Origin of the sequence: Tenacibaculum aiptasiae, from assembly GCF_008806755.1 — a bacterium.
Lineage (GTDB): Bacteria > Bacteroidota > Bacteroidia > Flavobacteriales > Flavobacteriaceae > Polaribacter > Polaribacter aiptasiae.
This window is the reverse complement of the sequence record NZ_WAAU01000011.1, coordinates 103467-192708: the sequence shown is the minus strand read 5'-3', so window position 1 is coordinate 192708 and position 89242 is coordinate 103467. Positions and strand designations below refer to the sequence as shown.

Below are 89242 nucleotides of genomic sequence, written 5' to 3'. Positions count from 1 at the left end.
GGAGAGTAGGTCGTTGCCTTTCTTTTTAACCTCAATCTTATTTTATAAGATTGAGGTTTTTTTTTACACTAAATCTAAATATAAAGATCCCTAAAATGATGATAAATGGTTTATATGAGTTTTAAGCTTGAAAATTTAAAATTAAAGTAATGTGCTTGTTTGATTTTTAAAAGTGACTTAAAACCGTATTATATTGTTTATTTATACATTTTAGGATAACTTAAAACCAGCGTTTATTGAAGGTTAGCATTTAGTCTAAATAATTTATTTTTTTTTAGTTTTATAATATAGATGGGGTATTATATGAGCTACAAATGCGGTAATGATAAGTCTTAATTATTGTGTAACCTGTAAACTATTCTAGTGCAGTTTATATTCTCGATTTTTAGAATATAATTTCAAAATATAAATATGTTAGTTTAGAAGCTAGAATTAGTCATTAGGAAATAAAAAACAACCTAGCCAATTAGCTTTAACTTTCTTTGATCTCTAGTAAAATTCATTCAAATTAAACATAAGAAAGAAAAGTAGCTATGAGTAAAAATTATAAATTTTAACCCTTAAGAAAACAAATTTTAAAAGCCTAATATTAATGTTTTTACTTTCCTTAACAAAAAGTTTCGTTAAAATTCTGCATCTTTGTGATTATGAGAATTTATCCGATAGAAACAGGTAATTTTAAATTAGATGGCGGAGCCATGTTTGGAGTAGTACCAAAATCACTTTGGGAAAGAACAAATCCAGCAGACGAAAAGAATATGATATCTATGAGTATGCGATGCATGCTCATAGAAGATGGTGATAGACTTACACTGATAGACACTGGAATTGGAAATAAACAATCAGATAAATTTTTTGGGTATTATTATTTATTTGGAGATTTTTCTTTAGATGCTTCATTAGCAAAATATGGTTTTCATAGAGATGATATTACCGATGTATTTTTAACACACTTGCATTTTGACCATTGTGGAGGAGCAATTCAATGGAATAAATTTCGAACAGGATACGAACCAGCCTTTAAAAATGCACGATTTTGGAGTAACCAACGTCATTGGGATTGGGCAATTCATCCAAATGCACGAGAAAAAGCATCATTTTTACAAGAAAATATATTACCAATACAAGAAAGTGGTCAACTAAATTTTTTACACTTAAATGCAAAAGATTATGTTGGCTTTGATGTATTATTTAAAGATGGACATACTGAAAAACAAATGCTTCCAAAAATAGAATACCAAGACAAAACCTTGGTGTTTATGGCTGATTTATTACCTACTGCAGGTCACATACCATTACCATATGTTATGGGTTATGATACACGACCACTATTAACGCTAAAAGAAAAAGAAGCCTTCTTAAATGAGGCTGCAGATAAAGAATATTACTTGTTTTTAGAGCATGATGCCTATAATGAAGTAATAACTGTAAAGCATACTGAAAAAGGAGTACGCTTAAAAGATAGTTATAAGTTTACTGATGTATTTAGATAAATAAAATAACCCCTTAGAGTTATATAAAACTACTAAGGGGTTATGAAAAGTTGAAATTCTTTTTTAGTTGTAGAAACTAATCATTACATCTAGAACCTACAGGGTGCCTACGAGAAAATCTTCTACAAGGGCCAAGTGTTCTACCACCACCATCGCCAAAACCTCCACCACTATAATCTCCTGTCAGTAATTCATAGTTGCTAGGAACAGATCCTCCATTAATGTTTTTTCTTTTTTCTTTAGAAATTTCAAATGCTTTTAAATTTTCAATGCTCTTCATTTTGTTTAAAATTTTGTTAATAAAGGCTAAATATATAAATATTAATAATAAATTTACATTTGATTAATAAAATAATTTAAAGATATCATGAGAGTTTTAAAGCCAGTATTTTATTCTGCTGTAGCAGTATCAATTCTAGCTAGTTGTAAAACAGTTAGTAAAGTGCCTGTGCCAACAGGGTCTAATACCGTAGTAAACCTTCCAGCAAAAAAAGCAAAGTTAACGGATAGCGAAAAAGATAATTGGCAACACCTAGATTTAGCAACAGATACCATTCCAGGAATGAGTGTGAACAAAGCATATGAGTTCTTGAAAGGAAAGAAAAGTGTACCAGTAATAGTGGGAGTTGTTGATTCAGGTACCGATTTAAAACATGAAGACTTAGTTGATGTTGCTTGGGTAAATACTAAAGAGATAGCAGGAAACGGAATAGATGATGATAAGAATGGTTATGTTGATGATATCAACGGATGGAACTTCTTAGGAAAATCATACAAAGAGCACCTAGAATATGAGCGTATTTTAATGAATCCTTCAATTGCTGATGAAGAAACATTAAAAGAAGTAAAAGCATTTCAAACTAAAAAAATTGAAGGAGCTAAAAAGGATAAAGTGCGTTATGGAGAAATGTTAGCACGTGTAAAATTTGCAGATGAATTATTAACAAAATATTTCAAAAAATCAGATTATACTGATAAAGAAATAGAGGCAATTAATACTACTGATGAAAAATTAAAAGCTGCTATAGGCACTGCAGATTTTGCAAAAAGAAATGGTTATACTTTAGCTAGTATTGGAAAAGTTTTAAGTGGTTTGGTGAAAACTGCAGAAGCTACAATTGCTGGAGATAACTTAAAAACGGATTATCGTACAGTTGTAGGAGACAATGCTTATGATATTAAAGATAAACCAGGATATGGAAATGGTAATACAGGTCATTCAGAAAAAGGTGAGTCTCACGGTTCTCATGTATCTGGTATTATTGGTGCAAAAAGGAATAATGGAATAGGAATGAATGGAGTTGCTAATAATGTAAAAATGATGGCAGTACGTTCAGTATCAGATGGAGATGAGTATGATAAGGATGTTGCTTTAGGTATTCGTTATGCAGTAGATAATGGAGCAAAAGTAATTAATACAAGTTTTGGTAAAGGATTTTCACCAAATAAAGAATGGGTTTATGATGCAATTAAATATGCAGCATCTAAAGATGTATTAATTGTAAATGCAGCAGGAAATGATGGTAAAAATATAGATGTAGAAAAAACATTTCCAAACGATGCACCAGACTTAGTAAACGAAGTAGCAGATAACTTTTTAACAATAGGAGCAATGAGTGCTAACTATGATAAAAAATTACCAGCAACTTTTTCAAACTACGGAAAAATAAATGTTGATGTGTTTGCTCCAGGAGTACAAATTCACTCAACATATCCAGATAGTACTTATAAGAAAATTAGTGGAACGTCTATGGCTTCTCCAGCAGCAGCAGGTGTAGCAGCATTAGTACGTTCTTATTATCCAAAATTATCTGCAAGTCAGGTAAAACACATCTTGATGAACTCAGGAACTAAAATAGATTTAGAGGTTATTAAGCCAGGTACTGGTGCTAGATATGGTAATAAAGAAGAAATAGTTCCTTTCGCGGATTTATCAGTTTCAGGTCGTGTTGTTAATGCATACAATGCAGTAAGAATGGCAGACAGAATGGTAAACGGAAGAAAATAATAGTAGCATAAAAAAACGAAAAGAGCATTATATTTTGATGCTCTTTTTTTGTTATAAATAACTTATGAAGTTAGAGTTTAATAAATTAAATAAAGAAATTAGTATTAAAGACGAAGTAGCCAACCATACATGGTTAATTATCATTTTAATGGCAGTAAATGTTTTTAATATGGCTTTTCAACTATCATATATAAGTTTTGAAAAAAACGAATTACTTTTTATTGGATTAGCAATTCTTGCATTAGTTTCAATATTTGTAATATTCTTCTTTTTTACAAAAAGATCTTGGAAATCAATATATAAATTGGAAGAGATAGAAGGACTAGAGGTAAAAAAGATATACGGAAAAGAACGTATCTTTTTAAAATTATTAAACGGAAAAAGACGAAGTTTTCCTATTTTGAGAAATTTAGAAGAAATAGAAAACTTAAAAAAGACATTAACCAACATGGGAATTAAATTAGTTTAAAATGAAAAAAATAATACTAGGACTTTCAATATTGTCAATGATTTCTTGTGCGGCATCTAAAAAAGTAGATAAAGCACCTGTAAATAAGCAAACTTCGGCAAGCAGTACTTATTGGCAACAACATGTAGATTATACTATGGATATTGATATGGATGTAAAAACATATCAGTACAAAGGAGTTCAAAAGTTAGTATATACTAACAATTCACCAGATGTATTAAACAAAGTATTTTATCACTTGTATTTTAATGCATTTCAGCCAGGATCTCAAATGGATGTGCGTTCAAGAAATATCAAAGATCCAGATAAAAGAGTTGGCGATAGAATAAGTAAGTTATTACCATCGGAAATAGGGTATATTAAAGTAAATACATTAAAACAAGATGGTAAACAAGTAAAACACGAAACTGTTGGGACTATTTTAGAGGTAACTTTAAACAAAGCAATTCAACCAGGAGAGAGTGTAACGTTTGATATGGTTTTTGATGCGCAAGTACCAAAACAAATTAGACGTTCAGGTCGCGATAGCAAAGAAGGAGTTGCGTTATCAATGACACAATGGTACCCTAAAATGGCCGAGTACGATTTCGAAGGATGGCATACACCACCTTATTTAGGACGTGAATTCCACGGAGTTTGGGGTAATTTTGATGTAACCTTACATATTGATAAAAACTATGTAGTTGGAGGTACAGGATATGTACAAAATGCACAAGAAGTAGGACACGGATACGAAGATAAAAACGAAGCATTAAATTTACCATCAGGAGATAAATTAACATGGAAGTTTAAAGCACCAAATGTACACGATTTTACTTGGGCAGCAGATCCAGACTATATTCATGATACATATAAAATGGAAAATGGAATAGATTTACACTTTTTATACAAAAAGAGTTTATCGCCATTTTTTCAAGAAAACTGGAAGAAGTTACAGCCAAAGACTGCAGAGTTAATGGATTATTTTAGTAAGCATATAGGTCAGTACCCATACAAACAATATTCAGTAATCCAAGGAGGAGATGGAGGTATGGAGTATGCAATGTGTACTTTAATAACAGGAAAACGTAAATGGGGAAGTTTATTTGGTGTAACAGCACACGAGTTAGCACACACATGGTTCCAGTTTTTACTAGCAACAAATGAAAGCAAACACCCTTGGATGGATGAAGGTTTTACAACCTATATTTCAAACAAGGCAGAGAATGAAATTTTAAATAAAGGAAAAGAAAATCCACATACAGGATCATATAGATACTATAATTATGTTGTGAGTAATAATGCAGAAGAGCCATTATCAACTCATGCAGATAGATATCATACAAATATGGCTTACGGAATGGGAAGCTATTCAAAAGGAAATATCTTTTTAACACAGCTAGAGTATATTATAGGTCAAGAAGATGTAGCAAAAACATTAAAAAAGTATTTTAACGATTTTGCATTCAAACATCCAACACCAAACGATATTAAAAGAACAGCAGAAAAAGTTTCAGGAATGCAGTTAGATTGGTTCTTAAACGAATGGACACAAACTACACATACAATAGATTATGGAGTGAAATCTGTAGAAGGAAAAGATATTACTTTAGAAAGAATAGGTAAAATGCCAATGCCAATAGACGTAGAGGTAATTTATACAGATGGTACAAAAGAAGCATTTAACATACCATTACGTATGATGCGAGGAGAAAAACCAACAAATGCAACAGTTATAAAAGATTGGACATTTGCACATCCAACCTATACATTTGAAGCATCAAAAGATGTAAAATCGGTAGAAATTGACCCATCAAAATTAATGGCAGATATTAATTTATCGAACAATACATTTACAAAAGAGTAAATAAAGTAAACATATAAATAGAAAAGGTTGAGAATTATCTCAGCCTTTTTTTATGAGTTCTTTTTGAAGCTCGGAAGGATTAAAACCTGTTTGTTTTTTTACAAAAAGACTAAAGTTAGAAGGGCTGTCAAAATTGTAATTATAGGCAATTTCTTTATGACTAAGTTCTTTAAAAGCTAAATCGCGTTTAATATTCAATATTAAAACATCATGAATATATTTTAAAGGAGTTGTGTTTAATTCGTTTTTTACCAATAAGGAAAGCTTCTTGTTAGAAATGTTTAGAGCTTGAGCGTATTCATTAATAGTTTTAGAATTAAGATGAATATCAACCAAATCGATAAATTGAATAATAGTTTTAGAAGTTTGTTTGAAATTGGTATTCGAACTATTTTCTTCTAAAGAATATAAAAGAGTAGAAAGAAGGTGAATTGATTTCTCCTTATAAAATTCAGATTTGCTCTTTTGAACATTCAGAATAGTGTTTAATAAATCAAAAAAAACAGTAGTTAATTTTGGGTTTTTATGATAAACAATAGAAGAGTCAGAATAATTTTTAAGTAAGAAAAAAGCTTCAGAAAAGAGCATTTCTTTGGTAAACTGTATCATTAAACCATCAGCTTCAGAATGTCTTTTTACTAAGTGTAATTGTTTAGGTTTTATAATATAGCAGCTATTCTCTTCAATAGGAACTTTGGTAAAGTCGATAAGTTGATAACCTCCACCTTTTTCAAAAAACATAATTTCAAAATAATCATGCTTATGAATAGTATTAAAATCATAACTATTATTATGAGAAATGGGAGCTACATTTATGTTATAAGCAGTGGTTAAGCTATGAATGGGAATATCATTAGGCATAAATTCATAAGTAGTTTTCTGTTTTTAATAACTTTTAAAGGAAAACGAACTATACTTTCGTCACAGATTTAAAAAACTTAAAAATAATGAAAAAAATAATCTTTTCGCTTATAGCATTTGTATCGTTAACCATAAATGCACAAACCACTTGGAAAGTAGATAATGCACATTCGTCAATTACTTTTTCAGTATCACACTTTATGATTTCAGAAGTAACAGGAAACTTTGGAAAGTTTGATATTACAGCAGTTAGTAATGATAAGTTTGAAGACCCAAAGTTTGAAGTATCCATAGATGCAGCAACAATAAATACAAATCAGTCAGGAAGAGATAATCATTTAAAAGCGGCAGATTTTTTCGATGTAGCAAAACATGCAAATATTGTATTTAAAAGTACATCTTTTAAAAAGTTAGAAGGAAAAGAGTTTGAAACAAAAGGAGATATTACCATTAAAGGAATTACAAAAGAAGTAGTTTTTAAAGGAAAGTTAAATGGTATTATCGAAGGAAGAAACAACAAAAAGAAAGCAGGGTTAAAATTAACTACTACTATAAAAAGAGAAGATTTTAATGTAGGAAAAGGAATGAACCCAGTAGGAAAAGACGTAGCTGTAACTATAAATATTGAAATGAATCAGCAATAAAAATTAATTGTCTTTACGACAAATTATTTTTCCCTTTAAGGCAAAAAGCTATCTTAGTTTTTTGCCTTTTTTATTTGTTGTACTTTTAAAAAATGGAACAGGTAACGTTTGAATTAAATTTAGTGTCGATAATAGACATATTATCAATAGCTACGGCACTAATGCTTGGCTTTTTGTTAATAACATTAAAGTCTAAAAATAAATATGCAAATATCTTTTTAGGTGCGTTTTTATGGTCTTTGGGAATAGAAGTATTGGAATCTTTTTTAGAGTCACTAACTTTTGAAACAATACATATTCAGGTAATTCAAACAACATTAGCTACAATTCCTTTATTATTACTTTATGTGTATTCTACTTTAAATGTTAAGTTTAAAACGGTTTATTTACTATTATTTATACCATTTGTAATATCAAATTTAATAGATTTTCCAGAAGAAGAAATAAAGTGGTTTGAATATGTATTTAATCTAATACTCTTATATATAATTCTTAAAAATATAAAAGAACATCAAAATAAAGTAACAGATTACTATTCGGATATAGAGAATAAAACACTTTTATGGATTCGAACAATTGTGTACATATTCTTATTCTTTCATGTTTTTTGGATTCTAGAAGATATTATTGGGTTTCAAAACGAAATTATAACGCAGTATTTTGCTTTTTCATCAGCAATTCTAACCTTCTTTATGATTTATTGGATTGCTTATAATGGTTTTTCACAACAAGAAATATTTACCACTTCATTATTTCAAATAGATGAGAAAAAAGAAACACAAATAGATGTTATAGATACAGAAAATCAATTTAAATTGATGTTAGAAATTATGGAAAGAGAGAAGTTGTATTTAGATGGAAATTTAAACTTACGATTACTATCAGAAAAAGTAAATATTAAAGAAAGACAACTTTCTAAATTGATAAAAACACATACAAAAAAGAACTTCTATCATTTTGTAAATCAATTTAGAGTACAAGAGTTTAAAAAATTGGTAGCCTCACCTAAAGCAGCACAATTATCCTTGTTAGGTTTAGCTCAAGAAGCAGGATTTTCTTCAAAATCAACATTTTATACAGCGTTTAAAAATCTAGAAGGTGTTACTCCGAAACAATATCAGGAAAGTTTAAAGAAGTCTGAGTAACCGAAACTCGGACTTATAGAGTGTGTTTAGTTATACTTATGGTTATAATTTTGAAGTTAAATGTTCAAGAAGTAGTTGAACTAAAACTTAGAGATTATGATAAAAAAAATGTTTTCAGTAAGTATAATAACTTTTACAATTTTAATAACTAGTAGTATTTCTTGTTCAAAAAATGACACCATAGTTGAGGAAGGAGGAGCAACAAATACAAATGCATTAGAAACCTATTTAAAAGCAAATGCCGATTATGTGCATCATATTAATGGCTTTTATATTGTAGGAAGTGCGGCAAAACCAACTTCAAGTGAAACTACACCGGGAACAACAGGTAAAGATATATTTGAGCATAGTGTGCGTTTGTTCAGTTCTTTTTTAGATCAGGATAACGATGGTGTTATTGATGATGATAAAAAAGAGTTAAATAAATGGTTAGCACAAAAGTTAGTTTTTATTTCTGGACCTTTATCAATGGTCGATAAAATATCAGCAGCAAACTTAGTAGAAGGAAAAGGATTGTATGGAATGAGCATGCAAACAGATAATTGGCCTTATGTAAAAGATTATAATGGGAAAGGCTGGACAATTTCTGAGTTAAATTCTTCAACATGGAGGCCACAAGTATTTAACGCGCTTTGGGAAGAAACATTTCATACAGTAACAGAAGCTTTTAGTAGAGTAGATCCAGAATTTAAGTTTACAACAGGAGGAGTTTTACGTAAATATATGGATGATGATATTGCGGCAAAAACATATGACATTTCAGTACAAAATGCAGAAGAAAACGGTAATTATGATAAAGTAACAGCGGTAAACGAGTATATACATCAAATTTGGGCAATCAATTTTGCAGGGCAGAGTAATAAGTTAAACTCACATCAGAAGAAAGCATTAGAATTTATGAAAAAGAAAAAAGTACCAATGCAAGTAAATGCAGGATATACAAAAATGATAGGAACAAAAGTTAAATAAGATTATGATGAAGTTTATAAGTTTAAAAGTACTAGCAACATTAATTATTACTTTCAGTAGCGCTTCCTGTTCAGATAATACCAATGTAGCAACACCATCGGGAGAGATTAATCCGGGAAATGACCCTAATTTTAAAATAGAAGCAAATAAAGATACTGGGTTCAGTAGTTTTCCTAAAAAAGTAATGGTTTTTGGAATTCCAATTTATGCTTTAGCTGGAGTAGAAGATGTAAAGTTATTACATGCAGCAAATATAATGGCGCAATATCTAGATAATAATGAAGACGGAGTTGTAGACAATCAATTAGTATTAGATGCAATGAAACAAAACAAAGCATTTTTGTTTATGTGGAAGAACCAAAACAACAATATAAGTTTTCCAAGTGGATACGAAGGACAAGATTTAGGAGCAGATGAAACTGTTCCAGGGTGGCATACAAATGGTCATACAGGACGTTTTGATGCTTCATTAGAAGAAATATGGCACATAATTAATCTTGCTGGTCATGCAAAAGCATATCCAAATGTTTTTGGCTTAAAAAAAGGAACTCAGTTAGCTAATGCAATGGATAAAGCTAGAGGAGGATATTTTCAAACAATTCCAAATCCATATCCAGCAGAAGCTTGGTATACATATGATGATAGTACTTGTGATTATGCAAGTTGTCAAACAGTAGAATATTTTTACTGGTCAATGACTTCTATACTAGGAGCACAAGCAAATAGATTAGGAGAAATACAGCAAGAATGGAAATTAAATACGAAAGCAAAAGTGAAGGCTACAGATAAAGATATTTATAGTTTGCTTACAAATGCAACCTATAAGCTACCAACAGTTTTACCAGATGGAACTTATAGAAGATAAATGTGTTTTAAGTTGAATTGATTGATGTAAATTAAATATTCCTTTTCATTAAGAGAAGGAGTATTTTTAATAAAGAAATATGAAGAAAATAATACCCATAGCAGTTGTTGTATGCTTGTTACAAGCATGTGTAATAACAACCAAATCGAAAGAAAGCAAAGTCGAAAAAATAGAAGCTTTAAATAAAATAGGAGGCTGTGTATTTAAAGAAGTTCAAAATACCAAAAAAGTAAATCCATTAAATTCAACTATTGAAATAGAATCAGCAAAAGGTGTTTTTTCAAAGAAAATGAATGTCTTGGGATTAGATTTTATAATAATGGAGAAGGTTTCAGATGATTTTTTGAAAGATGTTGGGCAAACAATGAAAGAAATGTTTCCACAAGATAGTGTTCTCAATTTGTCAAGGCAACATAAAGTATTAAACAATCTATTACAGTATAATGCAACCATACCAGTAATTGTTGGTCACCACGATTCAATGTCGGAAGAAGTAATGATAGAGATGGAAAATACTTACGAAAAAGAATGTAGTATTTGCGATGTAATCATGTATAAGCAACCAGGGCAAACTATGGAAGTAGTAGAGCACTTACTACATTTTATAACCGACATAGGTTTGCATTACGAGTATTCAAAAGAATGGGCTTTCAATAATAAGGAATCAGAAGTATATCTAATAATGCAAGAAGCAATAAAGAAAGGTTTTTATGATGTAAGTAGTTATAAGGATATGGAAGGTGAAAAAGAAATATACCAAAGAGTAATAGTGCAAGAATTTGCTTATTGGTTAATTAGTGCATATTGGGATTTACAAGAAAAGTATGGGCCAAACGAAGAAGAATGGACTATAAGAAATAAAGAAGAGTTAAAAGAGAAGTTTCCAAGAGGTTACCAACTGGTAGAAAATACTGTTAGTAAAATAATGAAAGCGCCCTCAGAAGCTATTTTAGAGAGATTAGCAATGTATGGTGAATAAATAGTTTCTTCAAGTTTGTTAATGTATCACTTTGGTTTCTAGTAGGGTAAGATGTGTTTGAAATGTTTTATATAAAAATTAATTTAGTTTTATAAAATTATATTTCAGCACTAGAGAAGAAATTGGAAATATAATTTATCAACCCTGTGTTAAGAGCACATACTTTAGTAATTGTCGTAAAGATAATTTTTAGAGTATGTGCTTTTTTGTTTAATATAAAAACCAAGAAAAATGAAAGCAAGAAAAATAGTAATGGTTACAATAGCATTTTTAATGTTATTAGTAAGCTGTTCCGAAAATGATGAAGTTGTAGTTAACGGTTCTCAAAGTGTTTTTGGAATATTTAAAGTTTTAGAAGACGGAAAGACTGTTGAAATGAATGGAACTATTAATAGTAACTCGTTAGTCAATTTTAATAAGTTATATCAAAAAAATCCTAAGGTAACCAAAATAAATATCAAGCAGTGTGATGGTTCTTCAGATGATGAGGTTAATTTATTAGTAGCAAAAAGAGTTTATGATTTAAATATTGAAATTCATTTGTTAAATAACGCAGAAATAGCATCAGGAGGAGTAGATTTTTTCTTGGCAGGAAAAAAGAGAACAAGAGAGAATGGAACAAAAATAGGGGTGCATTCTTGGTCCAATGGACAAAATGAAGCTACTGATTTTCCAGTAGGACATGCTAATCATTTACCATATATAAACTATTATAGATCTATTGGTTTTACAAACGAAGAAGCAAAAGCATTTTATTATTTTACTATAAATGCAGCCGCAGCTAAAGATATACATTGGATGACAGAAGAAGAAATCATAAAATATAAGATGCTAAAATCATAACAAATGTTGTAACAAAACTATAAGGCTTGCGTCGAATAGAGCAAATAAATACAAGCTTGCTTTCCAACATAAGGAAGAAATAGGGAAAGCAAGAAATTTAACCTATGGAAACTCATATACCTTATCTGTAAAAAGATATTGTATATGAGTTTTTTTATTAAACAAAAATTTAAAAACATGAAAAAATTAGTGAAAACAACAATGGTATTAATGCTTTTAGTAACAGCTTTAAATGTAAAGGGACAGGAGTTATCGGTAGTAAAATCATCAAGTATTGGAATTAATGAACTACCAGAATATGTTATTATAACATCGCAAAACACAAAGTTGTTGGGAGGGATTAATATTATAATAGATAAAAAAAGATCAACTTATAAAGATCAGTTAGAAGAGCTAGAATCATTATTGCAAGATGGAGATAAGCTAAGAGTAAGAAATCAAACCGATTTATTAAACGCAATGTCTAAGTTAGGTTTCGATTATGTAAATGCTTATAACGCTAATGCAATAATGCCAAGTAATAGAAACAGTGATGGAGAAGATATTTTAAATATAGTAGATGGAGGAGAAGGAACCTATAAAGTAAATATGGTTTTTAGAAAAAAAGAAAAATATAGAAGTTAGAAAACTATAAAAACAGGTGGAAAACGAAGACATTTTAATTTGATTAATTTTCTAAAAAGAGAAGTATATTATGTAATTTTGCACTTCAAATTCAACAGAAAATGTCAGAAGAAAAGAAATCATTGAATTTTTTAGAACAAATTATTGAAGAAGATTTGGCAAATGGAATGCCAAAAGAAAACTTACGTTTTCGTTTTCCACCAGAACCAAACGGATATTTACACATTGGACATACAAAAGCTATTGGAATTAGCTTTGGTTTAGGAGAAAAGTATAATGCTCCAGTAAATTTACGTTTCGACGACACAAATCCAGCAAAAGAGGAACAAGAGTATGTAGATGCTATAAAAAGAGATGTTTCTTGGTTAGGGTATCAATGGGAAAACGAATTATATTCATCTGATTATTTTCAACAATTATACGACTGGGCAGTACAATTGATAAAAGATGGGAAAGCATATGTTGATAGCCAGACTTCAGAAGAAATGCGAGTACAAAAAGGAACGCCTACAAAAGCTGGAGAAAACAGTCCTTATAGAACTAGAAGTGTAGAAGAAAATCTAGATTTATTCACTAGAATGAAAGACGGAGAGTTCGAAGAAGGAACACATGTTTTACGTGCTAAAATAGACATGGCGTCGCCAAATATGTTAATGAGAGATCCATTAATGTATCGTATTTTAAAGAAAGCTCACCATAGGACAGGAAACGATTGGGTAATATACCCAATGTATGATTGGACACATGGAGAGAGTGACTATATAGAACAAATATCACATTCGTTATGTTCGTTAGAGTTTAAACCACATAGAGAATTATACAATTGGTTTAGAGATAACGTATATGAGTATAGTAAATCAGAGTATCCAAACCCACCAAAACAACGAGAGTTTTCACGTTTAAACTTAAGTTACACTATAATGAGTAAGCGTAAGTTATTGAAACTGGTTGAAGAAGGTGTTGTAAATGGATGGGATGATCCAAGAATGCCAACAATTTCAGGTTTACGTAGAAGAGGATATACCCCAGCATCAATTAGAAACTTTATTGAAACAGTTGGAGTTTCAAAGAGAGAGAATGTAATAGATGTGGCATTGTTAGAGTTTAAAATCAGAGAAGATTTGAACAAAACAGCCAATAGAGTAATGGGAGTTCTAGATCCAGTAAAAGTAATTATTGATAATTACCCAGAAGGAGAAGAAGAAATCTTAATTGCTGAGAACAATCCAGAAGATGAAAACTCAGGAACAAGAGAAGTGCCATTTTCAAGAGAAATTTATATTGAACGAGAAGATTTTAGAGAAGAAGCAAATAAAAAATTCTTTAGATTAAAATTAGGAAAAGAAGTTCGATTAAAGAATGCATATTTTATCACAGCAACAAGTTGTGAGAAAGATGAGAATGGAAATATCACAGTAATTCACTGTACTTATGATCCATTAACAAAATCAGGTAGTGGAACAGAAGAAAGTAAGCGTAAAGTAAAAGGAACTTTACACTGGGTTTCTGTAAAACATGCAGTAAAAGCTGAGGTAAGAGCTTATGATAGATTGTTTTTAGACGAGGCTCCAGACGCTCACAAAGACAAAGATTTTATGGAGTTTATCAACCCAGATTCTTTAGAGAAAATAGAAGCATTTGTAGAACCAAGTTTACAAACAGCAAAAATAGGAGACAGGTTCCAGTTCCAACGATTAGGATATTTCAATGTTGATGATGATTCAACACCAGAAAATCTAGTGTTTAATAAAACAGTTGGATTACGAGATAATTGGGCAAAAAAGAAGTAGTTTAAAGAACTGTAATAGCAATAAAAACTCCCTATAGATTTTTAAAATTTATAGGGAGTTTTTTAATGCAAAGATTCCATTTTAAGATTTCAATAGAATATGTATCTTTACTGATTAAGGGAAGTTGTGATAAAATAAACTTTATCTAACTGAAAATCAATAATAAAAAAATGTTTTTTGATACTGTATAAATATCAGGTTTAAAAAATATTTATAAAAATATACTATTTTATGAGTTGTAGCAGTTGCTCAACTAACAAAAGCGGGGTTCCTAATGGGTGTAAAAGCAATGGAAATTGTGCAACAGGCACTTGTGGGAGTGGAAATAAATTAGCCGTTTTTGATTGGTTATCAAATATGACTTTACCAACAGGTGAAGCTCCATTTAATATATACGAAGTTCGGTTTAAAAACGGACGAAAACACTTTTTTAAAAATTCAGATAAAGTAACTGTTTCAATGGGAGATATTGTAGCAGTTGAAGGATCGTCAGGACATGATGTAGGAATTGTTTCGTTAGCTGGTGAGCTAGTGAAAGTTCAAATGAAAAAACGAAAAATTGCTGCAGATAGTGAAGATGTTAAGAGAATTTACAGAAAAGCATCGCAAAAAGATATTGATATCTGGCAAGCAGCTAGAGAAAAAGAACTTGAAACACAAAGAAAAGGAAGGGAAATAATTAGTCGTTTAGGATTAAAAATGAAGCTTTCAGATGTGGAATATCAAGGAGATGGTACCAAAGCTACTTTTTATTATACTGCCGATGAGCGTGTAGATTTTAGACAATTAATTAGAGATTTAGCAGGAACTTTTTCTATTCGAGTAGAGATGCGTCAGGTAGGAATGCGTCAAGAAGCAGCTCGATTAGGAGGAGTAGGTTCTTGTGGTAGAGAATTGTGTTGTTCAACTTGGTTAACAGATTTTAGAAAGGTAAATACAGCAGCAGCACGCTATCAACAATTATCGTTAAATCCATTAAAATTAGCAGGACAATGTGGTAAATTAAAATGCTGTTTAAATTTTGAATTAGACACCTATTTAGATGCATTAAAAAGTTTTCCAAAGCAAGATAAAATACTTAAAACAGAAAAAGGAGATGCCGTTTTTGTAAAAATGGATATTTTCAAAAAAATGCTTTGGTATACTTATAAAGAGGAAAGTTTTAAGTGGTTTAAGTTATCCTTAGATCAAGTTCATGAAATTATTGAATTAAATAAAAATAATGAACTGGCTTTACCGTTAGATGAGTATGAGTTAGAAATTACAGAAGAAGAAGCTGTTAATTTTGAAAATGTAGTTGGACAAGATAGTTTAACACGTTTTGATACTCCAAAAAAGCCAAGAAGAGGAAATAGAAGAAGGTCGAGAAAGCCAATAGGAAAAAAGCCAGCAGCGAAAACGAAGAAAGAATCAAATAATGCTACGGAGGCAAAACCGAAAAAACGACCACAAAAAAATCAAGCTAAAGCAGAACCAAATAATAAAAAAACTGACAAGAAAAGGGTTGATAATAGGAAGCAAAAGCCTAAGAATAATCCTAAGTCAAATAAACCAAAACCTCAAAAAGGTTCAGAAGAAAATAAAACACAAACACAAAAGAAAAAACCAAATAATCAAAGAAGAAGAAATAATAATCAGAGAAAAAGAAAGCCTAACGGAAATAAGAATAATGAAAACAAGAATAATAAAGAGTAAAATAGCAGTATTCTTTTTAGCAATTTTTATGCTAGCATCATGCGATTCAAAAGGCGTGTACGATGAATATATTTCGTTGTCAGGTAACTCATGGAATAAAGAAAATACACTGGCATTTACTTTTACTATAAACGATTCTATAAACAAGAAAAACTTATTTATAAATTTAAGAAACAATAAAGATTACGGTTATAGTAACTTGTTTTTAATAACTCAAATGGATTTTCCAGGTGGAGAAGCAATTATAGATACTTTAGAGTATGATATGGCTGATCTTACAGGGAAATTTTTAGGAACTGGATTTACAGATATAAAAGAAAATAAACTTTATTATAAAGAAAACATAACATTCCCAAAAGCCGGAGAATATACTTTTAAAGTTCGACAAGCAATGAGAAAAAACGGAGAAATTGAAGGTATAGAAGAATTAGAAGGAATTACTCAGGTAGGGTTTAGAATAGAAAAAATTAAATAATGGCAGAGAAAAAAGCAGTCAGTTTTGTTAAATATATTAAGTGGTTTTGGTCTATCGTTTTAGGTGGATTCCTATTTTTATGTTTAATGTTTTTATTAGCTTCTTGGGGAGTATTTGGAGCATTACCATCTTTCGAAGAATTAGAAAACCCTAAAAGTGATTTAGCAACAGAAGTTATTTCAGCAGATGGAAAAACTTTAGGAAAATACTATGTAAAAGCAAATAGAACACCAATCCAATACAAAGATTTACCAGAAAACTTAATAAAAGCCCTAGTAGCTACAGAAGATGAACGTTTTTACGAACATTCAGGGATAGATTTTAGAGGTTTAGCAAGAGCAGTAGCCAAAATGGGTGCTGGAGGAGGTGCAAGTACAATTACACAACAATTAGCAAAGAACCTTTTTACAGGAAGAGCTTCGAGAAACATAATTGTACGTATTACTCAAAAAATGAAAGAATGGGTGGTAGCTGTAAAGCTAGAGCGTCAGTATACGAAAGAAGAAATTGCAACAATGTATTTAAATACCCAAGGATTTCTTTTTAATGCAACAGGAATACGTTCAGCAGCACGTATTTATTTTGGAAAAGAACCAAAAGATTTAGATTTACAAGAGTCGGCAATTTTAGTAGCAATGCTAAAAAATCCAAGGCAATACAATCCACATAGAAAAGTTTCTAAAAAGAAATCATTACAAAGAAGAAATGTAGTGTTTTCACAAATGGCAAAAAATGGAATTTTAACAGAGAAAGAAAAAGATTCATTACAAAAATTACCATTAAAAATTAATTTCACTCCAGAAAGTCATAGTGATGGATTGGCAACTTACTTTAGAGAAAATTTAAAACAGCGATTAAAAAAGTGGGCAAAGAATAATTTAAAACCAAATGGACAGCCATACAATATATATAAAGATGGATTAAAAGTATATGTTACTATTGATTCACGTATGCAAAAATATGCAGAAGAAGCATTAGAAGAGCATATGGCAAATTTACAGTCGTTTTTCTTTGCTGAACAGAAAAAGAATAGAACAGCACCGTTTTACGATTTAGATAAAAAAGAAATCTTGAATAGTATGAAACGTGCAAAAAGAAGTTCTACACGTTATAAGAGAATGAAAGCAGCAGGAAAATCGGAAAAAGAGATAGAAAAATCGTTCAATACCGATACAGATATGCGAGTGTTTTCATGGAAAGGAGAAAAAGACACCGTAATGACTCCTTACGATTCAATTCGTTATTATAAACATTTCTTACGTTCAGGATTGGTGTCTATAGAGCCGCAAACAGGACACATAAAAGCATGGGTTGGAGGAATTAATAATAAGTATTTTAAATATGATGCAGTAGAGCAACAAAAACGTCAAGTAGGATCAACATTTAAACCATTTGTGTATGCAACAGCAATAAACCAATTGAAAATGTCTCCTTGCGATAAGTTGCCAAACATTTTATACACAATTCCAAAAGAGAAATATGGAATGCCAGAAGACTGGACACCTAAAAACTCAAATAATAAATATGGGGGAGAGTTAACACTTAAAGAAGCATTAGCACACTCTACAAACGTAGTAACAGCACAATTAATAGATAAAGTATCACCAATAAATGTTGCACGTTTAGCAGAATCATCAGGAATAAAATCAAAAATAGAAGCAAATCCATCAATAGCCTTAGGAGCTATAGATTTATCATTAATAGAAATGGTAAGTGCTTATGCAACTTTTGCTAATAGAGGTTTACGAGTAAGTCCAATGATGATTACGCGTATTGAAGATAAAAATGGAACTGTATTAGAAGAATTTGTGCCAGAAACAAAAGAGGTATTAAGTGAAGAATCTTCGTATGTAATACTTGATTTAATGAAAGGTGTAACTTTAAGCGGATCAGGAGGAAGATTAAGATCAAATTGGACTAAGTATAAAAAAATATCAACAGGGTTCCCTTATAAATTAGAAAATCCAATTGCAGGAAAAACAGGAACAACGCAAAATCAATCAGATGGTTGGTTTATGGGAATAGTTCCAAATTTAGCAACAGGAGTTTGGACAGGAGGAGAAGATAGAGCTACTCACTTTAAAGGAATAGCATATGGGCAAGGAGCTACAATGTCTTTACCAACTTGGGGATTATTTATGAAAAAATGTTATGAAGATAAAACGCTTAACATTAGTAAAGAAGATTTTGAAAAACCAGAGGAAGACTTATCAATCAATATCAACTGTGATGAGGTGAAAAAAGTAGAAGGAGATGTTGAAGAGAAAGAGAAGGAAGTAGAAGATGAAGAAACTGATTTTTAATTGTATTTAGAAAAACAAACAACTAAACATGATAAATAAAAAAATAAATAACGTACAAGAAGCAGTTGCTGGCGTAAAAGACGGAATGACTTTTATGTTAGGAGGTTTTGGTTTGTGCGGAATACCAGAAAATGCAATTGCAGAATTGGTAAGATTAGGAGTAAAAGACGTTACTTGTATATCAAATAACGCAGGAGTTGACGATTTTGGATTAGGGTTACTATTACAAAATAAACAAATCAAAAAAATGATTTCTTCATACGTAGGAGAAAATGATGAGTTTGAGCGTCAAATGTTATCTGGTGAGTTAGAAGTAGAATTAACGCCACAAGGAACATTAGCAGAAAAATGTAGAGCTGCGCAAGCAGGTTTTCCAGCATTTTATACACCAGCAGGTTACGGAACAGAAGTAGCAGAAGGAAAAGAGACAAGAGAGTTTGATGGGAAAATGTATGTGTTAGAACCAGCTTTTAAAGCCGATTTTGCTTTTGTAAAAGCATGGAAAGGTGATACAGCAGGAAACTTAATATTTAAAGGGACAGCACGTAATTTTAATCCAAATATGTGTGGAGCAGCAACCATTACAGTTGCAGAAGTAGAAGAATTAGTGCCAGCTGGAGAATTAGACCCAAATCAAATTCATATTCCAGGGATTTTTGTGCAACGTATTTTTCAAGGAGAAAAATATGAGAAGAGAATAGAACAACGTACAGTAACACCAAAATTGTAACAAGATGGCATTGACAAAACAACAAATAGCACAAAGAATAGCTCAAGAATTACAAGATAAATGGTATGTTAACTTAGGAATTGGAATCCCAACTTTGGTTGCAAATTATATTCCAGAAGGAATAGAAGTGGAGTTTCAATCAGAAAACGGATTACTTGGAATGGGACCTTTTCCAGTAGAAGGTACAGAAGATGCCGATTTAATTAATGCAGGAAAACAAACCGTAACGGTTTTAGATGGAGGTTCTATTTTTGATTCAGCTACAAGTTTTTCTATGATTCGAGGGCAACATGTTCAGTTAACAGTATTAGGAGCTATGGAAGTAGCTCAAAATGGAGATATTGCAAACTGGAAAATCCCAGGGAAAATGGTAAAAGGAATGGGAGGAGCTATGGATTTAGTAGCATCAGCAGATAATATTATCGTAGCAATGATGCACACCAATAAAAGAGGAGAATCTAAATTGTTAAAAAAATGTTCACTACCATTAACAGGAGTTGGATGTGTAACTAAAATAGTAACCAATTTAGCTGTACTTGAAATAAAAGATAATGCTTTTCATTTATTAGAAAGAGCACCAGGGGTTTCAGTAGAAGAAATTCAAGAAGCAACAGAAGGTACTTTAATTGTAAATGGAGAAATACCAGAAATGGCTATTTAAAACCAGTAAATCAATCATTTTAATTAAATGAAAATAATCTCATATAACGTAAACGGAATACGTGCCGCCTTAAAAAAAGGATTTATAGATTGGTTAAAAGCAGCTAGTCCAGATGTAATTTGCATACAAGAAACCAAAGCACATAAAGAACAACTAGATGTAACTGAGTTTGAAAATGCTGGATACCCATATCACTATTGGTTTTCAGCAGAAAAAAAAGGATATTCATCAGTAGCTGTGTTTTGTAAAGAAGAGCCAAAGCATATAGAATATGGAACAGGGATAGAATCTATGGATTTTGAAGGAAGAAACCTTCGTGTAGATTTCGATGAGGTTTCAATAATGAGTATGTATTTACCGTCAGGAACAAATTCAGCAAGGTTAGATTATAAATTTAACTATATGGATGAAATATTAGCTTATGCTACTGAGTTACGTAAAACAATTCCAAACTTAGTAATTTGTGGAGATTATAATATTTGTCATGAAGAGATTGATATTCATAACCCAAAAATGAAAGGAGTTTCTGGGTTTTTACCAGAAGAAAGAGAATGGTTAGGTAAATTTATAGATAGTGGATTTATTGATAGTTTCCGTCATTTAAATCCAGAACGACAAGAGTATTCATGGTGGAGTTATAGAGCGAATGCTAGAGCTAATAATAAAGGATGGCGATTAGATTATGCAATGGTAACTGAGCCTTTAAAAGACAAAATTTCTAGAGCTTATATTTTACCAGAAGCAAAGCATTCAGACCACTGCCCAATAGCTGTAGAATTAGATATTTAAACCAAAGATGAAAAACTTACTATTACTACTTTTTTTTACAGTTTCAATTTTTGCACAACAACCAATTGATAGTACTTCAGTAGAAAAACCAAATCTAGAAATTGCCGTTGACTCAACGATTGTAGCAAAAGATTCTATTAAAATAAAGCAAGCAGAAGATTTGTTTTCAGATGCCGATTTGAAAATGATTGATAGTTTGCTAATAGAAGAAAAGTTTAATTCATCGTTGTTTGATAGTATTCAGTATGTAATAAACGATAAAGACATTCTAGGGAATACAACTACAATACTTTCAACAGATTTATTAAAAAAACGATTGAATGATATAGATGTAAAAACACCATTTCATTTAGCATACAATCCAGCTTTAGAAAAAGTAATAAATGGTTATTTAAAATATCGTAAAAAGTATTATCCTGCTTTAATGGCAAAAGCCAAATATTACTTTCCAATGTTCGAACAATATTTAGATCAGTTCGATGTACCATTAGAGATGAAATATTTAGCGATTGTTGAATCAGCTTTACGTCCAGATGCTCGTTCAAGAGTAGGAGCAACGGGTTTATGGCAATTTATGTATGGAACAGGAGTTCAGTTTGATTTGAAAGTTAATTCTTATGTAGATGATAGACAGGATCCAGTAAAAGCAACTATAGCAGCTTGTAAATACTTAAGTCAGTTATATAAAATATTTGGCGATTGGGATTTAGCTTTAGCAGCATATAATTCAGGACCAGGAAATGTCTCAAAAGCAATTAAACGATCTGGAGGTTATAAAAATTACTGGAATATTAGACCTTTTTTACCTAGGGAAACAGCAGGGTATGTACCAGCTTTTTACGCAACGATGTATATTTTTGAATATGCAGAAGAACATGGGATTTATCCAGAAGCACCAAAAATATTTCACTTTGAAACAGATACAGTAAGGGTAAAAAGAACGATAAGTTTTGATCAGATTTCAGAAAAAACAAAAATCGATACAGATTTGTTATCGTTTTTAAATCCATCGTATAAACTAGACATAATTCCATACGTAAAAGGAAAAAATTATGCAGTTAGATTACCTCGTAAAAGTGTAATAGAATTCTTAGATAAAGAGAAGGATATCTATACCTTGGCAAATGAAGATGATGCTAAGAGAGAAAAACCATTGCCTAAGTACTTCGAAATGGATAAGCGTATTCGTTATAGAGTACGTAGTGGAGATTATTTAGGGAAAATAGCAAATAAGTTTGGAGTAAGGGTAAGAGATATAAAACGTTGGAATGGTTTACGTAATAATAGGCTTAAAATAGGCCAACGCTTAAGTATTTATCCTAAAAAATTAGCAATACCAAAACAAGCTTCTAAAAAGAAGCATGAAACACCAAAAGGTGAGCATGAAATATATATTGTTAAGAATGGAGATTCATTATGGACCATCTCTAAAAAATATCCATCAATTTCTATTGAACAAATTAAAAAATGGAATAATATTTGGAGTGTAAAAAGTCTAAAACCTGGAATGAAGCTTAAAATTTTTAAAAGCTAAATTCTACAACTAAACAATTAAAGTATAAACTATGAAGAAAATAGTAACCATATTAGTATTGGCTTGCTTAGTAATTTCGTGCAAAACAAGTGACGGAAAGAGCGGCTATACTTTACCAACTTCTAATGGTAAAACCAATAAAATAATGGTTGTAACCAAAGCTGCCGATTGGGAAGGTAAAATTGGAGATGAAATTCGCACTGTATTTGGAGAACATCAAGTTGGGTTGCCACAACCAGAAACGTTATTATCTGTTGGGCAGATAGATCCAGTAGGCTTTAGTAGTTTCATGAGACATGCTAAAGCGGTTTTGATACTTCAAGAAGGTGCTGATGAAAGCATAAAAGTAGAGAAAAATAGATATGCTGCACCTCAAATTATTGTTTATGCAACAGCAAAAGGTAAAGAAGGGCTTATAAACTTAATAAAGAACAGAGGTAAAGAGATAATTAAGTTATTTAAAGATGAAGATATAAGATTTACTCAAAACATCTTTAAAAAAGAACGTATCGATGAAACAAAGTTTAAAACAATTCAAAACCTTGGATTAACAGTTGATATCCCTAAAAGATATAATTTAGTAGAAGATACGGGTGATTTTTTATGGATGAGACAGCATTTAAAGAGTGGTATAGCAAGAGGAGATGGAACTAATAATATTTTAATATATAGTGTTCCTTTAGAAGATGAAGCTAAAGTTGCAGATAATATTACAGCGGTACGTGATACTATAGGGAGAAAATATATTCCAGGTAGTAAAGAAGGAATGTATATGATTACAGAACAAGCATACACACCTTTTACATTTGATGCCGAAATAGATGGTAAAAAAGCATATGAAACCAGAGGTAAATGGGAAGTAAAAAATGATTTTATGGCAGGACCATTTATAAACTATACAGTAATTGACAAGAAAAATAACCGATTGGTAATTTTTGAAGGATTTACATATGCACCTTCAGTAAATAAACGTGATTTTCTTTTTGAATTAGAAGCAATAGCAAAATCAATGAAAATTAAATAAAGTTTAAAGAAAATAAGTAGAAAAGCATCAAATAATTATTTGATGCTTTTTTTGTTATATTTGGTTGTAAACCAAAACTTTATATTTATGAAATTTAATTTTTTAATTACCGCTATAGCAGCATTAGTTCCTATGGTGATGGGATTTATTTGGTATGGTCCAATGCTTTTTAAAAACGCTTGGATGAAAGAGGTCAACTTTACAGAAGAATCAATGCAGGGAGCAAACATGGGGAAGATTTTTGGACTCTCTTATGTGTTTAGTTTTTTACTAGCATTTATATTACAAACATTAGTAATACATCAATGGGGAGTTCAGTCAGTGTTAATGGGAGAGCCAGGTTTTATGGAGCAAACAGGAGGAGCATTTGCTTACTTTAAAGAATTCATGTCTAATTTTGGAGATAGATTCAGAACATTTGGTCATGGAGCACTGCATGGAACTATGATTGGATTATTTATAAGTCTACCAATTTTAGGAACACAAGCATTATTTGAAAGAAAGAGTTTTAAATATGTATTTATAAATGCAGGATATTGGATTATAACATTAGCATTAATGGGAGGAGTAATTTGTCAGTGGGCATAAGTATATTGAACAAAAAAAGAATATTAAAAAGCATCGGTTTTATAAAATTGATGCTTTTTTTATGTAACAAAAATTAGAAAACGAATACATATAAGCAATCAATTAATAACAAACCAAATGATTTCACATTTTTTAAAATTAGAATGGAAACAATATTTTCGTTCTTCTTATTGGCAAAAAAATATTGGAATAAAAATATTTATTGGGTTTTTTGCACTTTTTTTTTACATTAATGTTTTTAATGTTAGGTATAGGAATATATCCAGCTTTAAAAGAAATGTTTCCAAATGAAGATCCTTTTTTAATGGTTAATGGGTTTCTCTTCTTTTGGATTTTATTTGACTTAGTAGCTCGATTCTTTCTACAAAAACTTCCAGTAATGACCGTAAAGCCATTACTTACATTACCTATAAAAAGAAGTAAAATAATTAATTATGTATTAGGTAAATCGGCGCTTTCATTTTTTAACTTCTTACCATTATTTGCCTTTATGCCTTTTAGTTTTGTTTTACTTTCTAAAGGATACAATCCAGGTCAAATAATACCTTGGGTTTTAACTTTAATACTAATTGTTTTAGTAATTAACTTTTTAAATTTCATTATTGAAAATTTAAGTGCTAAAAGCGATTTATCCTTTTTACCATTAATAGCAATATCCTCAGGATTGTTTGCACTAGATTATTTTAAGATAGTTTCTTTTTCAGATTTAATTTCAAATGCAATTTTAGGAATTTCTAATAATCCAATATTTATTCTAATTCCTATACTGTTGTTAGTAGGGCTTTATATTGCAAATTATCGTATTTTAAAGAGTAATTTGTTTTTAGATTCAGCGGTACAAAACAAAGTAGAAGAAGCCAAAACATCAGATTATACTTGGACAAAAAACTTTGGAGAAATAGCTCCTTTTATGCAATTAGATTTAAAACTGATTTTAAGAAATAAAAGAAGTAAATCTACTTTATGGATTACAATTATAGGTTTATTATATGGTCTGTTTTTTTATCCACAACCACAATATGCCGATAAGGAATTTTTCTTTGCTTTCATTGGGGTGTTTTCAACGGGGATCTTCTTAATTAACTTTGGTCAATTTATACCTGCTTGGGATAGTAGTTATTATAAAATGTTAATGAGTCAGAATTTTAAATACGAGCGTTATTTAAAATCGAAGTTTATGCTTATGAGTATGAGTGTAATAATCTTTTTCGTATTAGGAATCCCATATGTATACTTCGGATGGAAAATATTATTAGCACATTTTGCAGCAGCTATATACAATATTGGAGTGAACACTCATGTAATTATGTATGGAGGAACTTTCAATAGAAAAAAAATAAATCTAGATCAAAAGGCAGCGTTTAATTACCAAGGAACAGGAGCAGTACAATGGTTAATAGGTTTACCATTAATGTTAATACCAATGGGGATTTTTGGAATTGTTAATTGGCTTGTAAATTTTGAAACAGCTGTAATAACTTTGATTACTTTAGGGCTTTTAGGAGTTGCGTTTCATCAAAAGTTAATGGTAGCAATTACTAGAAAATATATAGCAAATAAATATGCCATGGTGCATGCATTTAATCAAGAAAACTAATCAAACAATATTATGATACAAGTAACAAATCTTACTAAAAAATACGGAAACACTCAAGTTTTACATATTGAACAATTAGAGATTCCAGCAGGTCAATCATTTGGTTTGGTTGGTAATAATGGAGCAGGGAAAACAACATATTTTAATATTTTGTTGGATTTGATAAGACCTACTACTGGAGAAATAGTAAATAATGAAGTAGTAGTAAATAAAAGCGAAGGCTGGAAAACTTTTACAGGTTCTTTTATAGATGAAAGTTTTTTAATAGGCTATTTAACACCACAAGAATATTTTGAGTTTGTTGGTGAGCTAAGAGGAATGAATAAAGCAGATATTGCCGATTATTTAACTCAGTTTGAAGAGTTTTTTAACGGAGAAATCTTAGGAAAGAAAAAATATTTACGAGACCTAAGTAAAGGAAATCAGAAAAAAGCAGGAATTGTTGCTGCAATGATGGGTAACCCACAAGTAGTAATTTTAGATGAACCTTTTGCAAATTTAGATCCAACGACTCAAATCAGACTGAAAAATATAATAAAAACCTTAACAGAGAATAAGGAAGTTACGGTGTTAGTATCAAGTCACGATTTAAGTCATGTAACCGATGTTTGTGAGCGAATAGTGGTTTTAGACAAAGGAAACGTGGTAAAAGATATCAATACATCACAAGAAACATTGCAAGAATTAGAAAGCTATTTTTCGGCTTAATATATGTTTGGAGGTTATGGTAGCATAAAACCTATACTTCGTAATAATAAAAATTTATTGCGAAAGAAAAGCATATTTAAAAAAGAAGGTTCACCATCTGAGAAGAAAAAAGAATTAAAGGGTCTTTTTAAAGGTAAACTTTCTTTTTTTAAAAAGTCTAACTACGAGTTAAATCGAGTTAAAAGAAGAATTAGATTAAAAATAAAAGAAGAAGAGAAGAAACTCAGAGTTTATTTCAGTCTAACTTTGATAGTGTTAACTTTAATTAGCATTCCATTATTGATACAGTTTAGAGATGCTCAAAAAGAAATAAATAGTAGAAGCATTGCAATAAAAAAAGAAGCATATAACAAGAAATATTTACCAAAATTCAACTTTGTTATACAAGACGGAGACCAGTGGTTAGCAAAAAAGAAATACAAAAATGCTATTTATCAATATAATAAAGCACTAGAGTATTTTCCGAAAAGTTCTTTAGCAAAAGAAAAACTAATTTTAGCTTACCAAGAACGATGTAAAAATGTAAATATCGATTGTGATAAACTAAATTGATAAAAATTATCTTTTTATTATTATTTTTACGCTTTTACGTACAATAACTTAACTATAATATTGTTGTACAGTAAAGGTGTAATTCTTATGAAAAAACTATACAAAATCTTAGTTTTCAATATTCTTTTAGCTATTGTGTATTCATGTAGCGTAAAAAAAGATGCTTTTTTAAATAGAAACTTTCATGCAGTAACAACAAAATACAATGTGTTGTTTAATGGAGAGCAAGCTTATTTAAAGGGATTAAAAGAAATTGAAGACAAACATCAAGACAATTTTTGGAGACGACTACAAATAGAACCAATAACTTTTGATGAAAACAAAATAGTAGCTCCAGTATTACAACCAGGTACAGGTTTTGGAGAAGATGAAGAAGAAGAGAATAAAAAACTAACACCATTTGATAAAGCAGAAGAAAAAGCAGTAAAAGCAATTCAGAAGCATTCAATGAATATAAATGGGTATGAGAGAAATCGCCAAATAGACGATGCTTATTTATTACTTGGAAAATCAAGATACTATACACAAAGGTTTATACCAGCAATAGAGGCATTTAACTACATTATAGCGAATTATCCAAATGCAAGCTTAATAAATGAAACTAAAATTTGGAGAGCAAAAACAAATATTCGATTAGATAATGAAAAATTAGCTATAGAGTCATTAAAATTTTTGTTAGAAGTAGAAGAAAATGAAGAAGAGTTACCAGACGAAATTAGAGAAGAAGCACATACTGCAATGGCAATGGCGTATCAAAAAACAGATACGATTCAAAAAGTAATAGAGCATTTAACGGCAGCTTCTAAAATATTTAAAAATAAAGAGCAAGCAGCTCGAAATATGTTTGTTTTAGGTCAAATTTATAGTGAATTAGATAGAAGAGATTCAGCAAGAATGGTGTTTAAAAAATTAGCAGATTACAGAAAGGCACCTTATAAATACCGTATTAGAGCAAATATAGAGTTAGCTAAAAATACAGAGAACGATTCAGCTTCAATAGTTGTTTTAGCTCGATTAAAAAAGTTAATTCGAAACTCGGACAATAGAAAATATTTAAATGCATTATACTATCAGGCAGGAGTTTTAGAAGAGGGAAGAAACAATCCGGAAAAAGCAATAGCCTATTATGAAAAATCATTGAGGGCAAAAAACAACAATGATTATCAAAAAACATATGCTTACGAGCATTTAGGGAATATAGCATTTAACAAAGAGAACTATTTGCTAGCAGGGACTTATTATGACAGTGTTTTACAAGTAACCTCAAAAGAGTTTGATCAAGAGAAAAGAATACGTAGAATTCGTAGAAAGAATAAAGGGTTAACAACTTTAAGAAAGTATGAAGACCTAGTTAAAACAAATGATAGTATTCTTAATTTGGTAGCAATGACAAAAGAAGAACAGGAATCTTTTTTTGAAAAGTATATTGAAAAAATTAAAAAAGAAGACGAGGAAAAACAACAGTTAATATTAAATGCTCAAAATTTTGGAAACTCATTTGGAGGAGGAGCATCTATAAATCTTTCAAATAAAGGAAAATGGTATTTTTATAACACACAAGCCTTAGGTTATGGAAAAGCAGAGTTCCAAAAAGTATGGGGAACAAGACCTTTGGAAGATAACTGGCGTTTGTCAGATAAATCAACTACTAATATTGCCGATGAAGAAGAAGAATCTTCAGAACCAAAGGTGAATAAACGTTATGAATTATCTACATATATAAGTCAAATACCAACAGAAAAGAAAGTTATAGATAAACTTGTGTTTGATCGTAATGATGCATTATATCAATTAGGGTTGATTTATAAAGAGCAATTTAAAAATACAGAATTAGCAGTTAAAAACTTAGAACGCTTACGAGAAGAGCGAAAAGATGACAAGTTAGAATTGCCTATTAGCTATCATTTATATCAGATTTATACAAGTTCAAATAACGATGAAAAAGCATCAGAATTTAAAAATATTATACTGAATAAATATTCAGATACTAAGTTTGCACAAATCATAAGTAATCCAAACGAGAAGTTAACGGAAGAGAAAAAAGAAGATGCAGTCTTAGATAAATACAAAGAAATCTATTACTTATATAAAGAAAATAAGTTTGAAGAAGTTGTAAGTGAAATAGATGGATTTTTGCCAACCATAAGAAATTCAAATTTAATTCCTAAATTTGCTCTCTTAAAAGCTTTAGCTATAGGTAAGTATAATGATAAGAAGGTGTATAAGAAAGCGTTAGAGTTTGTGTCTATTAGTTATACAAATACCGAAGAAGGTAAGAAAGCAAAAGAAATAATTAAAAAATTAGGTAAAATTTAATTCCCCAAAATTCCCCAAGTATGTTTAGTAAAGAAAACAAGAAAGCAAAAGCAGGAGAAAGAAAAGTATCAGAAAGAAATATTATAGGTAAAAATACCAAGATTACTGGAGATATTATTTCAGAAGGAGATTTCAGAATCGACGGAACTTTAGAAGGAACCATAAAAACAGATGGTAGAGTAATTATAGGTGACTCTGGCTTAATTAAAGGTAAAGTAGAGTGTACAAACGCAGATGTAGAAGGTAAGTTCTCAGGAGAGTTATTGGTTTCAAATACTTTAACAGTAAAGTCTTCAGCAAATATAAATGGAGATGTAGTTATAGGTAAGCTTTCAGTAGAACCAGGTGCAGCATTTAATGCTACTTGTTCAATGAAAGGAGCCGTGAAAGAATTAAATAAAGATGAGCAAAAACTCAAAGAGAAAACCGCTTAATAAATATATTCGGTTTACTACTATTGCTTTTCAAATGGGTTTAACCATTTATCTAGGAAGTTTACTAGGTGAATGGTTAGATACCAAATATCCAAACGAAGGAGAGTTATATACTAAAATATGTACATTGGTTGCTGTTTTCTTAGCAATGTTCTCCGTTATTCAACAAGTTACAAAAATTTCAAAAGAAAATGATTAAACGAATTTTGTTCTTTATTGCTGCAGTAATTTTAACACTAGCAATAAGTTACATTCCGCACAACTATGTTTTAGCTTCAAAAGAAATTCAATTATCATTTTCACTTTTTGCAGTATATCTATTTCATGTTATAGCAGCAATTATAGTATATTTCATAGTTGAGTTTATAGCAGATAAGATGCCTAATCAGGCAGGATATGCGTATTTGGCATCCATATTTTTAAAAATTGGATTTTTTGTATTGATTTTTCAAGCTTCAGTCTTCGCAAACGAACAACTAACTAAGCCAGAAAGATTTTCATTAGTAATTCCATTATTTTTATTTTTAATTCTAGAAGCTATTGCTGTTTCAAAACTATTGAATAGCAAATAGTTTCATGTTTTTTTTGCTTTAAAATATCTTTTGAAAAACTAAGACAAAAAAAGGGTTTGTAGTTTTAATTAAATGTGTACCTTTGCACGGAAATTTAGAGACCATAACCCTATATTAAAAAAGGCATGATGATAGCACAAAAATCTATCAAGTTTTTTACAGTCTTAGCACTAGTTTTTACTTCATTCACAGCATTTGCTGGTGGTGGAGAAAAAAAATCTTCAGAAAATGATGGTGGAAGAGTAAACACCAAGAAAGAAATTAACGATTACATTAAGCATCACTTAGCAGATTCACATGATTTTGCTTTTTATTCGTATACGAATGATGCAGGTGAAAGAAAGCACGTAGGTTTTCCATTACCGGTAATTGTTAAAACAAGCAAAGGAATTAAGTTTTTTATGTCGTCTAAATTCCATCATAATGATGATGGAACAGTTATCGTTGATGCTGGAGATGTAAAGTTAGTTAAGATTCATAGTAAAATTTATGAGTTAAATGAAGGAGCTACTGAGGTTGCTTTTGATGAAACTCACCATGCAACAAATGCACACAAAGTATTAGATTTTTCTATTACTAAGAGTGTTTTTGGAATGTTATTCGCAGGATTATTAATGTTTTTAGGATTTAACTCTTTAGCTAAAGGTTATAAAAAAGGAGCAATTCCAACTGGAGTTGGTCGTGTATTAGAGCCATTAGTGTTATATGTAAGAGATGAAATCGCAAGGCCAAATATTGGAGAAAAGAAATATAAGAGATTTATGCCTTATTTATTAACGGTATTTTTCTTTATCTGGATATTAAATTTATTAGGATTAACTCCATTAGGATTTAACGTTACAGGTCAAATTGCTGTAACAGCTTGTTTAGCTATTTTTACATTAGTAGTGTACATCTCAAGTGGAACAAAAGATTTTTGGATGCACACTTTATGGATGCCAGGAGTTCCTAAGATTTTAAGACCAGTGTTAGCTATAATCGAATTAATAGGTTTTATTTTAATTAAACCGTTTTCATTATTAGTGCGTTTATTTGCAAACATTACAGCGGGACACTTCGTAGTAATGAGTTTAATAGCGTTAATGATGACTTTAAAAGCTCAGTTTGGAGGAGTTGCTTCAACAGGGATTTCATTAGTGTTAACATTATTTATTTCAGTAATTGAAATATTAGTAGCCTTCTTACAAGCATTTATTTTTACAATGTTATCTGCTTTATTTATCGGTATGGCAGTAGAAGAGCACGATCACGAGCATGCAGATGCTCACTAAGAATATAGAATAAGAATTTGTTTAATTTAATATAAATCAATTAGTATGTACAATTTAATTGGAGCAGGATTAATCGTAATCGGTGGAGGAATCGGATTAGGTCAAATTGGAGGGAAAGCAATGGAAGGAATTGCTCGTCAACCTGAGGCTGCTGGTAAAATCCAAACAGCGATGATCATCATCGGAGCATTATTAGAAGGATTAGCTTTCGGTGCATTAATCTTAGGTAGATAAGATTTTAAAGACAAGAAAAACATATTCCTGTAACGGTTGGTTACAGGAAATGTTTTCACAATTAAACAAAAGGTATTTTTAAAAAGAATTAATTAGATATATAATGGATCAGTTATTAAATGATTTTTCTCCAGGGTTGTTCGTAATGCAACTAGTCGTTTTAGGAATTTTGTTATTTTTATTAGCAAAGTTTGCATGGAAACCAATTTTAAGCTCTTTAGATGAAAGAGAAGAAGGAATTCAAAATGCATTAGATGAGGCAGAAAATGCTCGTAAGGAAATGCAAAACTTACAAGCAGATAATGAAAAGATGATCAAAGAAGCACGTGCAGAAAGAGATGCAATGATGAAAGATGCTCGTGAAATTAAAGATAACATTATCGCTGAGGCAAAAGAAGAAGCTTCTGAACAAGCAGCTATCATGATTGAAAATGCTAAAGCAACTATTAAACAAGAACAACAAGCTGCAATTGCTGAGTTAAAGAAAAATGTTGCTGATTTATCAATCAACATTGCTCAACAAGTAGTAAGAAAAGAATTAACTTCACAAGACGACCAATTAAAGCTTGTAGAAGGAATGTTAGAAGAGGTTACTTTAAACTAATCAAACAATGAAAGGAGCAAGACCAGCATTACGTTACGCAAAAGCAATTTTAAATCTAGCTAAAGAAACAGGAAACGAAACTTTAGTAAACGATAACATGAAGTTAATCGTAGATACTATTGCAGAGAGTAGTGAATTAGATACAATGCTTAAAAGCCCTGTAATTAAAGCTGCAGATAAACGTAAAGTTTTAGCAGCACTTTTTGGTGATAAAGTAGATAACGTTATAAAAGGTTTATTTAACTTATTAGAAGAAAATAAACGTATGATAATGTTAGAGCCAATTGCAAAGCAATATTCTATCATTTACGATTACCACAAGAGTATGCAGGTTGCTAAAGTTACTACAGCAGTAGCTTTAACAAAAGAACTAGAAGATAAAATACAAGCAAAGATTGTAGAACTTACAGGAAATAGTGCTAGTATAGAAAATATAGTAAATCCAGAAATTTTAGGAGGATTTATTTTACGTGTTGGAGATGTGCAGTATGATGCAAGTATCTCTAATCAATTTAATGAATTAAGAAGAGAATTTGACAACAGTCATTATATTCCACAAATTTAATTATACATCAAAAGAAATAAGATGGCAGCAATTAAACCAGCTGAAGTATCAGCAATTTTAAAGGAACAATTAACAAATTTCGAGTCAAAAGCTTCATTAAATGAAGTAGGTACAGTATTACAAGTAGGTGATGGTATTGCTCGTGTTTATGGTTTATCTAACGTACAATATGGAGAGTTAGTTGAATTCGATAACGGATTAGAAGGTATCGTATTAAACTTAGAAGAAGACAATGCAGGGGTTGTATTATTAGGAGCTTCTACATCAGTAAGAGAAGGTTCTACTGTTAAGCGTACAGAAAGAATTGCTTCTTTAAGAGCTGGAGAAGGAATCGCAGGACGTGTTGTAAACACTTTAGGTCAGCCAATTGATGGTAAAGGACCAATCGAAGGAACAACTTACGAAATGCCTTTAGAGCGTAGAGCACCAGGGGTAATTTACCGTGAGCCTGTAACTGAGCCAATGCAAACTGGTATCAAGTCTATTGATGCAATGATTCCTGTAGGACGTGGACAACGTGAGTTAATCATTGGAGACCGTCAAACTGGTAAATCAACAGTTGCTATTGACACAATCTTAAATCAAAAAGAATTTTATGATGCAGGACAACCAGTGTACTGTATCTATGTAGCTATTGGTCAAAAAGCTTCTACTGTAGCAGCAATTGCTAGTATGTTAGAAGAAAAAGGAGCTTTAGCTTATACAACTATCGTTGCTGCAAATGCATCTGATCCTGCACCAATGCAGGTATATGCACCATTCGCAGGAGCTGCAATTGGAGAATATTTCCGTGATACTGGTAGACCAGCATTAATTGTTTATGATGATTTATCTAAGCAAGCAGTAGCTTACCGTGAGGTATCTTTATTATTAAGAAGACCACCAGGACGTGAGGCTTACCCAGGGGATGTATTCTACTTACACTCAAGATTATTAGAGCGTGCTGCAAAAGTTATTAATGATGATAAAATTGCAAGTGAAATGAACGATTTACCAGATTCATTAAAAGGAATCGTAAAAGGTGGAGGTTCTTTAACTGCATTACCAATTATTGAAACACAAGCAGGAGACGTATCAGCATATATTCCAACAAACGTGATTTCGATTACTGATGGACAGATTTTCTTAGAGTCTGATTTATTTAACTCTGGTGTACGTCCAGCAATTAACGTAGGTATTTCTGTATCACGTGTAGGAGGTAATGCACAGATTAAATCAATGAAGAAAGTATCTGGTACATTAAAATTAGATCAAGCTCAGTTCCGTGAGTTAGAAGCATTCGCTAAGTTTGGTTCTGATTTAGATGCAGCTACTATGAGTGTAATTTCTAAAGGACAACGTAACGTTGAAATTTTAAAGCAAGCTCAAAACGATCCTTTTACTGTAGAAGATCAGATTGCAATCATTTATGCAGGTTCTAAGAACTTATTAAAAGATGTACCTGTAAACAAGGTAAAAGAGTTTGAAAAAGATTATATCGAGTATTTAAATGCTAAGCACAGGGATACTTTAGATGTATTAAAATCAGGAAAATTAACTGATGAAGTAACTGATGCTTTAACATCAGCTGCAGCAGAAATTTCTGCTAAATTTTCAAACTAAATTTATTTTAAAGTATTATAAATCTCTTTAATAAAGTATAAGATATCGTAACCAATGTTTAATAAACTTTTCAAAGACATCATAGAAAAGAAAAAGCAACGTAAAATTCAAAAAGAACGTTGTAAACCTTGGTTTGCGGTTAATGGAGATGAAACTTTACGATTAGATTATAATTTAACAGAAACTTCTGTAGTATTAGACTTAGGAGGTTTTAAAGGTAATTTTGCAGAGAGTATTTTTAATAAATACTCTTGCGAAATTTACGTTTTCGAACCAGTAAAATCCTTTTATAATATTATAAAAGATAAGTTCAAGGATAATGAAAAAGTTAAACCTTTTCATTATGGATTATCTAATGAAGATAAAGAACTTAATATAAGTAATACAGGAGATGCATCATCAGTTTTTATAAAGACAGATGGTGGAGAGAAAATTCAATTAAAATCGATTGTAAACTTTATTAAAGATCATAATATTACTAATGTAGATCTTATAAAGATTAATATTGAAGGAGGAGAATACGAAGTATTAGAATCTCTTTTAGAATCAGGTTTAATTACCAATTTTAAAAATTTACAGATTCAATTCCACGATTTCATTATAGATAATGCTAGAGAGCGAATGGAAAACATTCAAAGAAAATTAGCAGAAACACATGAAATTACCTATCAATATGACTTTGTTTGGGAAAACTGGAAAATTAAAAACTAATTTTTTAGTAAACATTAAAATAGCATACACATAACTAGAAATTATGGCAAACTTAAAAGAAATACGTAATAGAATTACTTCAATTAAATCAACAATGCAGATTACCTCTGCCATGAAAATGGTATCGGCTGCAAAGTTGAAAAAAGCTCAAGATGCTATTACAGCAATGCGTCCATATTCATCTAAGCTTACTGAGTTATTACAAAGCTTAAGCGCTACTTTAGATAGTGATGCAGGTGGAGCATATTCTACGCAAAGAGAAGTAAATAAAGTATTACTAGTTGTAGTTACTTCTAACAGAGGTTTATGTGGTGGTTTTAACTCATCTATCGTTAAAGAAACAGTAAATACTATTAACACAAAGTATAATGGTGTAGCTGTTGACTTAATGACAATAGGTAAAAAAGGTAACGATATCTTATCAAAAGATAATAATGTAATTGAAAATAGAACTGATATTTTTGATGAATTAACTTTTGATAATGTAGCTAAAGTTGCTGAAAAATTAATGGATTTATATGTAGATGGTTCTTATGATAGAATAGAGTTAGTTTACAATAGATTTAAAAACGCTGCAACTCAAATACCACAAGTTGAACAGTTTTTACCAATTGAACCAGTAGAAAGTGATGAGAATGTAAATTTAGATTACATCTTCGAACCTTCTAAAGAAGAAATTGTATTAGAATTAATACCTAAGTCTTTAAAAACGCAATTATATAAGGCTATCCGTGATTCATTTGCTGCCGAACATGGAGCTCGTATGACTGCAATGCATAAGGCAACTGATAATGCTAAAGAATTACGTGACGAATTATTATTAACTTATAACAAGGCACGTCAAGCTGCAATTACTAACGAAATCTTAGAGATCGTTGGTGGAGCAGAAGCATTGAACAATTAAGAATAAAAATATTAGTAGGTAAACATATACTTATATATAAAAAAAAAGCCAAGGTCTTGAAACCTTGGCTTTTTTATTTATCTTAGCAAAAAAAAGATTATGAAAAATATTTTTAGATTGTTATTGTTAGTATTTATTTTTACAATTATTTCATGTAAAGAAAATGAAATTGTACCTAAAAAAAATAATATTACAATTTGTTTTGGTAAAATTGAGTCAGATAAAGAAGGAGATAATATTTATAATTATTCAATTAATTTTTCTGCGTCTGAACTTAAAAGTGTAGAAGGAGTGGAGTGGTCAATATCTAAAGGTGGCGAAAATGTAGATATTATTGGAAACACGAATGAATTTAACTTTCGCTTTAAAACTAAAGTTTCTAATTTTACCGAAGGTAGTATAAAGATACAAATTAAAACCTTATATAAAGGAGATGTTCTATATTCTGGAACAAAAGATTGTACACTAAATTTTAATTTAAAAAAATAATAAAAAAGCGAACCAATTAGGTTCGCTTTTTATTTAACACTAATTAAATATATTTCATTATGAAAAAGACATTTCTGTTTCTTTTTATGGCTTTTATTACAACAGGTATAATTTCACAAGAGAAGAATGACGACAAAGAAAATAATATCAAAACAATTAATTTTGTTGACGGTAATTCAGAAGATGTTCCCTTTACACTGATTGATAAGGTTCCTGTTTTTCCGGGTTGTGAAAAGTATGAAACAAATTCAAAAAAGAAGTATTGCTTAAACCAAATGATGCTTCAACATATTGCTAAAAATTTTAATATAAATATTGCTGACGGTTTAAAGACACTTTCTCCTGGTAGGAAAAAAATATATTTAGAATTTAAAATAGGAAAAAATGGACATGTAGAGGATATTTCTGCTAAAGCTCCGCATGAAAAGTTAAAAGAAGAAGCTATTAGAGTAGCTAAACTTTTACCAGTGATGATACCTGGTAGTCATAAGAATAAAAATGTTAGAGTAGGATATACTTTACCAATAGCATTTAATGTAGAATAATTAATAAGAAAGCAAATTAGACTAGTTCGCTTTTTTGCTTTGATATATTTATATTTGCAACAAAAATTAAAAAATAAATTCTATGAAAAAATTAGTACTCAAAATGCTGGTGTTATTCTCTATTGCTATTATGTCATCTTGTTCAAGTAATAACAGTGATAATATAGCTCCTGAAGCATCAAAAAGTGAAATAAAAATGACTATAGATGGAAACGAATTAATATTTAATTCAATTGTAGTTAATTCTAGTGCTCAAAATGCTTTTGGAGAACCTGCTATTGAATTAACAGGAACTATTAACAAATCAGCTGATAAAGTAATAACACTTACTATTAATAAATCTCAAATAGGAGGAAAGACATTAAGTGATTTTACTTATGTTGAGAATGGAACTACATATTATTTTGGAGCAGTAATGTCTGTATCTACATGCGGAACTACTATACCTGACAGTAAAATGGCTTTTATAACTACAATAAATGATGAAAAAGCTATTTCTGGAAACTTTGCAGGAAACATAGATATATGCAGCAATAATTTTATTAAATCGCTTAAAATTTCAAATGGATCATTTAGTGTTATTCACTAAAAAATAAAAAAGCGAACCTAATAATCGGTTCGCTTTTTTATTTTAAAAGTTCTTCAATTGTATTTTGAATAGAATCTACATCTATTTTACATTGCTTTTGTAGTTCATCTATAGTACCATGATGAATAAATTCATCAGGAACACCTAAAAGCTTTATCTGATTTTCATAATTTAATTCAGATGCTTGTTCCAAAATAGCACTACCTAAACCTCCTTTAACAGTACCATCTTCAATAGTTATAACTCTATCAAATTTATTAAAAATCTCTTCAAGTAGCTTTCTATCGATAGGTTTTATAAATCGGATATCGTAATGCGCTATAGAATATTTGTTTTTCACCTTTTTTATGGCTTCTGAGACATTATTAGCAATTGTTCCCGTAGATAGGACAGCTAAGTCACTTCCTTCTTTTAAACAAATGTTTTTGCCAATGGTTATTTTTTTGAAAGGAAGTTTCCATTCTTCAAGTTTGCCTTTTCCTCTAGGATAACGAATAGCTATAGGTTTATCAATTCCTAACTGTGCTGTGTACATAATGTTTCGCAATTCAATTTCATTACGAGGAGCAAAAATGTATAGGTTTGGAATGCAACGTAGATAAGCTAAGTCAAAAACTCCATGATGTGTAGCTCCATCTTGTCCAACCAAACCAGCTCTATCTAAACAAAAAATAACAGGTAAGTTTTGTAAAGCAACATCGTGTATTATTTGATCGTAAGCACGTTGTAAAAATGTGGAATAAATATTGCAAAATGGTATAATACCTTGAGTTGCCATACCGGCAGCTAATGTTACGGCATGCTGTTCTGCAATGCCCACATCAAAAGTGCGTTCAGGAAATTTCTCTAACATAAATTTTAAAGAGCTTCCAGTAAGCATAGCTGGGGTAATTCCTACAATTTTTTCATTTTGTTCGGCTAATTCTACAATAGTTTTTCCAAATATATCTTGAAACTTAGTAAACTTACTAGCTTCTTTTGGTAAAACATCTCCAGATACTTTATCAAATTTTCCTGGAGCATGATATTTTACTTGGTCTTGCTCAGCTTGTCTAAGACCTTTTCCTTTGGTAGTAATTACATGTAAAAACTTAGGGCCTTTAATTTGTTTTAATCTATTTAACTCTAATAAAAGTTCTTCAAAATTATGACCATCAATAGGACCAGAATAATCAAAATTGAGTCCCTCAAAAATGTTGTGCTGTTCAATATCAGATCGAGTAGATTTTATTCGAGTTAAGTAATGTTTCAAAGCTCCAACTGAAGGGTCAATACCAATAGCATTATCGTTTAAAATAACCAATAAGTTAGCGTTGGTATCACCAGCATGGTTTAAAGCTTCAAAAGCCATTCCACTGGCAATAGAGGCGTCACCAATTACAGCGATATGATGTTTTTCTTCTCCTTGTAATTTGGAAGCGATAGCCATTCCCAAAGCAGCAGAAATTGAAGTAGATGAATGTCCAACACCAAAAGTATCATAAGTACTTTCCGAACGTTTAGGAAAACCAGAAATTCCATGTAATTGGCGGTTAGTATGGAAAATATCTTTTCTACCAGTTAAAATTTTATGTCCATAAGCCTGATGTCCAACATCCCAAACTAATTGATCTGTTGGTGTATCAAACATATAATGCAAAGCAATAGTAAGTTCAACAACACCTAAACTGGCACCTAAATGACCTTCTTTAGTTGCAACTACATCAATAATAAACTCACGTAATTCCTTGGCTAATAAAGGCAATTCATTATTATTTAATTGTCTTATATCCTCAGGGAAATCAATATTTTTTAACAGCTTTTTTGGCATAGCACAAATGTACTAAAACTTTGTTGTAGCTTTGCTGTATGAGTAAATTGTATTTGGTACCAACACCTATTGGGAATTTAGACGATATTACCTTGAGAGCTCTTAAGGTTCTAAAAGAAGTAGATTATATTTTAGCAGAAGATACGCGTACTAGTGGAAAGCTGTTAAAACATTTTGAAATTAGTACACCTATGCAATCTCATCATATGCACAATGAGCATAAAACTGTAGAAACTATAGTTAAAAGATTGCAAAGCGGTGAAACTTTTGCACTGATTTCTGATGCAGGAACCCCGGCAATTTCAGATCCAGGCTTTTTAGTAACAAGAGCATGTGTTCAACATAATATTGATGTTGAATGTTTACCAGGAGCAACTGCATTTGTGCCAGCTTTGGTAAATTCGGGTTTACCAAATGATAAATTCGTTTTTGAAGGTTTTTTACCAGTTAAAAAAGGAAGACAAACCCGATTAAAGTTTTTAGCAGAAGAAAAGCGTACTATGATATTTTATGAAAGCCCACATAAATTATTAAAAACATTAACTCATTTTGCCGAATACTTTGGTGAAGACAGGCAAGTTTCTGTTTCTAGAGAATTGACAAAATTATTTGAAGAAACCAAGCGAGGAAGTATAGCAGAAGTTTTATCATATTATACAGAAAAGCCAGCAAAAGGCGAAATTGTGATTATTGTTGATGGTAAAAAATAATTATACAAGTTTATATTCAGGGTAATGTTCTTCTAATAATTCCTCTGACTTTTTAGGAATAACAATTAGTGTTATATAAGAGTATATAATTGTTAGTGTAATAATTGCAGAGATAATAACTGCTCCAATGTTTGAAGGTATGCTTTCAATATGATTGAAAATCTGAGGAAGGTTAGATGCAACTATAACACCTCCAAAAGAAGCTACATTGAAAATCATTTCTTCAAGCATCCATTTTTTACCATTGGTATTGGTTCTTTTTTTGAACTCTTTTTTAAGTTTAGTTACAAAATAAAGGTCTAAAACGGCTATTAGAAAAAGAACTGCTCCCATTGTATAAACTCCAATAGGTAATTGTATAAAATAATAAAAGAAAAAGATAAGACTTACCACTAAAAGTATTTTGGGTAATCCAAACCATTCTTTTGTGTATTTCCATAGAATTTTACGATACTTTTTTTCCAGTTGTTTTTGCTTTTCTTCTACTACGTCCATAAAACCAAAAACACCGAATTTTTTAAAAGAAATATCTCTAGCTTGCTCAAAAGATAATTGAGGTTTTTCAACCCAAATTTGTTCAATATCGTTGGCCAAGTGATCTACCAATTCTGTTTGTACATCATAATGTTCTACATAATGTAGACGTGTAAATTTATATAATTGTTCTATATGTTGGTTTGTTAATTTCATAGCAATTATCCCATCATTAATTTATATTTTTCTTTTTCTTGTTTATGCTTTTTGTAAAACGATATTGAATAGTAATTAACAACCATCATGTATATTAATATGGATATATTAAAAATGTCATTAATAGAATTGCTAATTAAAATGTAAGGCATAACAATAAAGTTTGTAACTTGAGTTTTTATTATAAAGCTATACACTGTTTTTTCTTTAGAGGTAATAATTTTGATAACGAAAAATAAAGAGATAAATAGAAGAATAACTATTGAAAAAAAAGTAAAATAACCAAAAACATTACTAAGAAATATCTTTTTATTAAATATTATTAGAAAACTAAAAAATATAGGAGAGAAAGAGGCTAAAAAATATTTTAAAAAAATTCTTTTTGCTCTATCAATTACAATTTTAGGGGCAGTATAAAACCTTCCAAAAACGAAGCTATTCGTTTTTTTAAGCTCCAAATTCCATTTTTTAATTACAAGATTAAAAGCTGTTTCGAAATCAAGATTTTCATTAAATAGTTTTTGTTCTATTTCAGAAATAATATGATCAAAAATTTCTATTCTAAAATCAATTAATTTAATCTCTTTTATATCTAGATAGTTGTTAATTCTTTGTATTTGTTTATTTGTTAATTCCATAGCTTTTGTTGTTATTCTAAACCAAATTTAGGGTTGACTAGTTGCTGCATTGTTTGTAAAAATTCTTGCATTTCTGCAAGTCTATTTACAGTTTCCTTAGTACCGCTTTCTGTCAATTTATAATACTTGCGAAGTCTATTTCCAACTTTTGCAACTTCAACATCTAGCAAACCTTCAGCTTCTAGTTTATGTAACGCAGGGTATAGTGCACCTTCGGTAATTTTTAATTCGCCTTTGGTTAACTCTTTTACCTTTTGAGTTATTTCATACCCATACATCTTATCATTTTGTGCTAATAGCTTTAAAATGATAGTTTGTAAAGAGCCTTTGTATAATTTTTGATTTCCCATAATTCATATACCTAAAAATCTTATGTATGCAAATATACATAATTTTCTTATGTATAAAATACTTAGGTATTATTTTTTATGACTGGAAGAATAAATGGTTACCTCACTATTTCTTATTTTTGTGCATTTAAATAGAATAAATGGCTACATTTCATAAATTAATTATTGAAAAAATAATAAAGGAGACAGCTGATGCTGTATCTATTTTATTTACTGTTCCTGCTGAGCTAAAAGAAGCTTATAAATTTGTAGCAGGGCAATATATTACCATAAAAACGAAATTAAACGATCAAGAGGTTAGGAGAGCATATTCAATATGTGCTTCACCAAACACGAATGAAATTAAAGTAGCTGTAAAGGCTGTTGAAAAAGGATTGTTTTCTACGTATGCTACAACAAAACTAAAAGAGAATACAACTCTAGAAGTTTCTGAACCTGAAGGTAAATTTATATTACAACCAGTAGGGAATAAAAATTATATAGCATTTGCTGCAGGTAGTGGAATTACTCCTGTTTTATCTATGATAAAAGTAGTGTTGGAAAATGAACCAACTTCAACTTTTACATTAGTTTTTGGGAATAAAAAAGCTGATAGCACTATTTTTTATGCTGAATTGAATGCTTTAGCTGAAAAATACCCTACACAGTTTAATTTGCATTATGTGTTTAGTCAAGAAGTAAGAACAAACACTAAGTTTGGAAGAATTGATAAAGGGCATATAAATTATTTTGTAAAGAATATTCATAAAGATATTTCTTTTGATTCTGCCTACTTATGTGGTCCAGAAGAAATGATAACTACAGTTTCTGAGACTTTACAAGATAACGGATTTGACGAAGAAAATATTCATTTTGAGTTATTTACCGCAAGTTCGTCACCAGATGAAGAAATTCCAATGCAGTTTCCTGATGGGAAATCTGGAATTACCGTTTTATTAGACGATGAAGAGTCTACTTTTACAATGGATAAAACAGATACAATTTTGGCAGCATCATTACGTAATCAGTTAGATGCTCCATATTCATGTCAAGGTGGTGTTTGTAGTAGTTGTATAGCAAAAGTAACAGAAGGAAAAGCTGTAATGACTAAAAACTCTATTTTAACAGATGACGAGTTAGAAGAAGGACTTATATTAACTTGTGTAGCGCATCCAGCAACTCCAAAGGTTGTGGTTGATTACGATGACGTTTAAACTAAATACAGTTACTTTATAAATGGATTTCTACGACTTAAAAAATGCTTTTTTCATTGGATTTGTCATGTCTTTTATGATAGGTCCAGTTTTCTTTATGCTTCTTAAAACAAGTATTTTAAAAGGAGCAAGAGCTGCTATTGCATTTGATATTGGAGTTATTTTAGGAGATATATCCTTTATGTTAATAGCTTATTTTGGAAGTAGAAGTTTGTTAGAAAAAATTAAGGATGACCCTCGATTATTTTTAATTGGAGGGTTAATTCTTATTGTTTATGGTTTGATAACCTATTTAGATAAAAACAATAAAAAGGAGTTAGAAGCTCCGGAAGTTGACATTCCAGAAAGTAATAACTACTTAAAATTACTTTTAAAAGGGTTTGCTTTAAACTTCATTAATATAGGTGTTTTAGCTGGTTGGTTAGGTATTATTGTTGTAGTAGGACCAACGTTAGATATGAACCCAACCTATATGTTTTGGTATTTTGCCACGGTAATATTGGGGTATGCTACTACCGATTTAGGGAAAATATTACTAGCTAAACAATTAAAAAGTAAATTAACTCCTCTAGTTATTTATAGAATAAAAAGAGGAATGGGAGTGTTATTAATCGTTTTTGGAGCGATTATAATGCTAAAAACATTTATTCCTAAAGAAAAGATGGATAGCTTATTACAAACAGTAGAAGAAACTACTAAAAGCCAATAATCATTTTGGCTATCCAGAAATAAATAAGAATTCCAAAAATATCGTTACTTGTTGTAATAAAAGGTCCCGTAGCAATCGCAGGATCAATACCTCTTTTATCTAAAAATAAAGGAATAAAAGTTCCAATGAGTCCAGCAACTATAATTACTACAAAGAGAGATATTGAAATAGCACTTGCTATTTTATAATCTTGTTCGGATATAAAGACATATATAAAAAGTAAAACGGCTAAAGCAAGTCCATTAATCATAGCTAGTGATACTTCTTTTAATAACCTGTCTGTAATACTTCCTTTTACATCGTCATTAGCTAAACCTTGTACAATAATTGCTGATGATTGTACACCTACATTACCTGCCATTGCAGCAATTAATGGAGTAAACATAAAAAGAATAGCATTTTCTTTAATAGCATCGTCGAAAAAGCCCATAATACCAGCAGCACCAACACCTCCAAGTAGCCCTAAGAATAGCCAAGGTAAACGAGCACGTGTTAATTCCCATATTGTATCATCAGCCTCAACATCTTGAGTAATACCTGCTGCTAATTGATAATCTTTATCAGCTTCCTCTTTAATAACGTCAACAATATCATCAATGGTAATTCGTCCTACTAAAATACCTAACTCGTCTACAACAGGAATGGCTTCCAAGTCATATTTACGCATAATGTTAGCAACATCTTCAGCTTCATCATTAACATTAACAAAGTCTAACTTAGGAATATATACATCGGCAATTTTAGCACGTGTAGAGGCCATTAGTAAATCTTTTAATGATAAACGACCTTTTAGTTTACCACTATCATCAACTACATATATAGAGTGTACTCTGGTTACTTCTTCTGCTTGAACACGCATTTCTTTTACACAACGTAAAACAGTCCAGTTTTCGTTAACCTTTACAAGCTCTTTCGCCATTAAACCACCGGCAGAATCTTCATCATATCGTAATAATTCTACAATTTCTTTAGCGTGTTCTTCATCTTCAATCTCTTGCATTACTTCCTGCTTTCTTTTTTCAGGAAGTTCGGCAATTACATCGGCAGCATCATCGGTGTCAAGCTCATCAATCTCTTCAGCAATTTCTTTGGCTGTAAGTTGTTGAAATATTTTTTCACGTACATCATCATCCACATCCATTAAAACTTCAGCGGTAGTTTCACTGTCTAATAAACGAATAATATATAATGCCTCTTCAAAAGATAATTCATCTAAAACTTCTGCAATATCGGCGTGATGTATGTCTGAGAAAAAACTGGAAAGCGCTGTGTCTTTCTGGTTTTTAATCAGTTCCTGTACGTTTTCTAAAAGATCTTTAGTAATTTCTAATGCCATCGTTTGCGATTTTTGCCGTCAATTCAATGAATTTTTGTACCGATAATTGTTCGGGACGCATCGCAAAGATAGGGTCTTCTTTTAATGTATCCGAGAGATCTAAAGATTTTAAACTAGAACGTAGCATTTTTCTTCGTTGATTAAATGCTGTTTTTACTACTCTAAAAAATAATTTTTCATCTACTGGAAGACTATAATCCTTTTTTCTAATTAATCGTATAACACCAGAGTCTACTTTTGGTGGTGGATTAAAAACAGTAGGAGGTACTGTAAATAAATATTCAGCATCGTAAAAAGCTTGTGTTAAAACGGATAAAATCCCATAGGTTTTAGACCCTTCTTTTTCTGCTATTCGTAATGCTACTTCTTTTTGAAACATTCCAGAAAACTCAGGTACAAAATCCCTGTTTTCAATTGCTTTAAAAACAATTTGTGAAGAGATGTTATAAGGAAAGTTTCCAATAATGGCTATTTGCTCTTTATTGAAAGTATCAGTAATATCCTTTTTTAAAAAATCACCTTCAATAATGGTAAATTTTTCAGAAGAAGTATCTAGTTTAATATGTTCTAGAGGAAATGTTTCTTTAAGGTATTCTACCGATTCAGAATCTAATTCCATTACTGTAACCTTAGGCTTTTTTTCTAATAAGTATTTTGTTAGAACTCCCATTCCAGGACCTATCTCCAATACATTATCATATCCATTTTCGGTTAACGAATCTGCTATTTTTTTTGCGATGTTTTCATCGGTTAAAAAATGTTGTCCTAAATGTTTCTTTGCTCTTACGGTCATGTTCTAAAATAAAAAATTTAAGATTAAGTAGTATCTTAATTCTTTTGTAATTGTATCCTGTTCCTTTTAGTTGCTAGATACAGTAGGGTAAAATTCGTTTATTACTTTTAATTCAGTACGGAAGGCTAACATTTTATCAGCAAACTTTTTAAGACCATCTGAACGTAATTTATCAGCGTCGTATTTGTAATAGTTTTCTAAATCTTCACGTGATTTAGCTGTGTATTGAATAGAGTAAGTAACTCCTCCCATTTCTTCTTTTACTAAAACTTGTGTCAACTTAGCACTTAAAAAGCGTCCTGTTGCTAAAACTTCTGGTATGTGGCTTTCAATCCAAGTTAACCATTCTGCATGAACACTTTCATCAATATTTACTGTTACGTTATATATATACATTGTTGTTTTCTATAAAATTAGATATTATCCCCTCTTAGTTTTCTGTATTTTTTTCGAGCAGCAACTAAGTAAATGCTCGATGGGTGGTCAAAAATAATCTTTTGATAGTATTCTTTAGCCTTTTCAGCATTATTTAATTCATTATTGTATAATTCACCCATTAAATAATACACATCATCAATATAAATTCCTTCTTTATCTAAGGCTATTATTTTGGTGTAATTTGAAATAGCTTCATCGTATTTGTCTTGTTTTACAAGAAGCTCAGCCTGTTTAAACAAGGCTTCGTCTTCTATAGGTTGCCCTTTGTAGTTTTTGATAATATCATTTAAAATAGCAATGGCTTCATTATCTTTATTCTGAAAAGCTAATAAATCAGCTTTAGCATACTCTTTTAAACCAGAAGGGATACTATCTTTAGGCTGGTTATCAGAAATTGTTAAAAACAAATTAGCAGCATCATTTGCTATAAGCTGCGTAGCTGAACCTTTTAAAACTTTTAATTGTGCTTTGGCCCATTTAAAATCGCTTTTGAAATAAGATGTTTGGGCTACTTTAAAACGTGCATCCTGTCCTAGATAATGGTTTTTAAATTTTGTTTGTACTTGTGAAAAGTAAATAAGAGCTTTGTTAAACTTTCCAGTGTATACTAAAACTTCACCTAGTTTTAGTTTTATCATGGCTTTGGAGAACTTAGAACCAGCAAATTCTTTAGCTTTATTTAAAACATCTACAGCTTTTTCAGGGTTGTTTTTATTGAATGTTAGATAATTAGCATACGCTACTTGAGTACGAAAAGTATTTTTATTAATTCCATATTTTGAAAATATCTTATCAAAACGTGCTTCTACATCTGGTTCTTTGGTCTCAATAGCTATTTTTAAATTGTTGTTAATAGCATTAAACTTATCTCTTGGATAATTAGTTTTTTCAATGATTAAGTCAAAACATTCCTTAGCAGTCTCATATTCGTTATTCTCTAGAGCTATTTTTCCTAGTTGATTAATTCTACCCAAATTATCAGGGTCTCTAGCTAACAATGCTTTTAATTGGATAAGAGCTTTCGAATATTGTTTTTGTTTTATAAATAACCATGCTAATAAATCGTTCCAAATGTTTTTAGGGTTGCTTATTGATTTTCTTAATAAGGCTTTTTTAAACAAGTTGTTATTTTCGTTTTCAGCATCATCATTAATATATCTGCTGGTATAACGTTTTACGTTATTCAGGTAACTTTCGTTTTTATCAACTAAATTTACATAGGATTCAAACATTTTAGGGTAATCACCTTTTTCACCATGGATTTGTGCTAATTGGAATCCATAATTAGCTTGTGGATGGTTTTCCATGGTTTTGGTATATGCTTCAATAGCAAAGTCTAGTTTGTTGTAGTTTTTAAATAAACTTGCGATAACACTTCCATAGTTCCCCTTTTTGTTTAATGAATTAAGTGCTTTTTGATAATATTTATTGGCTTCTGAATCGTTTTGTTGACGCTCATAGTTATATCCTATAATAACATTTAGATACGTTAAGTTAGGTCTTTGTTTTATTTTTTGAGTTAATAGGTTTTCGGCAACTAAAAACTGTTCAGTTTCTTGATAAGAAGTAATAAGTCTTTTTAAATAGGTTGTGTTATAAGGACTCTTATCGTATAATTTTTTATAAAGTTGAATAGCTTTTTCGTATTCATTATTTCTAAAATAATTTTCAGCAATAATAAAATCGTTCTGTTGCGAATAACAGAACAGGTTAATAATAAGGAAATTAAATAGAATAAATGTTTTTTTCATCAATCAAAAATACAGAAGAAAATTGTTAAATTAATATTAAAACACTCCCTTTTTTTAAAAGGAACGCAACATTTTGGCACGAACTTTGTTTTATTGTTAGCGTAACTAAACATCGAATACTATGAAGAATTTAAATACGCAATATAACTTAGCAAAGAGTAGAGCAGATGAATTTATGAGAAGAGGACAAATAACTCAGTATTTTGAAGCTTTATTGGAAATGAATAAATATAAGAGATTAATGGTAGCGGTAGTTGCTAACTAACTATAAAAAATAGTTCATTATTAAGGGGTGAATTAAAAAAAGAACCAAGCATCTTAATTGAAGCATTGGTTCTTTTTACTTTTTTGTAATGAAATTATTTAGTCAATTTTATCAAAACCACAATAAGGAATTAATACTTCTGGTATGTTAATTCCGTCTTCAGTTTGATAGTTTTCTAAAATTCCTGCTAATACTCTAGGTAAAGCTAAAGAACTTCCGTTTAAAGTATGAACTAACTGACTTTTTCCTTCTTTATTTTTGAATCGTAATTTTAAACGATTAGCTTGATACGTTTCAAAGTTTGAAGCAGAACTAATTTCTAACCAACGCTCTTGAGCTGTAGAATACAATTCAAAATCGAATGTTAAAGCAGAAACAAATCCTGTATCTCCACCACACAAACGTAAAATACGGTATGGTAATTTTAATTCACGTAAAATACCTTTAATGTGTTCTACCATTTCGTTTAAAGCATTGTAAGAGTTTTCAGGATGTTCAATTCTTACAATTTCTACTTTATCAAATTGGTGTAACCTATTTAATCCACGTACATGCGCACCATAACTTCCAGCTTCTCTACGGAAACATGGTGTATAACCTGTATATTTAATAGGCAAATCATTTTCTTTTACTAAATCATTTCTATGAATATTAGTAATAGGAACTTCCGCTGTTGGAATTAAATATAAATCATCTCCAGTTACATGGTACATTTGCCCTTCTTTATCTGGAAGTTGACCAGTACCAATACCAGATGCTTCATTTACTAAATGAGGAACTTGTACTTCGCTATAACCAGCAGCAATATTTTTATCTAAAAAATAATTGATTAAGGCACGTTGTAAACGAGCTCCCTTTCCTTTGTACACAGGAAAACCAGCTCCAGTAATTTTTGAACCTAAATCAAAATCGATGATATCATATTTTTTAGCTAATTCCCAGTGAGGTAAAGCTTTTTCACCTAAGTCAGGAATAGTACCTTCGCTAAAAATAGTTTCATTATCCTCTTCGTTTTTCCCTGCCTTAACAGATGCGTGAGGCACGTTAGGAATTTGGTATAATAAATCTTGTAATTTGTTAGAAGCAACACTTAATTCTTCGGTTAATTGCTTAGATTTCTCTTTTAATTCACCTGTTTTTTCTTTCAGTAAGTTTGCTTTTTCAATTTCACCAGACTTAAAAAGACCTCCAATTTCTTTGGATATTTTGTTAGATTCAGCTAATGTATTATCTAAAGAAACTTGAGTAGCTCTACGAGTTTCATCAGTAGTTAATACTTCATTAATAATTGCTTCGGCATTTTCAAAACTACGTTTTGCTAATCCGTCTAAAACAGTTTGTTTGTTTTCTCTAATAAACTGAACCTGTAACATCTTTTTTTAATTTTTAAGAACCGCAAAGATATAAGAAGCTACAGACTTAAACAATGGTGATTGCTTACTAAATAGTTTTTTACGTATTAAGTTTTAGAATTCTATTTAAGAATAAACAAAAAAGACTTTGTTAGAACTCTATTTTATTAACTTAAACTGGTAATTGTATTGATATAGTTTAAGGAGTTTTCTTTGTCTGTTTTAAGTTGAATAATTAAATCATCAACAGAATTAAACTTGTGTTCATCTCTTAAAAAATAAAGTAATTCGATGGTTAATTCCTTTTGATATAAATCTTGGTTAAAATCGAAAAAATGAACTTCTATAGTTTGATGCTCTCCGTTAACTGTAGGTCTATTGCCAATATTCATCATACCAAAAACTGTATTGTTATTAATCGTAGATTTTACAACATATACTCCAGTTTTAGGAACTAGTTTATAGGTTTCAGCAATATCAATATTAGCAGTAGGAAAACCAATTTTACCGCCAAGTTTTTTTCCATTAACAACAACGCCTGTTATAGAAAATGGATATCCTAAATACTTGTTTGCAGTTTTTAATTCACCACTAGCTAGTGCTTTTCTAATTTTAGTAGAGCTTACAGAGACTTCATCAATATCTTGAGCTAAAATTTCTTGAACTGTAAAATCATACAAATGAGAATACTCCGTTAATTGTTCAATATTTCCCTCTCTGTTTTTTCCAAAATGATGATCATAACCAATAATTAATTTTGACGTATTTAGTTGATTAACTAAGATATCACGAACAAAATCTAATGCAGTAAGTCTAGAAAATTCTTTACTAAAAGGATGAATGATTAAATAGTCCAATCCCAAGTCTTCTAAATGTTTGGCACGTTCATCAATCGTATTGATAAGTTTTATAGAAACATCTTTTTGTAACACCATTCTTGGGTGAGGAAAAAAAGTTAACAAAACAGATTTTTTATTAGATGATTTTGCTTCATCAATCAATTCTTGAATAATTTTTTGATGACCAATATGAACACCATCAAAAGTACCAATAGTAACTATTGATTTTTGAGTTGGTTTAAAATCGAAAATGGAGTGAATAATTTCCAAGATAAGAACAAATTTATGCAAAAATACAATTTGTAAAAGAGGATAAGTAATGTTCGTTAAATAAAGTTACAAAAATGTCAATTTAACAAAACAAACCCCTCAAAAACACTATAGTGATAAAATAAAGGATAAATTTTTACAAATAAAAAAAAATCGTATTTTGCGCTACAGTTAACAAATTATTATACATTATGATGAAAAAACTATTACTTGTTGCATTTGTGCTATTTGGCACAGCAATAATGGTTGCTCAGACTACCATTTCTGGTACAGTCAATGACGCATCTCTTGGTGGGCCACTTCCGGGAGCAAACATTAAGGTTCTAAGGAAGGCAGTTGGAACGTCTACTGATTTTGATGGGAAGTTTACTATGACAGTAACAGATAATCCTCCTTTTACAATTGAAATTTCTTCTTTAGGATATCAATCTAAAACAGTTGAAATTACAAAAAACAATCAAGTTGTTGAGGTGTCTTTGACAGAGAATGCAACTTCTTTAGATGAAGTAGTAGTTTCGGCTTCTAGAACTCCAGAACGTGTTATGGAATCTCCTGTAACAATTGAGCGTTTCGATTCTAGAGCTATTAAGAACACAGCTTCTGCATCATATTACGATGGATTAGAAAATTTAAAAGGTGTTGATATTAATTCAGGAGGTTTTACTTTTAAAACAGTAAATACTCGTGGATTTGCTACGTTTGGAAATGAGCGTTTTGTTCAGTTAGTTGATGGAATGGATAATGCATCTCCGGCATTAAACTTTGCTATTGGAAATTTATTAGGGATTTCTGAAGTAGATGTAAAAAGTGTTGAGATTTTACCAGGAGCAGCATCGGCTTTATATGGAGCAAATGCATTTAACGGAATTATGTTAATGCGTAGTAAAAACCCTTTTGATCATCAAGGGATTAGTGTAGGTTTAAAAACAGGATTAACTAGTCAAGAAGCAGCAGGAGACAATAAGTTTTACGATGCTACAATTAGAATGGCACATGCTTTTGATGACTATTTTGCTGTAAAGGCAAGTTTTTCTTACTTAAAAGGTGAAGAATGGCATGCTACAGATTATAGAAATACAACAGGTATTGGAGGGACTTATATTCCAGGTACAAGACAAAGCGATCCAAACTATGATGGAGCAAATGTATATGGAGATGAGGTTTCAGTTAATTTAGGTGGAGCAATAGGTAATGTAAGTAGAACTGGTTATACAGACCAAGAGTTAATGACTAACGAGGCTAAAAGTGTAAAATTCAATGGAGCCATTCATTATCGTCCATTAGGAAATGATAGAGTTGAAATTATTTGGAATTCAAAGTACGGTACTGGTAATACTATATACCAAGGTCAGAATAGATATAATTTAGCTAACTTCTTTATGGAACAACATAAATTAGAAGTTAGAGGTAAAAACTTCTTTGTAAGAGGTTACTATGCAGGTGAGGATGCAGGAGATTCTTATGATACTCGTTTTGCTGCAATTAACATTAACAGCAAATGGAAATCTAATGCAGATTGGTTTGGACAATATGCAGCAGCATACTTAGGAGCAATACCAGGAGTACCAGCATCTAATCACGCAGCGGCAAGAGCAGTAGCAGATACTGGAAGAGCAGTTCCAGGAACACCAGCTTTCCAAGCTTTATTTAATGAAGTAACTGCTGATCCAGATTTATTAACAGGGTCTAAGTTTAGAGATAATACAAGTTATTACCATGCTGATGGTAATTTAAATTTACGTGATTATATTGATTGGGCTGAAGTACAAGTAGGTGGTTCTTACAGACAATATAGATTAAATTCTTTCGGAACAATTTATACTGATTCTGATGGGCCAATTAAATATGGTGAATATGGAATATACACCCAGTTACAAAAGAAAATGTTAGATGACCGTTTAAAATTTACAGGTTCTCTTCGTTATGATAAATCGGATAATTTCAAAGGAAACGTAACTCCTAGACTTTCTTTAGCTTATGCAGCAGGAGAAAATAAAAACCATAACTTCAGGGCTTCTTTCCAAACAGGTTTCCGTAACCCAACTACGCAAGATCAGTATATTGGTTTAGCTACTGGAGCTGGATTTATTTTAGGAACAGCTCCTGATAATGCTGATCGTTTTTCTGCAGATGTTAGAACCACTTCAGGTACTTTTACTCTTACAGGAAATGATGTGTTTACAAGAGGATATTCTGCAAGTTCTATCAGAAATGGAGCGCCAAGTTTAGTTAAAACGGAATTAGTAAAGCCAGAAGAGGTAAAATCATTTGAAGTAGGTTATCGTGGAGTGTTACCATTAGGAGACAATAAATTATCTGTAGATTTTAGTACATATTATAACATGTATTCTAATTTTATATCTAATAAAGATGTAGTTGTACTTTTAGATAATACAGTTGCTAATCCTACTTTAGCTCAGTTAACAAATAGAGATTTAGTAAGAACATTTAGTGTTAAGACAAATTCTACCGTTGATGTCGATTCTTATGGATTAGGAATAGGTTTAAGTACAAAAGTATTTAACGGATATAACGTTGGATTAAACTATACTTGGTCTAAGTTTAGTTTTGATCAAGCTCAAGATCCAGATTTTGAAGCAGGTTTCAATACTCCAGAACATAAGTTAAAAGCTCAGTTTGGACATCCAAATGTATTTGAAAACTTTGGATTTAACGTAAGTGCTCGTTGGCAAACAGAATTTTATTGGCAATCAACTTTCTTAGAAGGAAATGTAGAAGAAAGAACTGTACTTGACGCTCAAATTAACTATTCAGTACCTTCAATGAAATCGGTATTTAAAGTGGGAGGGTCTAACTTAACAGGAAAAGAATATTTAAGTGCACCAGGTGTTGGAGCAATTGGCTCTCAGTATTACATTTCTTGGACAATCAATAACTAAAAAAAATAAAAATGAAGAATACATTAAAATATACATTTTTATCTGCATTATTTTTAGGTGTTGTAGCCTGTGATGTAGATAATACATTACCAGAAATTAAAGGAGAGGCAGAAAATACGATTCCTTTAGATAAAGGAACTGCAGATTTTTCTAAATATGTAGCGGTAGGAGCTTCTTTTACAGCTGGTTTTACAGATAATGCTTTGTTTAAAGCAAGTCAAGAAAATTCATTTCCAAATATCCTAGCTAAGAAATTTGCCATGGTAGGTGGAGGAACTTTCAAACAACCATTAATGAATGATAATATTGGTGGATTACTTTTTGGAGGGGTACAAAATGCTGATGGTTCTTTTGGGCCAAGATTGTACTTTAACGGTGCAGGACCAGTAGGATTACAAGCAACTTCAACAACAGAAGTTGGAAATATTCAAACAGGTCCTTTTAATAATATGGGAGTACCAGGGGCAAAGAGTTATCATTTAGGAGTAAATGGTTATGGTGCATTAGCAGCGTTACCAAATGCTAACCCTTACTTTGTAAGAATGGCTTCTTCTCCAACGGCTAGTATTTTACAAGATGTATTAGCACAATCTCCTACATTTTTCAGTTTATCAGAAATAGGAGGTAACGATGTTTTAGGATATGCTCTTGCTGGAGGTACTGGAGTTGATCATAATGAAACAGGTAATGTAAACCCTGCAACTTATGGTTCAGCTGATATTACAAATTCTAATGTATTTGCTGCTGCTTTTACAGGAACAGTTGATGCATTAACTGCTACAGGGGCTAAAGGAGTTGTGGCAAACTTACCATATATTACAAGTTTATCTCACTTCACAACAGTTCCTTATGCACCATTAGATCCAACAGACGCAAGTTTTGCTGCTCAAATACCTACATTGAATAATGTATTTGGAGCTATTAATGGAGTTTTTACTGCAATTGGTGTTCCGGAGCGAGCAATTACTTTTTCTACTACAGCAGCTAGTCCTGTAGTGATTAAAGATGAATCATTAGATGATAAAAAAGCTGATATTGCTGGAGCATTATTAGCAAGTCCAACGTTCCCTGGTTTTGTTGCTAGTTTTGGTTTACCAACTGATACAGCAACTTTACAGAAAGTAGCAGGTTTATTAGGTAATTACTATGGGCAAGCAAGACAAGCTACAGAAAAAGATTTATTAGTGTTACCTAGTAGAAGTATTATAGGAAAAGTTAATACTAGTTCAGTAGCGTATTTAGTAGGACAAGGTTTACCACAAACATTGGCAGGTATGTTCTCAGCAGAAGGTGTTTCTTTGCCTTTAGAAGATAAATGGGTATTAACTGAAAACGAAGTAGCAAAATTAAAATCAGCTACAGATGCTTATAATGCAACAATTAAAGCAGTAGCAGACGCTAAAGGTTTAGCTTTTGTTGATTTTAATACTATTTTACAACAGGCTTCTACCACTGGATTAACATTTGATACTTATAATTTAACAACAACTTTTGTTACAGGTGGTTTAGTTAGTTTAGACGGTGTTCACCTTACAGGTAGAGGTTATGCGTTAATGGCTAATAAAATGTTAGAAGCTATTGATGCTACTTATGGATCTAATTTTACTAAGGGTAAAGACGGTTTAGCTAAAGCAAACAATTACCCAACAAATTATTCATCTACTTTACCTTAAGTAGTAGTTTTGTTAACGATATATTTAAGGCTGAGAGTTTACTCTCAGCCTTTTTTATTTTATAAACTTAACTGTTATATTGTGAGTTTATGAATAGATAATGTTCTTAACTAAGAAAGCATAGTGTTAAACATAGTTTTTTTAGGTGTTTTAAACGTTTTAAAAGAGGATATATTCTATCTATATAATATGGTTTTCAAAGAGTTTGAAATAGTTTTAAAAGGGCTTTTTTTATGATTTGAATATAAAAAAACACCGTAATGTTGATATTACGATGTTTTTAAGTTTATTTAAGTATTATAGTTTATTTAAAGAGCCTAAATATGTCATTACCGTTTGCAAAAAGTAATAAGGCAATTAATAAGATAAATCCTGTTATTTGAGCATATTCTAAAAATTTATCACCAGGTTTTTTACCTGTAATCATTTCCCAAAGCGTAAATACAACATGCCCTCCGTCTAAAGCAGGAATTGGTAATAAGTTCATGAAACCTAACATAATTGATAAGAATGCCGTAATGTTCCAGAAAGTTTCCCAGCTAAATTCTGAAGGGAAAATACTACCAATAGAAATAAAACCACCTAATCCTTTATAAGCACCTGTGCTAGGATTGAAGATTTTTTTCATTTGCTTAATATAGTTAGTTAAAGTAGTCCAAGCTTTATTAGTACCAGCAGGAATTGCTTCAGAAAATGAATATTTCTTTTCTGCTAAGTCATAGTAACCTAATTTTTCTAAATCTTTTAAAGATAATTGAGCAATAGCTACACCAACTTTACCGTTTTCAGATATTTTAACAGGGATATCTAAGCTTTCATTACCTCTTTTTACAGTAACACTGATATCTTGGTTTTTATATTTATTAAGCTCTTTTTCAGCTTGATCAAAATATTTGATGTTAACTCCGTTAATAGCAGTAATTATATCTTTAGATTGTAAACCACTTTTTACGTTTGGAGAATCTTCAGCAACTTTTGCTATAATAAATGGATATCTTGGTGTTATAAAACTTCCCGCATTTTTACCACGATCTACTAGTTTTGAAATAAAATCAGTAGGAATTACTTTTTCAATAACAGTTCCATTTCTTTCAATAGAATAGTTATTTCCATTAATAAACTCTATAGGTAATTCTCTAAATTTTTCAATTGCTTGTCCATCTACAGTAAGTATTTTATCTCCAGTTTCTAAACCTAAATCTTTACCTAACTGGTCTTGTACCCATACACCATCTTTTAAGTTCTCGTTAGGTAAAAACTTTTCACCATAAGCATACATTAAACAAATGTAGATAACTATACCCAAAACAAAATTTACAATTACACCACCAAGCATAATAATTAAACGCTGCCATGCTGGTTTAGAACGAAATTCCCATGGTTGAGCAGGTTTTTTCATTTGCTCAGTGTCCATGCTTTCGTCAATCATTCCAGAGATTTTCACATAACCACCTAATGGAATCCAACCAATACCATAAACAGTATCACCAATTTTCTTTTTAAATAAAGAGAATTTATAATCGAAGAAAAGGTAAAACTTTTCAACTTTAGTTTTAAATAATTTGGCAGGAATAAAGTGTCCTAACTCGTGCAAAACAATTAAAAGCGATAAACTTAAAATAAATTGTGATGCTTTTATTAATATCTCCATAAAGGCTTGTGTCTAAAATTTAAAATCTGACAAATGTACGTTTTTCGAAAGAGTTCTAAAAGTTTGTACTCTAGTTCGACTTAGGATTTAACAAACTTTTTAAGTTTAAGAGAGATTAACCCTGTTTTAAGTCGTATTTTTGTAGAAAAAAGAGAGAATGGACTTTAAATTCTTTAAAAAATCTAAAAGCACTTTAATTTTCTTATTAGTTTTTTGTGCTATTGGAATCCCCGTTTTTTATCATTTAGTAAAAGTTGATGATAGATTACCAATTTATAACCCTGCAGATATTAATCCAAAACTGGTGGATGCTTCCTTAAGAACAAAATCTAGAAATCATAAGGTTGGTGATTTTAAGTTAATCAATCAGAATGGAGAAACAATAACAAATGCAGATTATAAAGGTAAAATTTATATCGCAGATTTCTTTTTTACTCGTTGTCAAACCATATGTATAGCTATGGCTTATAATATGAGTGAATTACAAGAACACTATAAAAAGGATGATGATATTATGTTTTTATCACATTCAGTAACACCAGTTATGGATAGCGTTCCACAATTGAAAAAATATGCATTAGAAAAAGGAGTTATTGATGGTAAATGGAATGTAACCACTGGAGAAAAAAAGCACATATATAATTTAGCCCGTAAGCATTATTTTGCAGTTTTAGACGAAGGTGATGGAGGAGAGAACGATTGGGTTCATACAGAAAACTTTGTGCTAATAGATAAAGAAGGACGTATTAGAGGTTCGTATGATGGAACCAAAAAAGAAAACATGCAGAAAATTATAGATGATATTACGCTATTGAAAAAAGAATACGAAGAATAAAAAAAAGAGACTGTTTAAACAGTCTCTTTTTTTATATTTTATTTCCGTCTTCATCAAAGTTTTTGTTTACTTCTTGTTCTGTTTTAATAACAGAAACTGCTAGAGATAGTAACATAATAGCCATGGGTTGCCAACTAATATCTTTACTTATAAAAACAAAAATTAATGCAGCTGCAAATGATATTGCAGAATAAATTAAAAATTGCTTTATAAAAAATGCATTGGCAAATTTCCAAACAGTTTCGTTTTTCATGGTTTTGTTGGTGCGATAACCATAAAGTGAGTTAATTTTTTTTGGGGGAAAGAAATAAAAAATTATACTGAAAAGGAAAAGTAATCCATTAAGAGACAGTACATAATAATATGGGTTCATTTTTATTTTTTTATCGAGTTTATAATTCCTTTTAATAAAGTGTTCATGTCAGCGTTCTTAGTAAGCCCAGTTCTAACAACTACTAAATCTTCACTTGGCAAAATAAATACATTTTGACCTTTATACCCATTAAAAGAATACATATTTGTTGGTACATCAGGATAACGCTTTCCTGCATTTAACCATATTTGTGCTCCATACCAACCATCAGAACCTGGTGTTGGAGTAGTTGCATATTGTACCCAATCTTTATCAAAAAGATGTTCTCCATTCCATTCACCATTATGAAGGTATAATAAACCTAATTTTGCCCAATCTCTTGCAGTTGCCCAAGCATAAGAAGACCCTACAAAGTTTCCACTCAAATCAGTTTCAATGACCATTGAGTTCATTCCTATTTTGTCAATTAAATTACTGTACCAATAATCTAAATATTCTTGATGCGTTTTAAATTGACTACGGATGATACCAGAAAGTAAATTAGTGGTACCAGAAGAATAATTCCAAGTTTCGTTTGGTTTACCTACTAAAGGTTTACTTATTTGAGTTTTAGTCATGTCACTTTCAAGAAATAGCATCTTTGTAACATCAGAAATAGTATTATAATCTTCAAGCCATTCTAAACCAGAATTCATCTGAAGTAGGTTGTGAATTGTAATGTTTTTGCGGTCATCGTTTTCCCATTCTTTAAACAAATTACTTTGTTCAACATTAACTTTTCCTTGGCATTGTAAAATTCCAAAAACAGTGCTCGTAATACTTTTGGTCATAGACCATCCTAATTGTAAAGAATTCTTATCGAAATTATTAGCATACTTTTCAGCAATAATTTGATCTTTATAAACTACAAGCACAGATCGAGTTTGGTTTCTAGAATTAAAAATAGTATCAATAGTTTCGTTTAGCTTTTTGTAATTGATATTAGAAAAAACAGTGTCTATTTGATCTGCATTTCCATAAGGGAAAGGAGTAGTATTATCGGCCTCTGATCTTTTTGGAACTAAAGGAGTTTTAGAAGCATCATAATCATCATTAATTAAAACAGCTCCTAATCCTTTTCTGTAAACAGCTTTTCTTTTTAAAAGTCCAAAAACTGAACCAGTAGCAGATTTTTCTTGAGAGTTAATTTCATCGGAAGTTAAGTTTATTGGAGAAAAATTATTGTCATTTTCATCAGTAAACTCTAGGCTTCTTTCGGCTAAGAAAACCGAAGAGGCAGTGTTTTTAGCGGAGTATCCAGCTAAAATATTTAACTTAGGGTAATTGTAAACTACAACAGCAATAAGAACAATTGCCAGTAATAATAAAATTCTTTTGATATTTTTCATTAGGGACTCTTTTTTAGCAAATGTAAGAATTTAATTGATTGGTGTTTATATTTGAAATGCAAGCACTACCTTTGTCTTAAATTTACTTTTTATATGTTGAATGTAGATAAGATTAGAGCTGATTTTCCTATTTTAAATCGTACAGTACATGGGAAAAATTTAGTGTATTTTGATAATGGAGCAACTTCTCAAACACCTCAAATTGTGATTGATGCAATTGTTGATTATTATTCGAATTATAATGCTAATATTCATAGAGGAGTGCATACCTTAAGTCAGGAAGCAACCGATAAATATGAAGAAGCACGTATAAAGATTCAAAAACATTTTAATGCAAAGCATTCTTATGAGGTTATTTTAACTTCAGGAACTACTCATAGTATTAATATTGTAGCATCAGGATTTGCTACCTTATTAAAAGAAGGGGATGAAATAATTGTATCATCATTAGAACATCATTCAAATATAGTTCCTTGGCAAATGCTTTGTGAAAAAACGGGTGCTGTTTTAAAAGTAATTCCAATGGATCAAGATGGTTCGTTAAGAATGGATGTATATCATGAATTATTGAATAATAAAACCAAATTGGTTTTTTGTAATCATGTGTCGAATGCATTAGGAACGATAAACCCAATAGAAGAAATTATTCATGCAGCGCACAAATTTGGAGCGTATGTTTTAATTGATGGAGCGCAGGCAGTTCCGCATATAAAGCCAGATGTTCAAGAATTAGATGTTGATTTTTATGTAGCATCAGCTCACAAAATGTGTGGACCAACAGGAGTTGGTTTGTTATACGGAAAAGAAGAGTTATTGCAAATGTTGCCACCTTATCAAGGAGGAGGAGAAATGATTGAAACAGTAACTTTTGAAAAAACTACCTATGCAGGATTACCTCATAAGTTTGAAGCAGGAACACCAAATATTTGTGGAGGAATAGCTTTTGGAGTTGCGGTTGATTATATGAATTCAATAGGTTTTGAGGCTATAGATCAACAAGAAAAAGAGTTGTTAGCTTATGGAACTCAAGAGTTGGAAAAAATAGAAGGATTAAAAATTTACGGAACTGGTAAGAAAGCTTCTGTAATATCATTTAATTTGGAAGGAATACATCCGTATGATGTTGGATCTATCTTAGATAAATTAGGAATAGCTGTTCGTACAGGACACCATTGTGCGCAACCAATTATGAACTTTTATTGTATTCCAGGGACAGTAAGAGCATCATTTGCTTTTTACAATACCAAAGAAGAAATAGATGCATTGGTAACAGCGGTTAAGAAAGCCAAAATGATGTTGAGTTAAATACTACTCAATTAATAAAATAAAAAAACCACCTGTTTAAGAACAAGTGGTTTTTTTATATATAAACGTTAAATTTTTAACTAGTCTCTTGACATAAAAATTTGTAATACATACCAGAATAAAAGCATTAAAGAGGCAAATAAACCTAATGCAGCAGGGATGTAATCATCAGTAGAAAATTTATGTACTAAGTTAGAAGTCTGGTATAAAATAGATCCAGCAGCTAATACACACATTCCTACAGAAAACCATAAACCAAGGTTAAAACCAAATAAGGCTCCTGCAATTATTAATCCAATTGCTATAAAAAATCCAACAGTTAATCCAGCTCTAATAAAAGAAAAATCTTTTTTAGTAATAAAAACAATAGAAGAAATTCCTGTAAATAAACCAAGCGTAACAATTCCTGCTTGTTTAATTAAATCTAAGCTATTGGTATACATAATAGCCATGTAAATTAATGGTATAAAAATAAAAGCTTCAGCAAAAATATAAGCTGAATATGCTAAATATTGTAAGTTTTTATCAGAGGTTTTTAAAGCAGTACTTTCAGCATAATTAGTAATTAGCATAAAACCACCTAATAATAATAACCACTTGTATCCTTGAGTCATTGATAAAGCAAATTCTACAAGAGAAGCACTTTGTAAGAATAGGTATTCAAATACAATAAATAGTAAGATACCACCACCTACATGCGCATAGGTTTTTTTGTAAAAAGCAACTCTGTCTGCTTCCGATACTTGTGCAACAAGTACCTTAGGTCCGTTGTCAAATGAGTTTTCCATAATTAATTTTATTTTGGAGTAAATATAGCTTTTTTATAGAGATAATCTTTATTATGTGTAATTGTTATGAATATTGCTTTTTGAAACAAGCGTATTTGCACATTTCATATCGTTAAATGTTTAAAATTGACGTTTTTTTATGTTTTTAGTTAAAAATTAAACAATATGGTATTTTTGTTTTTAAGCTTCTACAAGTTGATTTTAAAGAGAAAATCCATTTTTTTAACATTTTTTTAGGAATTAAAAAAAAACTATATATTGCACATCGTTAAAAAACCCTTCAATTTTTTACATAAATAATAAAATATGTATTCTTTTTTTATTAAAGTGACAATTGAGGTTATTTTTAGCACAAACCAATATTACCTAAAGGGGTAATTATTATTCAACTAAATTTTTAATTTTTCACAACATGAAAAGAATTTTTTTAACATTAGCAGTTGCTGCTTCCGTTTTAATTGGATGTCAGCAAAATGGTCAAGACTCAGTTTTACCAACTCAAGAAGCAATCGATATGAGCGACTTCTATTTGGAAACTGATACTCACGAGTCAAAAGGGGGAAGTGAGCAGTGTCATTCTATGCGAGTTTTAAACAGACAGTTAAAAGAAAACCCAGGATTGTACCAAAAAATGTACGATGTAGAATACGCAACGCGTAAATTTATTGCAGCAAAAAAAGGAAATGGAAACGGTAACGGCGGTGGCGGTAACACTGGCGGTGGCGGTGGTGGAACTACTCCTGATAACTTGGGAGTAATTAACATACCAGTATATGTACATGTGGTTTATAGCAATTCACAACAGAATATTAGTGATGCGCAGATAGCCTCACAAATGACAGTTTTAAATGACGATTTTAGAAAACAAAATTCTGATGCAAGTAATACACCTTCTGAATTTGCAGGAGTAGCAGCAGATGCTGAAATCACTTTTTCTTTAGCTGGTACTTTTAGACATGCTAACTCTACGGCTTCATGGGGAACTAATAATGCAGTAAAATCAGCATATCCACCAGTTACACCACAAACACATTTAAATATCTGGGTAGCTAATATTGGTGGAGGTATTTTAGGATATGCTCAATTCCCAGGTGGTAATTCTGCTACTGATGGTGTTGTGTGTTCTCCACAATATTTTGGAACTACAGGTTATGTATCTGCACCATTCAATGGAGGACGTACTATGACACACGAAGTTGGTCACTATTTAAACTTACGTCACATTTGGGGTGATGGTAGATGTCGTCAAGATGATTTTGTCGCTGATACACCATCTTCAGATGCTCCAAACTATGGATGTCCATCATATCCAACAGTTAACTGTCGTTCAAATGATATGACTATGAACTATATGGATTATACGGATGATGCTTGTATGTCTATGTTTTCTGAAGGTCAAAAATCAAGAATGAGAGCAATTTTTGCTGACGGTGGAGCAAGAGCTTCTATGTTAAACTAGTAAAAATTAATATTTAAAAAATATTTTTATAATTGCTGAAAAGTCAAGAGAATTTCTCTTGACTTTTTTTATTTTTAAAAGCTAAAAATAAGTTCAATGTTATTTGACAAATCAAAAATTTACATTCTTGTTTTGTTGGTGTTTTTTAGTTGTGGTAAATCAACAAAGGATAAAGAAAAAATGAACAAAATAGTTGTCGCACATAGAGGGGCTTCAGGATATCTTCCAGAACATACCATGGAAGCAAAAGCAATGGCCTATGCTATGAATCCCGATTATATAGAGCAAGACTTGGTATTGAGTAAAGACAATGTACCTATTGTTATTCACGATGTGTATTTAGATGATGTAACCAACGTAGCTCAATTATTTCCTGATAGAAAAAGAGAAGATGGGCGTTACTATGTTATTGATTTTACTTTTGATGAATTACAACAATTAAAGGTAACTGAACGATTTGACCCTAAAACAGGTAAACAATACTATCCTCAAAGATTTCCAAAGGGTAAAGGAAATTTTAAGCTACACTCTTTACAAGAAGAGATTGAATTAATTCAAGGATTAAATTATAGCACAGGAAAAAACATTGGAATTTATCCAGAAATTAAAAATCCTGAGTTCCATCACAAGAATGGAAAAGACATTGCAAAAATTGTATTAGAGATTCTTTCAAACTATGGATATACAACCAAAGAAGATAAATGTATTTTTCAATGTTTTGATGCTAAAGAACTAGAAAGGGTTCGAAAGGAATTAAAATCAGAACTGTTTTTAGTTCAATTGATTGAGTTTCCAGAAGAAACTAAAGAACTAAAACATTTTGCATCATACGCAGACGGATTAGGTCCATGGTATACACAAATCTTAGATGAAAAAGTAAATGATAAATGGAAGTTTACATCATTAGTTGCAGAAGCTCATGAGTTAGGTTTGAAAGTACATCCCTATACGTTTAGAGCCGATCAATTAAAAGAGTTTTCTTCTTTTGATGAAATGATGCAGGTTTTGTTGTTTGAAGCCAATGTAGATGGAGGTTTTACCGACTTTCCAGATAAGATGGTTAGTTTTTTAAATAAATAGTTGAAAAGATTTATTTATGATTAAAACAGGTTTATGAAGTAACTTCAATAAGTTTGTTTCGGTAAGCCGATAGGAGTTTAGATTTAGAGATAAAACCAACATATTTTTTATTTTTTATCACAGGTAAGTTCCAAGCATCACTTTCCTTAAATTTTTGCATTACCTCAGCAACCGAGTCATTGTAAGAAATAACAGCAGGGGCACTTCTCATAAAAGTTTCAACAGTTACTTTATCATACATCTCACTGTCAAACATAATAGGCCTGATATCATCCAATAAAACAATACCCAGAAATTGCTGTTCTTCGTTAATAACTGGAAATATATTTCTATTAGAATTGGAAACAGATTTTTTAAGCATTTCACCTAAAAGCATTTCAGAGTGTACAGCTTTAAAGTTTGTTTCAATCAACGAATTAATTTTCATCATCATTAATACGTTTTTGTCTTTGTTATGTGTAATAAGTTCACCTCTTTCAGCTAATTCAACAGTGTAAATAGAATTGGAGATGAAGTACTTTGTTACGGCAAAGGAAATTGCTGCTACTAACATTAATGGAACAAATAAATCATACCCTCCAGTAATTTCAGCAATTAAGAAAATAGCTGTTAAAGGAGCGTGTAACACACCTGCCATTAATCCAGTCATTCCAATTAAGGTAAAATTAGACTCAGATACATTACCACCTAATTGATTAATGATCTTTGCACATACATTACCTAAAGCACTTCCCATAACTAGTGTTGGGATAAAAATACCTCCAACACCACCAGCGGCAAAAGTAGTAGTCATGGCAATGGCTTTAAATAAAGTGATTAGCAATAGTAAGCCAATTACTACCCAAACATTTTTAAAGTTTACATCATAAGGAATGTCCTCTAAAGCGGCCAATGCATTTCCTTCCAATAAGTTGTTAATTAGGTTATAACCCTCACCATATAAAGGTGGAATTAAATACAGCATTAATCCAATAGCAATTCCTCCAAAAATTAATTTATGAATTGGTTTTTTAATTCTTTTGAAAAAATTGATGATTCTAAAATAGATTTTTGAAAAGTATACAGAAGCAATACCCGTTGCAATACCCAACAAAACGTAATAAAAAACATCCTTAATTTCAAAAGTATCGATGAGTTCAAAACCAAGTAAGGCATCTTTTTCAAAAAAGAAATAAGAGGTTACTACGGCAGATACTGAAGCTAATAGTAATGGAACTAAAGAAGCAAAAGCCAAGTCTAAACTAAAAATTTCTACAGCAAAAATAATGGCAGCAACGGGAGCTTTAAACATTGAAGACATTGCACCAGCTGTAGCACAGCCAATTAACAACATTCTTGTTTTTCTGTTCATATGAAACAGTTGCGATACTGTCGATCCTAAGGCTGCTCCAGTACTTACGGCAGGTCCTTGTAAACCTACAGAACCTCCAAAACCCACGGTGATAGGAGCAGTAATTAAAGAAGCATAGATTTTATACTTTTCTATAATTCCACTTCGCTTAGAAATGGCGTGTAATGTGGTAGAAATTCCATGACCTATTTCTTTTTTAATAAAGCGTTTTTTGATGTAGTACACCAAAACCAAACCGATAATAGGAAAGATAAAATAAAGAGAGTGATGAATGTCTTTAATGAATCTTCCTTCTAATATGTTTTGAAAAAAAGAAGTAAGGTTTTTTAATATCAAAGTTCCAATACCAGCTAAAAAACCAACAAAAACACTTAAAACATATACAAATTGACGTTCGGAAATATTTTTATATCTCCAAATAAGTATTTTTTTAAATATGGATTTCTTTTTTGGCATTAGTTGATTGCTGTTGTTAACTGGGCAAAGTTACTATACAATCTAGGGATTATAAATAATAACCCGTTTTATTTAGCGCTTAAATAATCGGTACCTAAATAACCGTTGTCTTTATTGTAATGCCAAGCTCTGTTTTTTGGAAACTTAATACCGTTAATAACTTCTTCTTCAGATAATAAAATATACTCGCCGCTGTTAGGCTTACTCTTAAAAAACTGATACACTTCCATGGCATACGTTTTTGGATTGAAATAAAAATACCAAGTATCTTTTCCAACAGCTTGATCATAAGTAGCTTTTAAAACTAAGTATTCTTTGCCTTTAAACTTTTTACGTTCAACTTTATCATGAATAATAGTTCCGTTATCTTTTAATTTCATTGGAAGACCATATAAATACGTATAATAGTTCTTATATAAATTGGCTCTGTCGCAACTTAGTTTGTGTTCTTTTAAAATAGCTTCCGACGGACTTTCTTGTCCGTTAAAACCAATTTTACACTCACCTTTATTAACAGTATACTCTGTTGTGTTTTCACCTCTGGTGGCTTTTACATAAAAATATTCCTGAGGTAGATTGATTTTAATCTCACTCTTTCGCTCAGGGCTTTTAGGAGTTTTCATGGTTACAAACAAAGTTCCGTTAAAGGTTTCCCAGTTACCATTTGGATCGTGATATTGAATAGCTTTTTCTAACAGTTCTTTTCCGGTAAGTTCTTGTGAAAATAATTGAATAGTAAGTAATAGTAAGAAAAATGTGATTAGTTTTTTCATGATATTATTGTTTAGATAAAGAGTCTTTAAAATCGGTTAAGTCACCCAAATATAATTGTCTTAAAGTTTCTACGTAAGGTCTTTTATTATAATAACCTTCGTTAAAATCTTTAATAGCAGCATCAATCATAGATTTTGCTTCTTCAATTTTTCCTTGTTTTTTTAATATGAAAGCTTTGTAATATTTAGCATCGGCACTAAAACCATAAGAGTTTTTTATCAAACGATCAAAACAAGCCTGAGCTTTATCATATTTGCCCAATTCAAGATAAGCAATACCTTGATATAAAAAGGCAGTTACATCAACAGAGTTTTCGCTAAAGTCTTTAATTTCTTTGGTAATGTATTTGTCGAAATAATAAATAGATTTTTCGTAATCTTTTAAACCTAAATAAGCAATTCCTCGCCAAGCATCTACGCTAAGACCTTGAGGAGCATCTATAAAATCAGGAGTTAAAACATCGCTAGCATCAAAATCGGCAATAGCTTTTTTATAATCTCTATAAAACCATAAGTACAAATATCCTCTCCAAGGAATTCGGTATACAGAATCTAATTTTAGTGCTTTGTCGTATTGAGGTTTCCATTTATGAGGCATTCCTCTTTTTAAATGCGCAACCGATAGTTCGTAAACACCTTGTTCAAAAGTTGGGTCTATTTCTAAGGCTTCAACAATTCCATTTTGAAAAGGAGTTGAGCCTTGAGTAAACATAATGGCTTCTTTATATCTTTTTTCAGCAAGTTGCCTTTTATTAAGAGTATTTGCTTCATTTTTACATGAGAACATTAACAGAAGTGCAATAAGACTAAGGGATAATTTCAGTAACTTTTCCATTTTCAATTCTATAAGAGATATACATATAATAGTTATGAGGTTTGTCTTCGTAAGAAATAACATTCCAATGATTCGAGTTTGAAGTAAACTTAAAAAGTTCGTCAACCATTTTAGAGTTTAAAGGAGACTCGTTTAAATCTAAATCCATTTCAATAATTTCAAACCAACCAGCATTTCCTTCACAATTCACTAAAAATCGAAAATTTAAGTATCCAGAGTCGGTGTAAGTACTGTTGGCGTTAAATGTAGCATTAAGGCTGTCTCTAAATTGTTTTTTAGATCCGCTGTATGCTTTTAAGCTAGCGCTGCTATAAGTGTGCATGATTCCAACATCTTTACACAGTTTGTATGTGTCGTTTAAAAGAGCCTTATCGGTATCTATGTAACCAACATAATGTTTAAAGGGTTTGTTTTCGGTATCATACGCTTTTTTAATGTAGAAATATCCATAGAGGGCTATTCCAGCAATAGCAATAACAATAGTGGCTAAACCTATTAGAATTGCTTTAACAATTTTCTTTTTTTTCATAAAATGAAAGTACTAAAAATCTTGTTAACAGTTTGGAGTTATAGGTCGATTTTTAAAAGTTCTTTCAATTGTTGCTTTCCTTTAGAAGTTAAGATTAGTTCTCTGGTGTTTTTATGTTTTCTGAACCAATCTTTTTGAAGCATTACTTCTAAAAATATATCTCCTAATGCACCCGCAATATGATGCTTTCTTTCACTCCAGTCTAAACATTGATGTGCAAAGGATCTTTTTAAGTTTTGAATTTCTTCAGTGTGAATACCTAAGTTTAAAAACCATTGTTTTCCAGTACTGGTAACAGAATATTGTTTATGTATAGGGGTAATGATTTGGTGAGAAATCAATGCTTCAGTAATTTTTACGCCCACTTCACCAGCTAAGTGATTGTAGCATGTTCTGGCATAGGTAAATGCCGAAGCTTTGGGTTTTTTAACCTTTGTGTAATCTTTTTGCAGGGAAAGTAAACTAGCCATAGATTCAATAACTTGGGCTACTTCAGGAGAGCTAAACCTATAATAGCGGTGCCTTCCTTGTTTTTCTACAGAAAGAATATTCTTTTGAAGAAGTTTAGACAAATGATTACTTGCCGATTGTAAAGAAATACCACTGCAGTTAGCCAGTTCAGTTGCAGTATAAGCTCTACCATCTAGTAAATTCCATAGCATTATAGCTCTAGACTTATCGCCTAAAAGACTTGCTATTTCGCTAAAATCGTTTTCTAAACTTTCCATAGGGTTAATCCCAAACTTGTGGTCTTTTAATGTGTAAGGTTCTTAAATAACTTAATAACTGACCTGTATGAACCGCTTCATGATACACCATTCTGTTTAAATAATCGCCTAACTCTTTTACTTGATTTACTTCTTCTCGATGAATAACAATGTCTTTTAAATCATTCACAGATAATTGTTCTATCATTGTGTATAGTTCCGTTTTATATGATTCTGCGAATTGTACTTCATGGTCAACATCAATAAACGCCAAATCTTTCCATGGTGATGTATAGTCGCCTAAATTACCTCTATTTTTTATAATGGTATGAAATAAATGCTCTCCTTCCAGTACATGACGTATCATTTCAATACAGCTCATGGCTTTTGCATCAGGTTTCCAGTGAAGGTATTCAGATGGAATTCCTTTCCATACGTTAATACTTCTTCGTCTAGTTTCTTTAAAGTTTAAAAGTAATATGTTTATTGAGTTCATTTTTTTATTCAAAAATAATAGCTCATAAAAAGAAATATTTCATTCTAAAATGAAGTATGAGATTAATGTTGGGAAATAGATGTTGAAAATGATTAATAATGATTTTTATGCAGTAAAAATTTTAGTAACATTGCGCCCAAATAAAAAAAACTATGTATAAAAAAGAAATTCATTTTACAAATCAAAACACTATCGAGTTAACAGTTGAAGAAACCAATGAAATTATTGTATACAAGTATGCAAGCTTTGGTGAGCGATTTTTAGCAAGAATAGTTGATGTTTTTATTATTATTATTCCTCAAATGTGTATACCTATTGTGCCAGCTTGGTTATATTGGTCGTTGTTGCAAAGTGGTGATAAACAAAGAACAATAGGGCAAGGAGCTTGTGACATAAAATTGATGAGTGTAGATGGAAAGAAAGTTAGTTTCGGACAAGCCACAGGTAGGTTTTTTGCAAACTTTTTAAATTTATTCACTTTCTTTATTGGGTATATTATGTTTTTTACAACAGATAAAAAACAATGTTTACATGATTATTTGTCGGAAACTATTGTTGTAAAGGAAATTGGAAGAAAATCAATAAATTAAAATAAAAACAAAACCCCGTTCTTAGTTAAGAGCGGGGTTTATTTTATTAGGTTTAATAATGTTATTTATAATACTGTAAACCTCTTACATTTAATTCATCACCATTAATGAAAATGACAAGTTCTTCTGTCATTGTTAAAGCTAATTGAGAGTTATTAATAGTAATATTGTAAGTAACAACATCATCAGTAGCTTCATTAGGATTAGGCAAAGTCATCTCTAATTTGTTATCTGTTAATTTCCATGTGAAGTTTTTGATTAACTGTGAGGAGTTAGATTTTAAAGTTCCTTTACCAGAATCGTTAAACTCCATAGTTAAGCTATTGTACAGAGTGTTGACTTTGTTTTGAAAATCTTCAGAAGTGTATTTACCATTGTTGTTAGACGAATCTAAAAACTTGAACTTATCAAAAGTCCATGTTTTCTTTGTTAAGTTTTGCTTATCTGATAACTCAACATTCGAATCATTGTCGGAACAAGAAATGTTAACAATTAAGCAGATAAGCAATACTCCTAAAGTTTTTAATTTTTTCATAGCGTTTAATTTTTATTCTTTAATATCTAATTTAATACTTAGTTCTTCTAGTTGAGCATCATCTAAATTAGCAGGAGCATCAATCATAACATCACGTCCTGAATTGTTTTTAGGGAAGGCAATAAAGTCACGAATTGTTTCTTGTCCACCTAAAATAGCTACTAATCTATCTAAACCAAATGCTAATCCTCCGTGAGGTGGTGCACCGTATTCAAAAGCATCCATTAAGAATCCGAATTGAGCTTTCGCTTCCTCTTCAGTAAATCCTAAATGTTTAAACATAATTGCTTGTGTTTCTTTATCGTGAATACGAATAGAACCCCCACCAATTTCGTTACCATTTAATACTAAATCGTATGCATTTGCTTTTACAGCGCCTGGATCTGTATCTAATAATTCTAATTGTCCTGGTTTAGGTGAAGTAAACGGGTGGTGCATTGCGTGGTAATGACCAGTTTCTTCGTCTAATTCTAATAATGGGAAATCAATTACCCATAATGGAGCAAATTCGTCTGGTTTACGTAAACCTAAACGCTCAGCCATTTCCATACGTAAAGCAGATAATTGCGCACGTACTTTATTGGTGTTTCCTGATAATATACAGATTAAATCTCCTGGCTTAGCTCCAGTTTTTTCAGCCCACTTCGCTAAATCATCTTGGTCGTAAAATTTATCTACAGACGATTTGAAAGAACCATCTTCATTACATTTTACATATACCATTCCTAAAGCACCTACTTGTGGACGCTTTACCCAGTTAATTAATTTATCTATTTCTTTACGAGTATAAGAAGCTCCTCCTGGAACAGCAATACCTACAACTAATTCAGCATCGTTAAATACTTTGAATTCTTTGTGTTGAGCTACGTCGTTTAATTCACCGAACTCCATTCCAAAACGGATGTCTGGTTTGTCGTTTCCATATAAACGCATAGCATCGTCAAATAACATTCTTGGGAATTTATCAACCTCAACACCATTAATTTCTTTTAATAAGTGACGAGTCATTCCTTCAAAAATCTCTAAAACATCTTCTTGCTCAACAAACGCCATTTCGCAGTCTATTTGAGTAAACTCTGGCTGACGATCGGCACGTAAGTCCTCATCTCTAAAACACTTTACAATTTGAAAGTATTTATCCATTCCACCAACCATTAATAATTGTTTGAATGTTTGAGGCGATTGAGGTAATGCGTAAAACTGACCAGCATTCATTCTCGATGGTACCAAGAAATCACGAGCTCCCTCTGGAGTAGACTTGATTAAATATGGAGTTTCAACATCGATAAACCCTTTGTCAGATAAATATTTACGAACTTCCATCGATACTTTATGACGGAAAATTAAGCTGTCTTTTACAGGATTACGACGAATATCTAAATAACGATACTTCATACGAATATCTTCACCACCATCTGTTTCATCTTCAATAGTAAAAGGAGGTAATTTAGCTTCGTTTAAAACTTCTAAACTAGAAACTAATACTTCAATATCACCAGTTTCCATGTTTTTAGTTTTAGAAACTCTTTCTATAACTTTTCCTTTAATTTGAATTACAGTTTCTCTACCTAATTTCTTTGAAGCTTCTAATAAACCTTCTGGACTTTTCTCATTAAAGATTAATTGAGTAATACCGTATCTATCACGGATTATAACCCAAGTTAAATCTCCTCTATCTTTAACTCTTTGTACCCAACCAGAAAGGGTTACCTCAGTATTAATGTGCGAAGCTCTTAATTCGCCACAAGTATGCGTTCTGTACATTTCTTGAAATTTTGAGGTGCAAAATTAAGGATAAATGTTAGGAACTTAAAAATTACTAATACATAGTTTTAGAAGAAATAATTCTAATTTTAAAAAATAATAATAAAGAAGAGAATCTATTATTTATTTTAGCAGAGCTTAATTAAAGAAAATGACAAAACAACTTAATTATATTATTCTTGCGATTGCAGTTTTAGTATTCTTATTACTCCAGTTACCCTATTTTGCTATTGCCCAATATCCTTTTCGATTATTAGGAACTTGGTTTCATGAAATGGGGCATGGCTTAACCGCTATTTGTGTCGGAGGAAGTTTTAAGTATTTAGAAATCTACGAAAATGGAGGTGGAGTTGCTTATTACACACTAAGCAATGCATTTATGCCCATTTCTATTGGGAATGCAATTGTAGCTATTGGAGGTTTATTAGGACCGGCGATAGCTGGTGCGGTATTAATAGCTGGTGCAAAGCATACCAAGAGTGCAAGTATTTTATTGCGCCTTCTAATAGGAGTAATCATATTGTCGTTAATTGTATGGATACGATCGTATTGGGGTGTTATTGTATTAGGAGCTTTTGCTGTTCTTTTTATAATCATCACTTTGTTAAAGAATAAAAAAATAGAAGTGGGAACCTTATTGTTTTTAGGAATGCAATCTGTTTTAAGTAGTTATTTACAGTTAAATTATTTGTTTACCAAACAGTTTGTAAGAGGCGGACAGGTACAAAATTCAGATACACAAGCCATCGCTGAAAATACTTTTGGTACTTATTGGATGTGGGCTTTAATTGTAATAGTAATCAGTTTTTATATTGTACTTAAAAGCATTCGATTCTATTTTAGAAAGTAACAATAAAGAGAAGTCTGTTTAAAATTATAGTTCTTTCGTTTTTGAAGGAATCTTTTTATTCATTTGCAGCAAAAGAATTTAAAATGACCTTAGCAGATTTTACCTATAAATTAAAAACAACACCAACAGCAATTATCTTTTCCGAAACAATGGCAGTTATAGAAGAGCTGTATGAATTTAGACCTTCGGCTTTTAAAAATGGAAACATAGAGAATAGTGCTACCCAAAATTTAGGCTCTTGTAAAGTATTTGCCTTTGCTATAAAACAACAGTTTACAAAAGAAGAGGCCTTGGCATGCTTTGGTCAGTATTACTTCAAAGATGTACTAGAAAATCCTAACGGAACAGATCATCAAAACATTAGAAATTTTATGCAAACTGGTTTTGAAGGATTGGTTTTTGAGCAAGAAGTACTAGTAGAGAAGGAATTATAACTTAAAAACTTCAGAATAAACATTCAAAACTCGTAGAATCTATCAGCGAAGCTGCAGGAAGCTTTTGTTGTTGTGCGAAAGCGTCAGCGAGCTTCGGGGAAGCTTTCGTCGAGTTTCAATTACATCAGCGAACTTCGCTGGCGCTTCTGAATTTGTGCGAGAGCATCAGCGAGCTTCGCTGAAGGTTTCGTAGAAAAAAGAAAGTATCAACATACCGTGGTGAAGAAAACTTTATAAAAAGATTATTTGAATACGAAGTTTTGATATAATTTTCTGATGCAAAAAGTGTATTTTTAGGCTTTTCAAAAAAATAGTTATGTCTAAAAATACCCTTCTAGCAATGCTGTTTGTAATTGCTCTGATAGCATGCAAACAAGAAAAAGAAATCCAAGTTTTAAAACCATCTAATTATTTCGATGTTCTCAATAAAGAATTTACGGGCGATTTAGCTTACGAAACCACTTCTTTTGTAGAAAAGTATTGGCGCGTTGTTGGAAATACAGGGTTTAATAAAAGTGTATTTAAAATAGCCGAAGAATTAGAAAAGGCTGGATTTGTAAAAGAGGAAAATGCTACTATCAAAGATTCTTTAACTTATAGAATAGAAAAAAGACCTCTAGAAAAACCAACTTGGGAATCTGTAGATGCAACTGTAAAAATTGTTGGAGATAATACTCTATTGTTACAGCATAGTACCAACAGAAATATGATTGCTTTAAATTCTTATAGTACCCCAAAAGAAGGGGTAACTGCTGAGGTGGTTTATGTAAAAGATTTAAAGAAATTAAAAACATTAGACATAAAAGGTAAAATTGTTTTTGCTGAAACCCATCCATATAGAATTTTTAATCAAGCAATAGTAGAAAGTGGAGCGGCTGGTTTAATTACTTATAGCAACCCAAAGTACTTGCAGCCAGAAAAGAATACAACTTCTATTCAATTTCGTTCAATTCCTTTAAATGAAACAATAAAGCCATGGGCAATAGCCATGTCTTATGAAGCAAAAGAAAGATTAAAGGCAAAACTTAAGGAAGGAAAAGTTGTTTTAGATGTGATGGTAAAAACGAATGTTTACCCATCTGAAGAGTTGACAATTATTGCCGATATTAAAGGAAGTTTGTATCCTAAGGAGCGATTGGTTTTTAGTGCACATATACAAGAACCAGGAGCCAATGACAATGCTACAGGTGTTGGAGTTGCTTTAGAAATGGCAACACTTACAGCAAAATTGAAAGAGCAAAAACGATTTTCACCTAATAGAACGCTAACTTTTTTATGGGGTGATGAAATTGTTTCTACTAACCGATATGTAAAAGAAGATAGTATAAGAGCAAAAGATATTAAATGGGGAATATCTTTAGATATGGTAGGAGAGGACACTAAAAAAACAGGTGGAACATTTTTAATTGAAAAAATGCCCGATCCAAGTGCTATATGGACAAGAGGAAATGATAAGCACACTGAGTGGGGTGGACAGAAAATGAAATTGAGCCAAATGAAACCTCATTATTTAAACGATTTTTTAATAGATAAATTTAAAGAACAGGGAAAGCGCGCAAATTGGGTAGTAAATACCAACCCATTTGAAGGAGGAAGTGATCATGTTCCATTTTTAGGAAGAAACATTCCAAGTGTATTGTTTTGGCATTTTACAGATCAGTTTTATCATACAGATAATGATCGTTTAGATAAAGTATCAAAAGAAACCTTAAAAAATGTTGGAGTTGCATCTTTGGTTTCAGCATATTCGTTAGTTAATGCTAATGATAAGTCAGCAAAGGTAATTTTAAAGGATATTCAAAAAGCTGCTTTTTCTAGGTTGAAAGAAGAGCAAAAGCAAAGTGAATTAGCTTTAAGCAAGGGAGATTCTTTAAAAACTCAAAAAGCAATTATCAATGCTTGGAACGATTGGTATGTAAAAACAGCCAAAACAACAGAAGATGTGGTAAAAAATAATGCAACTTTTACTTTGGATGTTGAACAGACGCAAAAAGCAATAGATTCTGTTTCGTCAAAAATAATAGAAGTTCTAGTTAAAAAGAATCAGTCTTTAACTTCTGAAAATAAATAGTCGCTGCTTTTTTAACCTTTGGAGCTAAGATTAATGTTGAAATAATTGTTGGAATAGCCATTAGAGCATACGCACTGTCCATTAAGTTGATTACAAAATCTAATTTAATTACAGAGGCAATTACAATGACAAACACATAAATGTGATTGTAATATTTCCCAACTTTTGAATTGGTTAAATAGCTCAAACAACTATAACCATAAAAAGAATAGGTGAATAAGGTTGAAAAAGCAAAAATTAGAACACAAATGGTTAAAATAACACTTCCAGAGTTGTAAGGAAGTACAGAGTTGAAGGCAGCTAATGTCATGGTAATTCCGTTACCATCAAAACCTTTCCAAATACCAGAAGCTAAAATAGCAAGAGCCGTTAAGGTACATACTAATAAAGTATCAATGGCTGGTCCTAACATGGCAACCAAACCTTCTCGTATAGGTTCCTTAGTTTTGGCAGTACCATGCATCATTGGAGCAGTTCCTAAACCTGCTTCATTAGAAAAAGCAGCTCTTTTTACTCCTGTGATAATTAAAGCTCCTAAAGCACCCCCTAATATCGATTTACCTGTAAAAGCATCAGTAAATATTAATGAAAAGATAGCAGGAACGTCTTCAATTTTTAAAATCAATATTGTTATAACGGTCAATAAATAGATAACCACCATGATTGGAACTAGTTTACCAGCTACTTTTCCAATTCGTTTAATTCCACCAAAAATTACTGTAGATACAATAATTGCTATTGAAATTCCTAACAGAAGTTTAGCAGTAAATTCATTCGCTTCGTTTACCTTAAAAACATCTACTAATGTTTGTGCCAATTGGTTTGCCTGAAAAGCAGGAAGTGTTCCTACCAAACCAGCAGTAGCAAAGAAAACAGCTAAAGGTTTCCATCGTTTACCGAGTCCTTCAGTAATAACATACATAGGCCCTCCTTTTACATCACCAGTCTCATCTTTACCACGATACATTACCGATAAACTACAGGTAAAAAACTTGGTAGCCATTCCTACAAAAGCACTTACCCACATCCAAAAGATAGCACCAGGACCACCTGTGGCAATAGCAATGGCAACACCGCTAATATTTCCCATTCCTACGGTAGCTGCAATTGCGGAAGATAAAGCTTCGTAATGCGATAAGTCACCAGGAGAATCGTGTTTGTCGTATTTTCCTCTCAAAATAGCAATAGCATGACTCATATATCGAAAAGGAACTAAGCCAGAGTAGATGAATAAATACAATCCACCACCAATTAGTAAAATTAATAAGGGAATTCCCCAAACCCAAGAAGAAAACTGAGCTACTAGGTTTTGAATATCTGACAGCATATAAACTATTTTTAGCTAAAGTACTAAAAGTGACTACAAAAAAAGAACGATACTTAGATATTCACAAGTATCGTTCTTTTGTTTATTTTTTAGTTAAAGTCCTTATTTAATAAGTACTCCTTTTTTGCCTAAAATATCAATATCTCTTAAGAAACCTTCTTGAATTGTTTCTGCTTGAAAGATGAAGGTTTTGTCTTGTAATTGGTTATTTTCAAAGAAACTTACCTGAAATCTGTTGTCTAACGCAAATAATTCAGGCTGCATTACTTCAAATTTAGAATAAGAGTTCGCAGGTAAAACATCTATTTTTCTACGGAATAAAGAAGTTGTTTTTGTATCAGAAAAACCTTGAGAAACAATTACAACCATTTCTATAGCTACCTCTTTTCTATTTATAATATATACACCCCATTCAACTGAATTATCCTTTTCGTTTTTATCTAAAACGACAGCGATTTCAACATTTGTAACTACGGGTATTTCAATATCTTTTCTCAAAATTGTTTTTTATTTATTGATGATACTCTTGAATAATAATTCCTGAAGGAAGTACACTTTAAAGCTAAATAGTTGTTTAGACTTCCAACCGCTTCATTAGGAGACCTAAATTTTTTCATCAATTTGTTTTGGTTCTTTTTTAAAAGTGGAATAATTATATTTTCGGCTTTAGCTTTTGTAATAGGTTTGCTTAAATCAAATTTTTTACATGCTTCATTACCTAAGTTTATTATTAAAGAATTAAATTTTTGATTCTTATCTATAAAAGATTCTACAATTAATTGATTATACCTATCACAAGAAAATGTTAGCCTTTTGTTTATTTTATTCCAAAATTCTTGATTTAAATTACCATCATTACCTTTTAAACCATCACCTATCTTTCGTAAAAGTCCAGGTTTTTTTAAGGTAAGCTCTTCAGTACATTTTTTCCAAACATCAGTTCTGTTTCCTTTTTGTTTTTCCATACAGGAGCAAAAAGCATCTGAAAAAGTATTCAAATCTTTTTCTTGGTTTTGAGAAAAAGAAGAAAGACTAATCAAAAAAATAAATAAAAATCTCTTCATGTAATTTAAATTACAGATTTAAACTGCTCTAAGAAACGCTTATCGTTTTCATAGAACATACGGATGTCTGGTATTTGGTATAATAACATAGCAATACGTTCAATACCCATTCCAAATGCATATCCAGAGTATTTAGTAGGATCGATATTTGCATTTTTCAATACGTTAGGATCTACCATACCACATCCCATAATTTCTAACCAACCTGTTCCTTTGGTAATTCTATAATCAGTTTCAGTTTCTAACCCCCAATAAATATCTACTTCAGCACTAGGCTCAGTAAATGGGAAATATGAAGGACGTAAACGTATTTTTGATTTACCAAACATCTCTTTAGTAAAGTATAATAATGTTTGTTTTAAATCGGCAAAAGAAACATCAGTATCAATATATAAACCTTCTACTTGGTGGAATATACAGTGAGCTCTTGCTGAGATATCCTCATTTCTAAATACACGTCCCGGAGAAATTGTACGAATTGGTGGTTCGTTGTTTTCCATATAACGAACTTGTACCGATGAGGTATGTGTTCTTAATAAAGTATCAGGATTTTTTTCAATAAAGAAAGTATCCTGCATATCACGTGCTGGGTGATACTCTGGTAAATTTAATGCTGTAAAGTTATGCCAATCATCTTCAATTTCAGGTCCTTCAGAAACAGTAAAACCAATACGATTGAAAACTTCAATAATTTGATTTTTTACTAAAGAAATAGGATGACGAGAACCTAAATTAATTGGTTCTGATGGACGAGTTAAATCTCCATAAACACCTTTTTCTTCAATAGCACTTTCTAAAGCCTCATTTAATTCAGCAACTTTTCCTTCAGCAGATTTCTTTAAATTATTTAATGCCTGACCAAAGTCTTTGCGTAGTTCAGCGTCTACATTTTTAAATTCAGCAAATAAATCTTTTAATAAACCTTTACTACCTAAATATTTAATTCTAAAGTTTTCTACTTCTTCTTTAGAGGTAGCTTTAAAGGATTGAACGTCACCAATCAGTTCTTTTACTTTATCTAACATAATCTTTCCAAAAAGTTAAGCTGCAAATTTACGCTTTTTTGCGAAAAAATAACTGCTTTTTAAAGTGTTTGCGAAATCGTTGTAGAATTAGATAAAATAAAGCGTTAAATAGAAATTAACGAATTGGAAATTAATTATATTTGCAGGATAAAATTGTTTATAATTTATAATAACAGAACAACTAATTTTATGGAATCTAAAATAAATGAATTTATGGATTATGTCAAAGGACGTAATTCATATGAGCCAGAGTTTTTGCAAGCTGTACATGAAGTAGCAGAAACTGTAATTCCGTTTATAGAAAACAATCCTAAATATCAAGGAAAGAAATTATTAGAGCGTATGGTTGAGCCAGAGCGTGTTTTAATGTTTAGAGTTCCTTGGGTAGATGATAATGGAGAAACACAAGTAAACCGTGGTTATAGAGTTGAGTTTAACTCTGCTATTGGTCCTTACAAAGGAGGTTTACGTTTTCACCCATCTGTAAACTTATCAATCTTAAAATTCTTAGGATTTGAGCAAGTTTTCAAAAACTCTTTAACTACATTACCAATGGGTGGTGGTAAAGGAGGTTCTGATTTTAACCCTAAAGGTAAGTCAGATAACGAAGTAATGAAATTCTGTCAATCTTTCATGACTGAATTATCTCGTCATATTGGAGCTGATACTGATGTTCCTGCTGGAGATATTGGAGTTGGTGGACGTGAGATCGGATACATGTTCGGACAGTACAAACGTTTACGTAACGAATTTACCGGAGTATTAACTGGTAAAGGAGCTACTTGGGGAGGTTCATTAATCCGTCCTGAAGCTACTGGATATGGAAATGTATACTTTGCTGATAACATGTTAAAAACTAAAGGTGATTCTTTTGAAGGTAAAGTTGTAGCTATTTCTGGTTCAGGAAACGTAGCTCAATATGCTTGTGAAAAAGCTACTGAGTTAGGAGCTAAAGTTGTTACTTTATCAGATTCTAAAGGATACATCTATGATGAAGATGGTATTGATGCTGATAAGTTAGCATTTGTAATGGAATTGAAAAACGTAAAGAGAGGAAGAATTTCTGAATACGTAAATCAATATCCAAACGCTAAGTTTTTCGAAGGGAAGCGTCCATGGGAAGTAAAAGCTGATATCGCTTTACCATGTGCAACTCAAAATGAGTTAAATGGTGAAGAAGCTAAAGTATTAGTTGAGAATGGATGTATATGTGTATCTGAAGGTGCAAATATGCCATCTACTCCTGAGGCTATCGAAGTATTCCAAGAAGCTAAAATTTTATTTGCTCCAGGAAAAGCTTCTAATGCAGGAGGTGTTGCTACTTCTGGTTTAGAAATGTCTCAAAACTCATTACGTTTATCTTGGACTAGAGAAGAGGTAGATAGCAAATTACATGGTATTATGAACAGTATTCACGAAGCTTGTGTAAAATATGGTACACAAGAAGGTGGGTATGTTGATTATGTAAAAGGAGCTAACGTAGCTGGTTTTGTAAAAGTAGCTGATGCAATGTTAGATCAAGGAGTTGTGTAATTCTATATAACTTATATATAATAAAAAACCTCATAGATTTTCTATGAGGTTTTTGTTTTGTGAGAGATTGTTTTTATTTATTCTTTATTGTTAATGGTATTCTATACACACCACTAGAAGATTGGTTTAAAGAATTATATACTTTCTTATAGTTTAACTTTCTTTTTATATAATCACATATTTGTGTTTTTTCACAATTTACATTTAAGATTACAATCTCACCTTTATTATTAAGTGTAAATTCAACTATCGTTTTAACTTCATTATCTATAGTAAAGTTTGGACTTCCTAATAATGTAACGATTTTGGCTCTAATTTCTTTTTTGTTTGGGTTCTCATTTGTTGAGAATACCGAAGTACTGATTAAAGTAACAAATACTAATACTAATAGCTTTTTCATTTTTTAGGGTTTTAATTTAGTTATGGTTGTGTTTAATTTAACTATTGTAAAAGTACTGGTAATTAGTTGTTTGACTTCTTTTTTGTTCGTTAGTAAATGATGTTTTTTTAGTTAAAAAATAATTGTTTTTACAATAATTTACATTCAGATAATATTGAATAATTGTATTTTTTTGCAAGAAAAAATTGCATTGATAGTATTATAACTTTCTTTTTTTTAATGAATTTAATATTTTAAAAGTGTTTTATCATGAAGTCCTAAAAGTTCAAGTTTAGCTTTATGTTTATTGCTGAAGTATATTTTGTACTTTCGAAAGATAAATTATTAGTAAATGTCACTTAAAAAGAGAAAAAAGGTACATACAATTGCTTTTTATAATGTAGAGAATTTATTTGATACTGTAAATGATCCATTTATTGCCGATGATGATTACACACCATTAAGTAAAAGAAGATGGAATGAGAAAAAATACTATCAGAAAATAAAAAAGATATCATCTGTTATTAGCCAGTTAGGTAATAAAGAGTCAGCTTATCCTCCAGCTTTAGTTGGTTTGGTTGAGGTTGAAAATAGTAGAGTGGTAAAAGATTTAATTAAGCACAAGAATCTATCTGTATACAACTACGATTTTGTGCATTACGATTCTCCTGATGAAAGAGGTATTGATGTTGCTTTGGTTTATCATAAAGATTTTTTTGAAGTGGTTTCTTCAGAAACTCACACGCTACATTTAACAGATGATGAAGGAGAAATTGATTATACTCGTGATGTATTGGCTGTTAAAGGATGGTTAAATGGTGAATTAGTTCATGTTTTAGTTAATCATTGGCCATCGCGTAGAGATGGTGAAGAAGAAACAAGACCTAACCGTATAAAAGCAGCTAAATTAGTTAGAGAGATTATGGAAGAAATCAAACATGATAACAAAGATGCTAAATTCATTATTATGGGCGATTTTAACGATGATCCAACAAGTGAAAGTATCAAAGACTATTTAGCTACTGATGATTTGTATAATCCAATGAAATCGCTATTTGAAAAAGGAAAAGGAACACTAACATTTTCTGGCGAATGGCATTTGTTTGATCAAATTATCTTTTCTAGAGATTTTTTCGATTCAGAAAAGAGTTCTCATACATTTTTAAAGGCTAAAATTTTAAATAAAGATTGGTTGCGAACCAATAGAGGTAAATATAAAGGAAGTCCGTTTAGAACCTATATAGGACCATGGTATAAAGGAGGCTTTTCTGATCATTTTCCTGTGTATATTACTTTAGAAAAAGACGATTAATAAAAAATCCCGAGAGAATTCTCGGGATTTTTTATTTATAATTAAACCTTCTGTTTATTCAACAGTAACAGATTTAGCTAAGTTTCTTGGTTGATCAACATTCTTACCTAACATAACAGCAATATGGTATGATAATAACTGTAATGGGATAGTAGTTAATAAAGGAGTTAAAGCTTCTTCTGTTTCAGGAATTTCGATCACGTGATCTGCAATTTCCTTAACAGTTACATCTCCTTCAGTTACGATAGCTATAATTTTACCGCTTCTAGATTTTATCTCTTGAATGTTGCTAACTACCTTTTCGTAATGTCCTTTATTAGTAGCAATCACAAAAATTGGCATGTTTTCGTCAATAAGTGCAATTGGTCCGTGTTTCATTTCGGCAGCTGGATATCCTTCTGCGTGGATGTATGAAATCTCTTTCAATTTCAATGCTCCTTCTAAAGCAACAGGGAAGTTAAATCCTCTACCTAAATATAGGCAGTTAGTTGCATTCTTATAAACATTTGCAATCTCTTGAACTTTAGAATCTATTTCTAACAGCTTTTCTACTTGAGTAGGTATTTGCTGCATTGTGTGTAAATATTTATTTACAGCAGATGAAGATAAAGTACCCTTAGCTTGTGCAAGTTTTAAAGCAATTAATGTTAATACTGTTATTTGAGTTGTAAACGCTTTTGTAGAAGCAACCCCAATTTCAGGGCCAGCATGAGTATAAGCTCCAGCATGTGTTTCTCTAGCGATAGACGATCCTACAACATTACATACTCCAAATACAAATGCTCCTTTAGACTTAGCTAATTTAATAGCAGCTAATGTATCGGCAGTTTCTCCAGATTGTGATATAGCTATTACAACATCTTTTGGTGTAATAATTGGATTTCTATATCTAAATTCTGAAGCATACTCTACTTCAACAGGAATACGAGCCATATCTTCAAAAAGATACTCTCCAACTAAGCCAGCATGCCAAGAAGTACCACAAGCAATGATGATGATCCTGTCAGCATTTAAAAATCTTGATATATTGTCGTTAACGCCTGCCATTCTAATAATACCTTCATCAGCAAGCATTCTACCTCTATAGGTATCTATTATAGCTTTAGGTTGTTCGTATATTTCTTTTAACATGAAGTGATCATAGCCTCCTTTCTCAATTTGCTCTAAGCTTAATTGAAGTTCTTGGATGTTTGCATCAATCTCCTTATCGTTATCAATTTTACGAACCTTAATTCCTTTATCTTTTTTGATAATAGCTAATTCACCATCTTCTAAATAGATAGCGTCCTTAGTATACTCAATAAAGGGTGAAGCGTCAGAAGCAACAAAAAACTCTTCATTGTTTTTACCAACACCTATAGCAATAGGGCTTCCTAAACGAGCTACTACTAATTCATTAGGTTTTGTTTTATCAAAAACAGCAATAGCGTAAGCTCCAATTACATTAGTAAGTGCTAATTGAACAGCTTTACCTAATTTACAGTTTTCATTTTTTTTAACTTCTTCTATTAAGTTTATCAATACTTCTGTATCAGTATCACTTTTAAAAGTATACCCTCTGCTAATTAACTCTTTTTTAATAGTGTCATAATTTTCAATAATCCCATTATGAACAATCACTAAATCTCCTGATTCAGAAAAGTGAGGATGAGAGTTTACATCGTTAGGTACACCATGAGTTGCCCATCTAGTATGACCAATACCTATTTTTCCTTTTTTTCTCTTTTCTTCTTTGTTGGTAATAATTTCTAAATCAGCAACCTTTCCTTTGGTTTTAGATAAATGCATACTTTCACCATCATACATCATGATTCCAGCACTATCGTAACCTCTGTATTCTAAACGTTTTAATCCGTTTATTACAATAGGATAAGCGTTTCTATCTCCTATGTACCCCGTTATTCCACACATAACTATTTAATTATTTTTCTTTTGAATATGATATTTTTAATACTGCTCTTCTAGTTGTGTTTGCGGTTTCGTTTCCATCTAATAATGTAACAGCTCTAGGGTTCCAATTGTAAGTTTTTACATTTGTGTCTAATGTATTATTGCTACCAAATGCATTATCCGTTGGATTATTATAAACTTTCAGTGTTAAAGGATTAATATCGTTTGTAGTATTGTCTAGTAAATCAGAAATATAATCAGTGATTTTAAAAGTGTATTTATCTGGTTTATCATCAGTCAATTCTAAATTACCTCCAAATAAAGCAACTTCTTTATGAGCGTCTGATATTTGTGTAGGAGTAAATCCACCACTACCATTATCTATGTTTTGATAAATAAATAATCTTTGAGGTAGTATATTTTTATCTGTGTTTATAGTCTGATTGATATAAAAAGTTAAAGAAGCGTCGTTTATTAACCAATTATTAGCTCTTAATTCTTGTAGCTTAGTTTGATCTAATATTTTTACATTAGCAGTGATTCCAGCTGTTCCTTGTATATTAAAATTGTTGGCAGGAGCAGGTGTAACCACAGGGCTCATTTTATAAATACTATTTCTCATTCCTGATAAAGAAAAAGAATAAGTTCTAGGTAAGGTGTCTTTTAAAACTAAACTTGCTTGGTTTTCTTTTTTTTCAAAAGTGGTAATTGTATAATGAAAATCTAAAGTAGCAGAGGCGTTACTTCCTAAAATCCTTAGAGGAACCATAGCTCCATTAGATCCTTCAGATTTTACTATAAGGCCTCGGAAATAATTATTGAAAGTTTCTACAGTTGAAAACTCATTATCTTTAAATTTATCCCAAAAAAGTTCTTTCATACGTGAGGTGTTTAAAGGAACAGTTAAAAAAGGGACTTTGTTTTCAAGTTTAATAGTATCCTTATATGTATTACCATTACTTATGTTTCTTGTTAAAACTAGCATAGTGTCTTTAGGACTAGGTTTAAAAGTAAATGAAGGGTCTTCATTTAATAGTTCTGATTCAATATAAGCATGGTTAGATTGGAAGCTATTTTGTAAAGCAGGATTACTAGGGTTTAAGTTATTTAAAAAAGTACCATTTCTATATACTTTTAACCCAGTAGGTATTTCTGGATCACCTAAAAGAGAGTCTAGTCTAAATTTAGGTTTACCATCACTTTCTTTACCAATATTAGTAGCAGTATAAGGTAATTTAAGAACTACTTTATCAAGTACATATATAGAGTCAATATCACCATTGTCAACAGCAGGTTTTACATCTTTAGTTTTAAGGTTTGTATTCAGTGTAACCTGACTAACAAAAGAAGATTGAATCGATTTATAGTTGTCGTTCTTGTATACACCTAACCAGTACTCACCCGTAGGAATCGCAATGTTGTCAGCTCTAACACTTGTAAGATCTAAAGCAGGATCATCTGTAGGAGTAATTATCTCTACATCTAATAAAATTTCACCTGTTTCAAATTTTGTATTGTTTACAAGACTACTTCCAATGTCGCTAAAATCTTTTTCACATGATATAATAGCTGCTAAACATAGCAGACTAATACCTAAAACACCAATTTTTCTAATCATTTTGTATATTATTCGCTTAATTCTAAAACGTTCTCTTTATAAAATTCTAAATAGGCTTCAGTTAAAGTTTCTTCTGATTGAAATTCTAAGATTTTTGCTTCTTTTTCGTTAATATAACTTTCAATTTCTTCAGGTAAAACTTCACTACCTTTCACAATAGCATCTGAATTTTCAATAGCACTCTTTAAAATATTAATATAGTTTGGTGTTTCTACAGTTGATACTTTTGCTCCTTCAATTTTATCAAAACGAATTTTATTAGCTAACTCACCATTTAATTCACCATCAAAGCTACTATTGTAAAGCGAAGTTACAATCTTACTTTCTGCAAACAATGGTTCTTCTTTATAAAATTCTCTTAAATATAATGGAAGTAAAGAAGCCATCCATCCATGAACGTGAATAATATCAGGTGCCCAGTTTAATTTTTTAACTGTTTCCACAACTCCTTTAGCAAAGAAAATCATACGTTCGTCGTTATCGTCAAATAACTTGTCATCTTCATCAGAATAAACAGCTTTACGCTTAAAATACTCATCATTATCAATAAAGTATACTTGCATTCTTTCTTTTGGAATAGAAGCAACCTTGATAATTAAAGGCATATCCATGTCGTTAATAATTAGGTTCATACCCGACAAACGAATTACTTCGTGTAATTGATGTCTTCGTTCGTTTATAACCCCAAATCGAGGCATAAAAATACGAGTTTGAACTCCTTTAGAATGTGCATTTTTAGCAACGTTAAATGCAGTAGACGATAATTCTGTTTCTGGTAAATAAGGTGTTACCTCAGATGAAACATATAGTATTCTCTTATCCTTCATTAAATCTGTCTCTTTTATTGAAGGTGCAAAAATACGAAATTTTATGCTAAAATGGTGTTAAATTGCTAATTTTGCACGTATTCCAAGGATTAAAGAATGAAAATATTCAAAAAAAAATCAGAATTAATAGATTTTTTATCTAAACAAAAAGAGGAAGGGAAATCGATAGGATTTGTACCTACAATGGGGGCTTTACACGAAGGACATCTATCTCTTGTTAGAAGAGCAAAAAAGAAAAATGACATTTCAGTAGTAAGTATTTTTGTAAATCCAACTCAGTTTGATAATAAAGAAGATTTATTAAAATACCCTAAAACATTTGACAAAGATGTTAAGTTGCTTGAAAGTGTAAATTGTGATGTGCTCTTTTTTCCATCTGTAGAAGAGATATATGAGGAAAATATAGTATCGGAAAGTTTCGACTTTGATGGGTTAGAACACCAAATGGAAGGTAAGTTTAGAGATGGACACTTTGATGGAGTTGGTACTATAGTTAAGACTTTATTTGAAATAGTAATGCCTGATAAAGCTTATTTTGGAAAGAAAGATTTTCAACAATTACAAATCATAAAAAAATTAGTCAAAAAATATGATTTGCCTGTAAAAATTAAAGGTTGCGATATTTATAGAGAAAAAGATGGTTTGGCAATGAGCTCTAGAAACGCTCGTTTAACAGAAGAACATAGAAATATAGCTCCTTTTATTTATAAAACGTTAAAAAAAGTAAAGAAAAAATTTGGCATAAAAGATGCTAATGAATTAACGGAATGGGTGAAAAAACAGTTTAAAAAAGAAGCTTTATTAGAGTTGGAATATTTTACTATTGCAGACGAAAAAACTTTAGAAACTGTGACGACTTTTGAGCCTAAGAAAAAATATCGTGCTTTTATAGCCGTTTTTGCAGGAGATATTCGTTTGATTGATAATATCAAGCTGAAATAATTTCGTCAAAAACAACTTATTAATCATCAAAAAACAACTATTTTTGTGCCATGTTAGTTCAAGTAGTAAAATCTAAGATCCACCGAGTAAAAGTTACTGGTGCCGATTTAAATTATATAGGAAGTATTACCATTGATGAAGATTTAATGGATGCTGCAGGTATTATAGAAGGAGAACGTGTTCAAATTGTAAACAACAATAATGGAGAACGTTTAGAAACTTATGCTATTCCTGGACCAAGAGGAAGTGGAGAAATTACGTTAAATGGAGCAGCTGCAAGAAAAGTAGCCAAAGGAGACGTATTAATTTTAATAGTTTATGCTTTCATGGAATTAGAAGAGGCTAAGAAATTTAAGCCATCTTTAGTATTTCCTAATGAAGCGGATAATACCCTTACTTAATTTTGAATTTAAAAAAAGTCTTAAAAGTTATATTGCCTCTCGTTTTGGGAGGTTTTTTAGTTTGGTATTCATTGTCAAAAGTATCAATAGATACTTTATTACAATATTTTAAAGATGCTAACTATTGGTGGATTGCCTTAGGGTTGTTTTTTGGAATTTTAAGTCATTTATCAAGAGCCTATCGTTGGAAATTTTTATTAGAACCAATAGGTTATAAGCCTGATCTTGGAAATAGTACAATGGCAGTATTGGTAGCTTATTTAGTAAACTATGCAGTGCCAAGAGCAGGTGAGGTTTCTAGAGCTGCTGTAATGACTAATTATGAAGGTATTCCTTTTGAAAAAGGTTTTGGAACTATAGTTGCAGAAAGAATAGCCGATGTTGTAATGATGTTATTAATTATTACAATTACATTATTTGTTCAGTTTGATTTCATATATGAACTTTTAACTAAAAACTTTGATCCAATAAAAATTGGAGTTCTTCTAGCTTTATTGGTCTTAGGAGGTTTTGTTTTTACTCGTTATGTAAAAAAAGCACAATCGGGAATTGGTTTAAAAATTAAAAGCTTCGTTTCTGGTTTGGTAGAAGGTGTTACGAGTATTTTTAAAATGAAGCACAAATGGGCATTTATTTTCCATACGGTATTTATTTGGGTAATGTATGTGATGATGTTCTGGGCAACAATTCCAGCAATAGAAGGCTTACAAGTTCCTTTTGGAGGTGTATTAATAGGATTTATTGCAGGAGGATTTAGTATTGCGGCTACTAATGGAGGTGTTGGTTTATATCCAGTAGCAGTAGCAGGAGCTTTGGCTCTATTTGGAGTTTCAGAAGAGCCAGCGACAGCTTTTGGATGGATAATGTGGACCGCTCAAACGGCAATGATTATTTTGTTTGGAGGATTAGCATTTTTATTACTTCCTATTTATAATAAAACATCTAAATAAAAACATTTTACAAAAAGTT

Annotated in this window: 89 protein-coding genes; 57 read left to right on the top strand and 32 right to left on the bottom strand. The window is 31.0% G+C overall.

The genetic code is table 11. From position 1 onward, the window contains the following. Nucleotides 1-647: 647 nt before the first annotated feature. Nucleotides 648-1493: an MBL fold metallo-hydrolase gene (locus F7018_RS07830; RefSeq protein WP_150899486.1), complete on the top strand. Its 846-nt coding sequence runs from the start codon at nt 648-650 to the stop codon at nt 1491-1493. Between the two features lie 76 nt (nt 1494-1569). Here the strand turns inward: F7018_RS07830 and F7018_RS07825 are convergent, their stop codons facing one another. After that, complete coding sequence (locus F7018_RS07825; RefSeq protein WP_150899485.1) at nt 1570-1773, bottom strand: hypothetical protein; 204 nt, start codon at nt 1771-1773, stop codon at nt 1570-1572. Nucleotides 1774-1860: 87 nt separating this feature from the next. Between F7018_RS07825 and F7018_RS07820 the strand changes: the two genes are divergently transcribed. From F7018_RS07820 to F7018_RS07810, 3 genes are all read left to right on the top strand, one after another. Then, nucleotides 1861-3501, top strand: a complete 1641-nt coding sequence (locus F7018_RS07820; RefSeq protein WP_150899484.1) for a S8 family peptidase — start codon at nt 1861-1863, stop codon at nt 3499-3501. A gap of 64 nt (nt 3502-3565) precedes the next feature. Next, the gene (locus F7018_RS07815) at nt 3566-3970 is read left to right on the top strand and encodes a hypothetical protein (RefSeq protein WP_150899483.1); all 405 of its coding nucleotides are present in this window, start codon (nt 3566-3568) and stop codon (nt 3968-3970) included. Nucleotide 3971: 1 nt separating this feature from the next. Further along, nucleotides 3972-5816: a M1 family metallopeptidase gene (locus tag F7018_RS07810; protein WP_150899482.1), complete on the top strand. Its 1845-nt coding sequence runs from the start codon at nt 3972-3974 to the stop codon at nt 5814-5816. Between the two features lie 39 nt (nt 5817-5855). On the opposite strand, the gene F7018_RS07805 is transcribed toward F7018_RS07810, so the two are convergent. Then, nucleotides 5856-6677 carry an AraC family transcriptional regulator gene (locus F7018_RS07805; protein WP_150899481.1) on the bottom strand — a complete coding sequence of 274 codons (822 nt, stop codon included), beginning with the start codon at nt 6675-6677 and terminating at the stop codon, nt 5856-5858. An 86-nt stretch (nt 6678-6763) separates the two neighbouring features. Between F7018_RS07805 and F7018_RS07800 the strand changes: the two genes are divergently transcribed. From F7018_RS07800 to F7018_RS07635, 34 genes are all read left to right on the top strand, one after another. Continuing rightward, a complete protein-coding gene (locus F7018_RS07800) occupies nt 6764-7321 on the top strand; it encodes a YceI family protein (protein WP_150899480.1) in 558 nt (185 codons plus the stop codon). A 92-nt stretch (nt 7322-7413) separates the two neighbouring features. Further along, nucleotides 7414-8466 (top strand): helix-turn-helix domain-containing protein, encoded by a 1053-nt coding sequence (locus F7018_RS07795; RefSeq protein WP_150899479.1) that lies wholly within the window; start codon nt 7414-7416, stop codon nt 8464-8466. 96 nt (nt 8467-8562) lie between these two features. Next, the gene (locus F7018_RS07790) at nt 8563-9435 is read left to right on the top strand and encodes a hypothetical protein (protein ID WP_150899478.1); all 873 of its coding nucleotides are present in this window, start codon (nt 8563-8565) and stop codon (nt 9433-9435) included. Between the two features lie 4 nt (nt 9436-9439). Beyond that, complete coding sequence (locus tag F7018_RS07785) at nt 9440-10300, top strand: hypothetical protein (protein WP_150899477.1); 861 nt, start codon at nt 9440-9442, stop codon at nt 10298-10300. 79 nt (nt 10301-10379) lie between these two features. Further along, nucleotides 10380-11279, top strand: coding sequence for a hypothetical protein (locus F7018_RS07780; protein ID WP_150899476.1), 900 nt, complete (start codon nt 10380-10382; stop codon nt 11277-11279). Between the two features lie 231 nt (nt 11280-11510). After that, nucleotides 11511-12122: an alpha/beta hydrolase gene (locus F7018_RS07775; RefSeq protein ID WP_150899475.1), complete on the top strand. Its 612-nt coding sequence runs from the start codon at nt 11511-11513 to the stop codon at nt 12120-12122. A 177-nt stretch (nt 12123-12299) separates the two neighbouring features. Beyond that, complete coding sequence (locus F7018_RS07770) at nt 12300-12746, top strand: hypothetical protein (RefSeq protein ID WP_150899474.1); 447 nt, start codon at nt 12300-12302, stop codon at nt 12744-12746. Between the two features lie 101 nt (nt 12747-12847). Beyond that, nucleotides 12848-14536: a glutamine--tRNA ligase/YqeY domain fusion protein gene (locus F7018_RS07765; protein ID WP_150899473.1), complete on the top strand. Its 1689-nt coding sequence runs from the start codon at nt 12848-12850 to the stop codon at nt 14534-14536. Nucleotides 14537-14767: 231 nt separating this feature from the next. Then, on the top strand, nt 14768-16231 hold the full coding sequence (gene ricT, locus F7018_RS07760; protein WP_150899472.1) for a PSP1 domain-containing protein: 1464 nt from the start codon (nt 14768-14770) through the stop codon (nt 16229-16231). Next, nucleotides 16206-16706 (top strand): gliding motility lipoprotein GldH, encoded by a 501-nt coding sequence (locus F7018_RS07755; RefSeq protein WP_150899471.1) that lies wholly within the window; start codon nt 16206-16208, stop codon nt 16704-16706. Before ricT ends, F7018_RS07755 begins: the two co-directional genes overlap by 26 nt. Continuing rightward, complete coding sequence (locus F7018_RS07750; RefSeq protein WP_150899470.1) at nt 16706-19009, top strand: transglycosylase domain-containing protein; 2304 nt, start codon at nt 16706-16708, stop codon at nt 19007-19009. Before F7018_RS07755 ends, F7018_RS07750 begins: the two co-directional genes overlap by 1 nt. A 28-nt stretch (nt 19010-19037) precedes the next feature. Beyond that, nucleotides 19038-19739, top strand: a complete 702-nt coding sequence (locus tag F7018_RS07745; RefSeq protein ID WP_150899469.1) for a CoA transferase subunit A — start codon at nt 19038-19040, stop codon at nt 19737-19739. A 4-nt stretch (nt 19740-19743) separates the two neighbouring features. Then, nucleotides 19744-20400 (top strand): CoA transferase subunit B, encoded by a 657-nt coding sequence (locus F7018_RS07740; protein ID WP_150899468.1) that lies wholly within the window; start codon nt 19744-19746, stop codon nt 20398-20400. A gap of 27 nt (nt 20401-20427) precedes the next feature. Beyond that, nucleotides 20428-21189 carry an exodeoxyribonuclease III gene (locus F7018_RS07735; RefSeq protein ID WP_150899467.1) on the top strand — a complete coding sequence of 254 codons (762 nt, stop codon included), beginning with the start codon at nt 20428-20430 and terminating at the stop codon, nt 21187-21189. Nucleotides 21190-21196: 7 nt separating this feature from the next. Beyond that, complete coding sequence (locus tag F7018_RS07730) at nt 21197-22723, top strand: lytic transglycosylase domain-containing protein (protein ID WP_150899466.1); 1527 nt, start codon at nt 21197-21199, stop codon at nt 22721-22723. Between the two features lie 31 nt (nt 22724-22754). Beyond that, nucleotides 22755-23747 (top strand): DUF4837 family protein, encoded by a 993-nt coding sequence (locus F7018_RS07725; protein ID WP_150899465.1) that lies wholly within the window; start codon nt 22755-22757, stop codon nt 23745-23747. A gap of 87 nt (nt 23748-23834) precedes the next feature. Next, a complete protein-coding gene (locus F7018_RS07720; RefSeq protein ID WP_150899464.1) occupies nt 23835-24335 on the top strand; it encodes a DUF1761 domain-containing protein in 501 nt (166 codons plus the stop codon). 241 nt (nt 24336-24576) lie between these two features. After that, nucleotides 24577-25932 (top strand): DUF5687 family protein, encoded by a 1356-nt coding sequence (locus tag F7018_RS07715; RefSeq protein ID WP_246175085.1) that lies wholly within the window; start codon nt 24577-24579, stop codon nt 25930-25932. Nucleotides 25933-25944: 12 nt separating this feature from the next. Next, nucleotides 25945-26640 carry an ABC transporter ATP-binding protein gene (locus tag F7018_RS07710; protein ID WP_150899463.1) on the top strand — a complete coding sequence of 232 codons (696 nt, stop codon included), beginning with the start codon at nt 25945-25947 and terminating at the stop codon, nt 26638-26640. A gap of 57 nt (nt 26641-26697) precedes the next feature. Beyond that, a complete protein-coding gene (locus F7018_RS07705; RefSeq protein ID WP_150899462.1) occupies nt 26698-27192 on the top strand; it encodes a hypothetical protein in 495 nt (164 codons plus the stop codon). 87 nt (nt 27193-27279) lie between these two features. Beyond that, nucleotides 27280-29508, top strand: coding sequence for a type IX secretion system periplasmic lipoprotein PorW/SprE (porW, locus tag F7018_RS07700; RefSeq protein WP_150899461.1), 2229 nt, complete (start codon nt 27280-27282; stop codon nt 29506-29508). A gap of 20 nt (nt 29509-29528) precedes the next feature. Continuing rightward, the gene (locus F7018_RS07695) at nt 29529-29942 is read left to right on the top strand and encodes a bactofilin family protein (protein WP_150899460.1); all 414 of its coding nucleotides are present in this window, start codon (nt 29529-29531) and stop codon (nt 29940-29942) included. Beyond that, complete coding sequence (locus F7018_RS07690) at nt 29911-30141, top strand: AtpZ/AtpI family protein (RefSeq protein ID WP_150899459.1); 231 nt, start codon at nt 29911-29913, stop codon at nt 30139-30141. Before F7018_RS07695 ends, F7018_RS07690 begins: the two co-directional genes overlap by 32 nt. Next, the gene (locus F7018_RS07685) at nt 30134-30514 is read left to right on the top strand and encodes a DUF6168 family protein (RefSeq protein ID WP_217701365.1); all 381 of its coding nucleotides are present in this window, start codon (nt 30134-30136) and stop codon (nt 30512-30514) included. The genes F7018_RS07690 and F7018_RS07685 overlap by 8 nt, the downstream gene beginning before the upstream one ends. Nucleotides 30515-30639: 125 nt before the next feature. Continuing rightward, nucleotides 30640-31785 carry a F0F1 ATP synthase subunit A gene (gene atpB / locus F7018_RS07680; protein ID WP_150899458.1) on the top strand — a complete coding sequence of 382 codons (1146 nt, stop codon included), beginning with the start codon at nt 30640-30642 and terminating at the stop codon, nt 31783-31785. Nucleotides 31786-31830: 45 nt separating this feature from the next. Further along, the gene (gene atpE / locus F7018_RS07675) at nt 31831-32019 is read left to right on the top strand and encodes an ATP synthase F0 subunit C (RefSeq protein WP_136950250.1); all 189 of its coding nucleotides are present in this window, start codon (nt 31831-31833) and stop codon (nt 32017-32019) included. Nucleotides 32020-32122: 103 nt separating this feature from the next. Next, complete coding sequence (locus tag F7018_RS07670; protein WP_150899457.1) at nt 32123-32623, top strand: F0F1 ATP synthase subunit B; 501 nt, start codon at nt 32123-32125, stop codon at nt 32621-32623. A gap of 7 nt (nt 32624-32630) precedes the next feature. Next, nucleotides 32631-33188: an ATP synthase F1 subunit delta gene (atpH, locus tag F7018_RS07665; RefSeq protein WP_150899456.1), complete on the top strand. Its 558-nt coding sequence runs from the start codon at nt 32631-32633 to the stop codon at nt 33186-33188. A gap of 21 nt (nt 33189-33209) precedes the next feature. After that, a complete protein-coding gene (atpA, locus tag F7018_RS07660) occupies nt 33210-34790 on the top strand; it encodes a F0F1 ATP synthase subunit alpha (RefSeq protein ID WP_150899455.1) in 1581 nt (526 codons plus the stop codon). A gap of 54 nt (nt 34791-34844) precedes the next feature. After that, nucleotides 34845-35501 (top strand): FkbM family methyltransferase, encoded by a 657-nt coding sequence (locus F7018_RS07655; protein WP_150899454.1) that lies wholly within the window; start codon nt 34845-34847, stop codon nt 35499-35501. 43 nt (nt 35502-35544) lie between these two features. Then, on the top strand, nt 35545-36405 hold the full coding sequence (gene atpG, locus F7018_RS07650) for an ATP synthase F1 subunit gamma (protein WP_150899453.1): 861 nt from the start codon (nt 35545-35547) through the stop codon (nt 36403-36405). 99 nt (nt 36406-36504) lie between these two features. Beyond that, on the top strand, nt 36505-36894 hold the full coding sequence (locus F7018_RS07645) for a hypothetical protein (protein ID WP_150899452.1): 390 nt from the start codon (nt 36505-36507) through the stop codon (nt 36892-36894). A gap of 59 nt (nt 36895-36953) precedes the next feature. Further along, the gene (locus F7018_RS07640) at nt 36954-37439 is read left to right on the top strand and encodes an energy transducer TonB (RefSeq protein WP_150899451.1); all 486 of its coding nucleotides are present in this window, start codon (nt 36954-36956) and stop codon (nt 37437-37439) included. Between the two features lie 82 nt (nt 37440-37521). Beyond that, entirely contained in the window at nt 37522-38028 is a 507-nt protein-coding gene (locus F7018_RS07635) for a hypothetical protein (protein ID WP_150899450.1), read from the top strand. A 37-nt stretch (nt 38029-38065) separates the two neighbouring features. Here the strand turns inward: F7018_RS07635 and dxs are convergent, their stop codons facing one another. Next, nucleotides 38066-39838: a 1-deoxy-D-xylulose-5-phosphate synthase gene (gene dxs, locus F7018_RS07630; protein WP_150899449.1), complete on the bottom strand. Its 1773-nt coding sequence runs from the start codon at nt 39836-39838 to the stop codon at nt 38066-38068. Nucleotides 39839-39876: 38 nt separating this feature from the next. Here dxs and rsmI point away from each other — a divergent pair, with 38 nt between their 5' ends. After that, a complete protein-coding gene (gene rsmI, locus F7018_RS07625; protein WP_150899448.1) occupies nt 39877-40548 on the top strand; it encodes a 16S rRNA (cytidine(1402)-2'-O)-methyltransferase in 672 nt (223 codons plus the stop codon). Here rsmI and F7018_RS07620 read toward each other — a convergent pair whose 3' ends face one another. The 3 genes from F7018_RS07620 to F7018_RS07610 are packed head-to-tail and all read right to left on the bottom strand — an operon-like array spanning nt 40549 to nt 42226. After that, the gene (locus tag F7018_RS07620; protein ID WP_150899447.1) at nt 40549-41238 is read right to left on the bottom strand and encodes a hypothetical protein; all 690 of its coding nucleotides are present in this window, start codon (nt 41236-41238) and stop codon (nt 40549-40551) included. Nucleotides 41239-41243: 5 nt separating this feature from the next. Beyond that, the gene (locus F7018_RS07615) at nt 41244-41876 is read right to left on the bottom strand and encodes a hypothetical protein (RefSeq protein ID WP_150899446.1); all 633 of its coding nucleotides are present in this window, start codon (nt 41874-41876) and stop codon (nt 41244-41246) included. Between the two features lie 11 nt (nt 41877-41887). Next, nucleotides 41888-42226, bottom strand: coding sequence for a PadR family transcriptional regulator (locus F7018_RS07610; protein WP_150899445.1), 339 nt, complete (start codon nt 42224-42226; stop codon nt 41888-41890). Between the two features lie 140 nt (nt 42227-42366). Between F7018_RS07610 and F7018_RS07605 the strand changes: the two genes are divergently transcribed. Beyond that, entirely contained in the window at nt 42367-43419 is a 1053-nt protein-coding gene (locus F7018_RS07605) for a ferredoxin--NADP reductase (protein WP_150899444.1), read from the top strand. Between the two features lie 22 nt (nt 43420-43441). Next, nucleotides 43442-44128: a LysE family translocator gene (locus F7018_RS07600; RefSeq protein WP_150899443.1), complete on the top strand. Its 687-nt coding sequence runs from the start codon at nt 43442-43444 to the stop codon at nt 44126-44128. Here F7018_RS07600 and mgtE read toward each other — a convergent pair. The 4 genes from mgtE to F7018_RS07580 form a co-directional block, all read right to left on the bottom strand. Continuing rightward, nucleotides 44115-45464 (bottom strand): magnesium transporter, encoded by a 1350-nt coding sequence (gene mgtE / locus F7018_RS07595; RefSeq protein ID WP_150899442.1) that lies wholly within the window; start codon nt 45462-45464, stop codon nt 44115-44117. The two genes, F7018_RS07600 and mgtE, sit on opposite strands and share 14 nt — an antisense overlap. Beyond that, entirely contained in the window at nt 45445-46257 is an 813-nt protein-coding gene (gene rsmA, locus F7018_RS07590) for a 16S rRNA (adenine(1518)-N(6)/adenine(1519)-N(6))-dimethyltransferase RsmA (RefSeq protein ID WP_150899441.1), read from the bottom strand. The genes mgtE and rsmA overlap by 20 nt, the downstream gene beginning before the upstream one ends. Before the next feature lie 66 nt (nt 46258-46323). Beyond that, a complete protein-coding gene (locus tag F7018_RS07585; RefSeq protein WP_150899440.1) occupies nt 46324-46653 on the bottom strand; it encodes a DUF4286 family protein in 330 nt (109 codons plus the stop codon). 17 nt (nt 46654-46670) lie between these two features. Then, the gene (locus tag F7018_RS07580) at nt 46671-48446 is read right to left on the bottom strand and encodes a tetratricopeptide repeat protein (RefSeq protein ID WP_150899439.1); all 1776 of its coding nucleotides are present in this window, start codon (nt 48444-48446) and stop codon (nt 46671-46673) included. A 121-nt stretch (nt 48447-48567) separates the two neighbouring features. On the opposite strand from F7018_RS07580, the gene F7018_RS18430 reads away from it, so the two are divergent. Continuing rightward, nucleotides 48568-48711 carry a hypothetical protein gene (locus F7018_RS18430; protein ID WP_175578686.1) on the top strand — a complete coding sequence of 48 codons (144 nt, stop codon included), beginning with the start codon at nt 48568-48570 and terminating at the stop codon, nt 48709-48711. Between the two features lie 98 nt (nt 48712-48809). On the opposite strand, the gene serS is transcribed toward F7018_RS18430, so the two are convergent. Together serS and F7018_RS07570 are read right to left on the bottom strand one after the other, a co-directional pair. Beyond that, nucleotides 48810-50084: a serine--tRNA ligase gene (gene serS, locus F7018_RS07575; RefSeq protein ID WP_150899438.1), complete on the bottom strand. Its 1275-nt coding sequence runs from the start codon at nt 50082-50084 to the stop codon at nt 48810-48812. Nucleotides 50085-50230: 146 nt separating this feature from the next. After that, the gene (locus tag F7018_RS07570; RefSeq protein WP_150899437.1) at nt 50231-51172 is read right to left on the bottom strand and encodes a bifunctional riboflavin kinase/FAD synthetase; all 942 of its coding nucleotides are present in this window, start codon (nt 51170-51172) and stop codon (nt 50231-50233) included. Nucleotides 51173-51363: 191 nt separating this feature from the next. Here F7018_RS07570 and F7018_RS07565 point away from each other — a divergent pair, with 191 nt between their 5' ends. Further along, the gene (locus F7018_RS07565; RefSeq protein WP_150899436.1) at nt 51364-54072 is read left to right on the top strand and encodes a TonB-dependent receptor; all 2709 of its coding nucleotides are present in this window, start codon (nt 51364-51366) and stop codon (nt 54070-54072) included. Between the two features lie 11 nt (nt 54073-54083). Continuing rightward, entirely contained in the window at nt 54084-55745 is a 1662-nt protein-coding gene (locus F7018_RS07560; protein WP_150899435.1) for an SGNH/GDSL hydrolase family protein, read from the top strand. A 304-nt stretch (nt 55746-56049) separates the two neighbouring features. On the opposite strand, the gene rseP is transcribed toward F7018_RS07560, so the two are convergent. After that, nucleotides 56050-57396: an RIP metalloprotease RseP gene (gene rseP / locus F7018_RS07555; RefSeq protein WP_150899434.1), complete on the bottom strand. Its 1347-nt coding sequence runs from the start codon at nt 57394-57396 to the stop codon at nt 56050-56052. A 157-nt stretch (nt 57397-57553) separates the two neighbouring features. Between rseP and F7018_RS07550 the strand changes: the two genes are divergently transcribed. Continuing rightward, on the top strand, nt 57554-58231 hold the full coding sequence (locus F7018_RS07550) for an SCO family protein (protein WP_150899433.1): 678 nt from the start codon (nt 57554-57556) through the stop codon (nt 58229-58231). A gap of 31 nt (nt 58232-58262) precedes the next feature. On the opposite strand, the gene F7018_RS18785 is transcribed toward F7018_RS07550, so the two are convergent. Together F7018_RS18785 and F7018_RS07540 are read right to left on the bottom strand one after the other, a co-directional pair. Further along, nucleotides 58263-58604, bottom strand: coding sequence for an SdpI family protein (locus F7018_RS18785; RefSeq protein ID WP_150899432.1), 342 nt, complete (start codon nt 58602-58604; stop codon nt 58263-58265). A gap of 2 nt (nt 58605-58606) precedes the next feature. Next, nucleotides 58607-59932: a serine hydrolase domain-containing protein gene (locus tag F7018_RS07540; protein WP_150899431.1), complete on the bottom strand. Its 1326-nt coding sequence runs from the start codon at nt 59930-59932 to the stop codon at nt 58607-58609. 93 nt (nt 59933-60025) lie between these two features. On the opposite strand from F7018_RS07540, the gene F7018_RS07535 reads away from it, so the two are divergent. Further along, the gene (locus tag F7018_RS07535; protein ID WP_150899430.1) at nt 60026-61237 is read left to right on the top strand and encodes an aminotransferase class V-fold PLP-dependent enzyme; all 1212 of its coding nucleotides are present in this window, start codon (nt 60026-60028) and stop codon (nt 61235-61237) included. 80 nt (nt 61238-61317) lie between these two features. On the opposite strand, the gene F7018_RS07530 is transcribed toward F7018_RS07535, so the two are convergent. Then, the gene (locus F7018_RS07530) at nt 61318-62025 is read right to left on the bottom strand and encodes a Bax inhibitor-1/YccA family protein (protein WP_175578685.1); all 708 of its coding nucleotides are present in this window, start codon (nt 62023-62025) and stop codon (nt 61318-61320) included. 412 nt (nt 62026-62437) lie between these two features. Here F7018_RS07530 and F7018_RS07525 point away from each other — a divergent pair, with 412 nt between their 5' ends. Beyond that, on the top strand, nt 62438-63484 hold the full coding sequence (locus F7018_RS07525) for a zinc metalloprotease (RefSeq protein WP_150899428.1): 1047 nt from the start codon (nt 62438-62440) through the stop codon (nt 63482-63484). Between the two features lie 96 nt (nt 63485-63580). Then, nucleotides 63581-64564 (top strand): glycerophosphodiester phosphodiesterase, encoded by a 984-nt coding sequence (gene glpQ / locus F7018_RS07520; RefSeq protein ID WP_150899427.1) that lies wholly within the window; start codon nt 63581-63583, stop codon nt 64562-64564. A gap of 31 nt (nt 64565-64595) precedes the next feature. Here the strand turns inward: glpQ and F7018_RS07515 are convergent, their stop codons facing one another. The 6 genes from F7018_RS07515 to F7018_RS07490 form a co-directional block, all read right to left on the bottom strand. Further along, on the bottom strand, nt 64596-66371 hold the full coding sequence (locus tag F7018_RS07515) for a chloride channel protein (protein WP_150899426.1): 1776 nt from the start codon (nt 66369-66371) through the stop codon (nt 64596-64598). Between the two features lie 68 nt (nt 66372-66439). Next, nucleotides 66440-67144 (bottom strand): DUF6503 family protein, encoded by a 705-nt coding sequence (locus F7018_RS07510; RefSeq protein ID WP_150899425.1) that lies wholly within the window; start codon nt 67142-67144, stop codon nt 66440-66442. A gap of 4 nt (nt 67145-67148) precedes the next feature. Next, nucleotides 67149-67979: a tetratricopeptide repeat protein gene (locus tag F7018_RS07505; RefSeq protein WP_150899424.1), complete on the bottom strand. Its 831-nt coding sequence runs from the start codon at nt 67977-67979 to the stop codon at nt 67149-67151. Then, the gene (locus F7018_RS07500; protein ID WP_150899423.1) at nt 67951-68508 is read right to left on the bottom strand and encodes a hypothetical protein; all 558 of its coding nucleotides are present in this window, start codon (nt 68506-68508) and stop codon (nt 67951-67953) included. Before F7018_RS07500 ends, F7018_RS07505 begins: the two co-directional genes overlap by 29 nt. A gap of 38 nt (nt 68509-68546) precedes the next feature. Then, nucleotides 68547-69236: an ArsR/SmtB family transcription factor gene (locus F7018_RS07495; RefSeq protein ID WP_150899422.1), complete on the bottom strand. Its 690-nt coding sequence runs from the start codon at nt 69234-69236 to the stop codon at nt 68547-68549. Nucleotides 69237-69240: 4 nt separating this feature from the next. Then, on the bottom strand, nt 69241-69711 hold the full coding sequence (locus tag F7018_RS07490; RefSeq protein ID WP_150899421.1) for a DinB family protein: 471 nt from the start codon (nt 69709-69711) through the stop codon (nt 69241-69243). 152 nt (nt 69712-69863) lie between these two features. Between F7018_RS07490 and F7018_RS07485 the strand changes: the two genes are divergently transcribed. Then, on the top strand, nt 69864-70301 hold the full coding sequence (locus F7018_RS07485; protein WP_150899420.1) for an RDD family protein: 438 nt from the start codon (nt 69864-69866) through the stop codon (nt 70299-70301). A gap of 61 nt (nt 70302-70362) precedes the next feature. On the opposite strand, the gene F7018_RS07480 is transcribed toward F7018_RS07485, so the two are convergent. Further along, nucleotides 70363-70836, bottom strand: coding sequence for a hypothetical protein (locus F7018_RS07480; protein ID WP_150899419.1), 474 nt, complete (start codon nt 70834-70836; stop codon nt 70363-70365). Between the two features lie 12 nt (nt 70837-70848). Further along, complete coding sequence (gene aspS / locus F7018_RS07475) at nt 70849-72600, bottom strand: aspartate--tRNA ligase (RefSeq protein WP_150899418.1); 1752 nt, start codon at nt 72598-72600, stop codon at nt 70849-70851. 151 nt (nt 72601-72751) lie between these two features. On the opposite strand from aspS, the gene F7018_RS07470 reads away from it, so the two are divergent. The 3 genes from F7018_RS07470 to F7018_RS07460 all read left to right on the top strand — a co-directional run bounded on the left by F7018_RS07470 (nt 72752) and on the right by F7018_RS07460 (nt 75955). After that, nucleotides 72752-73450: a M50 family metallopeptidase gene (locus F7018_RS07470; RefSeq protein ID WP_150899417.1), complete on the top strand. Its 699-nt coding sequence runs from the start codon at nt 72752-72754 to the stop codon at nt 73448-73450. A gap of 83 nt (nt 73451-73533) precedes the next feature. Beyond that, complete coding sequence (locus F7018_RS07465) at nt 73534-73884, top strand: HopJ type III effector protein (protein ID WP_150899416.1); 351 nt, start codon at nt 73534-73536, stop codon at nt 73882-73884. 316 nt (nt 73885-74200) lie between these two features. Next, complete coding sequence (locus tag F7018_RS07460; protein WP_150899415.1) at nt 74201-75955, top strand: M28 family peptidase; 1755 nt, start codon at nt 74201-74203, stop codon at nt 75953-75955. On the opposite strand, the gene F7018_RS07455 is transcribed toward F7018_RS07460, so the two are convergent. The 4 genes from F7018_RS07455 to pheS form a co-directional block, all read right to left on the bottom strand. Then, a complete protein-coding gene (locus F7018_RS07455) occupies nt 75918-77282 on the bottom strand; it encodes an alanine/glycine:cation symporter family protein (RefSeq protein WP_150899414.1) in 1365 nt (454 codons plus the stop codon). The two genes, F7018_RS07460 and F7018_RS07455, sit on opposite strands and share 38 nt — an antisense overlap. A gap of 102 nt (nt 77283-77384) precedes the next feature. Further along, a complete protein-coding gene (locus tag F7018_RS07450; protein WP_150899413.1) occupies nt 77385-77780 on the bottom strand; it encodes a hypothetical protein in 396 nt (131 codons plus the stop codon). Continuing rightward, entirely contained in the window at nt 77777-78346 is a 570-nt protein-coding gene (locus tag F7018_RS07445) for a hypothetical protein (protein WP_150899412.1), read from the bottom strand. Before F7018_RS07445 ends, F7018_RS07450 begins: the two co-directional genes overlap by 4 nt. A 5-nt stretch (nt 78347-78351) precedes the next feature. Further along, complete coding sequence (gene pheS / locus F7018_RS07440; protein WP_150899411.1) at nt 78352-79371, bottom strand: phenylalanine--tRNA ligase subunit alpha; 1020 nt, start codon at nt 79369-79371, stop codon at nt 78352-78354. 189 nt (nt 79372-79560) lie between these two features. On the opposite strand from pheS, the gene gdhA reads away from it, so the two are divergent. Further along, nucleotides 79561-80904, top strand: coding sequence for an NADP-specific glutamate dehydrogenase (gene gdhA, locus F7018_RS07435; protein ID WP_150899410.1), 1344 nt, complete (start codon nt 79561-79563; stop codon nt 80902-80904). A 73-nt stretch (nt 80905-80977) separates the two neighbouring features. Here the strand turns inward: gdhA and F7018_RS07430 are convergent, their stop codons facing one another. Next, nucleotides 80978-81304 (bottom strand): hypothetical protein, encoded by a 327-nt coding sequence (locus F7018_RS07430; protein ID WP_150899409.1) that lies wholly within the window; start codon nt 81302-81304, stop codon nt 80978-80980. A 331-nt stretch (nt 81305-81635) separates the two neighbouring features. Here F7018_RS07430 and F7018_RS07425 point away from each other — a divergent pair, with 331 nt between their 5' ends. After that, entirely contained in the window at nt 81636-82595 is a 960-nt protein-coding gene (locus F7018_RS07425) for an endonuclease/exonuclease/phosphatase family protein (protein WP_150899408.1), read from the top strand. A gap of 54 nt (nt 82596-82649) precedes the next feature. Here the strand turns inward: F7018_RS07425 and glmS are convergent, their stop codons facing one another. The 3 genes from glmS to F7018_RS07410 are packed head-to-tail and all read right to left on the bottom strand — an operon-like array spanning nt 82650 to nt 86930. Continuing rightward, nucleotides 82650-84506, bottom strand: a complete 1857-nt coding sequence (glmS, locus tag F7018_RS07420; RefSeq protein WP_150899407.1) for a glutamine--fructose-6-phosphate transaminase (isomerizing) — start codon at nt 84504-84506, stop codon at nt 82650-82652. Between the two features lie 10 nt (nt 84507-84516). Next, nucleotides 84517-86103, bottom strand: a complete 1587-nt coding sequence (locus tag F7018_RS07415) for a DUF4270 family protein (protein WP_150899406.1) — start codon at nt 86101-86103, stop codon at nt 84517-84519. An 8-nt stretch (nt 86104-86111) separates the two neighbouring features. Then, a complete protein-coding gene (locus tag F7018_RS07410) occupies nt 86112-86930 on the bottom strand; it encodes a glycogen/starch synthase (protein WP_150899405.1) in 819 nt (272 codons plus the stop codon). Nucleotides 86931-87026: 96 nt separating this feature from the next. Here F7018_RS07410 and panC point away from each other — a divergent pair, with 96 nt between their 5' ends. From panC to F7018_RS07395, 3 genes are read left to right on the top strand one after another with little or no spacing between them, the layout of a single operon-like run. Then, the gene (gene panC, locus F7018_RS07405) at nt 87027-87872 is read left to right on the top strand and encodes a pantoate--beta-alanine ligase (RefSeq protein WP_150899404.1); all 846 of its coding nucleotides are present in this window, start codon (nt 87027-87029) and stop codon (nt 87870-87872) included. Between the two features lie 50 nt (nt 87873-87922). Continuing rightward, nucleotides 87923-88273: an aspartate 1-decarboxylase gene (panD, locus tag F7018_RS07400; RefSeq protein WP_101903293.1), complete on the top strand. Its 351-nt coding sequence runs from the start codon at nt 87923-87925 to the stop codon at nt 88271-88273. A gap of 2 nt (nt 88274-88275) precedes the next feature. Further along, nucleotides 88276-89223, top strand: a complete 948-nt coding sequence (locus F7018_RS07395) for a lysylphosphatidylglycerol synthase transmembrane domain-containing protein (protein WP_150899403.1) — start codon at nt 88276-88278, stop codon at nt 89221-89223. Nucleotides 89224-89242 lie beyond the last annotated feature (19 nt).

Excerpts from the sequence above, each read along its gene's own strand:
- F7018_RS07600 (WP_150899443.1), top strand. The coding sequence starts at position 43,442 with ATGGATTTCTACGACTTAAAAAATGCTTTTTTCATTGGATTTGTCATG.
- F7018_RS07560 (WP_150899435.1), top strand. The coding sequence starts at position 54,084 with ATGAAGAATACATTAAAATATACATTTTTATCTGCATTATTTTTAGGT.
- F7018_RS07790 (WP_150899478.1), top strand. The coding sequence starts at position 8,563 with ATGATAAAAAAAATGTTTTCAGTAAGTATAATAACTTTTACAATTTTA.
- rsmI (WP_150899448.1), top strand. The coding sequence starts at position 39,877 with ATGAGTAAATTGTATTTGGTACCAACACCTATTGGGAATTTAGACGAT.
- F7018_RS07735 (WP_150899467.1), top strand. The coding sequence starts at position 20,428 with ATGAAAATAATCTCATATAACGTAAACGGAATACGTGCCGCCTTAAAA.
- F7018_RS07465 (WP_150899416.1), top strand. The coding sequence starts at position 73,534 with ATGACCTTAGCAGATTTTACCTATAAATTAAAAACAACACCAACAGCA.
- F7018_RS07505 (WP_150899424.1), bottom strand. The coding sequence starts at position 67,979 with ATGGAAAAGTTACTGAAATTATCCCTTAGTCTTATTGCACTTCTGTTA.
- F7018_RS07795 (WP_150899479.1), top strand. The coding sequence starts at position 7,414 with ATGGAACAGGTAACGTTTGAATTAAATTTAGTGTCGATAATAGACATA.
- F7018_RS07430 (WP_150899409.1), bottom strand. The coding sequence starts at position 81,304 with ATGAAAAAGCTATTAGTATTAGTATTTGTTACTTTAATCAGTACTTCG.
- F7018_RS07455 (WP_150899414.1), bottom strand. The coding sequence starts at position 77,282 with ATGCTGTCAGATATTCAAAACCTAGTAGCTCAGTTTTCTTCTTGGGTT.
- F7018_RS07585 (WP_150899440.1), bottom strand. The coding sequence starts at position 46,653 with ATGTATATATATAACGTAACAGTAAATATTGATGAAAGTGTTCATGCA.
- serS (WP_150899438.1), bottom strand. The coding sequence starts at position 50,084 with ATGTTACAGGTTCAGTTTATTAGAGAAAACAAACAAACTGTTTTAGAC.
- F7018_RS07720 (WP_150899464.1), top strand. The coding sequence starts at position 23,835 with ATGAAATTTAATTTTTTAATTACCGCTATAGCAGCATTAGTTCCTATG.
- F7018_RS18430 (WP_175578686.1), top strand. The coding sequence starts at position 48,568 with ATGAAGAATTTAAATACGCAATATAACTTAGCAAAGAGTAGAGCAGAT.
- F7018_RS07610 (WP_150899445.1), bottom strand. The coding sequence starts at position 42,226 with ATGGGAAATCAAAAATTATACAAAGGCTCTTTACAAACTATCATTTTA.
- rseP (WP_150899434.1), bottom strand. The coding sequence starts at position 57,396 with ATGGAGATATTAATAAAAGCATCACAATTTATTTTAAGTTTATCGCTT.
- F7018_RS07710 (WP_150899463.1), top strand. The coding sequence starts at position 25,945 with ATGATACAAGTAACAAATCTTACTAAAAAATACGGAAACACTCAAGTT.
- ricT (WP_150899472.1), top strand. The coding sequence starts at position 14,768 with ATGAGTTGTAGCAGTTGCTCAACTAACAAAAGCGGGGTTCCTAATGGG.
- F7018_RS07815 (WP_150899483.1), top strand. The coding sequence starts at position 3,566 with ATGAAGTTAGAGTTTAATAAATTAAATAAAGAAATTAGTATTAAAGAC.
- F7018_RS07645 (WP_150899452.1), top strand. The coding sequence starts at position 36,505 with ATGAAAAATATTTTTAGATTGTTATTGTTAGTATTTATTTTTACAATT.
- F7018_RS07830 (WP_150899486.1), top strand. The coding sequence starts at position 648 with ATGAGAATTTATCCGATAGAAACAGGTAATTTTAAATTAGATGGCGGA.
- F7018_RS07605 (WP_150899444.1), top strand. The coding sequence starts at position 42,367 with ATGGCTACATTTCATAAATTAATTATTGAAAAAATAATAAAGGAGACA.
- rsmA (WP_150899441.1), bottom strand. The coding sequence starts at position 46,257 with ATGACCGTAAGAGCAAAGAAACATTTAGGACAACATTTTTTAACCGAT.
- F7018_RS07615 (WP_150899446.1), bottom strand. The coding sequence starts at position 41,876 with ATGGAATTAACAAATAAACAAATACAAAGAATTAACAACTATCTAGAT.
- F7018_RS07410 (WP_150899405.1), bottom strand. The coding sequence starts at position 86,930 with ATGAAGGATAAGAGAATACTATATGTTTCATCTGAGGTAACACCTTAT.
- F7018_RS07805 (WP_150899481.1), bottom strand. The coding sequence starts at position 6,677 with ATGCCTAATGATATTCCCATTCATAGCTTAACCACTGCTTATAACATA.
- F7018_RS07780 (WP_150899476.1), top strand. The coding sequence starts at position 10,380 with ATGAAGAAAATAATACCCATAGCAGTTGTTGTATGCTTGTTACAAGCA.
- atpA (WP_150899455.1), top strand. The coding sequence starts at position 33,210 with ATGGCAGCAATTAAACCAGCTGAAGTATCAGCAATTTTAAAGGAACAA.
- F7018_RS07715 (WP_246175085.1), top strand. The coding sequence starts at position 24,577 with ATGTTAGGTATAGGAATATATCCAGCTTTAAAAGAAATGTTTCCAAAT.
- dxs (WP_150899449.1), bottom strand. The coding sequence starts at position 39,838 with ATGCCAAAAAAGCTGTTAAAAAATATTGATTTCCCTGAGGATATAAGA.
- F7018_RS07640 (WP_150899451.1), top strand. The coding sequence starts at position 36,954 with ATGAAAAAGACATTTCTGTTTCTTTTTATGGCTTTTATTACAACAGGT.
- F7018_RS07620 (WP_150899447.1), bottom strand. The coding sequence starts at position 41,238 with ATGAAATTAACAAACCAACATATAGAACAATTATATAAATTTACACGT.
- F7018_RS07765 (WP_150899473.1), top strand. The coding sequence starts at position 12,848 with ATGTCAGAAGAAAAGAAATCATTGAATTTTTTAGAACAAATTATTGAA.
- F7018_RS07695 (WP_150899460.1), top strand. The coding sequence starts at position 29,529 with ATGTTTAGTAAAGAAAACAAGAAAGCAAAAGCAGGAGAAAGAAAAGTA.
- F7018_RS07460 (WP_150899415.1), top strand. The coding sequence starts at position 74,201 with ATGTCTAAAAATACCCTTCTAGCAATGCTGTTTGTAATTGCTCTGATA.
- F7018_RS07775 (WP_150899475.1), top strand. The coding sequence starts at position 11,511 with ATGAAAGCAAGAAAAATAGTAATGGTTACAATAGCATTTTTAATGTTA.
- glmS (WP_150899407.1), bottom strand. The coding sequence starts at position 84,506 with ATGTGTGGAATAACGGGGTACATAGGAGATAGAAACGCTTATCCTATT.
- F7018_RS07825 (WP_150899485.1), bottom strand. The coding sequence starts at position 1,773 with ATGAAGAGCATTGAAAATTTAAAAGCATTTGAAATTTCTAAAGAAAAA.
- porW (WP_150899461.1), top strand. The coding sequence starts at position 27,280 with ATGAAAAAACTATACAAAATCTTAGTTTTCAATATTCTTTTAGCTATT.
- F7018_RS07495 (WP_150899422.1), bottom strand. The coding sequence starts at position 69,236 with ATGGAAAGTTTAGAAAACGATTTTAGCGAAATAGCAAGTCTTTTAGGC.
- F7018_RS07635 (WP_150899450.1), top strand. The coding sequence starts at position 37,522 with ATGAAAAAATTAGTACTCAAAATGCTGGTGTTATTCTCTATTGCTATT.
- glpQ (WP_150899427.1), top strand. The coding sequence starts at position 63,581 with ATGTTATTTGACAAATCAAAAATTTACATTCTTGTTTTGTTGGTGTTT.
- F7018_RS07415 (WP_150899406.1), bottom strand. The coding sequence starts at position 86,103 with ATGATTAGAAAAATTGGTGTTTTAGGTATTAGTCTGCTATGTTTAGCA.
- F7018_RS07470 (WP_150899417.1), top strand. The coding sequence starts at position 72,752 with ATGACAAAACAACTTAATTATATTATTCTTGCGATTGCAGTTTTAGTA.
- F7018_RS07425 (WP_150899408.1), top strand. The coding sequence starts at position 81,636 with ATGTCACTTAAAAAGAGAAAAAAGGTACATACAATTGCTTTTTATAAT.
- F7018_RS07685 (WP_217701365.1), top strand. The coding sequence starts at position 30,134 with ATGATTAAACGAATTTTGTTCTTTATTGCTGCAGTAATTTTAACACTA.
- F7018_RS07770 (WP_150899474.1), top strand. The coding sequence starts at position 12,300 with ATGAAAAAATTAGTGAAAACAACAATGGTATTAATGCTTTTAGTAACA.
- F7018_RS07745 (WP_150899469.1), top strand. The coding sequence starts at position 19,038 with ATGATAAATAAAAAAATAAATAACGTACAAGAAGCAGTTGCTGGCGTA.
- F7018_RS07510 (WP_150899425.1), bottom strand. The coding sequence starts at position 67,144 with ATGAAAAAACTAATCACATTTTTCTTACTATTACTTACTATTCAATTA.
- F7018_RS07820 (WP_150899484.1), top strand. The coding sequence starts at position 1,861 with ATGAGAGTTTTAAAGCCAGTATTTTATTCTGCTGTAGCAGTATCAATT.
- atpH (WP_150899456.1), top strand. The coding sequence starts at position 32,631 with ATGAAAGGAGCAAGACCAGCATTACGTTACGCAAAAGCAATTTTAAAT.
- F7018_RS07535 (WP_150899430.1), top strand. The coding sequence starts at position 60,026 with ATGTTGAATGTAGATAAGATTAGAGCTGATTTTCCTATTTTAAATCGT.
- F7018_RS07565 (WP_150899436.1), top strand. The coding sequence starts at position 51,364 with ATGATGAAAAAACTATTACTTGTTGCATTTGTGCTATTTGGCACAGCA.
- pheS (WP_150899411.1), bottom strand. The coding sequence starts at position 79,371 with ATGTTAGATAAAGTAAAAGAACTGATTGGTGACGTTCAATCCTTTAAA.
- F7018_RS07540 (WP_150899431.1), bottom strand. The coding sequence starts at position 59,932 with ATGAAAAATATCAAAAGAATTTTATTATTACTGGCAATTGTTCTTATT.
- F7018_RS07525 (WP_150899428.1), top strand. The coding sequence starts at position 62,438 with ATGAAAAGAATTTTTTTAACATTAGCAGTTGCTGCTTCCGTTTTAATT.
- panC (WP_150899404.1), top strand. The coding sequence starts at position 87,027 with ATGAAAATATTCAAAAAAAAATCAGAATTAATAGATTTTTTATCTAAA.
- F7018_RS07690 (WP_150899459.1), top strand. The coding sequence starts at position 29,911 with ATGAGCAAAAACTCAAAGAGAAAACCGCTTAATAAATATATTCGGTTT.
- F7018_RS07750 (WP_150899470.1), top strand. The coding sequence starts at position 16,706 with ATGGCAGAGAAAAAAGCAGTCAGTTTTGTTAAATATATTAAGTGGTTT.
- F7018_RS07730 (WP_150899466.1), top strand. The coding sequence starts at position 21,197 with ATGAAAAACTTACTATTACTACTTTTTTTTACAGTTTCAATTTTTGCA.
- F7018_RS18785 (WP_150899432.1), bottom strand. The coding sequence starts at position 58,604 with ATGAACCCATATTATTATGTACTGTCTCTTAATGGATTACTTTTCCTT.
- F7018_RS07740 (WP_150899468.1), top strand. The coding sequence starts at position 19,744 with ATGGCATTGACAAAACAACAAATAGCACAAAGAATAGCTCAAGAATTA.
- atpB (WP_150899458.1), top strand. The coding sequence starts at position 30,640 with ATGATGATAGCACAAAAATCTATCAAGTTTTTTACAGTCTTAGCACTA.
- gdhA (WP_150899410.1), top strand. The coding sequence starts at position 79,561 with ATGGAATCTAAAATAAATGAATTTATGGATTATGTCAAAGGACGTAAT.
- F7018_RS07725 (WP_150899465.1), top strand. The coding sequence starts at position 22,755 with ATGAAGAAAATAGTAACCATATTAGTATTGGCTTGCTTAGTAATTTCG.
- F7018_RS07670 (WP_150899457.1), top strand. The coding sequence starts at position 32,123 with ATGGATCAGTTATTAAATGATTTTTCTCCAGGGTTGTTCGTAATGCAA.
- F7018_RS07515 (WP_150899426.1), bottom strand. The coding sequence starts at position 66,371 with ATGCCAAAAAAGAAATCCATATTTAAAAAAATACTTATTTGGAGATAT.
- F7018_RS07580 (WP_150899439.1), bottom strand. The coding sequence starts at position 48,446 with ATGAAAAAAACATTTATTCTATTTAATTTCCTTATTATTAACCTGTTC.
- aspS (WP_150899418.1), bottom strand. The coding sequence starts at position 72,600 with ATGTACAGAACGCATACTTGTGGCGAATTAAGAGCTTCGCACATTAAT.
- mgtE (WP_150899442.1), bottom strand. The coding sequence starts at position 45,464 with ATGGCATTAGAAATTACTAAAGATCTTTTAGAAAACGTACAGGAACTG.
- F7018_RS07445 (WP_150899412.1), bottom strand. The coding sequence starts at position 78,346 with ATGAAGAGATTTTTATTTATTTTTTTGATTAGTCTTTCTTCTTTTTCT.
- F7018_RS07485 (WP_150899420.1), top strand. The coding sequence starts at position 69,864 with ATGTATAAAAAAGAAATTCATTTTACAAATCAAAACACTATCGAGTTA.
- F7018_RS07755 (WP_150899471.1), top strand. The coding sequence starts at position 16,206 with ATGAAAACAAGAATAATAAAGAGTAAAATAGCAGTATTCTTTTTAGCA.
- F7018_RS07480 (WP_150899419.1), bottom strand. The coding sequence starts at position 70,836 with ATGAAAAAATTAAAAACTTTAGGAGTATTGCTTATCTGCTTAATTGTT.
- atpG (WP_150899453.1), top strand. The coding sequence starts at position 35,545 with ATGGCAAACTTAAAAGAAATACGTAATAGAATTACTTCAATTAAATCA.
- F7018_RS07800 (WP_150899480.1), top strand. The coding sequence starts at position 6,764 with ATGAAAAAAATAATCTTTTCGCTTATAGCATTTGTATCGTTAACCATA.
- atpE (WP_136950250.1), top strand. The coding sequence starts at position 31,831 with ATGTACAATTTAATTGGAGCAGGATTAATCGTAATCGGTGGAGGAATC.
- F7018_RS07785 (WP_150899477.1), top strand. The coding sequence starts at position 9,440 with ATGATGAAGTTTATAAGTTTAAAAGTACTAGCAACATTAATTATTACT.
- F7018_RS07550 (WP_150899433.1), top strand. The coding sequence starts at position 57,554 with ATGGACTTTAAATTCTTTAAAAAATCTAAAAGCACTTTAATTTTCTTA.
- panD (WP_101903293.1), top strand. The coding sequence starts at position 87,923 with ATGTTAGTTCAAGTAGTAAAATCTAAGATCCACCGAGTAAAAGTTACT.
- F7018_RS07530 (WP_175578685.1), bottom strand. The coding sequence starts at position 62,025 with ATGGAAAACTCATTTGACAACGGACCTAAGGTACTTGTTGCACAAGTA.
- F7018_RS07500 (WP_150899423.1), bottom strand. The coding sequence starts at position 68,508 with ATGAAAAAAAAGAAAATTGTTAAAGCAATTCTAATAGGTTTAGCCACT.
- F7018_RS07810 (WP_150899482.1), top strand. The coding sequence starts at position 3,972 with ATGAAAAAAATAATACTAGGACTTTCAATATTGTCAATGATTTCTTGT.
- F7018_RS07655 (WP_150899454.1), top strand. The coding sequence starts at position 34,845 with ATGTTTAATAAACTTTTCAAAGACATCATAGAAAAGAAAAAGCAACGT.
- F7018_RS07490 (WP_150899421.1), bottom strand. The coding sequence starts at position 69,711 with ATGAACTCAATAAACATATTACTTTTAAACTTTAAAGAAACTAGACGA.